The organism is Occallatibacter gabretensis (assembly GCF_001449115.1).
Classification (GTDB): domain Bacteria; phylum Acidobacteriota; class Terriglobia; order Terriglobales; family Acidobacteriaceae; genus Telmatobacter; species Telmatobacter gabretensis.
On record NZ_LAIJ01000009.1, the window covers coordinates 921,985 to 1,037,327 of the forward strand.

Annotated in this window: 85 protein-coding genes and 1 tRNA gene (2 of these 86 only partly in view); 35 read left to right on the forward strand and 51 right to left on the reverse strand. The window is 57.5% G+C overall.

The genetic code is table 11. From position 1 onward, the window contains the following. Positions 1 to 1,310, forward strand: partial view of a TonB-dependent receptor gene (locus tag VO84_RS10105; RefSeq protein WP_058187511.1) — the end only. 1,990 nt of this gene lie to the left of the window's left edge; only the last 1,310 of its 3,300 coding nucleotides appear in the window; its start codon lies beyond the left edge, outside the window; the stop codon is at positions 1,308 to 1,310. Positions 1,311 to 1,365: 55 nt separating this feature from the next. Here VO84_RS10105 and VO84_RS10110 read toward each other — a convergent pair whose 3' ends face one another. Together VO84_RS10110 and VO84_RS10115 are read right to left on the reverse strand one after the other, a co-directional pair. Then, positions 1,366 to 3,291: an alpha-amylase family glycosyl hydrolase gene (locus VO84_RS10110; protein WP_058187512.1), complete on the reverse strand. Its 1,926-nt coding sequence runs from the start codon at positions 3,289 to 3,291 to the stop codon at positions 1,366 to 1,368. Positions 3,292 to 3,369: 78 nt separating this feature from the next. Next, a complete protein-coding gene (locus tag VO84_RS10115; RefSeq protein ID WP_082661874.1) occupies positions 3,370 to 6,978 on the reverse strand; it encodes a TonB-dependent receptor in 3,609 nt (1,202 codons plus the stop codon). Positions 6,979 to 7,370: 392 nt separating this feature from the next. Between VO84_RS10115 and VO84_RS10120 the strand changes: the two genes are divergently transcribed. Continuing rightward, complete coding sequence (locus tag VO84_RS10120; RefSeq protein WP_058187514.1) at positions 7,371 to 9,659, forward strand: winged helix-turn-helix domain-containing protein; 2,289 nt, start codon at positions 7,371 to 7,373, stop codon at positions 9,657 to 9,659. Between the two features lie 3 nt (positions 9,660 to 9,662). Here the strand turns inward: VO84_RS10120 and VO84_RS10125 are convergent, their stop codons facing one another. The 3 genes from VO84_RS10125 to VO84_RS10135 all read right to left on the reverse strand — a co-directional run bounded on the left by VO84_RS10125 (position 9,663) and on the right by VO84_RS10135 (position 11,803). After that, positions 9,663 to 10,682, reverse strand: a complete 1,020-nt coding sequence (locus VO84_RS10125; protein WP_058187515.1) for an acetamidase/formamidase family protein — start codon at positions 10,680 to 10,682, stop codon at positions 9,663 to 9,665. 86 nt (positions 10,683 to 10,768) lie between these two features. Next, positions 10,769 to 11,185 carry a hypothetical protein gene (locus tag VO84_RS10130; RefSeq protein ID WP_058187516.1) on the reverse strand — a complete coding sequence of 139 codons (417 nt, stop codon included), beginning with the start codon at positions 11,183 to 11,185 and terminating at the stop codon, positions 10,769 to 10,771. 135 nt (positions 11,186 to 11,320) lie between these two features. Further along, positions 11,321 to 11,803, reverse strand: coding sequence for a DinB family protein (locus tag VO84_RS10135; RefSeq protein WP_082661875.1), 483 nt, complete (start codon positions 11,801 to 11,803; stop codon positions 11,321 to 11,323). A gap of 242 nt (positions 11,804 to 12,045) precedes the next feature. Between VO84_RS10135 and VO84_RS10140 the strand changes: the two genes are divergently transcribed. After that, a complete protein-coding gene (locus VO84_RS10140) occupies positions 12,046 to 13,020 on the forward strand; it encodes a helix-turn-helix transcriptional regulator (protein ID WP_058187518.1) in 975 nt (324 codons plus the stop codon). A gap of 86 nt (positions 13,021 to 13,106) precedes the next feature. On the opposite strand, the gene VO84_RS10145 is transcribed toward VO84_RS10140, so the two are convergent. Continuing rightward, a complete protein-coding gene (locus VO84_RS10145) occupies positions 13,107 to 13,538 on the reverse strand; it encodes a DUF1772 domain-containing protein (RefSeq protein ID WP_058187519.1) in 432 nt (143 codons plus the stop codon). A 94-nt stretch (positions 13,539 to 13,632) separates the two neighbouring features. Here VO84_RS10145 and VO84_RS22145 point away from each other — a divergent pair, with 94 nt between their 5' ends. Continuing rightward, positions 13,633 to 14,001, forward strand: a complete 369-nt coding sequence (locus tag VO84_RS22145) for a winged helix-turn-helix transcriptional regulator (RefSeq protein ID WP_082661876.1) — start codon at positions 13,633 to 13,635, stop codon at positions 13,999 to 14,001. A gap of 11 nt (positions 14,002 to 14,012) precedes the next feature. Here VO84_RS22145 and VO84_RS10150 read toward each other — a convergent pair whose 3' ends face one another. Beyond that, the gene (locus VO84_RS10150; protein ID WP_082661877.1) at positions 14,013 to 15,173 is read right to left on the reverse strand and encodes an alpha/beta hydrolase; all 1,161 of its coding nucleotides are present in this window, start codon (positions 15,171 to 15,173) and stop codon (positions 14,013 to 14,015) included. 131 nt (positions 15,174 to 15,304) lie between these two features. On the opposite strand from VO84_RS10150, the gene ggt reads away from it, so the two are divergent. Continuing rightward, positions 15,305 to 17,011 carry a gamma-glutamyltransferase gene (ggt, locus tag VO84_RS10155; protein ID WP_058187520.1) on the forward strand — a complete coding sequence of 569 codons (1,707 nt, stop codon included), beginning with the start codon at positions 15,305 to 15,307 and terminating at the stop codon, positions 17,009 to 17,011. On the opposite strand, the gene VO84_RS10160 is transcribed toward ggt, so the two are convergent. The 6 genes from VO84_RS10160 to VO84_RS10185 form a co-directional block, all read right to left on the reverse strand. After that, positions 17,008 to 17,883, reverse strand: coding sequence for a hypothetical protein (locus VO84_RS10160; protein WP_058187521.1), 876 nt, complete (start codon positions 17,881 to 17,883; stop codon positions 17,008 to 17,010). The two genes, ggt and VO84_RS10160, sit on opposite strands and share 4 nt — an antisense overlap. An 86-nt stretch (positions 17,884 to 17,969) precedes the next feature. Then, complete coding sequence (locus VO84_RS10165; protein WP_058187522.1) at positions 17,970 to 18,887, reverse strand: ParB/RepB/Spo0J family partition protein; 918 nt, start codon at positions 18,885 to 18,887, stop codon at positions 17,970 to 17,972. A gap of 83 nt (positions 18,888 to 18,970) precedes the next feature. Beyond that, positions 18,971 to 19,840, reverse strand: a complete 870-nt coding sequence (locus VO84_RS10170; protein WP_058187523.1) for a ParA family protein — start codon at positions 19,838 to 19,840, stop codon at positions 18,971 to 18,973. 359 nt (positions 19,841 to 20,199) lie between these two features. Then, on the reverse strand, positions 20,200 to 20,829 hold the full coding sequence (gene rsmG, locus VO84_RS10175; RefSeq protein WP_058187524.1) for a 16S rRNA (guanine(527)-N(7))-methyltransferase RsmG: 630 nt from the start codon (positions 20,827 to 20,829) through the stop codon (positions 20,200 to 20,202). Continuing rightward, positions 20,826 to 21,584 (reverse strand): gamma-glutamyl-gamma-aminobutyrate hydrolase family protein, encoded by a 759-nt coding sequence (locus tag VO84_RS10180; protein WP_058187525.1) that lies wholly within the window; start codon positions 21,582 to 21,584, stop codon positions 20,826 to 20,828. The genes rsmG and VO84_RS10180 overlap by 4 nt, the downstream gene beginning before the upstream one ends. A 151-nt stretch (positions 21,585 to 21,735) precedes the next feature. Then, on the reverse strand, positions 21,736 to 22,467 hold the full coding sequence (locus tag VO84_RS10185; RefSeq protein ID WP_058187526.1) for an SDR family NAD(P)-dependent oxidoreductase: 732 nt from the start codon (positions 22,465 to 22,467) through the stop codon (positions 21,736 to 21,738). 116 nt (positions 22,468 to 22,583) lie between these two features. On the opposite strand from VO84_RS10185, the gene VO84_RS10190 reads away from it, so the two are divergent. Beyond that, entirely contained in the window at positions 22,584 to 22,973 is a 390-nt protein-coding gene (locus VO84_RS10190; RefSeq protein WP_231737873.1) for an ArsR family transcriptional regulator, read from the forward strand. Positions 22,974 to 23,291: 318 nt separating this feature from the next. On the opposite strand, the gene VO84_RS10195 is transcribed toward VO84_RS10190, so the two are convergent. After that, a complete protein-coding gene (locus VO84_RS10195) occupies positions 23,292 to 23,747 on the reverse strand; it encodes a DIP1984 family protein (protein ID WP_058187527.1) in 456 nt (151 codons plus the stop codon). 102 nt (positions 23,748 to 23,849) lie between these two features. Further along, entirely contained in the window at positions 23,850 to 25,040 is a 1,191-nt protein-coding gene (locus tag VO84_RS10200; RefSeq protein ID WP_058187528.1) for an RtcB family protein, read from the reverse strand. Between the two features lie 376 nt (positions 25,041 to 25,416). Between VO84_RS10200 and VO84_RS10205 the strand changes: the two genes are divergently transcribed. The 5 genes from VO84_RS10205 to VO84_RS10225 all read left to right on the forward strand — a co-directional run bounded on the left by VO84_RS10205 (position 25,417) and on the right by VO84_RS10225 (position 36,646). Then, positions 25,417 to 25,776 carry a PadR family transcriptional regulator gene (locus VO84_RS10205; RefSeq protein ID WP_058187529.1) on the forward strand — a complete coding sequence of 120 codons (360 nt, stop codon included), beginning with the start codon at positions 25,417 to 25,419 and terminating at the stop codon, positions 25,774 to 25,776. 12 nt (positions 25,777 to 25,788) lie between these two features. Further along, positions 25,789 to 28,410 carry an ABC transporter permease gene (locus tag VO84_RS10210; protein ID WP_058187530.1) on the forward strand — a complete coding sequence of 874 codons (2,622 nt, stop codon included), beginning with the start codon at positions 25,789 to 25,791 and terminating at the stop codon, positions 28,408 to 28,410. Positions 28,411 to 28,487: 77 nt separating this feature from the next. Then, positions 28,488 to 31,211 carry an ADOP family duplicated permease gene (locus VO84_RS10215; protein WP_058187531.1) on the forward strand — a complete coding sequence of 908 codons (2,724 nt, stop codon included), beginning with the start codon at positions 28,488 to 28,490 and terminating at the stop codon, positions 31,209 to 31,211. A gap of 78 nt (positions 31,212 to 31,289) precedes the next feature. Beyond that, positions 31,290 to 34,007, forward strand: a complete 2,718-nt coding sequence (locus tag VO84_RS10220) for an ABC transporter permease (protein ID WP_058187532.1) — start codon at positions 31,290 to 31,292, stop codon at positions 34,005 to 34,007. A 23-nt stretch (positions 34,008 to 34,030) separates the two neighbouring features. Continuing rightward, positions 34,031 to 36,646, forward strand: a complete 2,616-nt coding sequence (locus VO84_RS10225) for an ABC transporter permease (protein ID WP_058187533.1) — start codon at positions 34,031 to 34,033, stop codon at positions 36,644 to 36,646. Positions 36,647 to 37,612: 966 nt separating this feature from the next. On the opposite strand, the gene VO84_RS10240 is transcribed toward VO84_RS10225, so the two are convergent. From VO84_RS10240 to VO84_RS10250, 3 genes are read right to left on the reverse strand one after another with little or no spacing between them, the layout of a single operon-like run. Further along, positions 37,613 to 38,401 (reverse strand): lysophospholipid acyltransferase family protein, encoded by a 789-nt coding sequence (locus VO84_RS10240; RefSeq protein ID WP_082661880.1) that lies wholly within the window; start codon positions 38,399 to 38,401, stop codon positions 37,613 to 37,615. Beyond that, the gene (locus tag VO84_RS10245; protein WP_058187536.1) at positions 38,398 to 39,756 is read right to left on the reverse strand and encodes a bifunctional folylpolyglutamate synthase/dihydrofolate synthase; all 1,359 of its coding nucleotides are present in this window, start codon (positions 39,754 to 39,756) and stop codon (positions 38,398 to 38,400) included. Before VO84_RS10245 ends, VO84_RS10240 begins: the two co-directional genes overlap by 4 nt. Before the next feature lie 38 nt (positions 39,757 to 39,794). Further along, positions 39,795 to 40,658 carry a DUF4145 domain-containing protein gene (locus tag VO84_RS10250; protein ID WP_058187537.1) on the reverse strand — a complete coding sequence of 288 codons (864 nt, stop codon included), beginning with the start codon at positions 40,656 to 40,658 and terminating at the stop codon, positions 39,795 to 39,797. A gap of 700 nt (positions 40,659 to 41,358) precedes the next feature. Between VO84_RS10250 and dnaN the strand changes: the two genes are divergently transcribed. Further along, the gene (dnaN, locus tag VO84_RS10260; RefSeq protein ID WP_058188700.1) at positions 41,359 to 42,531 is read left to right on the forward strand and encodes a DNA polymerase III subunit beta; all 1,173 of its coding nucleotides are present in this window, start codon (positions 41,359 to 41,361) and stop codon (positions 42,529 to 42,531) included. Between the two features lie 4 nt (positions 42,532 to 42,535). Here dnaN and VO84_RS10265 read toward each other — a convergent pair whose 3' ends face one another. Both VO84_RS10265 and VO84_RS10270 read right to left on the reverse strand, forming a co-directional pair. After that, positions 42,536 to 43,363 (reverse strand): zf-HC2 domain-containing protein, encoded by an 828-nt coding sequence (locus VO84_RS10265; RefSeq protein ID WP_058187539.1) that lies wholly within the window; start codon positions 43,361 to 43,363, stop codon positions 42,536 to 42,538. Further along, positions 43,360 to 43,956: a sigma-70 family RNA polymerase sigma factor gene (locus VO84_RS10270; RefSeq protein WP_058188701.1), complete on the reverse strand. Its 597-nt coding sequence runs from the start codon at positions 43,954 to 43,956 to the stop codon at positions 43,360 to 43,362. Before VO84_RS10270 ends, VO84_RS10265 begins: the two co-directional genes overlap by 4 nt. A 118-nt stretch (positions 43,957 to 44,074) precedes the next feature. Here VO84_RS10270 and VO84_RS10275 point away from each other — a divergent pair, with 118 nt between their 5' ends. Both VO84_RS10275 and VO84_RS10280 read left to right on the forward strand, forming a co-directional pair. After that, positions 44,075 to 45,103, forward strand: a complete 1,029-nt coding sequence (locus tag VO84_RS10275; RefSeq protein ID WP_231737874.1) for a metallophosphoesterase family protein — start codon at positions 44,075 to 44,077, stop codon at positions 45,101 to 45,103. Positions 45,104 to 45,141: 38 nt separating this feature from the next. Further along, a complete protein-coding gene (locus tag VO84_RS10280) occupies positions 45,142 to 45,483 on the forward strand; it encodes a c-type cytochrome (protein WP_197413972.1) in 342 nt (113 codons plus the stop codon). Between the two features lie 47 nt (positions 45,484 to 45,530). Here VO84_RS10280 and VO84_RS10285 read toward each other — a convergent pair whose 3' ends face one another. Next, positions 45,531 to 48,002, reverse strand: a complete 2,472-nt coding sequence (locus VO84_RS10285; RefSeq protein ID WP_058187541.1) for a glycoside hydrolase family 31 protein — start codon at positions 48,000 to 48,002, stop codon at positions 45,531 to 45,533. Positions 48,003 to 48,142: 140 nt separating this feature from the next. Further along, entirely contained in the window at positions 48,143 to 49,249 is a 1,107-nt protein-coding gene (locus VO84_RS10290) for a Rieske 2Fe-2S domain-containing protein (protein WP_058188703.1), read from the reverse strand. Positions 49,250 to 49,395: 146 nt separating this feature from the next. Here VO84_RS10290 and VO84_RS10295 point away from each other — a divergent pair. Further along, positions 49,396 to 49,473 (forward strand) — tRNA-Glu (locus VO84_RS10295). 401 nt (positions 49,474 to 49,874) lie between these two features. On the opposite strand, the gene VO84_RS10300 is transcribed toward VO84_RS10295, so the two are convergent. Beyond that, the gene (locus tag VO84_RS10300; RefSeq protein WP_058187542.1) at positions 49,875 to 50,138 is read right to left on the reverse strand and encodes a hypothetical protein; all 264 of its coding nucleotides are present in this window, start codon (positions 50,136 to 50,138) and stop codon (positions 49,875 to 49,877) included. A gap of 39 nt (positions 50,139 to 50,177) precedes the next feature. Between VO84_RS10300 and VO84_RS10305 the strand changes: the two genes are divergently transcribed. From VO84_RS10305 to VO84_RS10320, 4 genes are all read left to right on the forward strand, one after another. Then, positions 50,178 to 50,477 (forward strand): hypothetical protein, encoded by a 300-nt coding sequence (locus tag VO84_RS10305; protein ID WP_058187543.1) that lies wholly within the window; start codon positions 50,178 to 50,180, stop codon positions 50,475 to 50,477. Between the two features lie 112 nt (positions 50,478 to 50,589). Further along, entirely contained in the window at positions 50,590 to 52,986 is a 2,397-nt protein-coding gene (locus tag VO84_RS10310; protein WP_231737875.1) for a glycosyltransferase family 4 protein, read from the forward strand. Further along, entirely contained in the window at positions 52,983 to 54,008 is a 1,026-nt protein-coding gene (locus tag VO84_RS10315) for a glycoside hydrolase family 130 protein (RefSeq protein ID WP_197413973.1), read from the forward strand. Before VO84_RS10310 ends, VO84_RS10315 begins: the two co-directional genes overlap by 4 nt. A 297-nt stretch (positions 54,009 to 54,305) precedes the next feature. Then, positions 54,306 to 54,668, forward strand: coding sequence for a hypothetical protein (locus VO84_RS10320; protein WP_058188706.1), 363 nt, complete (start codon positions 54,306 to 54,308; stop codon positions 54,666 to 54,668). A gap of 63 nt (positions 54,669 to 54,731) precedes the next feature. On the opposite strand, the gene VO84_RS10325 is transcribed toward VO84_RS10320, so the two are convergent. From VO84_RS10325 to VO84_RS10335, 3 genes are all read right to left on the reverse strand, one after another. After that, a complete protein-coding gene (locus VO84_RS10325) occupies positions 54,732 to 55,481 on the reverse strand; it encodes a bestrophin-like domain (protein ID WP_058187544.1) in 750 nt (249 codons plus the stop codon). A 69-nt stretch (positions 55,482 to 55,550) separates the two neighbouring features. Next, the gene (locus VO84_RS10330) at positions 55,551 to 56,732 is read right to left on the reverse strand and encodes a hypothetical protein (RefSeq protein ID WP_058187545.1); all 1,182 of its coding nucleotides are present in this window, start codon (positions 56,730 to 56,732) and stop codon (positions 55,551 to 55,553) included. A 50-nt stretch (positions 56,733 to 56,782) separates the two neighbouring features. Next, positions 56,783 to 58,231, reverse strand: coding sequence for a DUF2252 domain-containing protein (locus VO84_RS10335; protein WP_231737876.1), 1,449 nt, complete (start codon positions 58,229 to 58,231; stop codon positions 56,783 to 56,785). Between the two features lie 517 nt (positions 58,232 to 58,748). Between VO84_RS10335 and VO84_RS10345 the strand changes: the two genes are divergently transcribed. Then, the gene (locus tag VO84_RS10345; RefSeq protein WP_058187547.1) at positions 58,749 to 61,490 is read left to right on the forward strand and encodes an MGH1-like glycoside hydrolase domain-containing protein; all 2,742 of its coding nucleotides are present in this window, start codon (positions 58,749 to 58,751) and stop codon (positions 61,488 to 61,490) included. 14 nt (positions 61,491 to 61,504) lie between these two features. Here VO84_RS10345 and VO84_RS10350 read toward each other — a convergent pair whose 3' ends face one another. Both VO84_RS10350 and VO84_RS10355 read right to left on the reverse strand, forming a co-directional pair. Then, the gene (locus VO84_RS10350; protein ID WP_231737877.1) at positions 61,505 to 62,353 is read right to left on the reverse strand and encodes a transporter; all 849 of its coding nucleotides are present in this window, start codon (positions 62,351 to 62,353) and stop codon (positions 61,505 to 61,507) included. 189 nt (positions 62,354 to 62,542) lie between these two features. Further along, entirely contained in the window at positions 62,543 to 63,544 is a 1,002-nt protein-coding gene (locus VO84_RS10355) for an HAD family hydrolase (protein ID WP_058187548.1), read from the reverse strand. A gap of 246 nt (positions 63,545 to 63,790) precedes the next feature. Here VO84_RS10355 and VO84_RS10360 point away from each other — a divergent pair, with 246 nt between their 5' ends. Beyond that, positions 63,791 to 64,552 carry a dienelactone hydrolase family protein gene (locus VO84_RS10360; protein WP_058187549.1) on the forward strand — a complete coding sequence of 254 codons (762 nt, stop codon included), beginning with the start codon at positions 63,791 to 63,793 and terminating at the stop codon, positions 64,550 to 64,552. 29 nt (positions 64,553 to 64,581) lie between these two features. Here the strand turns inward: VO84_RS10360 and VO84_RS10365 are convergent, their stop codons facing one another. After that, positions 64,582 to 67,455 (reverse strand): TonB-dependent receptor, encoded by a 2,874-nt coding sequence (locus VO84_RS10365; protein ID WP_197413974.1) that lies wholly within the window; start codon positions 67,453 to 67,455, stop codon positions 64,582 to 64,584. A 536-nt stretch (positions 67,456 to 67,991) separates the two neighbouring features. After that, positions 67,992 to 68,729 (reverse strand): hypothetical protein, encoded by a 738-nt coding sequence (locus tag VO84_RS10375; RefSeq protein WP_058187552.1) that lies wholly within the window; start codon positions 68,727 to 68,729, stop codon positions 67,992 to 67,994. Positions 68,730 to 68,938: 209 nt separating this feature from the next. Between VO84_RS10375 and fabG the strand changes: the two genes are divergently transcribed. Continuing rightward, positions 68,939 to 69,685 carry a 3-oxoacyl-[acyl-carrier-protein] reductase gene (gene fabG / locus VO84_RS10380; protein ID WP_058187553.1) on the forward strand — a complete coding sequence of 249 codons (747 nt, stop codon included), beginning with the start codon at positions 68,939 to 68,941 and terminating at the stop codon, positions 69,683 to 69,685. Between the two features lie 71 nt (positions 69,686 to 69,756). Here fabG and VO84_RS10385 read toward each other — a convergent pair whose 3' ends face one another. The 7 genes from VO84_RS10385 to VO84_RS10415 form a co-directional block, all read right to left on the reverse strand. After that, positions 69,757 to 70,284 (reverse strand): hypothetical protein, encoded by a 528-nt coding sequence (locus VO84_RS10385; RefSeq protein ID WP_058187554.1) that lies wholly within the window; start codon positions 70,282 to 70,284, stop codon positions 69,757 to 69,759. Positions 70,285 to 70,472: 188 nt separating this feature from the next. Continuing rightward, the gene (locus VO84_RS10390) at positions 70,473 to 72,095 is read right to left on the reverse strand and encodes an inorganic phosphate transporter (RefSeq protein ID WP_082661883.1); all 1,623 of its coding nucleotides are present in this window, start codon (positions 72,093 to 72,095) and stop codon (positions 70,473 to 70,475) included. Positions 72,096 to 72,329: 234 nt separating this feature from the next. Next, positions 72,330 to 72,533, reverse strand: coding sequence for a hypothetical protein (locus VO84_RS10395; protein WP_058187555.1), 204 nt, complete (start codon positions 72,531 to 72,533; stop codon positions 72,330 to 72,332). A gap of 46 nt (positions 72,534 to 72,579) precedes the next feature. Beyond that, on the reverse strand, positions 72,580 to 73,536 hold the full coding sequence (locus VO84_RS10400; RefSeq protein WP_231737878.1) for a segregation and condensation protein A: 957 nt from the start codon (positions 73,534 to 73,536) through the stop codon (positions 72,580 to 72,582). Between the two features lie 13 nt (positions 73,537 to 73,549). After that, on the reverse strand, positions 73,550 to 75,115 hold the full coding sequence (gene trpS, locus VO84_RS10405; RefSeq protein WP_231737879.1) for a tryptophan--tRNA ligase: 1,566 nt from the start codon (positions 75,113 to 75,115) through the stop codon (positions 73,550 to 73,552). A 63-nt stretch (positions 75,116 to 75,178) separates the two neighbouring features. Then, positions 75,179 to 75,874, reverse strand: coding sequence for a site-2 protease family protein (locus VO84_RS10410; RefSeq protein ID WP_058187556.1), 696 nt, complete (start codon positions 75,872 to 75,874; stop codon positions 75,179 to 75,181). A gap of 57 nt (positions 75,875 to 75,931) precedes the next feature. Continuing rightward, positions 75,932 to 76,663, reverse strand: coding sequence for an acyltransferase (locus VO84_RS10415; RefSeq protein WP_082661885.1), 732 nt, complete (start codon positions 76,661 to 76,663; stop codon positions 75,932 to 75,934). 88 nt (positions 76,664 to 76,751) lie between these two features. Here VO84_RS10415 and asnS point away from each other — a divergent pair, with 88 nt between their 5' ends. The 3 genes from asnS to VO84_RS23035 all read left to right on the forward strand — a co-directional run bounded on the left by asnS (position 76,752) and on the right by VO84_RS23035 (position 79,201). After that, the gene (gene asnS, locus VO84_RS10420; RefSeq protein ID WP_058187557.1) at positions 76,752 to 78,119 is read left to right on the forward strand and encodes an asparagine--tRNA ligase; all 1,368 of its coding nucleotides are present in this window, start codon (positions 76,752 to 76,754) and stop codon (positions 78,117 to 78,119) included. 145 nt (positions 78,120 to 78,264) lie between these two features. Next, entirely contained in the window at positions 78,265 to 78,828 is a 564-nt protein-coding gene (locus VO84_RS10425; RefSeq protein WP_058187558.1) for a DUF1697 domain-containing protein, read from the forward strand. A 43-nt stretch (positions 78,829 to 78,871) separates the two neighbouring features. Further along, positions 78,872 to 79,201: a type II toxin-antitoxin system Phd/YefM family antitoxin gene (locus VO84_RS23035; protein ID WP_058187559.1), complete on the forward strand. Its 330-nt coding sequence runs from the start codon at positions 78,872 to 78,874 to the stop codon at positions 79,199 to 79,201. A gap of 89 nt (positions 79,202 to 79,290) precedes the next feature. Here VO84_RS23035 and VO84_RS10435 read toward each other — a convergent pair whose 3' ends face one another. Both VO84_RS10435 and VO84_RS10440 read right to left on the reverse strand, forming a co-directional pair. Further along, on the reverse strand, positions 79,291 to 82,779 hold the full coding sequence (locus VO84_RS10435) for a TonB-dependent receptor domain-containing protein (RefSeq protein WP_058187560.1): 3,489 nt from the start codon (positions 82,777 to 82,779) through the stop codon (positions 79,291 to 79,293). A 379-nt stretch (positions 82,780 to 83,158) separates the two neighbouring features. After that, positions 83,159 to 84,457: a sugar MFS transporter gene (locus tag VO84_RS10440; RefSeq protein WP_058187561.1), complete on the reverse strand. Its 1,299-nt coding sequence runs from the start codon at positions 84,455 to 84,457 to the stop codon at positions 83,159 to 83,161. Positions 84,458 to 84,799: 342 nt separating this feature from the next. Between VO84_RS10440 and VO84_RS10445 the strand changes: the two genes are divergently transcribed. Together VO84_RS10445 and VO84_RS10450 are read left to right on the forward strand one after the other, a co-directional pair. Next, positions 84,800 to 86,011, forward strand: a complete 1,212-nt coding sequence (locus VO84_RS10445) for a VIT1/CCC1 transporter family protein (protein WP_058187562.1) — start codon at positions 84,800 to 84,802, stop codon at positions 86,009 to 86,011. Between the two features lie 59 nt (positions 86,012 to 86,070). Then, positions 86,071 to 87,954, forward strand: coding sequence for a PP2C family protein-serine/threonine phosphatase (locus VO84_RS10450; protein ID WP_157439818.1), 1,884 nt, complete (start codon positions 86,071 to 86,073; stop codon positions 87,952 to 87,954). A 79-nt stretch (positions 87,955 to 88,033) separates the two neighbouring features. On the opposite strand, the gene hemG is transcribed toward VO84_RS10450, so the two are convergent. The 4 genes from hemG to VO84_RS10470 all read right to left on the reverse strand — a co-directional run bounded on the left by hemG (position 88,034) and on the right by VO84_RS10470 (position 93,032). After that, positions 88,034 to 89,440, reverse strand: a complete 1,407-nt coding sequence (hemG, locus tag VO84_RS10455) for a protoporphyrinogen oxidase (RefSeq protein WP_197413975.1) — start codon at positions 89,438 to 89,440, stop codon at positions 88,034 to 88,036. 178 nt (positions 89,441 to 89,618) lie between these two features. Further along, the gene (locus VO84_RS10460; protein WP_058187565.1) at positions 89,619 to 91,139 is read right to left on the reverse strand and encodes a Do family serine endopeptidase; all 1,521 of its coding nucleotides are present in this window, start codon (positions 91,137 to 91,139) and stop codon (positions 89,619 to 89,621) included. A gap of 148 nt (positions 91,140 to 91,287) precedes the next feature. Next, positions 91,288 to 92,610, reverse strand: a complete 1,323-nt coding sequence (locus tag VO84_RS10465; RefSeq protein WP_058187566.1) for a M56 family metallopeptidase — start codon at positions 92,608 to 92,610, stop codon at positions 91,288 to 91,290. Next, on the reverse strand, positions 92,607 to 93,032 hold the full coding sequence (locus VO84_RS10470; protein ID WP_058187567.1) for a BlaI/MecI/CopY family transcriptional regulator: 426 nt from the start codon (positions 93,030 to 93,032) through the stop codon (positions 92,607 to 92,609). The genes VO84_RS10465 and VO84_RS10470 overlap by 4 nt, the downstream gene beginning before the upstream one ends. Positions 93,033 to 93,283: 251 nt before the next feature. On the opposite strand from VO84_RS10470, the gene VO84_RS10475 reads away from it, so the two are divergent. Continuing rightward, positions 93,284 to 93,751: a redoxin domain-containing protein gene (locus tag VO84_RS10475; protein ID WP_058187568.1), complete on the forward strand. Its 468-nt coding sequence runs from the start codon at positions 93,284 to 93,286 to the stop codon at positions 93,749 to 93,751. 8 nt (positions 93,752 to 93,759) lie between these two features. After that, positions 93,760 to 94,284, forward strand: a complete 525-nt coding sequence (locus tag VO84_RS10480) for a DsbA family protein (RefSeq protein ID WP_058187569.1) — start codon at positions 93,760 to 93,762, stop codon at positions 94,282 to 94,284. A 677-nt stretch (positions 94,285 to 94,961) separates the two neighbouring features. Here the strand turns inward: VO84_RS10480 and VO84_RS10485 are convergent. The 4 genes from VO84_RS10485 to VO84_RS10500 all read right to left on the reverse strand — a co-directional run bounded on the left by VO84_RS10485 (position 94,962) and on the right by VO84_RS10500 (position 100,659). Continuing rightward, positions 94,962 to 95,357 (reverse strand): (R)-mandelonitrile lyase, encoded by a 396-nt coding sequence (locus VO84_RS10485; protein ID WP_058187570.1) that lies wholly within the window; start codon positions 95,355 to 95,357, stop codon positions 94,962 to 94,964. 19 nt (positions 95,358 to 95,376) lie between these two features. After that, a complete protein-coding gene (locus VO84_RS10490; protein WP_058187571.1) occupies positions 95,377 to 96,435 on the reverse strand; it encodes an NAD(P)-dependent alcohol dehydrogenase in 1,059 nt (352 codons plus the stop codon). Positions 96,436 to 96,584: 149 nt separating this feature from the next. Then, a complete protein-coding gene (locus VO84_RS10495) occupies positions 96,585 to 98,003 on the reverse strand; it encodes a DNA polymerase Y family protein (protein ID WP_082661888.1) in 1,419 nt (472 codons plus the stop codon). 406 nt (positions 98,004 to 98,409) lie between these two features. Next, the gene (locus tag VO84_RS10500; RefSeq protein WP_058187572.1) at positions 98,410 to 100,659 is read right to left on the reverse strand and encodes a DPP IV N-terminal domain-containing protein; all 2,250 of its coding nucleotides are present in this window, start codon (positions 100,657 to 100,659) and stop codon (positions 98,410 to 98,412) included. A gap of 628 nt (positions 100,660 to 101,287) precedes the next feature. On the opposite strand from VO84_RS10500, the gene VO84_RS10505 reads away from it, so the two are divergent. Both VO84_RS10505 and VO84_RS10510 read left to right on the forward strand, forming a co-directional pair. After that, positions 101,288 to 102,736, forward strand: coding sequence for a hypothetical protein (locus VO84_RS10505; protein WP_197413976.1), 1,449 nt, complete (start codon positions 101,288 to 101,290; stop codon positions 102,734 to 102,736). Between the two features lie 9 nt (positions 102,737 to 102,745). Beyond that, the gene (locus tag VO84_RS10510) at positions 102,746 to 103,615 is read left to right on the forward strand and encodes a hypothetical protein (protein WP_157439820.1); all 870 of its coding nucleotides are present in this window, start codon (positions 102,746 to 102,748) and stop codon (positions 103,613 to 103,615) included. Positions 103,616 to 103,703: 88 nt separating this feature from the next. Here the strand turns inward: VO84_RS10510 and VO84_RS10515 are convergent, their stop codons facing one another. The 4 genes from VO84_RS10515 to glyA form a co-directional block, all read right to left on the reverse strand. Beyond that, on the reverse strand, positions 103,704 to 105,548 hold the full coding sequence (locus VO84_RS10515) for a bifunctional diguanylate cyclase/phosphodiesterase (protein ID WP_197413977.1): 1,845 nt from the start codon (positions 105,546 to 105,548) through the stop codon (positions 103,704 to 103,706). Positions 105,549 to 106,178: 630 nt separating this feature from the next. Further along, positions 106,179 to 108,020, reverse strand: a complete 1,842-nt coding sequence (locus VO84_RS10525; protein ID WP_058187577.1) for a glycoside hydrolase family 2 protein — start codon at positions 108,018 to 108,020, stop codon at positions 106,179 to 106,181. Between the two features lie 202 nt (positions 108,021 to 108,222). After that, positions 108,223 to 108,732: a hypothetical protein gene (locus VO84_RS10530; protein ID WP_058187578.1), complete on the reverse strand. Its 510-nt coding sequence runs from the start codon at positions 108,730 to 108,732 to the stop codon at positions 108,223 to 108,225. Positions 108,733 to 109,001: 269 nt separating this feature from the next. Beyond that, positions 109,002 to 110,282, reverse strand: coding sequence for a serine hydroxymethyltransferase (glyA, locus tag VO84_RS10535; protein WP_058187579.1), 1,281 nt, complete (start codon positions 110,280 to 110,282; stop codon positions 109,002 to 109,004). Between the two features lie 95 nt (positions 110,283 to 110,377). On the opposite strand from glyA, the gene VO84_RS10540 reads away from it, so the two are divergent. From VO84_RS10540 to VO84_RS10555, 4 genes are all read left to right on the forward strand, one after another. Continuing rightward, positions 110,378 to 110,953 (forward strand): tetratricopeptide repeat protein, encoded by a 576-nt coding sequence (locus tag VO84_RS10540; protein WP_197413978.1) that lies wholly within the window; start codon positions 110,378 to 110,380, stop codon positions 110,951 to 110,953. Positions 110,954 to 111,066: 113 nt separating this feature from the next. After that, positions 111,067 to 111,417, forward strand: a complete 351-nt coding sequence (locus tag VO84_RS10545) for a PadR family transcriptional regulator (RefSeq protein ID WP_058187581.1) — start codon at positions 111,067 to 111,069, stop codon at positions 111,415 to 111,417. A 9-nt stretch (positions 111,418 to 111,426) separates the two neighbouring features. Continuing rightward, positions 111,427 to 114,105 (forward strand): ABC transporter permease, encoded by a 2,679-nt coding sequence (locus VO84_RS10550; protein WP_058187582.1) that lies wholly within the window; start codon positions 111,427 to 111,429, stop codon positions 114,103 to 114,105. 9 nt (positions 114,106 to 114,114) lie between these two features. Continuing rightward, on the forward strand, positions 114,115 to 115,343 hold the beginning of the coding sequence (locus VO84_RS10555) for an ABC transporter permease (protein WP_058187583.1). Its footprint extends 1,435 nt past the window's final position; only the first 1,229 of its 2,664 coding nucleotides appear in the window; the start codon lies at positions 114,115 to 114,117; its stop codon lies off the right edge, out of view.

A 115,343-nucleotide genomic window follows, 5' to 3' on the forward strand; every position in this document is an offset into this window, starting at 1 on the left:
GACCGCGCGCCGGCATTGCCTGGAGCCCGACTTTCTTTGGGCAGCATAAGACAGTCGTTCGTACCGGCTTCGGCGTATTCTATGACGTTGTCTTTACCAACATCATCGACAACATCCAGGCATCCGCACCCAACGCTGCCTCGCCGGTGATTACAAGCTCCACCAGCGGCCGCGGAACTTCCGCCTGGATGGAACAGGTCAGCAACCTCAACAAAACCCCGCTGGCTACCAACACAGCAGATCCCATCGTGGATCATCTGCGTTCACCGCGGACTTTCCACTGGAACCTGAACGTCGAACAAGAACTGCCCTGGGCGACTACCCTCCAGGTTGGTTATGTCGGCGAGCGCGGCGAGCATCTGTACGGCCAGACCAATTTGAATCCCTACGTTGGTTCGTACGAATTCGGCACCGCCAACAGTGCCCGCGTCATTCCCACCCGCGGCTCCATCGTCGTCCGCGACAACTCCGAAGACTCCGAATATGCCGGCCTCTGGACGGAACTGGATCACAAGTTCAACCACCAGTTCCTGTTCCGCGCGTCCTACACTTACGGACATGCTCTGGATGATGGTTCTGAAATCTTTACCACTCTCAACCAGTCTTCCTACCAGTTCAGCCGTTATCCGATTCAGCGTGGAACCACGGACTGGGGCAACTCCGCCTACGATGCTCGCCAGCGCCTTGCTCTCTCCTATATCTGGACACCGGCTATCTGGCATACCGAAGGCGGGATGAAGATCCTCGGCAACATCGTCAACCGCTGGGCAATCTCAGGCATCACGCAGTTCCAAACCGGAAGCCCGGAAAACGTAGAGAACGGCTTTGACGTGGACGGCGACGGCATCTCGAACGATCGCCCCAGCCTCGGCAATCCCAAGGCTCCGCTCACCACCTGGGCTGCTGACGGCTCCTGGTTTGGCGTTTCCGGGCTTTGCTCCGGTCCCAGCTTCTACAACACCGGTGACAACTGCCATCCGGTCAATGCAAGCGACGTACACTGGATAGTCCCTGGCCCCGACCAATACGGGAAGCCAGTTGGCCGTAACTCTCTCACCAGCCCAGGATTCCAGCTCTGGAATGTGGCCATTCAGCGCAGCTTCAAGCTGCACGAGCAGGTTGTATTGGACTTCCGTGGCGATCTGTTCAACATCTTCAACCACGGCAACTTTGGCATCGAGAATACTACGCTCTCCTCGGGCGTGGTGACAGATGCCTACAACAACTTTGGACCTAACTACTTTACTGATCCCTATCCGACTGTGTCAGGCCACCGCAATGCACAGTTCTTTATGAAGATCAGCTTCTAACCGCTGTAGCAGTAGATAAAAAAGGCGACCCACGTTAGGTACCTTTTTAGCGATTTTATTTCTCTGCACGGAGTATGACGATCTGCTGTGCGAGGAGATGAATCTGGAGCTTGCCTCCGGCGGTGGAGTGGGCTTCCGCCGTGGTTTCGAGGGCGGGGATGAAGCGGGAGCAGTTGATTAGAGAACCAGTGTCGAGAGGAATGGTTATGTCGTGCGGCACGCTGTCAGAGTTGACGGCGATGATGTAGCGGGGTTGCTGTGAACATGCGCTGGAGAGGTTTGTGCCACGGATGAAAGCAAGTGTGCGGTCATCAGCCGAGAGCACGGCTAGCTGGCCGGTTTGGAGCGCAGGGGTGTGGGCGCGGAGCTGCAACAGGGAGCTGACCCAGGCTTCCATGGATTGCTCGGCTTCCATTCGGCCGGATTGGGTGAAGGCGTCGGATTTGGCTTGGCTAGGTTGATCCGACTTGGCTTGTGGGAATCCGCCGGGGAAGTCGTGGCGGTTGTCGGGGTCGTTGCCGCCCGTCATGGCAATCTCGTCGCCGTAGTAGAGCTGAGGCATTCCGCGGAGCGTGGCGAGGAGGCCGAATCCGAGGCGCAAGGCTGCTGGGTCTGCGCCGGATTCCGAAAGAAAGCGCTTGTTGTCGTGATTGCCGAGGAAGGTGACGAGGCGCTCGGGATGCGGGTAGAGCGCGTCCTGCTTGAGGACTTCGGCGATGGCGGTCATGGGCTTCCGACGGGTGAGCGCGTCGCGCAAGGCGAAGAACATCGGGTAATCGAAGGGCGTGTCGAGGAGGGTATCGACTGTGCCGTCAGAGCCGCGATTGGCACGGCCGCCGGCGAAGAAGCTGGTGACCTTGGGATCGCCGTCGAAGACTTCACCTACTTCGGAGATTTGCGGGTAGAGCTGGCGGAGCGTGCCGTTGTAGGTGTGCCAGAAGCTGCGCGGGACGTAGGGGAAGGTGTCGATGCGCAGGCCGTCGATGCCGGCGGTTTCAATCCACCAGATGGCGTTCTGGGTGAGATAGAGGGCGACGAGCGGGGAGTCCTGATTGAGATCGGGGAGCGAGTTGGCGAACCAGCCGTTGAGGACGGCATTGCGTGTGACGGCGTTGCCATCTGGGTTGACGATGCTGAGGAAATCGTATTGGGCCTGGATGTGTGAGGCGGGGGTGCCGTGGAACCAGTCGGGGGTGGGCATGTCTTTGGCCCAGGGATGCGCTGCGCCGACGTGGTTGGGGACGGTGTCGAGGACGACTTTCATGCCGCGGGCGTGGGCGGCGCGGACGAGAGATTGTAGATCGGCCATGGTGCCGAGGTGGGGATCGACGGCATACATATCGGTGGCGCTGTAGCCGTGATAGCTGTTGCCGGATTGCTCGGCAGAGTTGTCATAGAGCGGGGTGGTCCAGATGGTGGTGACTCCGAGCTGCTGGAGGTAATCGAGATGGGCTTCTATGCCGCGAATGTCGCCGCCGTGATAGGCGCGGGCGCGGCTGCGGTCGTCGGGATCGCGGAAGTTGGGGAGGGCATCGTTGGTGGGGTCGGCGTCGGCGAAGCGGTCCGGCATGATGAGGTACATCACGTCGGATGAGTTGAAGCCGCGGGGGCCCTGGGATTGTGGGCGACGAGCGGTGAGCGTGTAGAGAGCTGTGGTGCTGCCGCGGGGATTGGTGGCGATGAGCTGGATGGCGCCGGGCTTTTTGCCGGGATCGAAATTGACGAAGGCCCAATGGCCGTTGGGGGAGATGGTGGTTTCGGTGATGCGAGGGTGGGCTGATCCGGATTTTGCGCGGATGGAGAAGGTTGTGTTCTCGAGGTGCTCGCCGTGGATGAGCAAGAGCGAGGGGGGCAGGCCGGCGAACCAGTTGGGGGGATCGATTTTGGTGATGACGGGTTTGGCGGATTGGGCGAAGGAGATGGGCGCGAGCAAGAGAGTCGCGAGAAAGAGGCGGAATGAGAGCCTGGAACCGGGTTTCATGGAAGACTTCCTCACGAGCTTGAAAAAAGCGCCGCATGACTATGGGGCCATGCGGCGCAAGGGGGAGGCTAATCCCAATTAGAAGGTAAAGCGCAGCGCAAGCTGCATTTCGCGTTGGGAGTTTGCACGCGTGCCTTCAATCTGCCCAAAATGTCCGTTGTCCAGACCGGAGGCATTTGCGGGGCAGGTAGATGTTGTGCCGCCTGTGTACTGGCAGGCATCCAGGTTGCCGTTCGGATTGGTGAACGCGGGCGTGTTGGACAGGTTAAAGACCTCGGCGCGGAACTGGCCCGTTACGCGCTCGATGATGTGGAAGTCCTTGAATAGCGAAGCATCCATGTCACGATAGGCTGGACCTACCATGACATTGCGAGCCGTGTTGCCGGGCGCAATGAAGGTGCTTACCTGTCCATTGGGGTTGATGACCGCGGGGTGCGTGTAGAGCGAGGTGTCGAACCACGCGTGCAGGCTCTTGGTGTAATGCGCTTTTCCGCTGGCGTTGGCAAAGTTGGTCAAGCCGCCGCCCTGGAGCGACGCGCCGCCTCCGTTGCTGCCGTCGTAGAAGTAGTCGCCGGTAGTAATGGAGAAGGGCTGGCCGGTCTGGAGGGTGACGATCGTATTCAGATGCCATCCTCCGATGAACTCGTCCACTGCCCTGGGAACATTGGAAGCGAAACGCTTGCCCTTGCCGAACGGAAGCTCGCCGAGTGCGGTAAAGCTGAAGGTCTGCCGTTGATCCTGGTCGGAGTTGCCGTAGTTTTCCGCCAGGCTCACATTGGTCGTCAGTGGCTGGTTCGCCGACGGCATCACGCCCGGAGTAAAGCCGGGCAATGCATGTACGAAGAACTGGCTGCTGCCCGTGCCGAAAGCGCCTTCCGAGTTGCTCAGCGTGTGCGACCAGGTGTAAGCCGCCGTCGTCTGAATGCCCTTAATGCCGCGGCTGTTCAGAAAGACCTGCAGGCCGTTGTAGTTGGACATTCCCTGGGCAACGCCTTGATTGATTCCCTCAAAGTTAGGGAACTGGAAGGTGTTGGGATCCTGGCCGAGAACCTGCGCATTTGCTCCCACCCAGGTCATCAGGTGCTGCCCGGTGGTGCCTACATAGGCTACGGTCAACGAGGTGGTTGGCGTGAGCTGTTGCTGCACCTGCAGATCAAACTGCTGGATCATCGAGGTCGGCAGCCTCTTGGGGATCGAGATCAGGCTTACGCCTGTCGGATTGGCGCGATTGACCGTAGACCCGAAGGCCGGCAGAGGCAGCGCGCCCGTTGCGCTTGCGTTGGTTTTGTCGCACCCTGCAACGTTGGTTGTGCACTGCGGAGCCTGGCCGCTGAACATGATGCGGTTGCCGCCTAATTGCGGCAGGCTCGAATAGCCCACGGAGCCATTGAAGTCGGCGTTGTTGCTTAGCTGGTTGCCTACGCCGCCACGGTCCTGGAAGTAGTAAATGCCGTAGCCGCCGCGAACCGAGGTCTTGCCGTTGCCGAGCAGGTCATACGCAAAACCGAAGCGCGGAGCAAAGTTGCCAAAGTTCGTGTTGACCTGGCTGGCCGACGTTCCATTCGTCCCGGCCTGAACCAGTTGCGCGAAGGTCGGTGAAAAGGGATTCAGGTCGAAATCCGACTGATAATTGTGCGAAGTATACGGGAAGGTATACAGGTCATAGCGCACGCCAAGGTTCAGCGTCAACCGCGGTGTCACCTTCCAGTCGTCCTGCGCAAAATAGCCGGTCTCCCAGTTGTGGGTGTCGAAGTAGCTGCTGGCTACACCGATGCTGTAGTCGTCCACGTATCCCACCAGCATGTCAGCAACGGAGAATCCGGTCCACTGATTGCCGCTCCAGTCAAAGGAGCCCTTGGCATTGTTGCCCTGGAAGAAGTTGACGTAGCGCTTTTCAATGCTGCCGCCGAAGCGGAAGCTATGTTGCCCGTGGGTCCAGATGAGTTGATCGACGTATTGGTTATCGCCCTGCGGCACGGTGTATGCGCCGCCGTCACCCGTGTAGGCCAGCCAGCCGCCGTTGATTGCCGCGCCGCCGCCGAGCAGGGGCGAACGATTTGCATTCAGGATGCCAAGGTTCGCTGAGACGGGAATATTGTCGAACGGCGGAATGTAGCCAAAGAAGTCATAGATATGTCCGTAGTGGAACTCATTGACGAGGTTCGACGTGAAGATACGCGTGTATCCCACGGCCTCACCGCGCGGATGCACGGGATTGTAACCCGAGCCAAAGCCGGCCGGCAGATTCGGGAAGAGGCTTTCCTTGTTCTGAATATCCAGCCCATAGCTGTAGCGCCCGAAGAAGCTGTCCTTGTCCGTCGGCTTCCAGTCAATGCGCACATCGAAGTCGTTCATGTGCTGCGTTTCCTGCGGATTGATAAAGTAGTTACTGCCAATGCTGCCATTGGCGTTGTTCTGTGCCGGGAAGGCGTTCAAATAATTCTGCGCCACCTGGCTCATGCGGCCGCTGGGAATGATGTTGCCGGGGAACGGTGCGCAGGTGACAGGATCATAAATGGTGCCCATCACAGTGGACGGCATTGTGGTGCAGCCCGTCACTGGCCCGTACGGAACACTGGGGGCTACTGTGCTAAACCCGCCTTTCTGCGTGCTGTCGGTGATCAGCTCGGAAAAATCACCCGTGCGCATCAGCGGCGTCGGTACAGACTGAAAGGTTTCACCCTCGGGGGTGACCAGGCGTAGTGCCTGGTAGCCGCCGAACAGGAACAGCTTGTGATGCAGGAAAGGCAATGGACCGCCGAGCGTGCCGCCGAACTGCTGGCGGCGATATGGGGGCGCGGGGTTCTGGGTGTTGCCAAAGGCGTAATTCGGATTGGCGTCAAAGATCTGGTCTCGATCGAAGAAGAACAGCGATCCGTGATATTGATTCGTGCCCGACTTGATAGACGACTGGATAATGGCGCCGCCGGCCTTGCCGAACTCCGCCGGAGCCACGGCCGTGGTTACGCGAAACTCATCCGTCTCCTCCACCGGCGGGAAAAAGATAATGGTATTGACCAGCGCGTCGTTGTTGTCCAGGCCGTCCAGCTCGAAGTTGTTCGCCTGCGCGCGCAGGCCGTTTACCGAAAGAGCCGCGCCGCCGTTGTCGCCGTAACGCCATGTTTCAGCGTTACCGCCTTGGCCGGAGGCCGCACTGCCATAGCCGCCGCGAGTCACGCCTGGCGTCAGCAAGGCGAGTTGTGTAAAGTTGCGGCTGTTCAACGGCAAGTCAATCACCTGCTTCGGCTCAATCACTGCCCCGATGGAGGACGTCGAAAGATCGACAATCGGAGCTGCGTCGGTGACTTGAACAGTGGTGGCGGTGGATCCGGGCTTCAGCCGGAAATTCACATTCTGCACCTGCGAGACGTTGAGCATGAAGCTCTGCGTGGCGCTCTCAAAGTTGGCTACCTTCGCCGTGACGGAGTAATTGCCACGGAGTATGGCTTCAAAATGGAAGCTGCCTGTGTCATCCGAGATGACTGTCTGCGTAGATCCATTGTCAGTGCTCACCAGGCCGATCGTCGCGCCCGGGATCGCCGCGCCTGTCTCATCCGCAACGGTACCTCGAACGCTAGCCAGGTCCGACTGCGCCAGGAGCGACTGCGCTCCGGCGAGGAGCATGAGCAGCATGGACACAAGGCCAGCAAGCTGCACCACTCTTTTCGTATGTTTCGTACTACTCATTGCGCATTACCTCCAAAGACACTCGCTGCACGAGCTGTGCTTCACCCGAACTCTTCGAGTTTCGTTGGTGACGATGCGGCGACAGGCATGTTCTGCGCAATCCTTTCCAATTCGTTTTACGTTCATTTCTTGTTCTACGCTTAAACGTCTCTTTATCAGACGGATGCGATGAGTCATCCACGGTCATGCCAGGCGGTTGAAGTGTTACATTTATGGATGGGTGAGCAAAACCAGAAGGTGGGTTCTGTTCCGTGTCGCCCGAGGCTGCCGCTTCCTGAGGGTCACATTCCCTGTGGCGACGAGCCCTGCCGCCGGGAATCTTGTGGTTGCTTCAACTTAAGTGTTGGGGCATCGCGGTACAGTATCTGTGGTTTTGCTGTGGGAGTTTTACCATGCGAAGCGGTAAAGCGGCTTCGAGACTCGCCTTCGGTTTGTATGAGGTAGACCTCAGCACAGGTGAGCTGTGGAGAGCCGGTCGCCGGATCAAGCTGCAGAGCCAGCCATTTAAAGTGCTGACCTTGCTGCTGGAGCATGCCGGCGAGATTGTGACCCGGGAAGAGCTACAGTTTCGGCTCTGGGGCAACGACACCATCGTCGATTTCGATCACTCGCTGGCGACGGCCATCAATAAGATACGCGAGGCGCTGCGGGACTCGGCTGACAACCCGCGCTTTGTGGAAACGCTGGCGAGACGTGGATACCGATTTATTGCGCCGGTAAATCCGGTGACGGATGAGCATTCCGGGACCATAGTGGAGACGCCGGAGATGGATTCGGCGGCGGATCATGCAACGGCTTCCGGCAGTGGGGCTGCCGTGATGGAAGCCCCAGCGATTCCGGCAGTGGTAGCCGTACATGAGGGGCCGGTGGCTGTGACGGTCGTAGTGCCGGCTCCTGGTTCGGCGATACCGGTGGCAATTCCGGCGGTAAAGCCGCGCGAAACTCCAATCGCGGTGAGGGTGGCGGCGCTGGCGCTGGTTGTGGGTGCGGTGGGAGTGCTGGCAGGATACTTCTTCGGCGTTCGTGCGCCGGGGAATGCGCCTGTGCGCATCAGTCCGCTTACGCAGAATGGGCACCTGGCAGTGGGTTCGGCCATTACAGAAAACTTTACGGCAAGCGTAACGGACGGTTATCGGATCTTTGTCCAGACGCTGGAGGGCGGCAAGTCGACGATTGCGACGGTGCCGATCTCGGGCGGCACGCCGGTGAATCTCAGCATACCGAATGAGGTGACAGCGCCGACGCTGGGAGATATTTCTCCGGATGGGTCGCAGCTATTGTTGCGGAATCATTTGTCGCCAGAGTCGGAACAGCCGTTGTGGGTGGTCCCGGTGGACGGGGGCTCTGCACTGCGGGTGGGCGCCGTGCTGGCGCATGACGCGACGTGGATGCCAAGCAGTGCCGGAACGGACGGGCATGGGATTTTGTATGCCGCGGGGAACGACCTTTACCGGATGCAGGGGACTTCAAGCCAGCCGGAACATTACGCCTCCGTGCCAGGGCGGGCATTCTGGCTGAGGTGGAATCCGGCGGGCAAGCTGCTGCGCTTTACGGTGCTGGACCCAATTGCGCATACGCAGACGCTGTGGCAGCTTTCGGCGGGAGACCGAACGCCGAAGCCAGTTCTGACGGGATTCAGCGAGCCGGCGTCAGAATGCTGTGGTGTGTGGACTGCCGATGGGCGTGCGTATGTCTTCCAATCCGGGCGCGGCGGCAATACAGATTTGTGGCGGCTGAGCGGCAACAGCGCGACGAACCCGGCACGGCTGACATACGGACCGCTGCAGTTTCAGTCAGTGGTGGCTTCGCGTACGGGCGAGACGATCTATTTTCTTGGCGTGGATACGCGTTTCGAGGTGTACCGAGTAACTGCTGACGGCGCACTGGCTGCCGAGCGCGGATTTCTGGGAGCTGCGGATAGGGTGGCGTGGTCGCGCGATAAGCAATGGGTGGCGTGGACGGACAGCGCGGGCAGGCTGTGGCGCGCCGCGGCGGATGGCACGCAGAAGATTCAGCTGACGCCGGATGCCTTTAACGTATTTATGGCTCGGTGGTCGCCGGATGGCCAGCGGCTGGCAATTATGGCGAAACAGCCGGGCAAGGCATGGCAGATTTATCTGGTGGCGGCGAGCGGCGGGGATGTGCAGCCGGTGCTGAAGGAGCTGCGCAATGCGGCGGATCCATCGTGGTCGGCGGATGGGCAGTCGCTGGTGTATGGGCGCGTGAATGATGCGCTGGGCAAAGAGAGCAGCGAGCGGACGTTGGACATTGTGAATCTGAAGACGGGGAAGATTGAAGTGATTCCCGGCTCGGATGGGTTGTTCAGTCCGCGCTGGTCCCCGGATGGGCGCTATATTGCGGCGCTGACGCTGGATCAGCGGCAGGTGCGACTTTATGATGTGGCGGCGAAGACGTGGAAGACGCTGCCGGGAGATTCAGGAGCGGATCCGGCCTGGTCTTCAGACAGCCGATATCTATACGTCCATAGATCGCTTGACCCCTCGCAGCCGATCGATCGCATTGCGATTCCTGGCGGACAGATGCAGGAGCTGATCAAGCTGGCGGGCTCGTCTGAGGGCGATGCGGTGGATTACGTCTTCGTCGGTCTGACGCAGGACGATATGCCGCTGATTCGCGCGCGCACGTATACGGGAAATATGTACTCGATGCAGCTCAAGTAGCCGTTATTTTTGCTTGGTGAAGATGCTCTTCGGGAGCATGGCATGCACCCCGACGTTGCCATCGACGAGCTGCGTAATGTCGAGATCGACGGCGACGGATGAGAGCATGTATGCGTCGTCACGGCTCATGTGCTTCTCTGTGACGAGAAAGTCGATCATCTCGCGCAAGGCGTGCTCGGTGGCTTCCTTGAGATCAGGGCTGAAGCCCATGGTGATGTAGTGAGTGGGTGTTTCCGCGCGTGGCCAGAGAAGCGGTTGCTGCTTGTGAACAACGAATTTGAAGGTGCCGGTGAGGAAGGTCTCCATGGCGGTGATGTCGACCTCGCCGTTTCCCTGGCCTGCGTGACCGTCGCCGGCGATGAAAAGCGCGCCCTTGGCGGCTACGGGGATGAAGAGCGTGGTGCCGGCGACTAATTCCTTGTTATCCATGTTGCCGGCGTGAGCAAAAGGCGGCGCTGAGTCCACACGGCCCTGGCCGGGCGCTACGCCCATGCTGCCGAAGAAGGGGTGCAGCGGGATTTCGATTCCGGGTGCGAAGTGGGCAAGCATCTTTTCGCGATCGAGCGGGATGATGCGGGTGCGGCTGTAGGGGAACTCCATGGGCAGGAAGCCGCGATGCAGGCCAAAGCTGTTGCAGGCGAAGGGCGCGTCGATGTCGATTTTGAGGATCTGGACTTCGAGGACGTCGCCTGGCTCGGCTTCTTCGATTGCGACGGGGCCGGTTAAGATGTGGCCGCCGGGGCCTTTGTCTTTTTCGGGATAGTTCTTGTAGACCTCGTCGTTGTAGACGGGAATGTCTTCGCGCTTGACGCCGCGCGCGATGAGGCGATCGGTCGGGCCGCAGGTGGAGAGCGTCTGCATCTTTACCGTGTCGCCGGAGTGGACGGTGATGGCAGGTTTGGCGTCGGCGGCGTAGTGGCCCCACTCCACCGTGGTGGATGTGGCGAGGACGGTGTGGTCCTGTGCTGACAAAAAGCAAGCACTGCTAGCGAGAATGCTGAGAGACACGATGAGCTTGCGCATGAGGGCCTCACGAAAAAAGCGGGATGGATTGATTTAATCCGGTTTGAGGCGATTCGTCCAGCAGATGGGTGCAGGGATTTGATTTGCTAGCGCCAGCGGTCGCCGCGCTTCATGAGGAATTCGCGGAAGACATAGCCCCATGGGATGAGCGGCACAAAGATCACCACCATCGCTACGGAAAAGATGTCGGCTGCGATTGCGTCTGTGATCTGATGCGCTCTCCAAAGCGGTAGTGCAAAGAAGATGAGGTAGATAGTCTTCCAGATCAGCTCGAAGAGAAGCAATGGAATCATCTTGACCGGGTAGCGAAGGCCGAGCACGGCGGTCAGGCCAAGGCCTGCGAGAAGGCTGAACTGTATGCCTCGTGACGCAGCGAATTCCGGTGTGTGCTGAATCACGCTGGGCCAGAAAGTCAGGCCAATTCCGACGGCGAGGATCAGGTAAGAGATCCGCAGCGTGTACAAGCGCCAGAGAGCTACAGTTCCGGTTTCACCCTGAGACATTGGCGCCTCCGCGTTGCGATAACTATAAGCTACGTGGAATTAGGCGCGTCGTTGAAATTCGTTCCTGGAAATAATAAGCGGCTGCCGACGCTTACTATTTGGCGTCAGGCAGCCGCTATTCGTTGTGCATTTGAGTTACCGCTCCCAGAAGTGCGGCGGCTCGATGCCGAGAGCGCGCAGGTAGACGTAACCCTGACCGCGATGGTGGATCTCGTTGTCGATTGCGTACTGGATGGTTTTGATGCCTGAACCCTCCCACTGACCGAAGGCCTTGTCCGTCTCGCTGAAGCGATGCGGGGGAATTTTGGAGAATTTTTCGTTGAGCTGAGTGGTCTGCTGATCCCAGAGACTGAGTAATTCTTCCTTGGTCGCGGGCTTTTTTGCCTTGTCGAACTCTACCCATTTGCCGGTGGCGACGCCGTCGACGACGGGCACGGCCATGCCGATGAACTCCCAGGCCAGCTCCGAAAAAGGCCGCATGCCGCCGACGGAGAAGGTAAAGAGCTGGTTTTCCGGAAATGCCTCGATGACCTTGCGTGTTAGTCCCCGGTGCCCTTGCCAGTGCTTGAGGAGCTCCTCTGCCGTGATTACGCTGACTTCAGTTGCCGTTGCTGTCATTTCCATTTCTCCTTGTGTATTGCCGCATTCGGGTACAACAAGGAGAGTACGCGCCATTCCCGACAGGTTATGTCGTAAATTGAAGAAAGAATTGAATTCGGTTCTGATCTGCGGAAGCAGTAGCTTGAGGCGAAGAGCATACCTCAGGGCCTGAAGGCCCAAACCTTTTCGCTGGACTTATTGCCGGGGATAAATACCCCGGCCTACCTTTTCTGCTTCAGCGCAGAAAGGCCGGAGTGCCTATGTATGACCCGGTTATGCGCGTGCTTACGGTGCTGGAGATTCTGCAGGCGCGCGACTCTGTGAGTGGGGCCGAGCTGGCTGAGCGGCTCGAGGTGGATCTGCGCACGGTGCAACGGTACATTGTGCGGCTGAAGGATTTGAAGATTCCTGTGGAGGCGTCGCGTGGTGTGGGTGGGGCTTACCGGTTGAAGCCGGGGTATCGGCTGCCTCCGCTGCTGCTGACCAATGAGGAGGCTTTTGCGCTGTCGCTGGGGCTGCGGGCGCTGCGGCAGATTGGGCTTTCGGCCTTTGCGCCGGCTACGGAGAGCGCACTGGAAAAGCTGCGGCGTGTGCTGCCGGATGCGCTGCTCGAGAGCGTGCGCACAGTGGAGGATGTGGTGGCGATTGAGCCGGGGCCGTGGGTGGTTTCGACCTCTGTGGAGAGCCTGATCCGCGCTGCTACGGCCATTCGTACCAGTAAAAGAATCCGCTTCGGCTATGAGGCCATTGATGGTGCGGCAACGCGAAGGCAGATTGAACCGTATGCGCTGATGCATACGGATGGGCGCTGGTACCTGATTGGCTATTGCCTGACACGCAAGGCGATGCGGACATTCCGGCTGGATCGCGTGGCGGACCTTGCGGTGGGTACGGTGGGATTTCGCAGGCCGCCGGGTTTTGACGCGCGCAAGTATCTTGAGGAGCGGATGCCGTTTATTCAGTCGGACTATCAGATCGATGTGTGGATTGATATGCCGATTGAGATGGCGGAGCGCAGTTTTGGGCCGATTCGCGTATCGATGGAGACACAGGATGGCGGCACGCGGCTGCGATGCGGGCGCGACCGACTAGAGATGTTTGCGGCGATGCTGCTGAGCATGGGACGACGCGTTGTGGTGCATAGCCCGCCGGATCTGCGCGAGACATTTCGCGAGCTGGCACGGCGGGCTATGGCTGCTGCAGACGCTCCGTTCGCGGCTGCCGAAATGGAATAGCCCTTTGATAAATATTCGAGCGCTTCCGGCTGGGCCTGTTGCTCAACAGAAGGGCTTTTCCGGTACTGATCTGGATCGAGCATCCCTCAGCGGACTACTACGTATGTGAGCAGGACAGCTGCGGTGGCGAGAGCGGCTATGCGCACTCGATGTCTCCGGTCCCAAATCCGATGTATCCGCTGCCAATCAGCAGCTCCTTCGGCCACGCGAATGGCGAGTGGAACCAGGACGAAGATCGATGCCACCGAAATAAGAATCCAGATCGCATCTGCTGTAAGCAGGATTGCGCGCCCAGGCGTGTGCCAACAGAGCCAGGTCTGGATACCGAGAAGCAGGGTGGAGAGCGAGTACCAGACCGGCATCACCTTTCCAAGCACGAGAGCAGAACGGCTTAGCATCTTCAATTGCGATTCGGGTTCGAGCCGCGACGCCGCAGGGTTCATGAATGCAGATACAGAAAACTCGACGCCTACAAGGGTAAGAACAACGAAGAGGGTCGCCATGTTGAACAAGTGCATAAAGGGGCTCCTATTGACTCTTCGCTAAAGACGCTTTCGAATGGAGCACTGATGCAAAAAGCAGCACTGACAAAGTTGTCAGTTGGAGCAATCTATGGGCGTCTCAAAGAAAGAGATCTCACCATGCCCCATCGATGTGACGCTAAGCGTCATCGACGGGCGATGGAAGGGCACAATCCTCTGGCGACTGTTGGACGGACCGATGAGGACGAACGAATTGCGTAAGAGTATTCCTGAAATTACAGAGCGGATGCTCCTCCGTCATCTGCGGGAGATGACAGGAGCCGGGATTCTGGAACGTCATCAGGAGCAAGGTTTGCCCCTGCGAGTGCGGTACTCGCTAACGCCGCACGGACGGACGCTGGTCCCCGTATTAGATGTTCTCTGTTCGTGGGGCAGAGAACATCTGAAACGAGATCCCTCTACTGAGGCTGAGGAATCAAGCGGCGGACCATCTCATTAGTCGGCTCATGTTTACTTTTTCGGGTAGCCCTGCCAGAGATATTCAAGTGCTTCTGCCAGAGTCTGCTTTTTTGTTGCGTAGTCGACGTGGCCCGCGTTGGGCGCGAAGAGGAACTGATAGTGATAGCCCTTGGCCGCAAGAACTTGCGCCATCTTTTCATTGGCCAGGACCCAGTCGTGCATGTTGTCACGCATGACGTTGGGATTGTAGAGATCGCGGTCGCCGACTTCCATCCAGATGCGAATGGGCTTGCGCGGGGATGACGGAATCATGTGCTCGTGGAACTCCCATGCGCCGTGTGGCGTGTCGGGGTTGCTGGGCCATTGCTGGTTGATCCATGTGCCGGAGTAGGCAAGGACGCGATGATAGAGCTCCGGGTGATACCAGGCCATGATGAGCGAGACGGCTCCGCCGGAGCTGCCGCCCGTGGCGGCGCGGCCTTCGGGATCGCGGGTGAGCTTGACGTTGTAGCGCGACTCGACTTGAGGGAGTACTTCCTGCTCGACGAACTCCGCGTAACGACCTGACATGGTGTCGTATTCGAGGCCGCGCTCGCTGCCCTGTGCGTCGCCGGTGCCGTTGGAGATGGAGATGGCGACCATGGCGGGGACGCGATGCTCGGCGATGAGTGAGTCGAGCGTGGTGAAGAGCAGCATGTCCGGCCCGTCCGCGCCTACGATGAAAGGCGCGGCAGTGCCCGGTTGATACTGCTTTGGGACGTACACGGTGACTTTGCGTGTGTAGGGAGCGGGATGGCTGGTGGTGACGATCAGCTTTGCGGGATCGTTGGGATCTGCGGTGCCGAGCGGGCCTGGATCGCGCTTGATGCCGGGATAAAACTTGCTGTCGGCGGAGTTGAGAGTGAACTCGAAGATATCTCCGTGAGGAATGTCAGGATTGGTAAGCGCTTCAGGCGCGGGTGTGTGCGTGGGACCGAGGATGAAGTTGCCATCTTTGTCGGCGGGCGGGACTGTACCGTCGGGTAGCTCCGTCGCGGTCACGTAGCCGGGCGTGTGAGGATCGCGCGTGGGCGGTGGCGAGTACTTTTGTGAGGCAGGCGCTGGTTGATTGGGTGTGGGCTGCTGCACGGGTGGAACGGCTGGAGCTTGCGAGTATGCCAGCGAGCAGGCGACGGACAGAATCACTGCAGCGGAAATGCGATAGAGATGCATAGATTGCGTTTTGAGCCTCGACGCGCAGTATAGATCAGATCGGGCTGAAAAGAATCCGCCAATGATAGAGTTGTAGTCTCGTTGCAAGCCCACAAATTTCCGCGGACATTCCCTGCCGGAGTCGCGCACGCATGATTGCACTCAAATTCTCTGCCGTTTTGCTCGTTGGACTGGCCACACTCAGCCTATCTGCGGGCAGCCTGTGCGGCCAGGACCGCTCTTACGGACGCTCCGTTGTGAGCACTCAGTATGGCCTTGTGGCCACGAGCCAGGTGTCGGCTTCGCAGGCCGGCGCGCGCATTCTTGAGAAGGGCGGCTCGGCGATCGATGCGGCGATTGCGGCCAATGCTGTTCTGAACGTTACCGAGCCAACCTCGAACGGCCTAGGCGGCGACCTCTTTGCCATTTACTGGGAGGCGAAGACGGGAAAGGTTTATGGAATCAATGCCAGTGGCTGGGCGCCAAAGACGCTGACCATCGAGCATCTGCGCGAGAAGGGCGTGATGGCGATGCCGCAGTACGGGATCGACTCCGTGACGGTGCCGGGCGTGGTGGATGGATGGGCCAAACTGCACACGCGGTGGGGAAAGCTGCCGTGGCGCGAGCTCTTTCAGCCGGCCATTGTGTATGCCGATCAGGGATTTCCTGTGGCAGAGATTATTCATGACTGGTGGAACGGGGATCGCGAAGAGCTGCTCAAGAATGCAGAAAGCACGCGCGTCTTTCTGCCCGGCGGCAAGACGCCGGAGACGGGTGAGGTCTTTCGCAATCCCGATGTGGCGCATGCGCTGAGGCTTGTGGCGGAGCAGGGCGAAGGGACGTTTTACAAGGGTGAGATTGCGCAGGCCATTTTGAAGACGTCACAGGCGCTGGGCGGCACGATGACGGCAGAGGATCTTGCTTCGTATTCCGCGGAGTGGGTAGAGCCGGTCTCAACGCAGTATCGCGATTGGACCGTGTACGAGCTGCCGCCCAACGGAGACGGTATTGCGGCGCTGGAAATGCTGAACATCATGGAGCAGTTCAAGCCCGACCCGGCGGGCCCGCACAGCTCCGGCGAGCTGCATACGCGCATTGAGGCGATGAAGCTGGCTTATGCCGACGTGAAGACTTATGTCGGCGATCCGCGCTTCAGCAAAATTCCCGTCGAGCAGCTTCTCTCGAAGGCCTATGCCGCGAAACGGGCTTCGTTGATCGATCCTGCGAAGGCCAACTGCACCGTGGCTCCCGGCGCGCTGGGTACCAGCGACACTACGTACTTCACCGTTGCCGACCGCGAAGGCAATATCGTTTCCGTCATTCAGAGCAATTACAACAATTTCGGCTCGAACGTGACCGTGCTCGGCATGGGATTTGCGCTGCAGGACAGGGGAGGGCTGTTTTCGCTCGATCCCGCATCGCCCAACGCGCTGGCGGGACGGAAACGCCCGTTTCACACGATCATTCCGGCCTTCATGCAGCACGGCGATCAGCATATCGGGTTTGGCATCATGGGTGGCCTGAATCAGCCGCTCGCGCATGCGCAGTTCGTCTCGAATGTGGTTGATTATCACATGAACGTTCAGGCCGCTATGGAAGAGCCCCGATTTACCGACCGCCAGCAGCTGGGCTGCAGAATCGTGATCGAGTCGCGCGTGACACAGGCTACTCTAGATGCGCTGACCCGCATGGGCCACGTGCTACAGGTACATCCTGATTACACATCGCAGATGGGCCGTGGGCAGGCCATTCTTCATGACAGCAAAACTGGCGTCAACTCCGGCGCATCCGACCCGCGTGCGGACGGCGCGGCGATTCCGGAGCAGCCGGATTTCTCCGGTAAATCTATTCGACATTAGGCTTGCAGGCTTGTTTCCGTTCGATTTGCGCCGAAGCCTGCGAGCATGACTGTGGCTGCGAAGAGAAGCGTGTCGCCTACGTAGTTGAGCCCTTCAACTGGATTGGTGGAGAGTTGAGCAACACAGATCGGGCCGTAAAAAGCGATTACGAGAAGCACGAGAATGGAGCCTGCGCTCGCGGCTGCGATGCGAACAGTGCTGCGGATGAAGAGGCCGATGCCGGCGAGAATGAGCACGACGCCGATGAAGCAGGTGATTGCTGCTGAGGCGGGAATCCAGCTGGGCGTGATCTTTTCGAGCGGAACTCCGGGCACGTTGTGCAGGAAGAAGAAGTGCTCGATTCCGTAAAAGATCATGACGAGCGCGACGATGGTGCGGCCGATGGGAGTGAGCGTTCGACACATGGGTGCGCTGCAAGGCGTGAGGCTCCCGGCGAGGACCATTGCTCCGCCGGCGAAGCATAGCTCGCGTACAGTGAGCGTCCAGAAGATGCGGTCGTGGAATTGAGCGGCGAGATTCGGCAGATCGACCACGGCAACAATGATGAGGAAGAAGATTGCCAGCAAGGTGGCCGACAGGCGCACACAGCGCCAGAGGATGAAGCTGATGGCTGCGGCTAAGAGGGCCACGCCGAAGAAGTAAGTCCAGAAGAGCGCGCCTGGGATCCACTTGGGCACGGCACCCATGAGATCGTGCGCGTCGAAGAGATGCTCCATGGCAAAGATGGCGAGCGGTACGGCTTCAAATACCGGCGCGAGTGCGAAGATTTTGTCGATGCCGGAGGCTGACTGGAAGCGTGGCCAGGCGAGGATGAGTCCTGCGACGAGCACGACTGCACCAGCGATGATCATTGCCCAGACTTCGAGAGTCATTGCTGTCTCCTGCGATTACAGACTCGCGCTGCCGCTGAATGTCAGCCATTTTACACAGACTTGAGCGGCGCGGGCCTTGAGGAGTCCTACTTTGCCAGCTTTTCGAGGAGCGCGTCGAAGTCTTCCAGCTTGGCGTACTCGATGATTACGCGGCCGCGGCCTTTTTTGTCTTCGATGGAGACTTTGAGGCCGAGGGCTCGCTGAAGCTGGTCGGCGACTTCGCGGACGTTGGGATCGACAGGAGGCTCGGGCTTTTCTTCTTTCGTTTTGGCCTTTTCAGGGTTCAGGATTTGTTGAATCATGTTTTCTGTTTGGCGAACAGAAAGCGAAAGTTGAATCGCACGCTGAGCTGCTTTCTCTATTTCGCCGGTGCCCTGCAGGCCGAGCAGCGCCCGTGCGTGGCCGAAGCTGAGGATTCCACCTTCTACCTGCTGCTGAACCACGGAGGGGAGCTTGAGGAGGCGCAGGTAGTTCGAGATGGAGGCGCGATCTTTGCCTGTGCGGACGGAGATCTGCTCATGCGTCATGTTGAACTCGCGAGAGAGCCGTTCAAAGCCGCGGGCCTGCTCGATGGGATTGAGGTCTGCGCGCTGGAGATTTTCGACGATGGTGATTTCCATCGCCTGCTCATCTGAGACCTGGCGCAGGATAGCGGGAATGGTTTTCTTCTCGACAAGCTTGGAGGCACGCCAGCGACGCTCGCCGGCAATGAGCTGGAAGCGGCCATCGGCGCGGGGCCGCACGAGGATGGGCTGCACGACGCCATTGGCTTTGATGGATTCAGCGAGCTCCGCAAGGCTGCCTTCGTCAAAGATCTTTCGCGTCTGGTAGGGATTGGGATCGATCAGTTCGACAGGGATCTCACGCGGCTTGCCGGTTTCAGCTTCAGGGCCTGCGATGTTAGAGGGCGTGGCAGCAGTTTGTACGCGGGGAAGGAGCGAGTCGAGCCCTTTGCCGAGTGCGCGGCGCTTTGGGTCATGTGCTGGGGTTGTGGTCGTGGTCATAAATCAACATCCTTGGAGCCCGGCTGTTTTACCGGGGAAACAATGAACTTTCTGGGTAAAACGACAGGCGGAAATCCGGCTGCCTAAGAGTATGGCCAGAAACGGACTGCTGGTTTGCGCGATTCGCGTTCTGCGGAAGCGGCAATGGCCAGTTTCTCCTCGGAGCGCTGCTTGGCGCGCGGGCTTTCGATGCCGTTTCGCGCCATGTACTCGCCGGCTAGCTCGAAGTATGCCTCAGTACCGCGTGAACGCGGATCGTAGAGCGCGACGGGTTTGCCGTGGCTGGGAGCTTCTGCGAGGCGAATATTGCGCGGAATCACCGTCTTGAAGAGCTGCTCTTTGAAATGCTGGCGGAGGGTCTGCGTGACTTGCTGGGCCAGGTTGGTGCGGTCGTCATACATGGTGAGCAGGACGCCTTCGATTTTGGCGTCAGGATTGTAGGCCTGGCGGACGCGCTCAAGAGTGGAAATCAGCTCAGAGATGCCTTCAAGGGCAAAATATTCGGCCTGCATGGTGACGATAAGCGAGTTTGCAGCGGCAAGGACGTTGAGGGTAAGCAAATCGAGCGCCGGTGGGCAGTCGAGCAGGATCATGTCGTATTGATCCTTAATCGGCTCGAGGGCCTTGCGAAGGCGGAGTGCGCGGTCTTCTGCCGGGGCCAGCTCGATATTGGCGCCGGTCAGGTTCTTGGAGCCTGGCAGCAGGAAGAGAGTTTCAATTTCTGTGGGTAGAATTACCTGCTCGGCGGGCGCAAGGCCCATGAGGACGTCATAAATGGAGTGGCGGTCGTCGTCACGCGGGATACCGACGCCGGAAGAGGCGTTTGCCTGGGGGTCGCAATCGACCAAGAGCACCTTAAGGCCCTCAAGAGCGAGGCAGGCTGAGAGATTAATGGCAGTTGTGGTTTTGCCCACACCCCCTTTTTGATTGACGAGTCCGACGATCCTTCCCATGGCATTTAAGACTATCGTTCGCAGGCGGCTCGGAACAGGCAGTTGACCTGTGGAGAATTCAGCAAAGCTGTGGAAAGCACTATTTTCGAGAGAATCTGGCAGTGGGTAACTATTACTGATCCAAGGGATTGCGAACAGAAGGACGATCTGACGGAAGGACGGTTACAAAGCAGTGAACGGTGGAAAACTTGCCCAAGATGGTGACCAAATTAGGAGGATCTCGAGGCGGGCTTTTAATGTACGTTGTTCCGTTTCGCTCCAATGTTCCACGTGGAACGTTTGAGGAGTGATTCAGCTCTATAAAGAATGTTCCACGTGGAACATGGAGACATAGGGCTCTTTAACCATGATTTCTGAAATCACGACTTCTTACCAAGAAGCAGAACGCGGTCATCTCCACCGGGAAGTGGCTCCGGAGCGGACCATGTGAATTCGTTGCCAGCCGCCATCTGAAGGCAAGCCTGCGTGTTGGAGGTGGCTAGCAGGACCAGCCAGCCTTCGGGGCGCACGAGCGCCGTGGCGGCTTCGATCGCAGTCTCCATCTTGTCAACGGCGCGGAGAGTCACAAGATCGAAGGTTTTACCGAGCTTCTCTGCACGGTCAGAATAAACCTGGGTGGAAAGTCCGAGGGTGCGGATTGCTTCGCGGAGGAATGCGGTCTTTTTTCCCTGGGACTCGGCGAGTGTGACGTGAACCTCTGGTTTGCAAAGCGCGATGGGTATGCCCGGAAAGCCTGCGCCTGAACCGAAATCGAGCAGAGTGCCGGAATCAATGGGAAGTGCCTGGGCGGCGGCTATGCACTCCGCGAAGTGATGGCGCAGCATGCTGTCCTCATCCCGGATCGCGGTGAGGTTGGTGCGGGCGTTCCAACGCTGCAGCAGGACGGAGTAATCCTCGAAGCGCGATGCGGTCTCGGAATCAAGAGGCTGGTGGCCGGATTCCGCGAGAATAGCGTTGAGTTTAACTTCAAAACCAGAGGGAGTGGTCATTGGGCCATCGCCACTGATTCGTGAATTGCGCGGGGCTTCCATCCCTCGGCGGTGTGGACGAAGGCGGAGAAGAGTGCGCGAGAAAGAGCGCTGGTGGTGTAGGTGCGTTCGGGATGCCACTGGATGCCCATAACCCAGTGATCGGGTGATTCGAGCTCCACGGCCTCAATAACTTCATCTATTGGAGAGATGGCGGTGACCCGAAGGTTGTTGCCTGGAGCGAGTAAAGCCTGATGGTGGCTGGAGTTGACTTGATCTTCCGCGGCTCCGCCGGCCAGGCTAGAGATAAGCGAGCCAGAGGTGATGCGGATGGGATGAGCCTCAAGAATGGTGCGCTCGGGAGCATGGTTGATCTGTGTTTTGCCGGCGGTAGACAGATCCTGAATGAGCGTGCCGTTGAGCCAGACGTTGAGGCTTTGGATGCCGTAACAGATGGCGAGAATGGGCTTGTGGAGATTAAAGGCATCTTGCAAAAGCAACTCTTCGACGGCTTCACGAGCCGGGTCGGCGGGGTTGCAGACGGGGATCTTTTCGGCGCCATACTTCTGCGGATCGACATCGAACTTGCTCCCCGGTAGTAGAACTCCCTGAACTGTGGCAAGAATGCGGGCCACATCCGCAGGCTTGTCATCGAGCGAGATGAGGATGGGGGTGGCTCCAACAGATTGGAGAGCCTGAAGATACGGCGGCAGGGCACGCGTGTTGTAATCCGTGTCGATCGAGGTGGGTACGGGAATGCCGATTCGGACGCTCATAAACAGATTAGTGTACGACGAGGCTGACCGGATGGCTAGATTCGTAATATATATTGTTTATTTTCAACAACATGCAAAATAAAAATGCCCGTCAGGAGCCCACCCTTCACGCAAGACGGGCGAAGGATGGGACCATTGCGACTCCTGAGGGTTAGATCTGTGCGGTGCCCCCGTCGACAAAAAGCTCCACACCATTCACAAAGCTTGAATCGCTTGATGCCAGGAATAAGGCCGCGGTCGCGATCTCTTCGGGGCGACCCATTTCGCCGCGTGGAATCATGGATTTGAACTGCTCCTTCGCCTCGCTACCGAAGGGATCGAGGGCGGGTGTGTCGATGGTGCCTGGGCTGAGGACATTGACCCGGATTCTGCGATCCTTAAGCTCCGTGAGCCAAGTACGGGCAAAGGAGCGCAGCGCGGCCTTGCTGGCACCGTAGACGCCCAAGGTGGCAAAGCCCTTGATTCCGGCGATGGATCCGTTCATGATGATGGCGCCGTTATCTTGAAAGAGCGGCAGCGCTTTCTGCACGGTGAACAGAGTGCCGCGCACATTCAGCCCAAAGGTCTTGTCGAAGTGCTCTTCGGTTACCTCCGCAAGCGTGATGAACTCCCCGAAGCCCGCGCTGGCAAAGAGGATATCGATCTTGCCTTTTTCCTTGCGGACCGTCTCGTACAGTCGATCCAGATCGGCCAGACTGGCGGCGTCTCCCTGCACGCCGGTGACGTTTTTCCCAATCAACTGAACGGCTTCATCGAGCTTGTCCTTGCGGCGGCCGGTGATGAACACGTATGCGCCTTCCTCCACAAAGAGCTTTGCAGTTGCGAGCGCCATACCTGAAGTAGCCGCGGTGATGACGGCAACTTTTCCTTCGAGCTTACCCATAAAATTCCTCCTGCGGGAGTAGATGGAAGCCGTGTCGCACAAGATTCATTAGTTCAGTATTAATGAACTATTGAATCATTCCGCATGAGTGACTACTCTCAATGGATATGCGGCCGATGGTTCATCCCTCGATGGAAGACGTCACGCTGGAGGGCATTCTCTATGCGCTCTCGGATTCGGTGCGGGTGGCAATCTTTGTCGACATTGCGGGTCAGGAGTGCCCGCAGAACTGCTCGACCTTTCTGACGGTCAGGGACAAAGCTATCCCGAAGTCCACGCTCTCGCAGCACTTCAGGATTCTTCGCGAGAGCGGGTTGATCCGAAGCGAACGGCATGGCGTGGAGATGCACAACATCCCGCGATGCGAAGAGATTGATAAGCGATTTCCCGGCCTGCTGCGGACGATTGTAGATGCGTACCTGATGGAGTCTGGTACAGGCAAAGTCGTAAAGAAAAGTGCGGCAAAGAAATTGGCGCGTAAGCCCGGTGGAAAGGTTGCGCAGTGAGTTCCATACAACAAGGCCAGGCTTGGTTGACACCCTACCCTTCACGCGGAGTGTGCGTGAAGGGTGAGGCACCTAGTGTTGTGATGGTTTTGGCACTTACCTTCTGATCTGAGAGTCCCCGAACCCACCCTCATCTCCTGCTGCCCAGCACATGGTTGTACGCGATCATCAATGCACGATACGGTTGTAACCGTACTGAGCCTGCGTTGTACTGCGCGGGGGTCGAACCCGTCGACCCTGGCTCTTCAGGGTCACCCAAGTGCCGGCTTGGCCCCCGGCAGGGCTTGTGCTCACTGCAACAGAAAACTACCAACTGCCTCAGATCAACTCCGTCTGCCAGTTTAGCTCCTGAAGGCGCGTATCCAGTTCGCGATAACGCTTCGAGAGCCGATCCACTTCTGTCTGGAGCTCGGACACTGAAATGGATGCGACGAACTTCACCTCCGACTTGGTGTAGCGATCCTGGCGTGTGCTTGCTGCTTCGGCGATTGCGGAGAGAAAGTCGCGGCGCTTGGCCGTGATGTCGCGCTCCGCGATAGCATCCGAGATGGTCAGGCTCGCGTTAAATGCCGTACGAGCATTGGTTCGATTGATGGCGCTGATGAGCTCATTCAACCGCACGAAGATTCGTTCGGATTCCTCTAGCAGCTCGGCAACATCTTCCGCAGGCTTGTCGCCCTCCTGCACGCGAGCCGAGCGGATCACACGCTTCTTGAGCTCTTCGATTCGGGTCTGGCAATCACTGCGTGCTGCCAGTGCTTCGGCTAACCTCATGGTTCTTTCCTTTCCGGCCTGTCAGTGTAACAAGGCCACGTTTGCCGGTACAGACCCTTCACGCGGAGTGCGCGTGAAAGATGGGCACCCATGATGAATGATTCAATCCTTGTAGGGATCGAACTCGTTTGCGCCTGCCATGGCTACGCCGACCGGGGTGAGGCGGTGCAGGATGCGAACGGTGTCGTCGACAGCCTCAAGCACTTCATCGAGACGCTTGTAGCAGTCGGGCGATTCGTCGAGTCCTGCGCCGCGTAGCCCAATCCCTGCGCGCTCGATCCAGCCGCGCATCATCTCCGGCGTGACGCGACCCGCGCGCTTGACGGCGCCCGTCTTGCGATCGATGACGCCTGCGGCCTCGCGGCGGCCCATGGCTCGGCCCGCACCGTGGACTGTGGAGTAGAGCGAGTAACGCGCGTGCTCGTTCTCCACACCTTCAAGGATCACGGACTGCTCGCCCATGGTTCCACCGACAAATCCGCGCTGACCGGGAAAGGCCGGCGTGGCTCCCTTGCGCACGACCCAGAGCATCTCTCCGCCGTGCTCTTCGCGCCATGCGTAGTTGTGGTGGTTATGCACCTCTTCCACAATAGGCGCGCCGAGAATGGCGGCAACGCGTGAGCAAACCCAGTCGCGGCCAGCGTAGGCGTAGTCGCCCGCAAGACGCATGGCTTCAAGGTAGTCAGCACCAAGATCACTGGCGGTAGAGAGCACGCAAGGCTCCACGTCCATGCCGTCTGACGCACCTGCCGCCTCAAGAAACCAGGTCGCGGTCTTGTGGCCGAGTCCGCGCGAGCCGAAGTGCACGCCGATCCATACGCGATCCTCTTCATCCACAAAAAGGTCGACATAGTGATTACCGCTGCCGACGGTTCCGAGCTGGTTGCGCGCCATCTGCTTAAGCGGCGAGATGGCCTTCAGCTTCCACGCCGCATCGTCAAAGAGCACGTGCGCGCGAATCTCCTCGTTGCCCGCTTCGTTGTTCTTGCGGCCTACGCCGAAGCTGATGATGTTCCACACATCGTCCATGATGCGAGCGATGTTGGCGCGCAGCTCGGAGCCAGGCATGTCGAGGCGCACGGCCTTATTGCCGCAGCCGATGTCATAACCAACGCCGGTAGGGCTGATGGCATCCCGGTAGGCGACTATGCCGCCGATGGGAACACCGTAGCCAACGTGGTTGTCCGGCATGAGGGCGACCTTGTCCGCAGTGCGAGCGCAGACGCGAATCTGGTTCAGAGTGCGCTCATCGGCAGAGCCGAAGACAGGAATCTGGTTGTCAAAAATCTCCATTCGTACCATTGGATTGCTCGTTTCAATTTGCTGTTGACTGTTGGTGTGGACCTGATCCAGAGGTCATGGAGATTTCTGTTGTGCAGAAACAAAAAACCCTGACCGCGTGGCCAGGGGCTTCGAGAGAGCTGATGGCAAATGGAGCGCTAGATATTGCTCCTCTCGAATCCTGACCCTGAGACGTGATTCCGCGATAACGCTAGCCGCAGGCTACCGGCGTCATGTCTGGGTTCGAGTTGGATTCGATACGGCACGAGTGACAGAATGCCCGAAGTTGAGAAAAACTGCAAGCGAAAAATTGATTCCAAATACAAAAAATGCATGAACCTGTCTGGGGGTAGACAATCTACAGGCGTGGGAGTAGATTGTCTACATCATGGTAAAAACGGAGAAATATCAAAACCGGATTGAGCTGCTGCAAGGGACATTGGACATGCTGATCCTGGAGGCGCTGCGCTGGGGGTCGATGCATGGATACGGCATTGCACAGGGGATTCGCTTTAAGTCGGACGAGGTGCTGCAGGTCGAGACGGGCTCGCTGTATCCCGCGCTGCACCGGCTGGAGCGGCAGGGCTGGGTCAAGTCCAAGTGGGGAGTGACCGAGAGCAATCAGCGCGCGAAGTTTTACGAGATAACAAAAAAAGGCAAAGAGCAGCTGGTTGCCGAACAGGAGCGCTGGCAGCGCATGGTGCAGGCCATTGGTGCGGTGATGGGCGCGGCTCGCACGGCAGAGTAACGGGAGGCGCGTATGCGATTTTGGGCCAGGTGGGAGCGAAAGAAGAACGATCTGCGCGCAGAGCTGGAAGCTCATTTGAGGATTGCCACGGAAGAACGCATAGCACGCGGCGAATCGCCGGAAGAGGCGCGAACCGCAGCGGTGCGAGAGATGGGCAACTCCGCACTGGTAGCGGATGTGACGCGCTCCACATGGGGCTGGCAGTGGCTTGAACATGCTCTGCAGGATATTCGCTATGCGGTGCGCGGATTCGGACGCAATCCAACCTTCTCCTTCACCGTCGTGCTCACGCTGATGCTCGGAATTGGAGCAACGACAGCGGTCTTCAGTGTGGTGGATAGAATTCTTTTTCGCAATCTTCCCTATTCCGATTCCGGCCGCCTGGTCTCAGTGGGTTTGACTGCTCCGATCGAAACGCAGGAGTTCGCGCTTGGCGGTTTCTACTATGAGTGGCAGGACAATCAAAAACCGTTCGTGAGCCTCACTTCGGAGATAGCCACAGAGCCGTGTGATCTGACCGAGGTCAATCCCGTGAGGCTGGATTGCGCGCATGTCGAAGCGAATTTTCTGCCCACTCTGGGCGTAGCTCCGATTGCGGGCCGTAACTTTCTTCCAGATGAAGATAGACCGAATGGTCCGAAAGCGGCACTGATTTCATATGCACTGTGGGAAAAGCGATTTCAGCTTGATCGCAGCGCCGTCGGCAGAGTGATTCGCATTGATGGACATCCGATCCAGATTGTGGGCGTGCTGCCGAAGGATTTCGAGATGCCGCGGCTGCAGGCGGCAGATATTCTTTTGCCGCAGGCTTTGGACGTGGCCGCGGAGCGCAGGCAGTCTCCGGAACATGTCATGTGGGCGTTCGCGAGACTGAAACCCGGCGTAAGCATTGAGCAGGCTACGGCGGAGCTCCAGCCCTTGTTTGAATATTCTCTTCGGCTTGCACCGGCGCCATTTCGTAAGGAGGTTCATCTCCGAGTGCGGTCGCTGCGTGATCGCCAGTTTCACGACGTCCATCGAGCCGCATGGATGCTGCTCGGCCTGGTGGCCGCTGTTTTGCTGATTGCCTGTGCGAATGTTGCCAGTCTGCTCATGGCGCGTGGGGCAAGCCGTGAAAAAGAACAGGCCGTACGAGCCGCCCTGGGCGCCAGCCGCCTGCGGTTGACCCGCCAGGCGCTGACAGAATCATTCATCCTTTCGCTGGCCGGAGGAATCGCCGGTTGCCTCTTTGCCGCAGTATTGATGCGCTTGTTCGTTTCACTGGCTCCCGAGGGACTTCCCTCTTTGAGCGAAGCGCGGATCGATTTGCGAATCTTCGGATTCACGCTTGCTGTGTCTCTGGCCTGTGCAGTTTTCTTCGGCCTTATATCCGCCACACGAAGAACTGGGCTCGAATCTTTGACGCAGCGCACGCGATTGAGCTCAAGCCGCGCCCTGCTGAGACAGTGTCTGGTGACCGCGCAGATTGCCATGAGCCTGGTACTACTGGCGGGTGGCGCGTTGCTTGTGCGCAGCTTCTGGAATCTGCAAACGCAAAACCTCGGCATGAATGCAGAGAACATTGTGACGGCTGCAATCTCACTCGGGCAGACATCGTATCCAACCGCCGAGAGCCAGATGGCGTTCTTTCAACAGTTGCAGCACAACCTGCGCTACGGTCCTGGAATTGCCATGCTGGCCATGAGCGACTCTTTGCCGCCGGGTGGCGATCATCGCGACCAGATCTTCGCTCCTATCCACGTTGAGGGCAAGCCGCAAATCACATCGGGAACCGGTGGAACCGTTGCCTGGCGATGGGTTACATCTGACTATTTCAGCGCACTGCAGATTCCAATTGTGCAAGGGAGCGGTTTTGCAGAAGAGGAGCTGTCGTCGAGCGGGAACTTCGTCGTACTCAGCAAGTCGCTCGCCAATCGCATCTTCCCCGGACAGGACCCCGTCGGGCAGCAGTTGCATCTCCATTCCGGCGCGCCTGACTCAGAGAATCCCTTGTGCACTGTTGTTGGTGTTGCTGCGGACGTAAAAAATGGAGGACTTGCCGGAGGCGAGGAGCCGGAATATTACCGGCTGCGACGCAACCATCCTGAAGATTGGGATCACAGTGCGGTTGTCATTTTGAAGACCAACCTGCCTGCGAGCGTAAGCGAACAATGGATACGGTCTCAGGTTGCATCTCTCGATCCGACACTGCCGGTGGATGTGAACACTCTGCATGAGGAGGTTGGAAAGATGGCGGATCAGCCGCGATTCGAGATGATGCTGGTTGGATTCTTCGCGTGTACGGGTATCGTCCTCGCGATGGTCGGCCTTTATGGCGTGGTCTCGTATCTCGTAGTGCAGCGCACGGCGGAGATCGGCCTGCGCATGGCTGTTGGCGCTTCACGGGCTGATATTTTGAGGCTTGTGCTTCGCGGCGCGCTCAGCATGATTGTTCCTGGAATTCTGGCAGGAATCGCTTTTGCTTTTGTCATGACACGCATGCTGTCGAGTCTTTTGTTCAACACGGGCACGCATGATCCGGCTGTGTTCTGCGGCGTAACTGTTCTGCTGGCACTGGTCACTTTGCTGGCAACTTTTATCCCAGCCAGGTCTGCGATGTATGTCAATCCAACTGTGGCGTTGCGGTCGGAGTAATAGAAACAGAAGAACCGCGAGGCGCGAAACAAAGACGCGTCAGGGATGTACAGCAACGGAAAACTATAGAGGTATGTATGGGGCTTGGGTTCGACTGGGAACGGCGGAAGAATGATCTCCGCGAGGAGCTGGAGACACATTTGCGCATCGCCATCGAAGAACGTATTGCGCGAGGGGAATCGCCGGAAGCCGCACGCGCGGCAGCCATGCGCGAGCTGGGAAATCGGCTGCTCGTCGCCGATGTGACGCGTTCCGCGTGGGGTTGGTTATGGATGGAGCGCATCGGACAAGACCTCCGCTACGCCATTCGCCGGCTTCTCGGTTCCCCGGGCTTTACAGTTACGGTTCTGCTTACACTTGCGCTGGGAATTGGCGCTAACCTGGCTGTTTTCCAGCTCGTTTATAGCGTCATCCTGGCCGATCTGCCCGTCCCCCATCCGGAAGAACTTGTCGCAGTGCACGCTGCTCGCACGCCCTTCGATGAGGGATGGGCGGTTTCCTATGCTGCATATCAGCGCCTTCGCGCGGCTACTCCCGAAGCTCCGCTGCTTGCCCGCGCCAGTGTAGGCCTGGCCGATCTTGAGATTCCGAACCGAGTATCGGCGAAGCCCTCATGCGATCTCGTCTCAGACAACTACTTCAGCGTGCTTGGTGTGACTCCGGCGGCGGGCCGGTTATTTATTCAGGCCGACGACACATTGGGCCAGAGCGAGTGGCCCGCCGTACTACGCTACGATTTTGCCCGCGACACATTCGGATCGGCGCAGCAGGCTGTCGGTCAGCACATGCTTCTCAATGGCCGCGCGTTTGTCGTCATAGGCGTGGCGAAGCGGCGTTTCCTCGACGTGGTCATAGGCTATGCTCCCGATATCTGGCTGCCGCTCGCGCTCCAAAGCACGGGTGTATTTACCCCTCCGTGGGACTCGCTCGGGCCCGGCCACGATGTAACGCTCAGCAAGCCCTGGCATAACCAGCCCACCATCTTCTGGCTCGCGCTCATCGCGCGCATTCCGCCTGAGCGCCGTGCCGCAGTTGCTGCACATTGGGATCAGGTCTTCCGCCCGGATCGTGAGCTGATGACCGAAGCCACCGTCGATCCGGATGTTAAAGCCGCGCTTCTTCGAGCAACCACCGATGTGGTTCCGCTCAACCATGGCAATGGCGGCATGCGGCGCAGGTTCTTAACGCCTCTCGTATTGCTCATGGCGTTATCCGCATCCATTTTTCTTGTCGGCTGCCTGAACCTTGCCAACCTACAGCTTGCCCGGCTCAATGCCCGCGCTCACGAACTTGGTGTGCGGATGGCTCTCGGAGCAAGCGGGGTCCGGCTCCTCTGTCAGATCGTTCTCGAAGACGTTCTGATGGTCGTTGCAGGCTTCGCTCTTGCTTTCGTCATGGGCCGCATTTCGAGCGGCATGCTCATACGCTGGGCCTCCAACCACAATTCGCCTCTCACGATCGACCTGCATACGAGCCTGCCCATCGCGGTCCTCGGCGTCTCGCTCATGCTGCTGTCGCTTCTGTTCTTCAGCATCCTGCCGGCCCTTATCTTTATGCGAACCGGCGTTACGCGTGCGGCAGGTTCACGCGCGAGGGTGGCAGGCATCGCCCAGACGGGCCGCCAGCGCTGGCGAGCAAATCTGTTGCTGATCACGCAGGTCAGCCTCTCGCTTCTGCTTTCCAGCATGTCGTTCTGTTTCGCTTCCACGCTGGTGCATTGGGAGACTGTCGATGTTGGCATGGATCGCGAGCATGTGCTTCTGGTTCGCTCGGACATGGACGAGACTCGATACGCGGATCACCGCGACAGGCTACCCGCTCTTTATCTCCGCATGCAGGAGCGGCTTCAGGCACTGCCCGGTGTTCGCAGTGCGGCGGTGGGGATGTGCGGGGGTATCCATTGCGGCTGGAACACTGCGATCTACGTTCATGGACGCGGCGACCTTACGAATGGGCAGGTCCACGGGCAGGAAGATCATGTCAGTCGTGGCTTCTTTACAACCACCGGTATTCCATTTCTGCGCGGCCGCGACTTCTCTTCGACCGACACAGACAAAACACAGACGGTCGCGATCATCAGCCGCTCCTATGCGCACCAGCTCTTTGGAGACAACGATCCGATTGGCCAACGTGTGGGCTACGAGCCTGCTCCCAATGACCATAAGTTTCTGATCGTTGGTGAAGTGGCCGATGCGCATGTGAACGGCCCTCAACTTGAGGCTCCGCCGATGGTCTACATGAGCATCAACCAGAATCCTGCTCCGGTACACGGCATACGAGTGCGCGTCATCGGTGATCCCCGTGCGCTATCTGAGAGTGTTCGTCAGGCGCTGCATGAAGTCGACCCCACGCTGCCTATCGATGAAATGGTTCCCTTCTCAATGGAACTGAGCGGCGACCTTGGCACTGAGAAACTTCTTGCGCGCCTGGCAGGAATTTACGCAAGCCTCACGCTGCTGCTCGTCACGATTGGCTTCTATGGGGTCATGTCGTCTCGCACCTCACGCCGCAAGAGCGAGTTTGGAATCCGCCTGGCGCTGGGAGCGACAAGACGGCATGTCCAGATGTTGATTGTCAGCCAGGCGGCATGGATATTGGTGGTGGGAATCGGACTGGGACTGCTGCTCTCTGTTGCCGCGATTCGCCTGGCAAGTCATCTTCTCTATGGATCAGCGGTGAGAAATTCGGCGGCTATATTCGCAGCATCCGTTGCGTTGGCCATTACGGGATTTGCCGCTGCTTTTATTCCAGCAAGGCGAGCTGCATATGTTGATCCGCTGGAGACTTTGCGGAATGAGTGATTCGTGGAACGGTGAGCACAAGGGCCCTGCGCGTGAAGCGGGCATCTATCAATTCAGTGTGGGGCACGGAGGATACGCATGAAGATCTGGCCAGGGTGGGAGCGGAAGAAGAACGATTTGCGCGAGGAGCTGGATGCGCATCTGCGGATAGCAGTGGAGGAGCGTATGGCAAAGGGTGAACCGTACGAAGAGGCACACGCAGCTGCGACGCGCGAGATGGGCAATCCTCCGCTGGTGGCGGATGTGACGCGAGCCTCATGGGGATGGCAATGGCTGGAACGCGCGGGACAGGACGTGCGTTATGCGCTGCGGCAATTGAGGAAAAGTCCCGGCTATACGGCGACGGCGCTGATTACGCTGACGCTGGCTATCGGTGCGAATACGGCGGTCTTCGGGCTGATGTATGCGCTGCTGTTGAAGAGCCTGCCCGTAGAACGTCCAGACCGGATGGTACAGTTCGAAATCCAGCTCTATGTGGGCGGCAACGCAAAAGATCGACCATCCGACAACGTTTCCGGCAAGATGTATGACGCGCTTTCTGCTCCCTTGCCCGCATCCCTGAACGGACTGTGCGCCTGGGACAGCACGTCCATGAATCTGCGCGAAGCGAGCGGCACGCGCCCTGTTCCATCGGCACAGGTGACGGGCGGGTGCTTCCGCATGCTAGGAGTTCATGCCGCACTGGGACGGCTGATTGGCGAAGAGGACGACAAGCCGGGCGGCGGTCCGGAGGGTTACGCCATGGTGCTGGGTTACGACTACTGGCACAGCCATCTGGGCGGCGACCCTAACGTGGTGGGCCGCGTGCTGGACGTCGAAGGTAAAAAGGGCGTAGTCGTGGGTGTCATGGAGCCGGGCTTTGAGAGCGTCTCTGTCGGCGACCGGCCGTGGATTTACATGCCCTCCGAGATCGGCGACCGCGAGGACAGGCATGGCTTCGGCTCGTGGAATCGCGTCCTGCTGGGACGGCTGAAGGACGGAGCAACGGTGGCGCAGGTGCTGGCGCAGTCCGATCCTGTCTATACCGCGTCGCTGAAGGCGGAGAAGGAATTTCACTACTACACGCTGGATTCGAGCGGTGAGTTTGTGCAGGCCAGCGGCGCGCATCTTGTCGTAATGCCGGGCCGAACGGGAATCTCGTATCTGCGCGGCGAGTATGCGCAGCCCTTGTATCTCATTGAGGGTCTGGTCGGGCTCTCGCTGCTGGTGGCCTGTGCGTATCTGGCCAGCCTGGCCGGCACGCGGGCGCTGGCGAGGCGGCGTGAACTGGCGGTGCGCGTGGCCTTGGGCGCAAGCCGAGGCCGTCTCACGGCTCAGCTCTGCTGGGAGAGCCTGCTGCTGGCGTTCGCGGGAATGGGTTTGGGGCTTTTGTTTGCCTGGGGCACGAGCCGTGCGCTGGTTCGCCTGATTGAAGAGCGCGGCGATCAGCCGCTGACCATGAACGCCTCTCCGACGGGCTATGTGCTTCTCTTCGCGCTCGGTGTCACTGGCCTGACCGTCCTTCTTGCCGGGGTGGTTCCGGCGTGGCGCGCCAGCCGCGTAGACCCGGTGCGCGAGATCAAGGAAGGCGAGCTGGAACTGACGGGGCGGCGTCCGCGGCGCATGGGAAGCTGGCTCGCACCGGTGCAAATCGGGCTTTCGCTGGTGATCGTGGTGATTGCCGCACTGATGTCCACGACGCTGGTGCGGCTGCTGGCGACCAACCCTGGATTCAGCACCAGCGGCGTGACGTTTACGCGGGCGGACTTTACAGCGCGAGCCGCGCAGGTGAGTAAAGATTCGAACAAGGCTCCTGCATCGCTTTACTTGTCGCTGCTCGAAAAAATCCGGCACTCACCCGGCGTGGAGAGCGTAAGTCTGAGCCAGGCACACCAGTTCGGGGGCGCAACGTACCTGCGCCCACTTTCAGTGCAGCTGCCTTCCGGCGAAGTGCGCCAGAACGGCCACATGCCGAATCTTTCCGTGGGGCCGGATTATTTCCGCACCATGGGAATTCCGCTGGTGGCGGGCCGCGACTTTACGCCGAATGATAAGGAAGGTGCGCCGAAGGTGTGTATCCTCTCGCGGGCCGCAGCGGAGTTTTTCTTTCCTGGCCAGAACGCTGTGGGCCAGATGGTCTCGCTGGGCCATGCGATCTCGAAGGGCCCTGACCAGAAGGTGGAGGTCATCGGCGTCGTGGGAGACACGCTCTATAACGGGCTCCGCGAAAAGGTGCAACCTATCTTTTATGAGCCATTCTTCGGCACAGGCGGCTGGAATCCATATATGGAGTTTTCTGTCCGCAGCCGGAGCACCGCAGAAGGCGAGACCGCTGTGAAGGAAGCCTTCCGGCAGATTGCGCCGGACGTGCCGCTCTATGAAACGGTCACCATGAGCCAGCTTATGGGCAACGCTGTGGGCCGGGAGCGCATGGTGGCCGTGCTGGCGGGCTTTTTCGCGGTGCTGACACTGGTGCTTTCGGCGATTGGCATGTATGGGCTGTTGAATTACTCAGTGCTGCGGCGCAAGCGGGAGATCGGCGTGCGCATGGCGCTGGGTGCTTCGCGCACTGGTGTCGTGCGGCTTGTGGTTCGTGAGGCGCTATGGATGGTTGTGCCGGGGATTCTGCTGGGCGCTGCAGGGGCATGGGTAGCTTCACGATTTGTGAGGAGCCTGCTGTTTGGCGTGAAGCCGCTGGATCCGTGGGTGCTGGCTGCAAGCGCGGCGGTGCTGCTCGGAACAGCGGTGCTGGCGTGTCTGCTCCCTGCACGGCGAGCGTCGACGGTGCATCCAATGGAAGCGTTGAGGACTGAGTAGCGGGAATGGCTAGAGGTGAGCGTATGAAGTTTTGGCCTGCGTGGGAACGGCGTAAGGACGAGCTGCATGAGGAGCTCGAAGCGCATCTGCGAATTGCAGTGGGGGAGCGCATGGCTCGCGGGGAATCGCGTGAAGAAGCGCGCGCGGCGGCGATGCGCGAGCTGGGGAATTCTGCACTTGTGGCCGATGTAACACGCTCGAAGTGGGGATGGCAGTGGCTGGAGCGCATCGCGCAGGATGTGCGTTACGCGCTGCGGGGAATCCTGCGGAGACCGGCGTTTGCGTTGATTGTCATTGTGACGCTGGCAGTAGGAATCGGCGCGAATACAGCGATCTTCAGCGCGGTGTATGCGGTGCTGCTGAAGCCTCTGCCGTTTCCTCATGGTGAGCGGATGACAGTGTTGGGCGAGTCCTCTGGACAGGCCGAAGGAATCAGCGTGACGTGGCTCAACTTCGATCACTGGCGGAAAGAAAATCATTCCTTTGAAGGGATGGCCGGCTATGAATCCGACGACCTGACGCTGACTGGGCGCGGGCAGGCAGTACTGACACATGCCGCTATGGTGACGAGCGAGTTTTTTCCGCTAACCGGAGTGCGGCCTGTGATGGGGCGGCTGCTGACTGCAAGCGACAGCGAGCCACAGGCGCCTGAGACGGTGGTCGTGACGCAGGCTTTCTGGAAACGGGCTCTAGGAGCTGACCCGCAGATCGTAGGCAAGACGCTGATCCTGAATGGCACAGCGCATATCGTCGTGGGTGTGCTGGCGCGCGAGCCGGGTTTCTTTCTGCGGGGCGTCGACTATTACCTGCCGTATCGGCCTTCGCCGAAGCAGCTTTCAATGCGCGATTCGCATGGGTCATTGCGTGCGCTGGCGCTGCTCAGGACCGGAGTGACTCTCGGGGCGGCGCGGGCGGACATTAACACCATCATGGAGCGGCTGGCGAAGGCAGATCCAGGGCCGGAAGATGATCATCGTGTCCATGCTGAGTTTGTGACCGAAGAGCGAACAGGCGATGTGCAGCATGTCTTTAGGCTGCTGATGGGCGCGGTGGCGCTGGTGCTGGCGCTGGTGTGTGCGAATATCGGAAGCCTGCTGCTGATCCGAATGACGGAGCGGGCGCGGGAGATGGCGATCCGGAGTGCGATTGGCGCAGGGCGAGGGCGGATAGCACGGCAACTGCTGACCGAAACTCTGCTGATTACGCTCATCGGTGGCACATGCGGTGTGGCTCTGGCAGCCGCAGGGCTACAGGTGATGAAGGCTCTGGGTCCGAAGCATATTCCGCGGCTGATGGAAGCGAGCCTGGATGTCCCGGTACTTCTGTTTACTGCAGGACTGACGGTGGCTGTGGGTCTGGTGTGCGCGCTGGCCCCGGTGCTGGGTGCGCGCCGGGCGAATCTCTCGCTGGTGTTGAAGGAGGGCAGTGCGGGCGCGGGCAGTGGAAGGATTGGACACGTCTTCCGTGGCGGACTGGTGGCGGCAGAAGTAGCGGTAGCGCTGGTGCTGCTGTTTACCTCGGGCCTGCTGCTGCGCAGCCTGGTGGCTGCTGAGAACGTGGATCCGGGCTTTCAGCCGGATCATCTGCTGGCGATGGAGCTGCAGTTGCCGGATGGGCGATACAAGACCGACGCTTCAGTTCTCGATTTCTATGCGCGGCTGGAAGCTGCGCTGAAGGCACAGCCCGGCATCACCTCTGCCGGCGCGGTGAGCTGTCCTCCGGCAGGCGGCGATTGCGGCGATTATTGGTACTCCATTGTGGAGCGGCCTGCACCGCGCCGCGAGGATGTTCCGCTCTCGCTCTTCAATATTGCCGATGCGAATTATTTCCAGACGGCTGAGATGCGTGTAATTGCCGGACGCGGAATCACGGAGCAGGACAAAGCCGGAGGGCCGGCAGTGGCCGTGATTAACGAAACGATGGCTCACACGTGGTGGAAGGATGCCCGATCCGCGCTGGGCCAGCACATCAAATGGGGCGGTCCGTACAACGATGGAGCAGTGATGGAGATTGTCGGCGTGGTGGGTGACGTGCCGCAGTTTGGCCTGGATGGCGAGCATGTGTCGGCGGTATATAGTCCCGCGGGGCAGCGCGTCAGCTCCGCTATGGTGGTGATGATGCGCACCAGTGGCGACTCGACTGCAATGGCGGCTAGCGTGCGGCGTGTGGTGGCGGCAATGGACAGCAATGTTCCTGTGCAATCGCTGAAGACCACTGAAGAATGGCTTGGAGCTTCGCTGGCTCAGCGGCGGTTCATTACGCTGCTGCTGGCTCTGTTTGCAGGTATCGCAGTGATCCTTGCGGCGATTGGCTGCTACGGAGTTCTCAACGCGTGGGTGACCAGCCGGCGGCAGGAGATTGCAATCCGCATGGCAATGGGCGCGGGAACAATGGCGATTTTGCGGAGAATGGGCAGGCAGGCTGCGGTGCTGGGCGCAATTGGGCTGGCAGTAGGACTGGCTGCGAGTTGGGGCGCGGCACGGTGGGTGGAGAGCTTAGTCTTCGGTGTTTCGGTACATGATCTTGTTGTGCTGGGAATAGCGGCGGCGGGTGCGCTGCTGATCGTGGTGCTGGCTGCTGCTGTTCCGCTATGGCGGGCGACGCAGGTGGACCCGATGGAGACACTGCACGAGGTGTGAGCGGCGCCGGATTCAGTTCGGGGATTGAGCCCCGTGGCAGCGGAGGTGGCGGCGGACTGGATAGAAGCGTCTTTGCTGTGCGCCGCGACGTAGCCGAGCGATTGCCGCACCCTTTCCGCGAAGGCCATGTTATGCGCGCGCCTGGCTTCAAGGCCGATGGCATTAAGAGATTGGACGCCGTGAAGCGCAACTGATGACGTGCCGGCGTTGGCGGCGGAGACCGTGATGTTCTGAAGGGCTTCGACAGAGGCATCGGGGGCTTTTGCGGACGCGGACTGGATCTGGTTGATGGCCTGCTTGGAGTTGTTAACCACCTGATTCTTGGCTTCAGTATCGCTGTTGGCCGTCGCATTAAGCGCCTGCGTAACAAGCGGAGTGGTCTGCTGCACGGCATTGGTGAGCTGCTGAACACTACCGGTTGCATTGGCCTGCTGCACAAGCTGGGTTTGAGATCCTACCTGATCGGATTGCGACGTAGCGTTGAGATTTCCCACCATGCGGACGCCGGATGCGATGACGGGCTGCCAGCAGAGGCCGCAGAGGCTGGCGAAGACGTAGGTCTTGATTGCGGAAGTGTCAGAAGCGGTGAGCACATAAACGCCGATGGCTGCAGCGAATGCACCAAGGAACATGAGCGCAGGAATGGTCCAGAAGCCTGCATTTCCAGGGAGCGGCGATGTCGCGGTGACCTTCGCGATCACCCAGAAGAGAAATCCACCAATGGCGCCGGCTGCAACGATGGCAAGAAGGCGCAGAATACTGGCGCGGCTGATGCCTTCATCGACTGAGGCCACTGCGGGCTTGAGCGAGATGGCCGGATTCTGTGGAGTTGCCATGACGACCTCTAAGGAACTGCGCGCTTCGTGAGTCTCCAAAAAGAAGGTGACTCGCGTGGGGAAATCGTATCAGGACTGGCGGTCGAGGCAAAGGCACATGAGGTTAGCTAGGAAGTGTGGATCAGCAGGGTTAATCGAGTAGCTCGGCGATGGCCGCGCGGAGCTTTTCTGTGAGCGCATCGGCATCACGGATAGTGAGGCCGTCCGTCGGGATGGGCGTGCCGGCACGAAGCGTCAGCGGGCCTGGATAAAAGTGCTTGGTGTGGATGGGCAGGAGATCATAAACGCCACTGAGCGCGATGGGAACGAGTGGGACCTGGGCGCGGATAGCCAGAAAAGCCGCGCCGGATAGAAAGGTCTGCAGCGTGCCGTCCGGTGTGCGCGAGCCCTCTGGAAAGACGAAGAGATTCATGCCGGCGCGCAGGGCGGCGGCGGCTTTGCCCAGGCTTGAAAGCGTGGCGCGTGGGTTCTCGGTATTGATGGGCATTTGGCCTGAGCGGGCGAGATACCAGCCGATGAAGGGCAGCGACCAGAGCTCCTTTTTGGCCAGAATGCGGAACTGAAAAGGCAGTGAAGCGAAGACCACCGGCGTGTCCATATACGAAGTATGGTTTGAGGCGTAGACGGCGACGGGGTTGGCAAGAAGGTTCTCGCGGCCAAGCACGGTGAGACGCGCGCCGGAAGCTAACAGCGATAGCCGAGCCCAGAGACGCGCGATGCAATGCTGTGTGCGGCCGGTCTTTGCAAAGAGCGACGCGATGAGAGCAGCGGATCCGCAGATCGCTGTAACGAGGAAGAAGATTGGGGCCTGAACAACGTTGGTGATGAAACGGTTTTTGAGAGGCAGAGGATCAGGGGGACGAAGTGACCGCCGAGGTAATTTCTCCTGAGATGCCTCGGATTGGGTCTGCAAAGTCATTGTGCGCCCTGCTCAAGGAGCAGCTTACGCGCCTCACCCACTAAATACACTGATCCAGAAACTACGATTGGCGCGCCGTCGGCGTGTTGCTGGGCAAAGCTCAATGCTTCTAGGACGGTTTCAGCGGCGTGAGCCGGGGTTCCTGTCTGCTCGGCTGCTGCCAGCAGCTCCTGCATGGGTGTGGCGCGCAGACTGGCGATAGGCGAAAAGACTATCTGGTCAAAGATCGGGAAGAGAATCTGGGCGAGCTCGGCGAGAGGCTTGTCTTTAAGGCAGGAAAAGATTATTGTGCGCGGAGCCGGATCGATCTCGCGCAGACTTGCCCTTAAAGCCCATGCGCCGGCGGGATTATGCGCAACGTCAACAACCCATTGTGTGCCGTGTGCGGAAATCGACTCAAGCCGGCCGGGCCAGCGAGTATTGCGGATGCCGGCGGCAATGGATCCCGGCGTAACAGGCAGGCCGTAATTCGTTGCGAGCTCGACTGCGGCGGCAATAGCAAGCGCAATGTTGCGCTGCTGGTGCGGGCCATGGAGCGGGGAAGCGACTTCGATCTCCTCGTTCAGAACTTCGACGGGGTAGGTGTCGCCGGCATTCATTGTCGGCATGTAGGGGGTAGCGCTGACACCGCGGACGTTGAGAGAGACGGCAATTTTGCCAAGGACCTGGTTGGCCTCAGGATGCTGTGGCAGAGTAACGAGCGTGCCGTTGGGGCGCAGAATGCCGGCTTTTTCGCGGGTGATATCCGTGATCGTGGGACCGAGCCACTCCATGTGGTCGAGCGAGATGTCCGTAATAACAGACAGGAGCGGATCAACGATATTCGTCGCATCGAGGCGTCCACCTATGCCAACTTCAAGGACTGCGATTTCGACGGCCTCTTCCGCAAAATGGAGGAAGGCCATGGCGGTGAGAGTCTCAAAAAAGCTTGGGAGCTGCGCAAGTGCGCCTGAGAGGACGAGTTGCTGCGCGCTATCGTGGACTTGGAAATAGCGGCGGCCAAAGGCGTCGTCCGAGATGTCGAGAAGCCTGTTTTCTGCGCCTGCTGCCCCGGGGCCGCTGATCTTGATCCGCTCGTTGGGGCGTTCAAGGTGAGGCGAAGTATAGAGCCCAACTCGCGGTCCCGAGCTTTGGAGAATCGATGCAAGAGTGGCCGCAGTTGAGCCTTTACCGTTGGTGCCGGCAATCAGAACTGAGCGGAATTTCTTGTGCGGATCGCCGAGAGCTTCGAGGAGGATGCGGATCTCGTCGAGCGAAAACTTACGGCGCGGCGTGCCTGGCTGCGTGTGCAGTTCGGGCGCCATACGGTTGAGTTCGGCTATAGCTTGCGAATATGGGGCTGTCGCGTAAGACATGGAAACTTAAGTATAAAAGCCGGGGTCAGGGAACAGGCTCAGAGCAGAATTTCGAGCGCACGTCGCGCGTCCTGCAGGCATTGGCGGGATTCAGCTTCGCTGAGCAGGCCCTGGTGGACAGCCTTGCGGCCGACATCGTTGACTCGATTGGCCGCCTTGAGGAAAGCAGGGTCGATACCGGTGAGCTGAAGGTTGTTATTGACCTCGTGGAGCAGATTGCCGAGGGTGGGCGTGGAACGGTAGCGGCGTGCGACCAGATGAGCGAGATCGGAGGGAAGCTTCTGCTTCACGGCTTCCTCCACGACCGACCGGCACATCACCGCGCAAGCTGTGTAGAGGCCGTAGAAGTAGCACCGAGTGGCCTCATCGAGATAGCTGTCTGCTTCCTCGGATGCCGGTGAGGCAACGACGCACTCGCGCAGATGCGTGGCGCGCGCGGTTGCGGGTTCGATGAGCGCGATCAGCTCAAAAGCAATGGCTGCGCGGAGCAGGTTGTTCTCGTGCGTATCGAGCGCTCGCTGAATCTCCTGCCAGGCGGGAACCTGCTCGGACTCACCAGCTGCGAGAAGGCGGGTAAGATGCGTGAGGCGCTGGCGCGCGTGCAGAATAAAGCCCTGGTGCATCTCATGCGCTAGCGACTGCCAACCCGCAATGAAACCTGCAGGGTCCCGGCGGAAATGTGCGGCCATCTCCTGATACGCCACCGCGGGCAGAACTTTCTCAAGCTCCGCGAAGCGCCCGGTGCGGGCAAGCTCTGAGATAGCATGGCAGAACTCGCGGCCCGGGGCATCTGCCTGCGTCTGGCGTAGAAGCTCCTCTTCGAGATTTGGAATGGAGATAGGCATGGGGCTGGCCATCGAGATTGGCATCTGTGGCAACTGCGCCTTCGGCGCATGTGGCATTGCCTCTAGTTTGAGATGGAATATGTATTTCCGGTATCTCAAATGCCTTGGGGAAGATCTTTATAGTTTTGAAATGGGAAACTAGGGACCTGTTTTCCTACGCTGCACATACGCATGTGGAAGACGTGGAAAGCGCGGAGGATGTGGAGAAGCGAGGTTTTCGGGAACCGCTGTTGATGCGGGTGCGGACGTTCTTTGCACAAAAAGGAGCGGGAATTCACAGGGGGTTGAAGGCCTGTTGTTGAAAGCGTGGAGAAGCAGGTATGCATGAAATTCAGAATGAGAGGCTTTTCCAGTTGTGCAGATTTCCGCAGACGCGTTTTAGAAAACAGGAAAGACACCCAAGGCTATCGGATTGAATCAGTTGAGTAGGTTATCCACTTTTCCATGGGGTACTACGGGTACTACGAGAGTTTCTATATATCTTTTTTCAAAAACAGAGGGTATCCGTCGCTCGCGATGGAATCGGTATTACGAGCTTGTGTCAGGCCGGGCCAGAGTGAAAAGAGGCATCAGGGGCTTACTTTTCGGGAACACGGTACGCGGAATCCAGATTTGACGCGTGTTTTCCACGCTGGCATTTGCAGGAAAGGTGAATACAATCAAGAAGAACTGGCCAGGACTGGCCGGAACTGGCCGTTCAGGCAACTGCGCCTTCGGCGCGAGGCAGAGCAGGCTAGATGCTGTGGGGGGTCCGGGGATGTCGATCGTGGAAGCGGAAGTGGAGCAAACGGCCGCACAGGGGGCAGCGATGGAGATAACGGTAAGCCGTCAGGAATTGCTGAAGGAACTCACCGCGACGCAGAGTGTGGTGGAACGCAAGACAACAATTCCGATTCTCTCGAATTTTCTGATTGAGGCCGAAGGCGACAAGCTGACGATCACAGCGACGGATCTGGATCAGGCAATGCGCACGAGCGCCAACGTGAAGGTGAAAAAAGCAGGCTCCTGCACGATTCCCGCGCGGAAGCTTTACGACTACGTGAAGCTGCTGCCGGAGGGCGAGGTTTCGATCAAGCTGCTCGAAAACCATTGGGTGCAGATTCGCTCCGGCCGCTCAAACACTAAGATGGTGGGCATGGCGCGTGCGAATTATCCGCAGGTGCCGGAGTTTCCCTCCGAATCCGTGACGTCGATTCCCGCGCAGGCCTTCAAGACACTGATTGCGCATACGATCTTTGCCATCTCGAATGAAGAGTCGCGGTACACGCTGAACGGAGCGCTGCTGGTGTTAAAGCCGGAGTCGCTGGCTATGGTGGCGACAGACGGACACCGATTGAGCTTTGTCGAAAAGCCAGGCGAGACGCTAGAGGGCATCAGCGGCGAGAAGCGTGTGCTGATTCCGCGCAAGGCCCTGAGTGAGTTGGCAAGCCTGCTGGGCTCAAGCGACGTGGAGAAGGTGGAATTTGCCGATGATGATCACACGCTGTTCTTCCGCGTGGGTCACCGCACGCTGAGCTCACGCAAGCTGACCGGGCAGTTCCCAAATTACGAGGCGGTCATGCCGCGCGACAATACGAAGTTTGCGGTGGTGCGCTCGGCGGAGTTGTCGCAGGCGATTCAGCGCGTAGCGCAGTTTGCCGATGAGCGGAGCGGCGCAATTCGGATGCGGCTTGAGGGTAACGAGTTGAAGATCAGCGCAGCATCGACAGAGGCCGGTGAGAGCGAGGACACGATTGATACGCCCTACTCGAGCGATCCAATTGTGGTGGGCTTTAACTCGGGCTATATCCTGGATTTTCTGAAGGCGCTGGGCAACGCGGGCGAGGTCAGACTCGAGTTCAAGGACTCGCAATCAGCGGGGCAGATGCGACCCGAGGACCCAGACGCGGAGTACAAATCCCGCTACGTGCTGATGCCGATGCGAATCTGACAGCTCATTTCTGGGCTTGTTCGATGACATTGATGAGGCCGGTGAAGCGTGCGCGATCTACGTCACTGATGGCAACGACGGAGAGGCTTTCCGTCGTGAACCCGGAAATCTGAAATCCTGCATGCTGAGGCGGCAAAGGCCCCGGAAACAGATCCGAGTCTTTGCCGCCGTTACTTTTTGCACCGACAAAAACCGAGACGCGGTGTTGCCCAATGGCGTACACAAGTTGTGCAATGGGCTGGTTGTGCAGGTATGCGAGGTTTGCCCCCAGAAGAGTTGCCCCAGCGGGCAGTTGCTCTGGCAGATTGAAGGTGAAAGGAATCTTACCCTGGAACCACGGCTTGACCGTGTGCCGGTCTGAGGAAAGTACCTGCAACGGCTGATTCGCGGCAAGCGTTGCGACGTGCAGATCAGAGATCTCCGTGGCGAGGTTGGTTTGTTGCGCGAGCGACGCAGCGGTGTGAGCAGCATTCTGCCGTGTCACGGACCATAGACCCACAACGACAAGCAGCAATGCAGCCGCGGCCCAGCCGGAAAATGCGCTCCATGCCCGGAGCGTATTCATAGAACTACGAGCAGGGTCTTGTTCGTGATTTACGACTCGTGCGTTCTCCTGTGCAATCAGGCTTTTCATCCGATTCTGGAATCCATCGGCGACAGTGTAGCGCTGGCCGGCCTTTGCCGTGGTTGTTTTGAGCAATGCCGCCGCCAGCGCCGCGGAGGTGCACGACGGGCAGGAGTCGAGATGTTCTTTGACAACGCTCAACTGGCTGGTAGAGAGCTCGCCATCGACAAGAGCGCTGAGCGTGGGAGATGAAAGATGTTCGGTCATGCGCGTGCCTCTCTGGACAAAATGGCGCCGTCCTGCAGTTCTTTTCTGAGAAATGCCCGCGCGCGGGCGATGCGGGACATTACGGTGCCGAGCGGAATTTCCAAAGCCAATGCGATCTCCCTGTACTTGAGTTCCTCCACGTCGCAAAGCAAGATGATTTCGAGCAGCGGCGGCGGAAGTTTCTGCATGGCAGTCTCAACGGCTGCGCTATCTGCAAGACGGAGGATGTTCAGCTCGGGCGTTTCACGGTCGATGATGGCTTCGGGATACCGCCCGGCATCGCCGTACTCCGTCAACTCGTCTTCAAGAGCCGTGGTGCGCACAGCCGCAAGGCCAGTGCGCGAAGTAAGCCAGGTATTTCGCAGAATGCGAAAGATCCATGCCTTGAAGTTGGTGCCTGGCTCAAACGAAGCAAAGGCGCGGAAAGCCTTGAGCAGTGTTTCCTGCACCAGGTCTTCGGCATCTTGCCGGTTGCCTGCAAGCCAATGAGCAAAGTTATAGAGACGGGGAAGCAAAGGCATGGCGAGATCTTCAAACGTAGAGGTTTGAAGAGCGCCTTTGCCTGTCCATCGCTTCCATGAGAGCAGAGCCATCTGGATTGAGAGCTTCCTTTCCTCCTTATATCGATTGAAACCGGCGAGCGGCAAAATTATTCCGCCGCAGGCGGAATAATTCACCCAGAAACCAGTTTGCATCCGTGGAGGGAGAAACGTGAAGACTCAAAATCAGGAACTGTATCCGCATTCTCATGATCCCCACGATAGAGACAGCGGTCGCAATCAACGCAATTCAATGCCGGAGGACGGAATTGATCGGCGCAATTTTCTAAGCTGCATGGCCTGGGCTGGGACGGGATTGGTCTGGACGATGATGGGTGGAGTGCCGACGTCAAAGCTCTTTGCTGCTACAGCTGAAGGCTCGGCGGGACGCGAAAAGCATGCTGCAGAGAGCGGATTCAGCTTTGTGCAGATTAGCGACAGCCATATTGGCTTTAATAAGGCCGCGAATCAGGATGTGGCGGGAACTCTGCAGGCTGCAATCGAGAAGATAAATCGCCTTCCGGAGACTCCGGATTTGCTGCTGCACACAGGCGACATTACGCATTCCTCCAAACCAGCCGAGTTCGATACCGCGCAGGAAATTGTGAAGGGGGCAAAGGCTGGACAGGTCTTGTATGTTCCCGGCGAACATGACACAGCCTCAGACGATGGGCAGCTCTATCGAGAGCGATTTGGCAAAGACACGTCAGGCAGCGGATGGTACAGCTTTCATCACAAGGGCGTGCACTTTGTGGGGCTGAATAATGTGCAGCAGATAGACAAGATGGGCAATCTGGGCGCGGATCAGCTGGCGTGGCTTAAAAACGATCTTGCAGGCCAGCAGTCTTCGACTCCGATTGTGATCTTCGCGCACATTCCACTCTGGATGGTCTATCCGGATTGGGGCTGGGGCACGGCAGACGGCGCCGAGGCGCTCTCGCATCTCAAGCGGTTTGGTTCAGTGACGGTGTTGAATGGACACATTCACCAGGTGACGCAAAAGGTGGAGGGCAATGTGGCGTTCCACACGGCGATGGCCACGGCCTTTCCTCAGCCGTCGCCGGGAGCCGCGCAGAATCCCGGGCCGATGGTGGTTCCAGCAGAAAAGCTGCGGAGCGTGCTGGGGATCTCGAAGGTAAATTTTGTCGCGCGGCGAAGCCATCTCGCAATTGTGGATTCTTCGCTGGCGGATGAAGCATGAAACGCGCGCTGAGGATACTGCTTTGTGGATGTATGGGAATGGCTGCACAGCTTCTGCTGGCGCAGTCACATTCATTTGGCGATGCTGCTCGCGGAAAAGAGATTTTTGAAAGGCGATGCACCGGATGCCACACACTGGACCAGAACCGCGAAGGACCGAGGCTACGAAATGTCTTTGGTAGAACAGCTGGAAGCATAAAAGACTTTGAGTATTCGGAGGCACTGAAGAAATCGCTGCTGGTCTGGGATGAGGAGACGCTCGACAAGTGGCTAACCAATCCGGATGAGTTTGTTCCCGGTAACAATATGGGGTTCCGCATGGCAAAGCCGCAGGAAAGGCAAGACCTGATCCTGTTTCTGAGGGGCGGAGCCAGGAAGTAGATCAGCAATAGGCTTCAATCGTCGAGTACCGATTGAAGCCTATTACGTTATTGGAAGGTGATGTGCATCGCGCCGCCTTTACTGGGAACAGTGACGGCTGAGCCGAGGGAGGTTTTCTCTGGCGTGATTGCACGACTTTCTGTTGACGCGCTCTTCGCAGCGAAGCCGATTACTTCGACCCGAATCTCTTTCCACCATGAAGTGAAGTTGCCTTCCGATTTGGCGACATCCACATTGAGCGCACCGTCAGCGGCGATAGAGCAGGTGAAGCTCTGGCGCAGATATGCGCCGTGGCGGAAGTTATAGGTTGCGCCATCGTCCTGGTAGATTTCCCCGCTGCAGGATGCACCAGGGCCTGGTGCGTACACACGCAACGTCAGCAGGCCGTTTGGCACTTCGCTTGTCGATTGCGTCACGGGCTGCATGGGCACGATTGCGCCTGCCCTGACATATATGGGCAGCTCATCGAGTTTGGGCTGGACCATAATGGGCGGCAGTGCTGCGGTTGTCTCGCGGATCTCGTTGTCACGTGCTGCAATGGGGGCGCTGCGATCCAGGCGCTCGCCGGTCCAGTAGTTGTACCAGATGCCGGGCGGAAGATGGACCTCGTAGGGCGCGACCTCTTCAGGAGATGGCGAGTCAGCGACTAGCAGGTCCGGACCGAACATGAATTCGCCTGGCGCATCGAGATCAAGCGGATGATTGTCCGCCGTGGCATGAGGAAACTCTACAAACAAGGGCCGGATGATGGGCAGACCATCGCGCGAGGTCTCTTCCGCCGTGGTGTAGAGGTAAGGCATCAGCTTGTAGCGTTCCTCGATATAGCGACGGCGGATAGCTTCCTGCTCAGGACCGTCAGCCCAGGGCTCATGTGGTCGCGAGCCTTTCACGGCGTGGTCGCGGTCAATCGGTTGAAACGCGGCAAGCATGAGCCAGCGCGTAAGCAGATCGGGCGGCGGTGAGCCGGCAAAGCCGCCCACATCCGCGCCGGCGAGCGAAAAGCCGCTCAGGCCAAGGTTAAGAAGCTGTGGTGTTGTCTGCCGGAGATGATTCCACGTAGATGAGTTATCGCCAGTCCAGGTGACGGCGTAGCGCTGGCCACCGGCAAAGCTGGCACGCGTCATCACGAAGGGTCGCTCATTCGGGCGCAGCGCAAGAACGCCATCATGCGTGGCGCGCGAGTTCTCCATGCCGTAGATGTTGTGAATCTCGGTGTGCGCAGCGGTGCGCGTAGCAAAGCCCGGCTCCTCAATGCGGTGTTGCACGTCGCCCGGCATAGTCTTGGCGGGATACACAAAGACAGCCGGCTCATTCATGTCGTTCCAGAAACCGGAGACACCGTCAGCAACGAGCTGCTTATAGAGCGTTCCCCACCAGGCGCGAGTCTGCTGTTGGGTAAAGTCTGGAAAAACGGACGGACCGGGCCAGACGGGACCGATGTAATCCTGCCCATTGCGCTTGACGAAGTGGTCGCCTGCCTTGCCAGTGTCATAGGGCGCATAGTTCTGGTTGGGCAGATACGCAACGTGCAGATCCGTGATGGTGATGAGATGGAATTGCTCAGCGGAGAGCGTATGCACCATATCCGCGAAGCCGGGAAAACGATCCTGATCGATGGTGAAGGGGCGATTCTTCTGCTGGAAGTCGATATCGAGCCAGATGGCGTCGGCAGGAATGCGGCCCGAGCGGAAGCGCGCAGCCACTTCCTCGGTCTCCTTGCGCGACATATAGCTGTAACGCGACTGCTGAAACCCCAGCGCCCATAGAGGAGGCAGCGGTGTGGGTCCGGTAAGCCAGGCCCAGGTGTTCAGGACGTGCTTTGGCTCCGGGCCATACAGCAGGTAGTAATCAAGCGGCCCCGCGGGCGCGGAGAATGTGTATCGGTCGTCGCGCTCGCGGCCAAAGTCGAAGAAGGTGCGATAGGTGTTGTCGAGGAAGACGCCGAGGGCGCGGCCCGCACGCATTTGGATGAAGAACGGGATTGATTTGTAGATAGGGTCCGTCGATTCCTGCCAGCCAAAGGTGTCGCTGTTCCACATGACAAAGGCTTCCCCCGCTCGGTCGAGGGGGCCGGGCTTATCACCGAGTCCGAAGAAGTGATCATCGCCGGTTTTAATTTTGGTTACACGGAATGCGCCTCCGTCCCAGGCAGCGGGTGCGGCGTCCTGCTGCAGGATGTTGCCATTGAGATCGGCGACGGTAAGTCGCCCATCTGCCGAAATGGTGACACGCAGAACCGGGGTACGAAATCCGCTCTCCTCGAGCGTAACTGGGAAGCGCGTTAACCGCGATGGAGGCAGCATGGCCCAGGAAGCATCTTCCGGCTGCCGGTCTGCCGGATAGATGCGCACGCGAAGAACGTCTGGCCGCAGAGCCTGTACGTTGAGGGTGACGCCGTTTACTGTCTTTACGATGCCAGTGGGTGAGCTTGGCGGCAAGACCTGCTGCGCCTGCACGCGAAGGCCTCCACCGAGGAAGACCGCGGCGGAGAGCGCAAATACTTTTTTACCGTTCAACATGGCGTCAGAGTGGAGATGTGGGCAGCTTCAGCGCAATGCAGAAAACTCCCTCAGTGTCTCATTTTGCAGTCAACAGATAAGGCTATTCTTTGCATCAGGTTAGGGGAGCCGCTGAACCGATTTTCTGAGCTGGCGCAGCTCTAACTTCGCCAGTGCAGATCGACAGGGCCATCCATGGAATGCTTCGGTGCAGCGCCGGCAGGGGTCTCAAGCCGCGCCTGCTTCAAAGCGAAATACCATTTAGCCGGCTTGTCGGCGTCGTCAATCAGCATCAGGCTGGGGTTGTGACGCAGGCCCTCGGCCTGCTGGATCATCGTCTCCTGGTCCTGGCGAACAAACTTGGCGCCGAAGAACTTGGCGATGGGCGTGACGAAAGGGACGCGATAGAAGACGTTCCAGGCACCAATCACATCAATACGGCAGGTAGAGCTGGTGACGGGCGTAATGGTAGTGAGCGAAGAAAACCACTTGTCGCCGCAGCGAATGGTCTCCGTGCGCCGGTTCGGCAGCACAAAGTCGATGGTGGTCTCAACGGGCTGGCCATAGACGCCAAGCAGTTTATATGGAGCCGAGTTGGCGCTGGGTGCATGCGCCGCCATCCGGAAGCCCTCCGGAATCGGCTCAAAGCGCTTGGTTTTCTCGCGGATGGAGTGGCGGCTGCGCCACCACCATGCCTGGTGCACAAAAGGCCCGTGCGCCGGATCCATAAGGCCAATAATGCCGTGATCCACGTTGCAGGGCAGGTCGGCTGAGAGATGCGCAGTGCGGAAACGAGGTCCAAATTTGGCGAGCTCTGGAACGGGTCTGTCCGGTGCAGCCAGCCTTCCGGATCCCGGCGCGGGAATGTAGACCCAGGCATGGCCGTCGCGCTCCTCGCAGGGGTACGCTGAGGCATAAATTCGCGTTGGGTCAAGCTTATCGTGGCTTGAAAGCGAGGGAATCTGCTCGCACTGCCCGCTGCACGGCTCAAACTCCCATCCATGGTATCGGCAAGTCAGGCGGTTGCCGTCAAACCAGCCCACGCTCAAGGGGATGCCGCGGTGCGGACAGCTGTCGCGCATGGCAAAGACGCGCCCGTCAGTGCGGCGGCCCAGTACCAGTGGGATATCAAGCAGCATGGCCGTCGCTAGTTTGCCTTTGCGGAACCCATCCGTGCGGAGCGCAGGATACCAGTCGTCATAAATGAGCGTAGCGGCCGGACCGAAAGCCGGGCCGGTCGCGGACTGGATGCTGGTAACTAGAGCCATCAAGAGAAAGATAGCAGCGCATCCGCGATCTTTGACATGCCACGCTTGAATTGGTAGCTTAATAGAAGGGTACTTGTGGCCAAACGGCTGCTTTCTTTGACTCTGGAACAGCCATTCGGTAGTTCCTTCCGCCACTTCCCTAAAGCGTCCCCGTCGTCTAGCCCGGCCTAGGACACCGCCCTTTCACGGCGATAACACGGGTTCGAATCCCGTCGGGGACGCCAATTAAATCAATCACTCAGAAGATATAACAACGGCAATACTTAAACTCACTTAAAGTAGCGTTGGCTGTGGAGTCGCCGGAATCGAAGCGGACCCCCAATGATGTCGCATGGCCAAGTTGCTTCAACCACTAACGCCTGAAGTGAAGGCCGCGCTCGTCAAGCTAAGCGCTCCTATCGAGTGAGAACGGAAGCACTCTCCGCGAGTGAGCCGCACGCATGCGAATTAAGGCGTATGCTTGAAACAGTAGTAGAGATTCGTTTCTCGCCTTTGGCAACCCAGGCTTTGCTTCGGACGAGCGCCGCGCCGTTCAAGCACGCAACCAAAAGACTGGAACTGCCATGCCCCTCATTAAAAAAGCTGATGTAAAGAACTATCTTGCAACCCGTCGCCAGCGGGCTCATCAAGGGCTTTCGACGAGCGTGCCAGATGCGACAGGGACTTCGGAAACTGGCGCGATCTCGACCAGGCCTGATTTTCCGAGCTCTGAGCCGTCGATATTTGCTGAAGGTTTCTTTGCGGAATGCTCGCCAGCTACAACGGTCGACCCTTCGGTCAAGCGTAGGGCCATCTCCGTCAGTTCCCAGGCGCCTGCAACATCAAAAAGCGCGCAAGCGTGAGGCTGCATTCCGTTTTCCTGCGCAAAGATTGCATTCTGCCGGATCATCTGGAGCCACTCCAGGAACCTGTTTGCGATAACTGGACCATGGTTCAGGAGATCGCCGCACCGGTCTTCGATTCCGTCATTCGTCAATCTGGATGGCACTTTATGTGGATCAATGGCGCCAGCGCCCGAAGGGGCTTCGGGACCACGCGGGAAAATGCGACCAGTCGAGCCCTGGGGCACGCGCTTCACGGGGTTAGACCGCGATTCAATGCGGCTGAGTTGGATTCAGTTCAGGTAACAAAGTACCCCGGCTTCTATGTTGCGAATGTCTCCGTGCAGCCGCGTCAGATCCAGCACCACACTTCGCTGGATACGCCCGCCGAAAGCCCGCGCAGATAATATCGCTGCTTCATCCGGTCGCGTAATTAGGCAAACATCAGCTGTTCCACCTGCCTTTTCCGCGAATTGCGGACTATCAGAACAACGTCGACCGAAACGAAAGCAGGACAAGATGCCTCCCCATGAAATGACAGACTCGGAAACGACTCATCCGGCGAAATCGTTTGCAAAGCCAGTTTCAACAGTGCATCAGCATAACGGCCCCCAGGCTCTGCAGTTTCCATTGCCTACACGCATTGCTTTTGTCGGGAATTATCTTCCGCGCGAGTGCGGCATCGCGACGTTTACGACCGATCTGTGCACCGCGCTTGCATCCGAATATGGTCAGCAGCGACTGTTCGCCATTCCCGTCAACGATCCCGGTTCAAGTTATGACTACCCTGAGCAAGTTCGCCTGGAACTGGAACAGGAAGAACTGGCCTCCTATGAACGAGCTGCGGATTTTCTAAATTTCAATGGCAATGACCTTGTCTGCCTGCAACACGAATACGGCATCTTTGGAGGAACTGCGGGCAGTTACATCCTGGCGCTGCTTCATAGATTGAAAATGCCGCTGGTCACCACGTTACATACTGTTCTGCGCACACCGGATGCGAATCAGCGCATGGTGCTGGAAGAGATTGCCAGGCTCTCCGATCGCCTCGTGGTGATGAGTGAACTGGCGGCTGAGATCCTGCGCGACGTGTATGCGGTTTCTGAAGAAAAGATCGACATCATTCCACATGGCGTGCCAGAGATGACTTTCATGGATCCCAACTATTTCAAGGATAGCTTTGGCACGGAAGGAAAATCCGTCCTTTTGACCTTTGGTCTTCTGTCTCCGAATAAAGGCATCGAGAACGTGATACGCGCTCTTCCCGCGATTCTGGCGAAGCATCCGAATGTGGTGTACATCGTTTCCGGAGTAACACATCCGCATATTAGGCGACGTGATGGAGAGCGTTATCGCGAAGAACTGACTGCGCTTGCTGAGCAACTAGGCGTCTCATCCCAGCTGATTTTCAATAACCGTTTTGTAAGCACCGAGGAACTGGTAGAGCACGTAGGCGGTGCGGATATCTATATCACGCCTTATCGGCAGGAGGCGCAGATTGTCTCTGGCACACTCGCCATCGCTCTGGGCGCCGGAAAAGCAATCATCTCCACGCCTTACTGGCATGCAAAGGAACTTCTCGCCGATAGACGAGGCGTGATTGTTCCCTTTGACAATCCTGAGTCGATTGCGACGGCGGTAATTGAACTCTTGGAGAATGACGCGGAACGTCATGCCATGCGCAAGCGTGCGTACCTCTATTCACGCGAAACGACCTGGCCGAAGACAGCGCGGGCTTATATGGCGAGCTTCCAGCGTGCACGCTTCGAGCGCAGTCTACGGCCACGGCCTGCGCAATTAGATGAGCCGGTGTCGAATACACCCGAGGATCTGCCTATGCTCAATACGGCGCACTTACTCAACATGACCGACGATACCGGCATGTTGCAACACGCAATTTTCTCCATTCCCAATACGCGCGAGGGTTATACGACCGACGACAACGCACGCGCGCTCATCGTGTCCACTCTTATGGATGAGAGTGCCAAACTCGAGCAAGTGGGTGAGCATCTCGGGCTTTCGCGTCGCTATCTGGCTTTTCTCTGGCTCGCGTTTCACTCTGACTCAGGCCGGTTCAGAAATTTTCTCGCCTACAACCGGAAATGGTTGGAAGATGTTGGTTCAGAAGACAGTCATGGGCGTGCGCTGTGGGCTTTGGGCACAGTGCTTGGCCATTCACAGGATGCGGGATTGCGCGGAGCAGCAGGCAGACTGTTTGAGGCTGCTATGCCGGTCGCTTTGACGTTCAGCAGTCCGCGCGCATGGGCATTCAGTATTCTCGGAACGCAGGCCTATCTGGACTGGTTTCCGGGCGACAGGGCCGTTCAGGGCGCGCGTAATAGGCTTGCCAATCAGCTGTTGAATATCTACGAGAAGAGTAGTAGTGCCACTTGGCCATGGTTCGAAAAGAGCCTGTCTTACTCGAATGCCAGGCTGTCACAGGCTCTTATTCTCGCGGGATGGCGAAGCGGGAACCAAAAGATGATCGCAGCAGGCATCGAGTCTCTGGAATGGCTCGTGGCTGTCCAGCATCAAGGCGACGAAGAGATTTTTGTGCCTATCGGCTCGAATGGATTTTTCACGGAGGGCAAAGAGAAGGCTCGCTTCGATCAACAACCTGTGGAAGCCTGCGCCACAATCTCTGCATGCCTTGAAACCTACAGGCTTACGCGCGAACTGCGTTGGCTTGAGCAAGCACAGCAAATCTTCCGCTGGTTTCTCGGAAAAAACGATTTGCAGATTCCGCTTTACGATGCTGCAACGGGCGGATGTCGAGATGGACTCCATCCTGACCGGGTGAATGAAAATCAGGGAGCCGAATCAACACTTTCGTTCCTGATGGCCCTCCTTGAAATGCAAGAGGAGAACGTCATAAACGCAGATGAACTTCATCAGGAAATGAGTGTCTCTCTTTGAGCCTGAACACTTCTCCAGCTATATCGCCCGATCCCATTGCTACGGAATCATTCAAACAAGGACGAGGCACAGATCAGCCTTTGTTTACGCGCCATTCCGGTAACCCGATCCTCAGCCGGGAAGACTGGCCTTATCCGATTAACAGCGTCTTCAATGCTGCCGCGGTGCAACTGCCGGATGGAGATACCCTCCTGCTTTGCAGGGTGGAAGACCGGACTGGCCTGTCGCATCTGTGCGCAGCCCGCTCAGCCAATGGAATTGATGGATGGCGCATCGATTCCGAGCCCACGCTGATGGCCAACCCGCGTGAATATCCTGAAGAAATCTGGGGCCTCGAAGATCCTCGCATTACATATGTTCCGGAATTAGGGCAGTATGCGATTGCATACACGTCCTTCGCACGAGGCGGCCCCGGAGTGTCGCTCGCACTCACCAAAGATTTCCGTAGCTTTGAGAGGTTTGGCGTCATCATGCCGCCTGAAGACAAGGATGCGGCTCTATTGCCTCGCAAGATCAACGGCTACTGGGCCATGATTCATCGGCCGGTGACGCCGACAGGCGCTCACATGTGGATCTCATACTCGCCCGATTTGCGGCACTGGGGAAGCCATAAAGTCATGCTGGAAGCACGGCGCGGCGGATGGTGGGATGCAAACAAGATCGGGCTATGCTCCCCGCCTATCGAGACGTCGAAAGGCTGGCTGACGATCTATCACGGAGTCCGCCAAACAGCTTCGGGAAGCATCTATCGCCTGGGCCTCGCGCTCTTCGACATCAATCAGCCGGAAATCTGCCTGCAGCGTGGCGACTCCTGGATCTTCGGACCGGAGGCCCCTTATGAGTGCAATGGCGATGTGAATAACGTTGTGTTCCCCTGTGGGCAGACAATCGGCGCTGATGGGGATACGATTCATCTCTATTACGGCGCGGCGGATTCCTGCATAGCGATGGCAACGGGCAGTATACGCGCTATGCTTGCATGGCTCGACCTACACTCTGGTTCAGAAAACTCGGGCCGGTAGTAGCCGCGCCGGATGGAGGGGAAAATGCGTGCAGCAAGTCGGCAACGACCTATGTGGTTACCGCAAATGATCTGGACCAAACATGAGTGTCCCAGTTGCAACTCGGTCAAATTCAAGGCGGCTGAGTTGCGCTCGTTCGACGGTTTACTCAGCATGTTTGCGCTGAGGCCTGTGCGCTGCGTGTTCTGCTGGAGACGATATTACTGGTTCGCCTTTCACGCGCCACACCCAGCCTGAGGCATTGCCGGAAATGTGGCACAGGGAACGCGTCTGTTTATCGATGGAAAGAAGAACCGCATGGAACCATTATCCAATCCCACATCGAATGATCTTTTGCTGCGCCTTTTGTCAGAGCACCCGCATGAAGCAATGAACTATACAGTGATCGCGCAAAGTGCGAACGAGGTGCAGGACATTCAAAATGCTCCGTCGGTGAGCATGGGACCATATCTGGTCTCGTCTGGGCAGACCCGCCTGCTGACCACTCTCAGCATCTATAGTCTGCGCGGCAGCAGCCGCGAACAGATGAGATTCCTTTACATGAATGTGACAGCGCTGCGCCTCTGGAAGGATATGGGCAAACAGCCAAACCAGATTGGCACACAGCATCGTCCGCCCCATGCTGCGTTACTCTCCTTGGGCGTGCCGTTCAGCGAGTAAGATTCAGTTGCGAAAAATGGACGTTCATCCATGCCCATAGCCTTGCGTTAAGCATCGCCTGTTTCAGCGGAGTGACTGCTTCAGGCTCTCCATATTTTGCGACTGGACGCGAATGATGCCTCTGCGTGGACTATCGATATCCGCAATCAGAAAAAACGCGATTGCGACCATAAAAGGCAAAACCGGGAACAATAGAGATCGACGGTCAAGAGCACGGTAGCCGGTCAGAATGCTGCAGGAGACTGCGAGAACGATCATCAGAATCCATGCGCCTGTGGGGAGCCGGTTCCACCAAGCCGCTTGTGTATAGCCCTGGCGGTTGAGCACATCGTTCATGCCGGCAACTGCCAATGCGGCAACAGGAGTCGGTTGCTCCCTGGCTGCACTTTGCACGGTTGACCACATCTCGTTCTGCAGCTTCGTGGTCTCTGCGGCAATCGAGTTAAGCTGCTCCTCATCTCGCACCGTATAGAACAACATGCGCTGATCCAGATATTGGACCAGCAACTGACGCACCCTCACAGCAGCGTCCCCCGGAAGCAGATCTGCGCGGGCGTACTCTGTTCCAATCGCGTTGGCCTCTTCTTCTTCATAATTCTTGCGCATGTCGTATCGGGTCACCGCCATTGAAAAGGCGAACCCGATGATCAGGGCCAGCATGGTCAGACTTGAGCCCACTACGAAGTCAAGGTCCTGTCGTTCGCTTTCTTTAACGGGCCTGATCCGCCCCAGCAGATATGCGCCAATGAGCACTGAAAGCCAGAACCCAACAAGCGAAAGAGCAAAAACCAAAACTGGATAGCGCATGAGCATGATTCATTTTGCCTCATCAGACAAGCAGCCTGACAGGAATTTGTCAGCAGCGGCTAACGAGTGACCGCCTTATGCCACGATCTTGAGCAGCAGCTTCAGCAGGTCTCCCAAAGGCATCACTGTCAATAAGAGCGGAACCATGGGGAGAAGGCTAGCCACCACGAGATGGAGCAAATCGAGAGGATCAATCGGAATCGGCTTCATCTTCTGGATGATGCTGAAACTGTTGCCGAGATCGGCGAGCGATTGTATATCTCCAGTGCCCAGCAAAGCCTCATGATCAGGGTTCTCGCCCTCAATCCATTTCTTATGAAATGAACCTGTATATGTGGTTGCCAATGTTCCATATTCATAGAGCCCGCGGCGCTTGGTACGTAGAAGCGTGCCGGCGAACACCACAAGTGGGCCGGCGAAAATAACCAGGACTACAAGTGCATAAGTTGCAACAGCAGGCACAAAGTTCTTGAGTGGAACTTTGTCGTACACAATGTCATTTGCGAGAACACCTGCGGCTGCAATGGAAAAGGCGAACAGCAAAATTCCAAAGAAGCGCTGTGTTTCGCCTACAAAGCCCAAGCCGCCGGCTGCGTCAGGATGCGTCGGAAACAGCTGTAGATCGAGGCTGCGAACACGCGCAAGAAATTGAAACCAGAGAAAGACTCTCCAGAACCAACGCAACAGCAGAAATTGAAGGAGAGGCGCACATAATCCTACAAGCCACCAGCCGGCTAGGGTAAGCGTAGAGCCATGATCTGTGCGAGAGGCGTACCATGTGTCGACATGAACCGCTGTTGTTATGAACGATGTGATCGAGAAACAATAAGCGAGCACCGCCAGTACGATTTCAGCAACAATGGAATCCCTTGAACGCAGTCCATCTCCTATGAACTGGTCGAAACGTTGATAATCCTTTTCGATGACCAGGCCCGAGCTGACGAAATGCACAGCAGCGTCTGCGATCCGTGGCCCAAGAATGTTTTCCGCAAGCATCAATATAGGGATCGAGAGAAGAAACCTGGTATATGTGCTGAAATCGCGCATGAAGGGGACAGGCACAGACCGTCCGAATGCCCGGTGCTGCAGCGCCGCTAACAGAAACAGTGGCAGCCAGGTAATAAGCGCAGCCAGGAGTGCTCTTCTCTTGACTCGAGTGCCATTTTGCTTGATAAGGCCAAAGCGCTTCTGAAGATTGAAGAACGGGCCGCCCTCCATGAGTAGAAACGGCTGAGATGGAATGCCAACCTGATCCATGTTTCCTCCGGCCTTCGATGGTGCTCATTATCAAAGCTGCCGCTCTTCTGCTACTTTCCCATCATCGCCTGCACTTGACGATCATCCTTTACTGCCCTTACAAGTGCCGCATGATCGAGCTCAGTCTGGTTGCCATAAGCCTCGGCCCACTTCGCGAGCGCCTCATCTAAAGTCGCCGACTTGCCACAGTACGCTGCAATCTGCGCCACACCTGCCACGCGAGCATGGGCGCGCGCCAAGATCGCGCCGCAGGCCCAGGCATAAAAATTGAAGGAGCTACCTGTGAGCCATTCAATAGGAATGGAAGCTTTGAGATTCTTCATTTGCCTGACGTAATACGGAACAGACCCAATTTGGGTCCAGCCCAACATCACATCCGTGGAAGCCTGCAGGACGTGCTGCCCTGTAACCACTCTTCTTCCCTGATGAACCGTTTCTTCGCGTGGGAGCGCAGGGACAAACGCTGCATGCACAGGGACGATTGCTTCTTTCACCTGCAGAAAGAGAGGGTCATTGTCTCCATTACCCAGCAACAGAACCAGATAGGCGCGTGTACCTACGCTTCCCACTCCAACTACTCGATGTGCAACAGCAACCACCCTGTACCTGGTAAGCATGAGCTGGCGCTCGCGCGGAAGAGTATGCGCATATTCCATCAAGGCCTCTTCTACAACCTTATGAGTCTTCGCATCAACATGAGTAAGAACCGGCGGATCTTCCCGAAATGTCCAATGACCGTCTTTTTCCCGCGTTGCCATCTTGCTGAGAAGAGCCGCGTTCGTCTGCTGATTCGCTTTTGCTAAAACCTTGCTGAACACAGCTCGCGATTTTGCGTCGACCTTAACCAGGGGATTCTCGCGGCCTGGATACGCGTGCAGATACCACGTTTCCAGAACACCCATGGTCTGCAGGCGGTTCATGTTAAAGCGATAGCCGCGCGCGCAGCGCTTCACTGCCATGTCTCGCTCGAATCTGTTCATGCCATTTTCGCGTGCAGCCAGGTTTACGCTTGCCGTCAACCGCTTCAGATCCCATTCCCACGGACCTATGGTGGTTTCGTCGAAATCATTCAGGTCGAAGACAACATCCCTTTGTGGAGTGCCATAGAAACCGAAATTATTCAAATGGGCATCTCCGTCAATGACGACATGAATGCCTGTCGATGGCGTCTTTGATAAATCGTGTGCCATCACGGCCGCTGCGCCGCGATAAAACGCGAATGGCGAAGCCGCCATGCGCGCCATACGCAGCGGGATTAAGTGAGGCTGGCGTCCTTTGTTCGTCGCCATCACAATTTCCACGGCGCCCGGATGATCCCGATGACGCGACCAGGAGCCATGAGCTTCCCGTGGAACCTTGGTTCGAAGCGCCTTACCCGCAGTGCGGCGTTCATCCAGCGGCAGCTCTCCGCGAAAGAGGGGTAGTTCGTTCGTTTGTTTTCTGAGCGTTTCTTTGGTTTCGGAAGTAGTCGTCGACTTCTTGCGTACAGGGCTGGGCACTCTGTTCCTCCCAATGGCGTTAACCTGCTCGCGATTCATACATGCATGATGGACAGCGGGAGCTAGATCCCTTACTCCATCTTTTGCAGACTGAAGCGGCCATCGTCATGAAAGTGAGCGCGATGGATCCAGGTAAAGACATTGAAATTCAAATTGATACGCAGCGGCACTGTCACAGTTGACAGTATTCGTCGGGGGTGAAACTCCCTAATCTTGGGTCCACCGGCAGTTTGCAGGCTGGACTGTCCACACTTCACTTTCTGATCCGGATGTGGCAAGCTCTCCGGGAATATGTTGGCGGTTCGCCGCTCCACAATCAGCCTCATGCTTTCAGCAGGCCTCGAAGAGGCAGCTCCCACCGGGATTTGATTATTTTCTGGATTTAACGGTAGTGAAACTAACACTTCTGCAGCCATTCTTTGACAAGACAGATTTAGAGGTTGTCGAATAGCAGCCCGACATCCTGCAACGTTCATGCAGCTATATCTCGCCCAAGCCCCGCAATGGAGGTCTGGAAATGACGAATCAGGATGAGAAGCTCACGCCGTTCACCTATGTTGAAGTCGCCGAACAGAAACGACTGAACGAGGCCCGCGAAAAGAACGTTCCGTGGAAGAAGTGGGGTCCGTATCTGAGTGAGAGACAGTGGGGCACGGTCCGGGAAGACTACAGCAAGGACGGCAACGCATGGGATTATTTCACCCATGATCAGGCGAGGTCACGCGCTTATCGTTGGGGTGAAGACGGCATGGCTGGCTTCTCCGATGACAAGCAGCAGCTCTGCTTCTGCCTGTCGCTTTGGAACGGCAAGGATCCAATTCTCAAAGAGCGCATGTTTGGTGTCACCAACAGTGAGTCGAATCACGGCGAGGACGTGAAGGAGTATTACTTCTACATCGACAGCACGCCGACGCACTCGTATATGAAGTATCTCTATAAGTATCCACAGAGTGCGTATCCATATCGCGATCTGGTGGAGACCAATCGCGGGCGATCGCGTGAAGAGTTCGAGTACGAGCTGCTGGACACGGGTATCTTTGACGAGGATCGTTACTTCGATGTGTTCGTGGAATACGCCAAGGGCAATCCTGAAGATACGTTGGTGCGCATCACTATTCACAATCGCGGGCCGGCAGACGCACCGCTTCATCTGCTGCCCACATTGTGGTTTCGCAATACGTGGGCCTGGGACCAGGACGTGCAGAAGCCTCTGCTTGGGCAGATAGACGAGACAAAGATCCACGCCTTCCACAGCGATCTTGGAGAGTACACGCTTCAGTGTGAAGGAGCCGGGGAACTGCTCTTCACAGAAAATGAAACCAATAACAAAAAACTCTGGGGCCAGCCGAATCCGACGCCGTATGTGAAGGACGCGTTTCATCGCTACGTGGTTTCCGGTGAAACCGCCGCGGTGAATCCATCGAAGACAGGTACAAAGGCCGCAGCCCACTATCAACTCACTATTCCGGCCGGAGGCAGCAAGGTGGTCCGCTTGAGGCTGAGCGCAAGGCCGGACGGGTTCGATGACTTTGACACGATCTTCGAAGAACGCATGGCAGATGCAAACGAATTTTACGACCGCATTACTCCGGCAAATCTAAGCGAGGATGAGCGCCGCGTGCATCGTCAGGCGCTCGCGGGGATGTTGTGGTCAAAGCAGTATTACTACTTCGATCTTGACCGTTGGCTTACCGAACACAACGCACATCCGCTCACGGGCACGGGACAGACCGACGGCAGAAACTCCGCCTGGTTTCACATGCTCAACAGCGATGTGATTTCAATGCCGGACAAGTGGGAGTATCCGTGGTACGCCGCCTGGGACCTCGCATTTCACACGATTTCGCTCTCCCTGGTGGACTTTGATTTTGCGAAAGAGCAGTTACTTCTGATGTTGCGCAATCTTTACGCGCATCCAAACGGCCAGATTCCGGCGTACGAATGGAACTTCAGTGACGTGAACCCGCCGGTCCATGCATGGGCAACGCTGTTCCTCTATAGGATCGAGTCGGAACTGGGACGCTCTGATTTCCGCTTCCTCGAACGCTCGTTCCAGGGGCTGATGCTGAACTTCAACTGGTGGGCCAACCGCAAAGATCCCGAAGGACGCAATGTCTTCGCCGGCGGCTTCCTCGGGCTCGATAACATAGGCATCTTTGATCGCAGCTCACCGCTGCCGACCGGCGGTCATCTGGATCAAGCCGACGGCACCGCATGGATGGCTTTTTATTGCCAATGCATGCTGGAGATCGCGCTGGTTCTGACGGAATACGACCCGATGTATGAGGAGATTGCCTACCGCTTTCTGGAGCAGTTTATCTGGATTGCGTACGCGATGGACCGCATCGGTGCTTGCAAAGATGAGATGTGGGATTCCGAAGATAAATTTTTCTATGATCTTCTGCATTTCCCGGACGGCGATGTAATGCGACTCAAAATCCGCTCGATGGTTGGGTTATTGCCGCTCTGTGCATCGACTGTACTCGAACATGACACGATAAGTAATCATCCGCGGATATTGGAACTGGTAAATCTATTTCGCAAGCGCCACCCCGAGGTACTTGAAAAAATCGCTTCCGCAGAAGACTTCGCAAAAGGCGGTTACGTGGGACGGCGGCTCCTCACCACATGCAACAGGGAGAAGCTGACCAGCGTTCTGGGTTACATGCTCGATGAGAACGAGTTCCTCAGCCCTTACGGCATTCGCTCTCTCTCGAAATACCATCTGGAACACCCTTTTGTAATGCACGTCGGCGGACAGGAATTCAAGGTGCAATATCTGCCTGCCGAATCGAACACGGCAATGTTCGGCGGCAACTCGAACTGGCGTGGGCCCGTCTGGATGCCGGTAAACGGCTTGATCATTCGTGGACTGCTGCAGATGTATCCATTTTATGGACCGGATTTCAAGGTCGAGTGTCCAACCGGGTCCGGCAACTACATGACGCTGTTTGAAGTGGCAAAAGAAATCTCGAACAGGTTATCGAAGATCTTTCTGCGCGATGAAAATGGAAAGCGTCCGGTATATGGTGGATCAAAGAAGTTTCAAGAGGATCCGTACTGGAAGGACTACATCCTGTTTTATGAGTACTTCCACGGAGATAACGGCGCGGGCCTGGGCGCCAGTCATCAGACGGGCTGGACTGGCCTGATTGCCCGGAACCTCGATCTGTTTGCGCGGCTTAATCCAGAAGCTTTACTGAAGGCACCAAAAAATATCTTGGCTGATATGGCGCGGCAAGAAGTAGCAGGTGCATGAGTGATATAGGCTGGCTAATTCGGGCGCCCGAGCCAGCTATATTGCCATGCAATTGAAACGTCCTGATAGTCTCCGCCGAATCGGACATAAGTTCCGTCGCTGTAACTGAACTTGAGAGATTGATGTTTGCTGATGGGCACAGCTGCGGTAGCTCCAAGCCGGGAGTTGGCCTGCAAGGACGTTGGCGTTGCAACTCCATTCAGGCTGGTCTCTCCGCCGTACCAATAATTACCGTCAATCGAGAGCCAAAGATGGGACTTTACGTCGTAGCTAAGATGCAATTCAGTTGCCCCCATAGGCTTTTCCGTTTGCTGATTACGCCCTGGAAACAGCGGATCGTTGGAGTAAAAATTGCGATTGGCCGTAAAGAACCATACTGCGCCGTATGCATCCAACACCCAATGCGTCCAGCGTCGAGAAAGTCCTATCTCCGGCTTGAACGCCCATCGGTTATTGCCTGTATTCACCAGTCGCGACGGATCATACTGCCCCGTCGGGGTTTGTACGGTTAAGCTTGCCCCAACGAGTGTCTTTTGTCGCCACCTGGAATATTCCTGCACGTCCATTGCAGGGGCGCCCGCAAGATTGACCGAAACACGCACAGTCGCTGGGGCCAGCCCGGATCTATAGATTTCCTGTTCCTGTCCGTTTATCTCCGCCTGAAAATGCCCGATGCTATATGGCACAGATACATTGATATTTGTTGACCTCCCGAATAAGGACATCGTGTGGAAATAGCTGACGATCTCAGTGCTGATTCTGCCTTCCGAGTTTGATATGGGTAGTGTGGGATCGAAAACAATATTTCCATCCTGAAATGAATAGGTGAGCGTGAGCGCGTTGGAATGAACCGGAACGATCACATAAGCTCGCGGACTTAGTCCTTGCGCCCTGCAAAAGTGACTTGCGCCGCAGAGTCCTATCAACAGAACCGCGCTGCAGGCTCTCAATAAGCTACGTATCATTACTGTTTCTGTTGCTCCGGCGCTAAGTTGTCAATGAGAAGCTATCTACTCTGCATCATCCAGCGAAGGCGCCTACTCTTCTATAGCCTATTGTGCTGGCGGAAAGATCGTCTTCCAGTCATTTTTCATATCCACAACCGTCCATCTCTTCGCGTTAGCTTCATCGAGGGCTTTATCGAGACGTCCAACGCTGGATTTTCGGTCATAGGCATATTCGCGAACTGCATCTGTGTGATGAACGAGGAGCATGAAGCGAAGTCCGTCGCCCTCTGCCGTCCACTCAAGCATTTGCTGGTCGCCATCGGAGTTGCCGAAGGCAGCGATCGGACGTCGACCGATGAACTGGTTAATCCCCACTGGTTTACCTGGACCATCGTCAATAAAATTGATATCCGGCAACCGCATCAGATCTAACTTTCCATCTACCATCTCAAACTTTGTCTTAATTGAGCTGCCAACCACCTGCTCTGGCGGGATCCCGTATATCTTCTCTGTCCATGGCCGCATAAACTCAACGCCGCCGCCAGAGACAATGTAGGTCTTGAAGCCGTTGGCGCGGAGATAGGCCAGCAGCTCAAGCATTGGCTGGTAAACGCACTCCGTGTAAGATCGCTTGAATTTGGGATGCTGAGCCGTGGCGAGCCAGTCGGCTACGATCTTCTGAAACTGCTCGACAGTCACGCCAGCATGCGTTGCCGCCATCAGTTCAATTAAGCCCTTTTCGCCCGTCGCAGCCACTGCTTTGATATCGCCTTCAAGAACGCCCTTGAACGGCTGAGTAGTCTTCCACGCAGGATGCTTGGGAGCAAGATCTTTCACCCGCGCAATAACAAAAGCAAGCTGGGTGTACATGGGTTGCTCCACCCAGAGCGTGCCGTCGTTGTCGAAGGTAGCAATACGCTGATCGACCGGAACAAAATCGGGAGTGTTTTCTGCAGTCACTCTTTGGACGAAAGCGGTAATGGCTTTCCTTGGAGTGGTGTCGTTCCATGACGGCAGAGGGTCAGCTTGCGCGTGGAGTGCCATCGAGACCATGGCAAAGAAGACAAACACGCATAAACCGCGTAGGCCGTGTTTCAATTTGGACATTGGTTTCTCCGATCGACGAAAGCCTGAAGAGCACTTCTCGAATTACAAGCCGAAGGAATTGTCCTCAGTGTGTGACACAAGATCACTACTAAATAGGTAGTGTCGGATTGCGAAGGCATCCCCTGCAACTGTCAGTTGTTACAGAGGCGTATTTCGCGGTGCCGTCAGCCCGCATCCCAGGCACATAATATTTCTGTACGAGTTTCCGTTAATCGCACACAACTCCCTCCCCATAGGAGCAACCAGATGATCGTCGTCGATGAAATTGCTGACCTTCCAACTTCCTACGGACAGATGCGTACGCATATCGTGCGGCCTGCTGCGCCAGGCCGTTATCCGGGGGTCATTTTGTATTCGGAGATCTTCCAGATCACAAATCCGGTTCATCGCATCGCCGCACAGCTTGCGGGCCATGGCTACATCGTCGCTGCGCCGGAGATTTATCACGAGTTTGAAGCCCCCGGAACTGTTCTCCAGTACGACCAGGCAGGCTCCGATCGCGGCAATGCGCTGAAAACGGAAAAAGAGCTGGCTAGCTATGATGCCGACGCCCGTGCCGTACTCGATTATCTAAAGTCGCGTGCCGATTGCACCGGGCAGCTTGGTGCAATCGGTATCTGCATTGGCGGCCATCTGGCTTTTCGCGCCGCATTTCAGCCCGATGTGCGCGGCACTGTCTGCTTCTACGCCACTGACATTCATAAGCAAGGCCTGGGCAAAGGCGCGAACGACGATTCGCTTCAACGCGCCAATGAGATCTCGGGCGAGCTGCTCATGGTCTGGGGACGACAGGACCCGCATATCCCGCTTGAGGGCCGCACGAAGATTCTCAGCCGCCTCAACGAGATGGGCACGCGCTTGAGCTGGCATGAAGTAAATGGCGCGCATGCTTTTCTGCGTGACGAAGGTCCGCGCTACGATCCAGAGCTGGCCCGCAGCTGTTTCGGTCTTGCGCTCGATCTCTTCCATCGCAAGCTTCACTTCGGCGACGATCTCACAACCAACTGAATTGCGTGGTTCCAGCCAACAACTCCGTGTCAGAATCGGAAGAAAGTCTCCACATTAATAATCCGGTTTGCGGAACTATTGCCATTCGTGCTGGCCAATGCTGTGGACTCACCAAACAGCGATGAGCCCAGCACGCCCACCGGCGGCGCAAAGTTCGGATGATTGAAAATGTTCTGCGCGGAAACGCCGAAACCCAGCGTGTACTTGCGCTCAATCTCCTTCTTCTCCGGCTTGGCAGGCGGCTTGGTGCCGGCGCTTGCAGTCGTCGCAGCAGCCGGCGCCGGCGGCGCGGGATCTTCCGGCAGTGCGGGGCCGAAAGTAAATCTGCGGCTCAGGCGCAGATTGGCGACAATCATCCCCGGCCCTTTGCCGTAGTTGATGGGAATGATCTTTTGCCCGGCGATTGGATCGGCGTCAAAGGTGCCCCACTTAGTCACATAGACGCTTGATCGCGTAAGGTCCGTGGCAAAGGCAGGCCGGTCGTTGAACTGCGTATCGCCGTTCAAATCCTCGCCCACCACAATATTGAACGGCGAGCTAGACTGATACATGAGGAACGGATTGATGGAGAAGTGACCGGGCAGCCGCGTATAGCCGCCGATGAACGCGCGGTTGCGAATATCGTACGAGGCGCGCCCCCAGTCCGCATGGATGTCGTATTGGTTGGATGGAAAGCTGGTGAGGCCTGAGGTGTCGGCCTGGGCCTTGCTGATGGTGTAGTAACCCCACAGGCCGGTCTTCTTGGTATTAAAGCTGCCGTTAATACTCAAGCGATCGCGCGCCGAGTCTCCCTGCGAGTTGTATTGATAGATATTTTGATCTGTGCCCAGCGGGCGTTCGCCACTCGTAGGATCGTCTGGATTGTAGGTTCCCGGCAGAGGCGCGTTGATGTTGCGCGTGACAAACAGATGATCGCCGCGCGAGTAAAGATAGTTGGCTGACAGCGAGACGTGCTTGCCGATGTTCTTATCCACACCAAGCCCCGCGATGAACAGGTAAGGTGCGCGCAGGTCTGGGTTGATCGAAAAGATCGTAGGCGCGTTTTGTGAGCCTCCGCTGCATGTCGTTGGAGGCTGATTCGACGTGCAGGTACCGGGATAGAAATCCGGGTCATTGACTGAGACCGCAGTCTGCGTAACGCCATTCTGCCGCTCCGCCTGCAGCAGGCCTGTCGAGGTGAAGCGCTGATAGAAGAATCCCGAGCCGGCGCGAATCACTGCTCGCGGAGGCTTATTCTGACCACCCGGAACTGACCACGCAACCCCAAGCCGCGGCCCGAAGTCGGCATGATCATGCATCCCCGTCTGCGTTTCAAAGCGCATCCCCGGGCTGAGGATTACGCTGGGAATAATCTTCCAGTTATCTTCGGCAAAGATGCCTGCATCCGCCATGTTTACCACGATGCTCGGATTCCCCATGGTCTGTGAAAACAGGCTGGCTCCTCCGCCCGCTGCACGAATCTGCGCCGGTGTCGGGCAGTTTTGCGGGTTCACCGTGCACTCCTGCATGGCCTGTTCTGTAATTTGATATGCCGCCAGTGAGGCAAAGGTAAACTGTCCGTTGTAATTCGCCGTAGAGTAATTCGAATCGCGAATCACGCGCAGCCGTCCGCCGACTGTGATGTCATGCGGGCCGTGGTTGACCCGCAGCACATCCTGAAATTCGTAGTGATCCTGCGCATCCCGGTTGATGCCGGTGTTGTTGCCGCCGCCGGTAAAAGCTCCGGCCACCACCAGCGTCGTGTCTGTCGACTGCGGGGTCTGGTTGTTGCGGTCGCGAATGTATTGAAAGCGCACTTCATTGAGAACTGCGGGACTCCATGCCTGCGAGTCGGTCACCTGCAGCACCTGCTCCGTCTGCGTACTGTTAAACGCCTGTGAGGCAAGCTGGAACTGGCCCACACCGGAGTTCTGAGCCGTGCTGCGGTCCAGCATGTAGCGCACGCTCAGCGTGTGAACCTTACCCCACTGCCAGTCAAAGCGCGGCGTTACAAAAATGCCGGAGCCGGGCGTGCTGACGGCCTGCGTAAACGGTTCAGGAGTTAGCGTGGCTTCATCCAGAATCTCCGCGTTCACAACAGAAACGTTGATCGCCTGACGATGCCAGATGCTGAAAAAATATGAGGCGTTTTTGGTGACCGGTCCGTTCACGTCGCTATCGAACTGGTAGGTGTAATACCCCGGCTGCTCCTGGACAAAAGGATTCTTCCCGTTCCACGGCGAGTCATTACCCTGCATCCAGTACTCGCCATGCAGCTTATCCGCGCCCGGTTTGGTAAGAATCTCAATGCGGCCAAATCCTAGCGAGTCATACTGTGCCGAGTAGGGATTCTGATTGATGCGAATCTCGCGGATTGCCGATTTTGGCGGCAGCTTCGTGGCAGTAAATCCATCCACATAAAACTGCGTCCCCGTCTCCGCATCCGCTCCTGCCATGCCCTGCAATTGCGTCGATAGCTCGTCGGGATCATCGGAGAGCGCGCGCAGATCTTCGCCCTTCAACACAATCGCGCCGCCATTCTTCTCCGGGCTCGCATCCAGCGTATCTGCGGAAACTGTCACGGATTGCTGATCCGCTTCAATCGCCAGCGTCATCGTAAGCGTGAACGCAGCGCCTGCCGTTACACGCACGCCTTCTTTGTGCGCCGGATGAAAATTGGGCGCCTGCGCCTCAATCACATACATGCCCGGCGCAAGCTGTGAAAAGGAATAATGCCCCACGCCGTCAGATGTTGTTTTTAACGGCGCATGCCCCGCGCGCATAGCGGTTACGGCGGCTTGTGGAATTACAGCTCCGGTCGGGTCGGCAACGGTGCCGTTGATGCTGCCCGATGCGCCTATTGCTGCGGTCTGCCCATAGGCCAAACATTGGGTCGCGGCTAAGAGAACTCCAACAACGAACAAACGAATACTGCTGCAGAGAGAAAAGCAAAAATTGTGCATAAAAATACCGTCTACTCAGTTGAGCGAATGAATGACTGATGCTATCGGTGCGACACAAGGACCAAAGAGGGGTAAGGAATCATCTGCTGCACTTCTTTCCCCTTGCGCAACAATACGATTCCGTTTATAAGACGGATGAAACTGGCATTTCGCTCTATAAAAGTTCTGGATTGTGTTGTCCCACAATCTGGGTTCGCGGCGTTTGTAGCGCAGGCAACAGCTTTCCTGTTTGCCGAATCTTATGGACGCAACGGAGGAGAAATCCTCCAAAGGAGGGAGCAGCCAATGTTTGATGAAGGAATCCGCGAGGTTCGTTCGGATGACCGCGGGAGCTCAATACTCAAGGAGATTATTGAGAACGGAGGGCCGGGGAAACCAGGCTAATCCGAATTCTCGATGATCGAAGCGGGTAACTGATCCATCCGAATCAGTTCTCCACAACTCGGCAGGGCGGCTCCATGGGGCCGCCCCTTTAATTTGTCTATATGGGTGCGCAGTTAATTCTGCGGCTTCGGCTGGGCCGAACTTCCAGACCCGGAAGGCGATCCACTATCCGGCTGTGCGGGCTTGGCCGCAGGCTTCCGCTTGACCGCAGGCTTCTTCGCCGCGGGTGCGGGGCAGGCTGGCGGAGGCGGAGCTGTCGCCACAGCGTGCGCGGCGGCATCCTGCTGCACTTTGATCTTCGTTTCAAGATCGCCGATGTGCGTCTCTTGCACCTTCGATGCCTGCTCAAGGCGGTCATAGAGTGAGCGGTTGGCTGCCGCCATTCCGTTCATTGTGTCCTGGATCTTTGCCGCCTGGTCTGCGGGAGCGGCAATGCGAGCAGCGTCCAGCACGCGCAGTGAAACATCGTAAAGCGCAGCGAAGTTTTGTGCCAGCGGTAGTGCCGCTCCGATTCGCGTCGGCGCGGCGTCAGCATTTTTTAGCAGATCGGGCATCTTCTGGTTCAGGTCATCCACAATAGAAGCGGTATCGTGCTCAGCCTCGGTGCGCACGTTGCCGCCCTTCCATTTATCGAGCTTAAGGTCAGCCAGCGTTGCATACAGAGTGGCAAGCGACGGCTTAAGCAACTCGGTGTATGAAGTAAGCGCGGGTGCCGGGGCGGGTGATGCCGATGCCGCGGCGGATGCAGGAGCTGAAGCGGGCGCAGCAGGCCCCGTTTGGCCCGTTACCAGAGGTGCCAGCGATAGAGCAAAAGCGAAAAAAAGAAGCGCCGTAGCGCGAAGAAAAGACATTCAAGTGACTCCCGGAATCTAAATAGGTCTAAACACCTAGTGACACAAATACTTGGAGACTTAGATGAGCCTCGAGGTAACAAGGTTGCGGGGTACGGATGTTCCGTCGCGTAATCTTTCCACGATGCGGGCCATTCAATCCCTTAAAGCCGTCCTTATACAATGTCCTTCGAGCGCATACATTTAGCGCTGACGAAAGCTGACATCGCATGATCAATTTGCAGGGAAGAATCGCGCTCGTCACCGGCGCATCGCAGGGAATCGGCCGCGCCGTGGCCATCGAACTCGCCCGCCTGGGCGCAACTGTGGCTCTCGCGGCGCGCAATGAGGCCAAACTCGCCGAAGCTGTCGCGGAAATCGAAAGCGCCGGAGGCCAAGCCGCCGCCTTGTCGCTCGACGTTGCAAGCGAAGACTCCATCAAATCCGGCGCAAAAGCCATCCTCGAGCGCTACGGTAAGGTCGAAATCCTCGTCAACAACGCAGGCATCACTCGCGACACACTCGTCCTGCGCATGAAGCGCGATGACTGGGATTCGGTTCTCGCCACAAATCTCACCGGCGCATTCTTGCTCACCCAGGCCCTGCTCAGCCCCATGCTTCGCAACCGCTGGGGCCGCATCATCAACATCACATCGGTCGTAGGCCGCACCGGCCAGGCCGGCCAGGTCAACTACGCAGCCTCCAAAGCGGGGCTCATCGGCATCACCCGCTCACTCGCGCGCGAAGTAGCCTCTCGCGGCATCACCGTCAACGCCGTCGCTCCCGGATATATCGAAACCGCCATGACCTCTATACTGGATGAAAAGGTCCGCCAAGCCATGCTCACGCAGATTCCCCTCGGCCGCGCCGGTACCGACAAGGACATCGCGCAGTCCGTCGCCTTCCTCGCCTCGGACGCTGCCGCCTACATCACCGGCCACGTCCTCGACGTCAACGGCGGCATGTTCATGGGTTAAGCAAAAAGCAAAGGCCTATCACCGCGCTGGACTTCGGGCGCAACGACAGGCCTTTACTGTTCGAAGGGGTTTTACTTCGCCTTCGTGTGCTGAATCATGATCTTCGTCTTGCTATCCTGCCCGTTATTGCCCGTGACCGTCACGTTGACTCTCTCTTTGTCGCTAACCCTGTGGACAATCATGGCGGTCCCTCCCATGTTGAAATCGGTGGCTCCGCTGCCGAACTTGTCCTTATAGAACGCCTCAACCTTCGAAACAGGATCAGGGGTCAGATAGACTGCCGTGACGATTGAAGCAGCGGCCACGTCCATCTTCGATCCGCCATCGGTCGGTGTCGCGCCAGGGTAAATGTCAGTGCCGAGGTCGGCTGCCGTGAAGGTTGCTGAGTTGGTGCTCGTTACGGTAGTGCCCAGGATACTGGTCGTGGTCTTGCCGTTCTCCGTGTGCGAAATCGAGTGCGCAATGCGATAGCAGCCGTAGGCAAACACTCCGACAATGAGAACCATCACCAGGGCAATCACGCCGAGGATAATGAGGATGATCTTGAGCGCGCCGCCGGATTTGGGCGCCGGTGCGGGTACAGGAGCGGGAGTAGCCAAAGATATTCTCCTTTTTTTGCAGCTTTCAATAGTGCTCCGAGGATTCGAAGCGCATCTTTCCGGGGAAAAAACTCGCTGCCACTATACCGCACAAGCCGCCGAATCCACGCGCGAATTCTTCGCTGCAAAAGAAAAGGGCGTCCGCGGTTACGGACGCCCTTAAGTTGATGCCCAATCAGAACGAGGAATCAGCTACCTGTAAACATGCGGAAGACCCAGAACAGCAGACCTGAAAGCAGCGCAGCGGCAGGAAGCGTAAAGACCCATGCAGCCGCAATGTTCCGGATCGTCGAAAGCTGCAGACCGCTCTTGTTCGCCGCCATCGTGCCCGCAATGCCCGAACTCAGCACATGCGTGGTACTCACGGGCAGCCCGCCAAAGTCGGCAAGAGCAATGGTCGAAGCAGCCATAAGCTCGGCCACAGCGCCCTGCCCATAAGTCAGGTGCTCTTTGCCGATCTTCTCGCCTACCGTTACCACAATGCGCTTCCAGCCCACCATCGTGCCCAGGCCCAGCGCCAGCGCAACAGCTACCTTCACCCATGTCGGAATGAACTTGGTAGCCGTATCCAGCTTTTTCTTGTAGTTGTCCAGGCCCGCTTGCTCATCCGCACTGAAACTGACCGCGTGGTTCTTGGCCATCACTCGCAGCGTCTCGCTCGTTACATAGAATCCGTTGCGCACGTTGGTCTGCTGGTTGGCCGGAACGCTCTTGTAATCGTGATAAGCGTTCACATCGCCTTCCAGGTTCTGAACTTCCATCCGCAGCGCCGTCAGCGTAGCAGGCGTGAACTTCTTGGTCTTCAGGTAATCCGTCAGTTCGGCTGCGGGGTCGCCCACCGTCGCATTCTTGTCAGAGTGCACGTCAATGATGGAAACCGCCCGTTCGCTGGCTGCAAAGAAGTCCTGGATGTCTCGTGCGCTCACCGCATGGTTCAGAGCGTATGCAGTCGGCACCGTGCCGATCAGGATCAGCATGATCAGGCCCATACCCTTCTGGCCGTCATTCGATCCGTGGAAGAAGCTGACCAGCGTACAGGTAATCACCAGCAGGATGCGAATCGGGAAAGGCGGCGGCGTATTATCCTTCGGAGACTCGTAAAGTGCGGGGTACTTGACGGTCGCTTTCGAAACCAGGAAGAGCAGATACGCGCCGGCGAAGCCCACGAGAGGCGAGAGCAGCAGTGTCCAACCCACCTTGCTTGCCTGGGCCCAGTCAACGCCTGAGGTTCCGCTTCCCCCGCTCAAAAGCTGGTTCGCCAGGCCCACGCCGATGATCGAGCCCGTCATCGTGTGCGTGCTCGAAGCCGGCAGTCCCAGCCACCATGTGCCCAGATTCCACAGAATCGCGGCCAGCAGCAGCGCAAAGACCATTGCGAAACCCGCGCCCGAGCTCACCTTCAGGATCAGCTCAACAGGCAGCAGCGTAATGATTGTAAAAGCCACCGTACCTGCGGAGGTCAATACACCCACCAGGTTGCACAGGCCGCTCCACACCACTGCAATATTCGGCTCCAGCGAGTGCGTATAGATCACCGTTGCCACGGCATTTGCCGTGTCATGGAAGCCGTTCACGAATTCGAAGGCCAGCGCAATGAACAGTGCCGTGCCCAGTAGGACATAGGGCCACGTGCTGCCCAGGGTCACACTGCCCAGGTCGCCGGCAATGTGAAAGCCAACGTAGCCAAGGCCCCCAACGAGGGCGATAAGAATAACGACAACGCTCAGCCATGCTGGCGATTTCTTCATCTTTTTGTCGAGTAGCGATCCGCCCTGCGGGGCGGCTCCCGCGGTGGTAGCAAAGTCTGACATGCGTGGCTCCTGATAAATTGGCGTGCGTCCGTGCGTGCGCGGGGAAACATTTGCCGGACCAGCCAAGGGATACACGACCAAGATGAAAGGGGAATGAATTGAGGACTGGCCGTCCATGCAATTCGTAAAAAGTCAACATGGAATGGGCGGCATCAAGGCGAGATTTTAGATCGTGCTGCAAAAGATATGGAAATGTAGGGGTCTTAGCCGCAGGGGAAGATCCGCAGCATTATTCTATTGGAACCTTCTCATTCTCTTTGGCTTACCGGCAGTCCTCAAAAGAAAAAATTGCTCTCGTGTACTGAGAAGAAAACCACGGTCAAGCCAGAACACGTGAAGAGTTTCGCCCACCTTGGCTTTCATATTTGCTGATATAGCTTTGGGCAAAATGATGACATCGTGGCCGTTAAATTCAGTAATTTTGACTTCGTATTCCATCGGGAGAGACCTCGTAGATCTCTCGGTCTATGGGCAAAAATCCGATTTACTTCCAGTCGTCTCGTGCCGCCACAGCCTCATTCATCACGGCGTCAAAGCCCGAATTCTTCTTGATGAAGATCTCGCTGAAAGCATGATCCTGCCGCAGCAAAATCGCCTGCAGCCGCACCAGCTCCAGCAGCGCCAGAAACGCCGCCACCAGCGCCCGCTCGCTCTTCGTATGGCTCAGCAGCCGCCGCAGCGCCACCGGCCTGTCCTCCATCGTCAGCCGCCGCGTCAGAAACTGGATCATCTGGCCCACCGTCACGGAGTCCTCTTCTACATTGAAAACAGGCCGCGTACGCACGCGATCCAGAATCTGCTGAAAGATCCTGACCAGGTCCGTCGTATCGGCTGCAATTTCCGGCTCGGCCTCGGCGTCGTCCTTGAACTCCCGCATCCCGGGATTAGTCCACGCCGCCGCCTCCAGCATTTGTTTCTGCTGCAGCATCTGCGCGGCATTTTTAAACCGCTCGTGCTCCAGCAGCCGCTCCACCAGCTCGCGCCGTGGGTCTTCTGCGGCGTCCTCCGGCCCTGTCGGCATGCGCGGCAGCAGCATCTTGCTCTTAATGTGGATCAGCAGCGAAGCCGTATAGATAAACTCGCCCGCCACATCCACATCGCCTACCTTCAGCTGGTCCACGTATGCCAGAAACTGCGCCGTAATCTTCGCAATCGGAATGTCGTAAATATCGATATCCTGCTTGCGGATCAGGTCCAGCAGCAGGTCCAGCGGCCCATCGTACACCTGGCCCACCATAACGTCAAAGGGAGAAAACTTCTCCTCTGCACCGGACTTCTTCGCAACGTCCTTCTTCGGCTTCGGCGCAGCTTTCTCGGCAGGCCCAGGCGGTGATGTCAGCACCAGCTGCGGACCCTCGGAAACCGACGCGTTCTGCGCTTCAGCGGAATTCTGCTCCGGCTCAGCCGACTTGGGGAACGGATTGGTATTCGGATCAGTCAACGTAATATGTGCCTTACTTCAGGGGTTCGTAGACATTTTGGAACTGGCCTGCAGATCGGCCTGCTTTGTCCGCCATCGACCATTGGTATAGATTGCCTGTTGTTTTTCTGATATAGGCCTTAATTACATCACTTTTCTTTAAGGGCTTTCTTTCCAATGCAAAATCAAACGAAAATTCTTTTTGCGGAATCACAAATGCATTCACTTTGTTGCTAGTGACGTCCGCGGTAATAAATGCCAGCACCTCGAAGTTTTTGTTTGGAATCGCATACTCAAACATTTGAGTACCAATCTGATTATCCATTGTGACCGCAGCCGCAACAAAAACTCTTTTGTTACGAAGAGTTACAAACGAATTGTCATCGAGTTGCTTCAATTGATATTCAGACGGGAGCATTTGGTTCTTCCAAAAATCGATCAAAAATTTTCGTTGGGCTTCGGGCGATACGCTACGTATCTCTTCCGCAAAATTTTCTAGAGAATATTGCATCGGTTGTGAAGTGTCGTAGCTATATCGGTCGAAGGCATTTATTCTCGCTACTGGAATGCCTCTTGCAATTCCCATAGCGTCTCGGACAAGCCGCATTGTCTCTTCTGCTCTTTTGCTCGCTCTCTGTGCGCCGTCTTCAAATATTTGATTCACATCGTTCGGCTTAAGCTCGTATTCGCTTCGCCTGCGTCGAATCGGCTCTAAATATTCATCTATGGAGCGGGCTGCGATCTGCTTGCATTCTGCACATGAGATTTTGGCAGTTCGACACGCCAAATTAGTTTCAGCTTTGATCGTTTCTGAACTGAAAACTTTATGCAGGTCATAGACTGGGCAAATCTCTGGATCGCCTGGATCAGACACATGGTTTCTTTGTCCACCATTGGTCATCTTTTCAAGCTTCTCGAAAATTTGCTTGGTAGAATCTGTCAACCCAATAGTGTTTCCATAGCTCTTTGACATCTTCCGGCCATCTGTCCCCGGAAGTTTTGGCGATGGAGTAAGCAGATGATCCGGTTCCGGAAAAATGTTTCCTTTGTAAATAGAATTGAAACGCCTCGCCACTTCACGCGTAAGTTCGACATGGCTAACTTGGTCTTGCCCGACCGGTACGAACCTAGGCTGATAAATCAATATGTCTGCTGATTGCAGGAGCGGGTAGCCTAGGAAGCCGTATGTCGTAAGTTCTTTCCCGGCCAAATTTTCTTGCTGCTCTTTGTATGTTGGAACTCTCTCCAGCCAACCAAGCGAAGTAACCATACTGAGCAACAAATGCAGTTCAGCATGTTGGGGAACATAGCTCTGAATAAAAAGTGTTGATTTCTCCGGATCAAGTCCAGCGCCAAGGTAATCAAGTGCAACCTCAGCAATATTCTTCCGAATCTGGGAGGGATCCGCATAATCCGTCGTCAGCGCATGCCAATCCGCAATAAAAAAGTAGCACTCGTAAAGCCCTGAGTCCTGCAGCTTGACCCAGTTCGCCAGCGCGCCCATGTAATTGCCCAGATGCAGCTTGCCCGTTGGGCGCATCCCGCTCAAAACGCGCGGCTTGGAAGTCATGGATTGCTGTTCTGACATTATGCCTGTCATCAAAAAAAGATAATGCCGTCTCCGGCTCTGTTTATTGTAGCGGCCCGGTCATTTTCCGGCGCGCTATCGTCCCGGCAGGTTGTACAGGATGCCGAAGATCACACCCAGCGCAGGCCCCATCAGCAGCGGCAGCAAAAACCACCCCATCGCGATCATCACCACCCAGCTCGCAAGGCCGCTGATGTTGTCATACACCCGCATCGCGTTATAAGGCAGCAGGTTCCGCACAATGCGGCTGCCATCCAGCGGAGGCACGGGAAACAGATTGAAGAAGAAAAGCGTCAGGTTCAGCTCAATCGCAAGAATCGCAAGAATCACAATCGCTTCCATGTTTGAGCCAAACGCCATGCCGCTAAACGTCGAACGCACCAGATCCCGTCCTCCAGGCACGCCAATCTCAATCCCGGCCAGCACCAGAAACGCCACCAGCGTCAGCAGCAGATTCGAAGCGGGCCCCGCCAGCGTCGTCAGGTTGTCGTCACGAACAATCTTCTTGAAATTCCGCGTAATCACCGGCGTCGGCTTGGCCCACCCGAACAGCACTCCGCCCCGGAAGATGAAAAGTGTGAGCGCCGGATACAGCAGCGTGCCGATCGGATCTATGTGGTACATCGGGTTCAGCGTGACGCGGCCTTGCAGCCGTGCCGTCTGATCACCCAGCCGCGAGGCCATCCACGCATGAGCGCACTCGTGCACGCTGAGCGAAAAGATGAGCAGCACAAACTTGAATATGGCTATGAGAAGGAAAGTCTGCGACACTTCAGCTCCAAAATACCGGAAACCTCAGATTACCACCCGCCGCATCCCTTCTCGCCATTACCGCTTCTCCGCGGGGAAGTCCCCAAGGACCGAGTGAGGCTCAACCTTCTGCCCGGCAAGCACAATCGCATGACTGCCAATACGCGACTGTTCGCCAATCTCGGTAGCTGTAAGCGAGACATGTTCCATATCCTCATTCAACGCGTGGGAGTAAATGCGGGCAAACGAGCCGATCACGGTACCTTTGCCGATTTTGATGCCACCTCGGTCGTTCAAAATCACGCCTTGGCGGATCTCAACATTATCCTCGATCGTCAAGTTGTAGCCATAGGTCAGGTCCACACCCTGGTAAATCCGCACACCCGTTCCCATGTGCTGAAAGATATGCCGCCCCAGCATGCACCGGAAGCGAAGTCCCAGCCAGTGATTCAGGCCCAGCGGCGAGCGGTCAAACATCTTCCAGAACCAAAGCAGCGGCTTCAGCGGCGCCCACTTCTTACGGTCAATATCCGGAAAATGTCCAGCCTCAAGCGTCACATTCTCCGGGTCCAGCGTCAGAGAAACCACATTGCCCGGCAGCTCGCTCGTTAGAGTAAGGTTCAGCTTTCCGCCATGTGGCCTTCCCAGGTAAATCTGGTAAAGCTGGTCGCGAATAATCTCTGATCGCCGCTCCGGCACCTCGTGCCGGGTAAACTCATCATCCAGAAACTGGAGCCAACGGCGGTAAATCTCTTCCGCTTCAGGCGTAGGGTGCGGCGCAGCCGCAACAGCATTCGCAGGAGTAGCCATACCCATAGGACGATAAACCAGGCCCCAGGGATGCAGCCAGTGCGGAAATCAGATCACCCCGCGGCGTTATCCTAGAAAGGAGAATGCCATGTCTGAAGAAACCGTTGTGAATATTGAAGAGACCAAGGCCGCATCTGCGCCTGTAGCCACCATCTCCACTCTCGGTAAGCACGAAGGCCAGTCCGTCACCCTCAAAGGCTGGCTCTATAACCTGCGTGAAAGCGGCAAGCTGCTCTTCCCCATCTTCCGCGATGGCACCGGAACCGTGCAGGGCGTCGCCCACGTCAAATCCGTGCCCGCTGAGGTCTTCGAAGCCCTCAAAGGCCTGACGCAGGAGTCCAGCGTCATCGTCACCGGAAAGGTCCGCGCCGACAAGCGCGCCCCCGGAGGCTATGAGCTGGACGTCGAGAACATCCAGGTTATCCAGCGCGTCTCCGAATCCGACCCGTTCCCCATCAGCCTCAAGGAGCATGGCGTCGAGTTCCTCATGGAGCATCGCCATCTCTGGGTCCGCACGCCGCGCCAGTCCGCCATCCTCCGCATCCGCGCCGAGATCATGCGCGCCGCCGCCGAATACTTTGACCAGAACGGATTCATCCGCACTGATCCGCCCATCCTCACCCCCGCCGCCTGCGAAGGCACCTCGACGCTCTTTCCCGTCGATTACTTCGGCGAACCGGCGTTCCTAACACAGTCCGGCCAGCTCTACATCGAGTCCACTGCCCTCGCCCTCGGCAAGGTTTACAGCTTCGGCCCCACCTTCCGCGCCGAAAAATCCAAGACCCGCCGCCATCTCACCGAGTTCTGGATGGTCGAGCCCGAAGTCGCCTTCTGCGACCTCAACGACCTTATGCAACTCGCCGAAAACTACCTCTCGCACATCGTGCAGAGCGTCGTAAAAAACCGCGCTCCGGAGCTCGAAGTGATCGGTCGCGACATCCAAAAGCTCGAAGCCATCGTTCCGCCCTTCCCGCGCCTGCGCTACGATGAAGCCGCAAAGATGCTCAACGACGCCCACGCCAAAGGCGAGCTCGAAAATCCCTTCGAGTACGGCAACGACTTCGGCTCACCCGATGAAACCTGGCTCACGAAGCAGTTCGACAAGCCCGTCATGGTCCATCGCTATCCCGCCGCCGTCAAAGCCTTCTACATGGAGCCGGACCCCGAAGACCCCACCTACGCGCTCTGCCTCGACGTACTCGCGCCCGAGGGCTACGGCGAAGTCATCGGAGGCTCGCAGCGTGTCTCCAGCTACGATCTGCTCAAGAGCCGCATCGAAGCCCACAACCTGCCCCTCGAATCCTTCCAGTGGTATCTCGATCTGCGCCGTTACGGCAGCGTGCCGCATGCCGGCTTCGGCATGGGCATCGAGCGCGTCGTAGCCTGGGTCTGCGGTCTCGATCACGTCCGCGAAACCATCCCCTTTGCCCGCACCCTCCACCGCATCTACCCATAATCTTTCTACTGTTTGCTTGTTCCATCACACCACTGGGTGCCCCAGGTCTCGATTCTGAGACCTGGAAGCACTCCCGCCAACCAAAAGCTTCGCATCACGGCACCACTCTTTTTCACGGATACACTATTCGCATCCGGAGGGATTCATGCCCACCTGCATCGCACTCCTGCGCGCAGTCAATGTCGGCGGAACAGGCAAGCTTTCCATGGCCGACTTCCGCGCAATCCTCGAAAAACTCGGCTACAAGCGCGTAGAAACCTACATCCAGAGCGGCAACGCGGTCTTTGAAACCAGCGCCAAAGCAGAAAAAGTAGCATCCGATATAACGAAAGCGCTCGAAAAACATCTCGGTGCTCCCGTCGGCGTCATCGTACGAGCCACAGACCAGCTGAAGCGCCTCATTGACTCCAACCCCTACGCCACCGAAGCCGCCGCGAATGGCGCTCTGGTCCACGCCGCCTTTCTTGCCGGCCCAGCAGGCAAAGAGGCAGAAGCCGCACTGGCAACCATCGTTGCCAAATACCCCGCCCGCCGCGACCGCTACACACTCGACCACAATGCAATCTACTTCCATTTCCCAGACGGCGCCGGCGAAACCAAATTCACCGGAAAAACTTTAGACAAAGCCATCGGCGTCATCGGCACCGGACGAAATTGGAACACTATTCTTAAGCTCTACGAAATGGCAAAAAATCGGGAAAATTCCTAGCTTAGCTAAGTCTAGCTAAGCTAACCCGTGCTACACTTCCCGCATGGAAGTCAATATCCATCACGCCAAAACCAATCTCTCGCAACTTATCCTCAAGGCTGAATCCGGCGAAGAAGTCATCATCGCCCGCGCCGGCAAGCCCGTCGTGCGCCTCGTGCCCATAGAAACGTCCCCGCGCAGCATCAGCAAGCAAGGCGCTACGAAGCAGTTGCTCGAAGAAAAGCAGAAACCCTCTTCTGCCTTTTTTGACCCGAGATTAGGTGAAGAAATCGCGAGGTGGTTCAGCGAAAGCCCGCTCCTTCGCACCGATGAAACGGCGCAGCAGGAAACGGCTGTAAAAAAATCGCGCAAGCACAAGAAGCACAAAAAGTAACAGTCCTCGTGGACGCGCGTGCTCATTTCGTAACAAACGAAAACGGCGGCCCAACTGGGCCGCCGCTTTCATTTGCGTTTGAGTTGTATTTAGAAATCCAGCTTCATGCCCAGCTGCACCTGCCGCTGGCTATACACAAAGGTGGAATCCGCATTGGTGATCGCGCCGAAACCCGACTGGCCGGTAATGCCCGTCGAGCCGGCGCTGAATGGCTGATAGCTCAGCTTGCAGGCCTCTGCAGCGCCTGAAGCCGCGCAGCTGCCAATCGAGTACGCGGTCGAGTTCAGGCTCGTCACGTTCAGGTGGTTGACCAGATTAAACGCCTCCGCCACCAGCTCCACGTTAAACCGCTCGCCAATGTGAATATCTTTCTGCAGCCGCACATCCAGATCAAGTGTCGTCGGCTGCTGGAAGGTATTGCGCCCAAGCTGCAGCAGGTAGCCGGAGTTGCCGGAGCCCGTAAGCCCGGAGCTGTATGCGCCTGTGATCGTGCCGCTCACGGCGGCCGAGTACGGCAGGCCGTTCTGCACCTGCAGCACCGGGTTCAGGTGCCAGCCATCTTCAACGTACCGCTGCCAGCCGTGGTGCGCGCCCGGATACTGCAGCAGCGCCCAGCCCACAAAGCGGTTCGGTACGTTATACGCCGAGTTGCCGTAGTTAGCGCGCGCGTTGCCGTTCGGATCCCACCAGTTGTTTGTGCTTGGTGAGGTCGCCTGGTTCTGGTTGTAGTCCAGCGCATGGCTCCACGTGTAGTTCACGTCGAACTGTGCATACTTGTTGCCGCGGTTCTGGAACTCCACCACCGCCGCATGGTAGCTAGAGTTAATGTTGCTCACCACCTCGGTAATGCTGCCGTAATGTGAGGTATTGAGAGTCTTGGTGTAGAAAGCCGTTGGAATCTGCGTTCCACAGGCCAACGGTCCGCAGGATCCACCTGTTGTCGCAGGTGCAATCGTAAGAACGCCCTGCTTCAAGGACGCGGGATTCAGGTTGATGTTCAGGAAGTTTGGCAGCTCACGGCCCAACGCTCCCATATAATTCACCGTCAGATAGCTTCCATGGCCGAATTCGTGCTGCACGCTGAAGTCGAACTCATGAATCTGCGAATTCTGGAAGTTCTTGGCAAAGAAGTCCACGCTCGGCGTTGAGTACGAGCCGTTGTTGGGAATGATCTGCGGGAACGCCGGCGCAGTGGCTCCGTTGGGAATTTCGCCATAAATGCCCGGAATTGTGTACTGTCCGTTGGGGCTGCCCGCCGCCTCGTACGCGTTCAGAACCACGCCGTTCAGGATGCGTCCGTAATACAGTCCGTAGCCGGCGCGCACCACATTGTGACCCGTCCCATAAGGATCCCACGAGAGACCCACGCGAGGACCGAAGTTGTTTTTGTCGTCCGGTTTGTTGCCGATTTGAGCCGGAGCATAAGGAAACGTCGTCGTCAGCAGTGAAGTGTTAATCAGCGACGGATACGGCGGAGGAACATGCTCGTAGTCGTAGCGCAGGCCGAGGTTCAGCGTCAGGCGCGGCGTAATCTTCCAGTCATCTTGCGCAAAGAATCCGTAGTCGATCGTTGTGACGGAGAAGACTGGCGTTCCAAGGCCCTGGGTGAAGTTGTAATAGCAGGCATATTTGCCCAGACCGCTTTCCGTTCCGCCGGAATCGCAGGTTCCGCTCGGCTGCAGGATATCGGCAAAGAAATCACCGAAGGTCGTATAGGTGTAAACACCGTTTGACTCGTAGAGGTTGTTGATCTCATCCGAGTTTCGCAGCAGGTCAAAGCCGAACTTCAGGGTGTGGTTTCTGTGCGTCCAGTATCCCGTGTCGCCCACCTGATCTTTCCACTCCGCTGGGTACGCGGTGCGGAAAGAGTAATACGGCATGCCGGCAGTGAAACCATCGTTGGTTGAAGGAGCGTTGTTTGAGGTCGAATAGGGAGTGCCATCGATGCCAAGCTGGACAGGCGTGCCCGTATTGTTATTCAGATACGTTGAGGTAAAACTCGAATAGGGCTGCTGGCCTTCATCGTTCAGTTCTTTGCCATACTGGAAGCGGATTTGGTTGGTGAGCGACGGGCTGATGATCCAGTCCAGCTTGGCCATGCCGTAGTCCAGCTTCACAAAGTCCGTACCAAAGGTATCAGTCGCGTAGTTGTTTGAGGTCTGCGTCTGCACGCCGCCCGGCGAATCCCAGCGCAGCCGATGATACAGGAAGCTCGCATGCAGTCTGTCGTTGATCTGCCAGTCCAGCTTCGGTGTGTTCAATACTTCGTCGCCGGTACGGGGTGTGGTGCCCGTGTCATCCAGCAGGCCGGGATTCGTCAGACCTGTAATGCTTGAAACCGCCGAACCAAACAAAAGCTGGTCATAATTGGCTGCCGCCGTGGCATAGTTACCGCCAAAGACACGATACGCAAGCACGCAGGCGTTGTAGTCGCCACTGCTTGGCGAGGAGCCTTCCGCGGGCGTGAAGGTTGCTTTGGTTGAGGTGGCGCTGCAGGTGCCATTGCCATCCAGTGACAGGTCCGCCCACTGGTTAAAGAAAGCGGCCGGTGATGACGGCTTCGCCACACCGGGAAAATTCCTGCGGTACTGATCATACGCATAGAACCAGAAAAGCTTGTCCTTGATCAGCGGACCGCCTGCGCCAAAGCCCCAGCGCTTGCGCCAGTCCTTCGGCTGGAAGGGCACGCCCGTCACAATATTCGGCGCGCCGCCGGCAGCAGGCTCCGTCACGCTGGTAAATGTCGTGAACGGGTTAATCGCGCCCCAGTCGTTGTCGCGGTCCAGAAAATACGCCTGTCCGTGAATCTGGTTGGTGCCGCTCTTGGTCACCGAGTTGATCACGCCGCCTGCGGCGCGTCCATATTCCGCCGAGTAGACGCCCGTGTTCACCTGGAATTCGGCAATGCCAATCTGTGAGGTGGAGTAGCCCTCGCGCGTACGTCCACGTTCTTCTGAGAAGAACGCCTGGTTGTCGTCCGCGCCGTCAATCTCAACGTTATTCAGCAGCGGGCTGATGCCGCGAAACACGATCAGGCCAAAGCCGTTCGCATCTGAAAGCGCACCCGGCGTCAGCAGCGCCAGATCGCTCCAGCGGCCGCCGTTCAACGGCAGATCCAGAATTTCCCTCGAGGTCAGCGTGCTCGAAATCTCCGGCGACTCGAACTGCAGAACCGGGGCATCGCCCGAAACCTGCACCGATTCCACCGCCGAGCCAGTCTTCAGCTCCGGATGCAGTTCCGTCAGCGAGCCCACCGTCACCGCCACGCCCGTTGCCTTATAGTCCCCAAAGCCACTCGCCGAGATGGTCACCGTATAGGTTCCCGGTGACACCAGCGGAGCCTTGAAGTAGCCGCTCGAATCGCTGGCCAGCTTGATTTCGGCATTCGTGTCGTTGTTGTGCAGCGTCACTGCTGCCGAGGGAATGATTGCGCCGGTTGGGTCGGTCACCGTGCCGGCAATGGCGCCTTCCGTAGTGCTCTGAGCGCGCAGAGCGGCGGGCGCGGAAACTATCCCGACTAACCCGGCGCCCAGCAGCGCGGAGCAGAAAGCGCGCTGAAGAAGCTTGGAAAATTTCATCGAATGGCTCTCCTTGATAAGGAATGCGGATCTATAGCGCAATCCGCGTAAGAGGGGCCCGAAAACAAGCCCTGACTTCATATATGGTTGGCGCGCCGCTGGATGCGGCTGCGTTACCGTAGCTGTTACCGTCTCCTGCTGGAACAAACAAAAATTCCGCTGAGCGTCTGGATTCAGGCTCGGTTGATCCGGAAATGTTCCTTATATAAGACCCTTACACATCCGGTTTACGGGAATGTTAATGAGTAGCAGGCTCATTTGCCATAGAAATCGCACAAGATTTGCGGTGGAAAAGCCGCCGGAAATTTTCTAAAGAGGCGAAGGAAAAGAAAAAGGCCTTCCGGCGTCTGCCAGAAGGCCTTTTTCGAATTACGGGATCCTAAGCCGTCAAAGTCCGTGAGGGCTTGTGGCCGACGAAACCGTAAAAAGCAATGTACAGATAGCAAAGGATCGGCAAAATCGCCGCGGGCCGGAAACTGAAGTGGTCGACTAATCCACCCAGAATCACCGGAATGATGGCCCCACCGACAACCGCCGTCATAATCAACCCCGACCCCTTGCTGGTCATCGGCCCCAGTCCGGTGATGCCTAGCGCGAAGATATTTGGGAACATGATCGAGTTGAAGAAGCCGCATAGAATCAGACTCCATACTGCGATCGTGCCGGTGGTGCTGATGGATACGACCACGCAGACTACTGCGAAGAGGCCAAAGAGCCCGAGCAGACGGCCAGCGTTGATCTTGGTAAGCATCCACGATCCGAGCAGGCGGCCAACGAGCGCACCAGCCCAGTAGTAGAACGTAAAGGCGGCAGCGGCAGCGGCAGTCATTCCTCCCAGCTCGGGCAATCCAAAGTAACCCACCATGAACTGCGCCAAGCCTACCTCGACGCCGACATAAAAGAAGATTCCCACGGTGGCCAGAACCGTTTGGCGATACGACCAGATGCTCTGATCGAGAATGCCTACGCCTTCCTTTGTGGGACGGAACTCCTGGGTGTGTTTAATAGTCGGCAAAGAGGCAAATGAGACCGCGATCCCAAGCAATATGAGCGCACCGGCAATGGCCAGATATGGCATGCGAACCGTGCTGGCAATGCTGATCTGGTAAGCCAGCCGCTCCTGCGCGGTCTTAGTTGCTAGCTGTGCCGCATCCAACACCACCTTATGCTTGAGGATGAGTGCGCCGGCGACTACCGGCGCGAGCATTCCGCCGATGGAGTTAAAGGCCTGTGCAAGGTTCTGGCGAACTGGGGCGCTGTTTTCTGGGCCCAGTGCGGATACATAAGGATTGGCCGAGGTTTGGAGCATGGCCACGCCGGAACCCACGATGAACACTGCCGTCAGGAACAGCCAGAAGTTGGGTAGGCTGGCAGCCGGTAGAAAGAGCAACGCACCTGCCACCTGCACGAATAGCGAAACGACGATGGTTTTCTTGTAGCCGATAGCTTCAATCAGTTTCGACGTGGGCGAGGAGACCACAAAATACGCAGTGAAGAAGGCGCCGTTTGCCAGTGCGGCCTGGAGCCACGGCAGGCTGAAGACTGACTTGAGGTGGGGAACCAGCTGCATGTTCAGATTCGTGATGAATCCAAAAATGAAGTAGAGAATAGTGACCGTAATAAACGGTCCCGTATAGTTCGGCGCGCTCGCCGCCGGAGGTGTGGATCGCGTGGCCATGAGAGGCGGTTCCCACTTTCGTGCAGATTTTTCGTATTGATTTTTCAGCTCTGCCGCTGACACACAAATGTAACAGCGCGTAGCCGCCAGTGAACAGTGTTGTTCCACCACCATCAACCGTCATCCTTGAGGGTAGCCGTACTTCAGGCGGAGTCGGGGTCCCCAGCGACAGGTCTTCGTCGCTGGGGTGAGGGACCGAAGGACCTGTTTTTGTCTTTTCGGTCGCACGCAGGAGATACTTCGTTCTCCTCCAATCGAACTGAAGGCTGAGTCCTCACGCCTGAAAGCTTCCGCCGCCAATGCTATCCTCGAATTTCGCAAACACCCGGCAAGGAGGCGCACGTGGCAACGGAAGAGCTAACTGGCGTTCGCCTGAAAAAAGTCCTCGAAGCTCTCGAAGCCAACTGGCAGGCCGAGATGAGCGGATACCACACCTACAAGACCATCGCTGACCGCGACACCGACCCCATCCGCGCCCAGGTTCTGCGCCATCTCGCCGCCGCCGAGCTCGAACACGCAGCGCTCTGGCAGCAGCGAATCAAGCAGCTCGGCGGTCCTGAGCCTGTCTATAAAGGTGGGCCCGGTGGTGACGCGGGCTCTCTCAGGAGCGCCATCGGCGGAATTCCCCTGTCTCTCCGCCGCCTTGAAATCGACGAGAGCCGTCACATCGCCAATTACGGCACCCAGCTCAAGCAGCTCGGTGACGAAGCCTCCATCGAAATCCTCCATCACGTCATCGAAGACGAAAAACAACATCACCGAGAGCTAGGCTCGCTCCTGCGCGGTCACCATGGCCGCTCCGTCATCGGCGCGCATAAGGTCGACCCCAAAGCTGTCCTGGAAGAAATGCTCGCCAAGCGCAACAAGGGCCGCAAGCAGACCGGCTCATGGATCGGCGACGCCATCTACGGCGTCAATGACGGCCTCGGAGCCATCTTCGGCATCGTCTCCAGCGTCTCCGGCGCCACCACCGGCGAAAGCAAATACGTTCTCCTCGCCGGCCTCTCCGGCATGATTGCCTCGGCGCTCTCCATGGGTTCGGGCGCATACCTCGCCGCCAAAAGCACGCGCGAAATCTACCAGGCAGAAGTCGCCCGCGAGCGCGAAGCCATCCTCATGAATCCAGCCGAAGCCCGCGAGCTGCTCGGCCTCTACTATCAGGTCAAAGGATTGCCTGAAGAAGACGCCCTCCACGTAGCCGACCACATCGGCTCCGACCCCGAGCAAATGGTGCGCGCCCTCGTCAGCGAGCGCATCGGTTCCAGCGAAGAAGCGCTATCGAAGCCCATGGTCTCCGCCCTCTCCGGCGCGCTCTCTACCGCCGTCGGAGCCATCATTCCCGTCATTCCCTTCTTTTTTTTAAGCGGAGTGACAGCCATTATCGTTGCCGCCATCATCTCGCTCATCGCCCACTTCGCAGTCGGCGCAGCCAAAAGCCTCATCACCGTCCGCTCCTGGTGGTCCTCAGGCCTCGAAATGACCCTCGTCGGCGCCATCGAAGGCGCCGTCACCTACGGTATCGGAATTCTCCTAGGCACCACCGGCGGGCTGTAAGCTGTAGGCATTCGAATTACTGTTCATCTTCGCGCTGGCTGCGGATTCGGGGGCTCTCGTTGAAGCTGCGTCATCGCATAGCCGTCGCCATTCCCGCGATGCTCGCGCTCATCTCTCTTTGCGCAGCGCAGAACGCGCCCGGGAGCTTCCACTATAAATTCAGCGCTTCCTGCTCCGCTGACTCCGGCTGGACTAGCTCATCCTTTGACGATCATGAGTGGCTCACCAGCCCGATTGGTCCCTGGCCCAAGCCCGCTTACCCTGCCGACGGCATCATCTGCGCCCGTTTCCGCGTTCCCATCCCCGCCGCAGCTTCCGAACCGCTGGCGCTGCGCACAATCCAAAAGGAAAATCTTCCCAGTGCCGAAGAAATCTATGTCAATGGGGTGCTGCTCGGCCGCAGGGGAAACCTTCCGCCGCATCCGACGGCAGTTACTGGCAGGGGACAGACTGTCTTTGCGACTCCTGGTGGTCTGATCCCGCAAAATGCCTCCTCCGCTCTTGTTGCAGTCCGCGCGTGGATGGGGCCGACCGCTCTGCTCGCAGACAGCATTGACCAGCGCTTTGCCATCGATCGCGCAGATGCGGCTGAGCTAACGGCGCGCGAGAACGACGAATCGTGGCTGCTTGCATGGCTGCCCATCTGGACGGCTTTTTCAGCCGCGGGACTATTCGGTGTGGGGCTGCTGATCCTCTCGCGAGTGACAGGAGAGCGCGAGCTGGCGCTTTTCAGCTATTTCATGATGAGTGGGTCCGCATTCGCCCTCTTCATGAATCTGTCCGCTCAGGGATATCTGGACATGACGCAGCGTCAGTGGACGCTTCTCTATCCTCCCTTGCAGTTTTTCGCTCCCTTTGCTGGAATTTTCTTTACCTGGACTTTCTTCCGCATTCCCTGGCCGTTCGTGAAATACATCTCCTACGCCGCAGTGGCAGCCATGGCGGCTGGGCTTGCAGTCGTGATGTGGGCTTACACTCCTTACCCGTGGTTGCCCGGGCTCAGTAGCATTTCCTACGGCGCAAATGCGTTCTTCGGAGTGCTATATATCTGCGCGGATATATGGGCCATGCTTTTCCGTCCAGGCAAACGCGTGCTGGCCTTTGTCATGTCCCTGGTTCCCGCCGCTGACATTCTGTCCACGCTCTTTGGCCTGCCGCCTCTCGTCATCGGGCGCGCATACATTGACGGCCTTGCGCTCACTTCGCTGGTTGTCGACGTGGTCATGGCAACGATTCTCGCCCGACGTGCGTGGACAAATTGGCGGGAGGGCGCATCGCTCCACGCTGAGATGGATGCCGCCCGCGAAGTCCAGCAACAGCTCGTCTTCGCCCCGCCGGCAATTCCAGGATTCGCAGTAGACGCCGCATACCTGCCCGCCGCGCAGGTCGGCGGCGACTTCTACAGCGTCACTCCGCTCGCCGGTGGCAGCCTGCTGCTCGTCGCCGGCGATGTCAGCGGCAAAGGCCTTCGCGCCGCCATGACCGTTGCAGCCGTCATGGGCGCGCTTCGCGCCATTTACACGGAAAGTCCCGCGGCAATCCTCATTCTTCTCAACAATGCCCTTGTCGGCCAGCTTCGCAGCGGCTTTGTCACTTGTTGCGCGATCCGCGTCTCACCCGGCGGCAAAGCCCTCATCGCCAACGCGGGCCACATTCCTCCCTACATCGCCGGCCGCGAGCTTGATCTTCCAGGTGCATTCCCCCTTGGCATCGCCGCCGGCATCGAATACGTCGAAACCCCATTTGAGCTTGCCGCCAGCCAGCGACTCACCGTGCTTTCCGATGGAGTGATAGAGGCTCGCAACTCCGCAGGCGAGCTCTTCGGCTTCGAGCGCACAGCATCGCTCACCAGCGACACCGCCGACCAGATCGCAAGCCGCGCAAAGCAGTTTGGGCAAGAGGATGACATCACCGTCGTCACCATCGCGCTGGCTCCCGCTTAAGCGCACAGTGTGGGTCAGCCATAATTTGGGTGCCCATTCATGCGCGGCTTCATCGCGCATGGGTGGCATAACTCAAAAGCTAACTGACCGAGACTCCAGCAATCTCCCGCGCAGCTCCGCGCCCCAGCCGAATGCAATCCGAAATCCCAATCCCATCGTAAGCATTCCCCACCAGATGCAGCCCCGTCAGCCCATCCACACGAGCACGAATCCGCTTCACCCGCCCTAGATGCCCGACAGCATACTGCGCCATCGCCCGCGGCCAGCGGCTCACGCGCGTCTCCTCTGGCTCAATATGTATCCCCAGCACTCGCGTTCCCAGAATCTCGCTCAACTCCCGCCGCGCCGTCGTAATCAACACATCGTCCGGCTGCTCCACCAGCGCCGCATTCCGCACTCCACCCAGAAACGCCCGCAAAACTGCCTTACCCGGCGCAATCCTCCCCAGAAACTTCCTGTGCGCAAAGGTGCACGCCAGCATGGCTCGCCCCGCACTCGCGGGAACCAGAAACCCGAAGCCCTCCGGCAGCGGCCCCAGCTCTTTCTCGTCATAAACCAGGTTCACGGCAATCGACGACGAATACGGAATCGCAGCCAGCTCTTCACTAAGCTGCGCATCCACCGTCCGCAGCAAGTCAGCAGCAGCCCAGGCCGGCGAAGCCACAATCACCGCATCAAAAACTTCGCTTCCAGAATCTTGAGCCGAACCAGCCGTCGTCACCCTCCAGCCCTCAGCCACGCGCTCCAGCATCCGCACCGGCGTCTTCAACCGAATCGCCTCCGGCTTCAACCTCGCCGCCAACGCGTCAATCATCTGCTGCAATCCGCCGCGCAGCGTCGTAAAAGTCGCCCTCGTCCCAGCTCCTGTCGGCCTTCCCTTCATGACTGCAAGCATCGCCCGTGTCAGCGAGCCATACTTCGCCTCCATCTCCACCAGCTTCGGCAGCACCGCCCGCGCGCTCAACTGATTCGCCTCGCCGCCATAAATCCCGCTCAGCAGCGGCCCGGCCAGCCGATCCACAACCTCTGCCCCGTAATGCCGCTCTATCATCGAAGCCACCGACTCATCCGCCTCACCCCTACGCGGCGGATGCAGCAACTCTCGCGCCATCCGAATCTTAGTACCCAGCGAAAACAGCGGCGTCATCGCCGTCGGCATCAGCTTCGTCGGAATCAGAAACATCAGCCCATCCGGCAGCGCCACCAGCCGCTTTCCCACCACAATCCACGTCTTCCGCTGTGCATCGTTGGAAGGAATCAGCTCATCGCCCAGCCCCAGCTCGCGGCAAAGCTCCGCCGCCGCCGGCTTCTCCGTTAGAAATGAGTCCGGCCCATCCTCCAGCGCGCTCCCCGCAACCGTTGCGCTCGAAATCACGCCGCCCAGCCGGTTCCCGGCTTCAAATAGCGTGTACTCCGCGCCCGCTTTTTCCAGCTCAAACGCCGCCGCAAGCCCCGCAATTCCGCCGCCAATGATCGCCGTCCGCATAAACTGTCCTTGCCAGTCTAGCCCACGCTCTCCGGCATCTCGGAATTCCATCACAGCCGCCATACGAAAACGATAGATTCCCCATCGCCACTCAAGTGACTCCAGTCACCCGCAAACAAAAGGACCGGAGCCTAAGCTCCGGTCCTTTCACGAACCACGAACAACTAGCCACTAACTACTAATTGCTATCCGGATGCACCGTCCGGTAGCTCGCATTTCCATGCGACCACACCAGCAGCAGCACATCCTTGCCGTCCGGAACCGCGTGAATCTGGCTCACCGTTTCGCTGGCTGACGTCACCGGCTTGCGGTTTACCTCCACAATCACGTCTCCCGGCTGAATAGCCGCATCCTCCGCGGGGCTACCCTGCCGAACGTCCTCCACCACCGCGCCCTTCACCCGCGCCGGTATCTGGAACTGCTGCCTGACATCGTCACTCAGGTCGCCTACAGAAACTCCAAGGCGTCCCTTGTTCTCCGCCGCGCCGCCTTCGTTCGAAGCCTCCTCAGTCTTATCCTTAAAGGCTCCAACCGTCAGGTTCAGCGTGACCGGCTTTCCATCGCGAACGACATTCAGCTTCAACGCCTGTCCCGGCTGCATCTGGCTCACCGCCATCTGAAATGCGCTACCAGAATCCACCGTCTGTCCGTTCGCTTCCTTCACCACATCGCCCTGCTTCAGGCCGCCCTTGCTCGCAGGTGAATCCGGCTGCACCTGCGCAATCAACGCGCCTGACGCATCGGAAATGTTAAAGAACTGCGCATTCTCCGGCGTCACATCATTCAGGTTCACACCAAGGTATCCATGCTCAATCTTGCCGTGCGCAATCAACTGCTCTGAGACCGAGCGCACCATCTGCACAGGAATCGCAAATCCAGCTCCCGCAAACGAGCCGCTCTCAGAAACAATCGCCGTGTTGATACCCACCAGCTCCCCGCGTGCATTCACCAGCGCGCCGCCGGAGTTGCCCGGATTGATCGCAGCATCCGTCTGGATATACCCACCCGGCTTCCGGCGATCCTGATCTGCAAATGGATTCGGTCGGTCAAGCGCGCTCACAATCCCGCGCGTAATCGTGCCGCTCAACCCGAACGGGCTCCCAAACGCCAGCACCGTCTGTCCCGGCTTCAGCTTCGTCGAATCACCCCACGCAATCGCGGGCAGCTCCTTCGCATCTACCTTGATCACCGCCAGGTCGGTCAACTTATCCACGCCAATGACCTTCGCCGTCAAAATCCGCCGGTCATGCAGCGTCACCTTCACCTGTGTCGCGCCATCCACCACGTGATTGTTCGTCACAATGTAGCCATCAGACGTAATAATCACGCCCGAGCCGATCCCATGCTCAATCTGCGGTCCCTGATGTTGACCGCCCATCCCGCCAAAAAACCTCCGCAGCTCCGGCGGAATCTGTTGCATCTCTTCGCCACCGCCGTCCTTCGCGTCCACCTTCGCCGTTACCGCCACGTTCACCACAGCCGGCGTCACGCGCGAGCTTACAGCTTCCATCGCGTGATCCAATGACGTCAGCGCAGCCGTCGATTCCTCGTCCAGCGGCGCCACGCCATTACCCGATGAGGCAAACACATTCCCGTGCCCTGCATACAGCACAGCGCCCAAAGCAAAGGCTGCTGCAATTCCCGCCGGAGCCCAAAACCGCTTCATAATCGCAACTAAATGATTAGTTGATTCACGCATATTCATTCACTCCAAGTTGTTGATCCTGCATTGTTTTTGAATGGCACGAGCCTCAGCCCGCACATAAATTTCTCGATAGGCTATCGGGTTTAGCTCCCGAGGGATCTTTCTTGTCCCTTGTCCCTGTTCCCTTGTTCCTTGCCTCTTTCTAAATCTGCACAATCAGCCAGCCATTCGGCGTCGCTACAAAATAAACCGCAGGAACCGCAGTCACAGGCGGCTCCCTGCCTTCGCGCAGCATCGTCCAGATCACCCGCTGCTGCACGCCCAGATCATTCCACTCCGCCATCACCAGCAGATGATTGCCGCCCGGAACTCTCTGTACTGGCTTCCACAGTCCAGCCAGCTTCAACTCAGCTGTCTTCACTGTGATCGGGTGCCCCACCCTCGCGGCGTATTTGTTTTTGCCGCTAGGGTGGGAACGGCAAACCGTCCCCGTTGCGCGTGCCTCAACCAGCATCGTCATCTTCATAAGCTGAGGCTTCGCCCCAACCAGCGTCGGTGCCTCACTCGAAGCAATCTCCGCCTGCGCCACCGGCGCAAAGCTCACCATCTCAGGACTCCGCGCCAGCATCAGTGCGCCCACCAGACTAGCCGCCATCACGCCGCCCGTCACGCCAACAGCCATCCGCCGTCCCAGCGTCCGTTCGCCGCGCAAAATCCGCTCCACGCGTCGCACCAGCTCCGGCCGCTTCTCCCACGCGCCCAGCGCCAGGCTCATCCCGCGCTGCAGCATCGCATGTTCTGCCAGATGTGCCAGGCACATCGCATACGCCTTGCGCCCATTGCCAGCCTCCAGCACGCGATCGTCGCAGGCCAGCTCGCGCTCCGCGCACAGCCGCCGCTCCACCCACGCCAGCGCAGGATTCAGCGGAAACGCCACCAGCGCCAGCTTCTGCAGCAGGTTCGTCCAGTCGTCCGCACGCCGCAGATGCTCCAACTCATGAATCAGAACCTGCTTCAGCTCCGCCTCAGGCAGGCTCTCCATCAGCTTTGCCGGAATCAAAATCTTCGGTCGAAAGAACCCAATCACGCTGGGCCTTGCAATCTCATCGGATACGCAAAGCCGCACCCGCCTGCCCGCCACAATCTCGCGAAATCCAGCTTCCGCAGGCAGTTCCACCGCGCGCCTGGCCAGCCGCCGCAGATGCACCACACCAATGCCAAGCTGCACAGCCCTCGCCAGCGAAAGCGCTACCCATAGACCCAATATCGCGTAGCCCCACCGCAAGTCGAGATGCGCCACTGGAGCTGCAACCGCATCAGCCGATTTCGCCATCAACGGCGATATTTGCAGTCCGACCAGCAGCGCAAAAACGCCCAGCCACACCGTGCTCCGCGCAGCCGCGCTGAGTCGCGGAAAAGCCCGCAGCACAGCCCATGTCAGGCCCGCTAGCACGGTTCCCTCCCACAAGGCGGAAACCAGAGCCGAAGCCGCAACCGGACTCAAAGATGCAAGCCACTCATTCATCGCCGCGCCCTCATTCCGTCTGCCATTCCGCCTACAGACTCATCGTCCGTCGCCCCGGCAATCCGTTCCTTCAGCCGCTTTAGCTCTTCGGCAGTCAACTCGTCATCCCCTAACAGCGATAACACCAGCCGCTCCCGTGAGTTGCCAAAAAACCGCTCCAGCACATGCCGAATCTCGCTCCGGCTCGCCTCATCCTCGGCCACGCACGGCGAGTAAAGAAACGCCCGCCCCTGCTGCCGGTGCATCACATAGCCCTTCTGCTCCAGGATACGCACCGTCGTAAGAACGGAGGTATATGCCAGCGGCCCATTATCAGCCGCCGCGGCCGCAATATCGGCGACAGCCGACTCGCCCCGAGTCCACAGGATCTTCATCAGCCTCAGCTCAGCTGGCGTCAACGTATTCGATGGCTTCGGAGGCATGGTTCTGGAAAACTCCTTCTACAAATTAGACGAGACAACTAAAGAATTAGTTACCATAGCCGGCCAATCCATGCAATAAAACTTGGAGAGTATCCCAGCAAGGCAAGTCAGCAAGAGGCGATACGGTTCGCTTCTCCTGGCTCTTTTTATCATTTCTCAGATTGCGCTTTGCTGCGCGGGCCGTCCTCTGCCAAACTCGTTTTGCGTGGGAGAATTTGATTGCTCTGTGATCTCACAGTCGAGGCAACCTTATGTCCAATATTTTGTCAGCCGGAAGGCCGGCTCCAGATTTCAGTGTTCATGTCACGCCTGACCAAAAGCTCTCTCTGAGCGAGTTGCGCGGCAAGCCGGTTATTCTGGCATTCTACCCAGCTGACTGGAGCCCGGTTTGCGGTGACCAGATGGCGCTTTATAACGAGATTCTGCCCGAGTTTCAAAAGCTTGGCGCCGTATTGGTGGGAGTATCAGTCGATGGCGTCTGGTGCCACGAGGCGTTTGCCAAAGATAGACACTTGCAATTCCCGTTGGCCGCAGACTTTGAACCTAAAGGCGAGATTGCGAAAGCTTACGGTGCCTATCGAACCGTCGAAGGCGTCTGTGAGCGGGCACTCTTTGTCATTGACCGGGAGGGAGTGATTGCCTGGAGCTATCTCTCGCCGGTCGCGATCAATCCTGGAGCCGACGGAATCCTGGAAGCTCTTGAGAATCTGCCGAAATAGGAGACGTCATGAGCAAACTTTCCATTGAGGTCAACGCGGACGACCACATACAAGGAAATTCCACGGCGGAGTGCAGCCTGGTGGAATATGGCGATTATGAATGTCCGCATTGCGGCACGGCCTATCCAATCGTCAAGAGAGTACAAAAGCACTTTGGAAAACGGCTCTCATTTGTCTTCCGCAATTTTCCCCTGACGCAGATCCATCCGTGGGCAGAACCGGCTGCTGAAGTGGCCGAATTTGCCGGAGTTCACGGCAAGTTCTGGGAAATGCATGATCTGCTCTTTGAGAATCAGGAAAATTTAGGCGAGACCCTCTTCCTGAATCTGGCTGACAAGCTCGACCTGTCAACTGCCCAGTTACAAACTGCAAAAGCAAGCCAGACCTACCGCTCTCGGGTGCGGGCTGATTTTTCTGGAGGCGCACGCAGTGGCGTCAACGGAACTCCGACTTTCTTCATCAACGGTCGGCGTCACAACGGACCCTTCGATTTCGATTCCTTGAGTGAGGCTATCGAACTGGCCCTTCGCTAAATCGGTAGCGGCGCATACGTTGACGCACCTTGCACTTCAAAGCCTTGTAAATCTCGGTGCTCACCGGCTGGGCAATTGTCTGACTTTCTTGCATCTGCAAGCGTGTCTTGCGCTATGGCATGGTTGAGCTGCGAGCCCCTGACAGCCTCCAATCTTCAATTGTTTCTGTGAATGTTGCACCTTACTTTGTATCGATCCCTCATCCCACTGCTTCTCACCACATTACTTTGGTCCAACTCCCTTTCGTACCGTCCTTCGTGTTCAGAAAGTTTGCGTGCAATTAAGGGGTTTTCTGTCACACTCATAATCAGCAGTAGAAAAGCCACGGCCCGAACCTTAAAAGGTTCGGGCCGTGGCCGTTTTGGGGAGGGGACGGGGCCCCTCCCCCATCCCCTCTGCACTAGAATTTGTGCAAATTGGTCTTTTACCTAAATTCGAGCTGTTGGTCTCCAGCTCAGTGGAAAGCCGTAAAACGTCAGCAAAAGTGTCATTAAGGCGCTATTTAGACCCCATTAAGACACTCAGTTTCTAGGGCTGAATTTAACCGTAAGTTGATCATTGTAAATGAGTTGTAAAATAAATAACCAGAGAAAATCACCCAAAATCAACTTTTCTATTAACTCATAAGTAAACATTGCACGAAAACAAGTGCAAAAATAAGGCAACCAGTACATTTACTATCCCGAGTACTGCTCGTCGCTGACCTTCTCCAGCCACTCGACCGCCTGGCCGTTCAGCCGCTCCTGAATGGCAATATGCGTCATGGCCGTCTCGGGCGAAGCTCCGTGCCAGTGCTTTTCGCCGGGCGCAAACCAGACCACATCGCCAGGATGGATTTCTTCAACTGGCCCGTCCCAGCGCTGCGCCCGACCGCGCCCGCTGGTCACAATCAGAGTCTGACCCAGCGGATGCGTATGCCACGCCGTCCGCGCACCGGGTTCGAAAGTCACATGCGCACCGACAACGCGGGAAGGCTCCGGTGCGGAAAAAAGAGGATCCACCCGCACCGTGCCCGTGAAATATTCCTCCGGCCCTTTGCCCGAAGGCTTGGAGCCGGCTCGTTGAATCTCCATGAACCAACTTCTTTCCGGCTTACTCGGACTTAAGCGAAGCCATATCGATCGAGAAGCGGTACTTCACGTCAGATTTGATCAGCCGCTCGTAAGCTTCGTTGATCTTCTGAATCGGAATCACTTCCACATCGGACGTAATGTTGTGCTCGCCGCAGAAGTCCAGCATCTCCTGCGTCTCCTTGATCCCGCCGATCATGGAGCCGGAAAGGCTCTTGCGGCCCAGAATGAGGTTGAAGGAGGAAATCGCCATCGGCTTTTCCGGCGCGCCAACCAGAACCATGTGCGAGTCGCGGCCCAGCAGCGGAAGATAAGCGTTGATGTCATGGTCGGCAGAGACAGCGTCGAGAATGAAGTCAAAGCTGAAAGCATGCTTCGCCATCTCCTTCGCGTCTTTCGAAATTACGACCTCGTCAGCGCCCAGCCGCTTGGCGTCTTCCACCTTGTTGGGCGAGGTCGTAAAGACCACCGTATGCGCGCCCAGCGCATGCGCAAACTTCACGCCCATGTGGCCCAATCCACCAAGGCCCACAATGCCCACCTTCTGGCCCTTGGTCACGCCCCAATGGTGCAGCGGCGAATAGGTGGTAATGCCCGCGCAAAGCAGCGGCGCGGCTCCGGCAGGATCCAGATTCTCAGGAACGCGCAGCACAAAACGCTCGTCCACAACGACGCTCTCCGAGTAGCCGCCGTAGGTGACGCCGCCCAGATGCTTGTCCGGGAAGTTATAAGTCAGCGTGGGATTAGGACAGAACTGCTCCTCGCCTGCCTTGCAGGCCGGACAGCTTCCGTCAGAATCCACCAGGCAGCCCACGGCGGCGATATCGCCGGCCTTGAACTTGGTCACAGCGGAGCCGACCTTGGTGACGCGGCCGAGAATCTCATGCCCCGGAATGCACGGATAAACGGTGGGCATGACGCCGCTCCACTCATTGCGCACCTGGTGGAGATCGGAGTGGCAGACGCCGCAGAAGAGAATTTCAATCGCGACGTCAGTATCGGTAGGATCGCGCCGTTCAATAGTTGTGAAAGCAAGCGGCGATGTGGCGCTGGCGGCAGAGTAAGCCTTGGCTTTGGACAAGAATTCACCTCGTTTAGAGAAAGGATGCAGAAGTCCGACGGAAGTATTCGTACAACCCGAAGAAATTCTAACGCGAGACCGCACTCTAACTGCACGACCGAGGCGCAAAGCCTGCATTGACCGCAACGTTGATCGGGGAAGCAGCTGATTCAAAAGAGATCCGGCACCGAGTGAAATGCAATGCGAGTAGGCGCAGCTTTGTATGCCGTCAGCATCGTTGCGGGAGCCAGTGTCTGCATCCCGTATTTGCGATTGAGTGCGTCCATGGCCTCATACAACCTCGCTCGCTTCTCGGAGCCGTCCATCGAGTCAAAGAGGCTCAAGCTGTGCAGCTTGTCAGGAACAAGGCCGCCAAGATGGACACCCACAAAATATGGATACGCGTTTTGCTCGCCACCCGGCTGTTGCTGCCATAGCTTCCGCAGCGCGGTAATGAGCGTCTGGTTGTCCTGGCATTCGGTGAGTTTGATTTCGCTATGCCATCCACGCCGTGGCACGCCGTAACTGCTCACGGAATTCGGAATCTCCTGCTGCGCACGCGGAACAGCAAAGCCTACGGCGAGGCCTATGCTGGCAGCCCACAGGTCGGCTTCACGCAGGCGCAGCGCGGCTTTGTGCAGTAGCTTCAACGCCACGGCCCACGCCCTTTCCGGCGTGCGCATCTCCGGCGCCAGCACATGCTGGTGGCCAATAGACTTGGCGTGCTCGTTGTCCGATAGATCGAAATCCTGGCCGCGCAACCAGTGCCAGAGCCGTTCGCCCCAGACCGAGCCCCATAGTTGGCCCATCTGTTCGCAGTTGAGCGCCAGCAGCTGCTGCATGGTGTGGATGCCCCTTGCGTTCAGCCGTTTTTCCGTCCGCGTGCCGATGCCGGGCAGGTCGCGCAGTGCAAGCAGGGGGAGTGCCGTGGGTAGGACATCGACTGGTAGAGCAACAAGGCCATCCGGCTTTTCCATGTTGCTAGCGATCTTGGCGAGGAAGCGGTTCGGCGCAAGACCCACCGAACTGCGAAGCATATCGCCAACCTGTTCGCGAATGGTGCGCTTTACCTTTCGCGCTAGCTCCATCGCGGTCAGGAGTGGCCGCTCGCGGCCAATGAGCCGGCAGGCCATCTCGTCAATGGAAGCGACTGCGGTGACTGGCACGCAGCTCTCAACGGCCTCCACTACTTCGCGGTGGATTTGGGTGTAGAGTTCGTGGCGACCTTCAACGAGGATGAGATCCGGGCACAGCCTTTTCGCGTCCCCCACAATGGTGCCGGTCTTAACGCCATAAGCTTTTGCTTCATAGCTGGCGGCAATGCAGCAGGTGGTGTCGGCCATCATAGGTACCACAGCGACGGGACGATTTCGCAGTTCCGGTCGTTTTTGCTGCTCGCAGGATGCGAAGTAGGAGTTCAGATCGACGAAGAGCCAGTTCACGGCCGGTGCAGAATCTTCCGCTGTGCGCTGCGGCTCTTTTTCCCTTAGCGCGGAAGAGGAGACATGTGCATGGCTCCGCCACTCGTCGATCTGCTCGTCGGTCAGTTCGGCAATCGCGCCGTCATCCGGAATGGACCTTTGCAACATGGCGGAAGGCTTTATAGGCCGCGAAATTAGTTTCGCTTTTTATTTGCTTTTATGCAATGGAAATGCTCTTCTTTCATGGCCCGAAATAACTATTGACGACCTAAAATTTTCCGATGATACACTGAGGGCGTCTGAGGTATCTCTCTCAACCTGCCCGAAAGAGATGAAATCTGTCAGAAGACAGCCTCTGATTGAGTGAAGTGTTCGCGATGACGCAAAGCTGGCTGCATTGGATTCTTGTTAGCGGAAGTCTCGTCGCGCTGGTCGTAACGATTGGCGTGGCTATTCTGCTTGTTTGCTGCTTGAGCTGTGCCCGCTGCCCTTTAAAGGAAAAAGACGAGCTCTTCAAACGCCGCGAAGTCTAGTCGCGGTGAATTCATTACTCAGCCATAAGATTCGCGAAAGCTCATCGAGATTCTTTTAGCCCTGTGTCCGGCTTCAAATACTGCTCAAAATGCGCAAGAATCTGGCGGTAGAGCTGCACGCGTGCCTCACTTCCCGCAAGATCATGCTTCTTGCGCGGAAAAATCTGCAAGTCATAGGGAATGCCCGCATTGACCAGCTTGTCTATAAATTGCACGGTGTTGCCGATATGAACATTGTCGTCGCTTACACCGTGAACTAACAGCAGAGGACCTTTCAGGCTCGCCGCGGTGTTCACCACCGATGAATCCTTGTATGCCTGCGGCTCATCGGCTGGTTGACCCAGATACCGCTCCGTATAAGTCGAGTCGTAAACGCGCCAGTCGGTAACAGGAGCGACAGCGACACCGGCTATGAATCGATCCGAGTGAGTCATTGCGTAGAGTGTAAAGTGCCCTCCCCAGCTCCAGCCCCACCATCCGAGCCGCTTTGGATCGAGTTGCGGAAATTTCTCAAGCGCGGCATCGAGAGCTGCAATTTGATCTTCAAGCTGCACCTTGCCAAAGTCGCGATATGCTGCCAGCGCAAAGTCGCGCCCGCGTCCCGCCATGCCGCGATTGTCTGTACGTAATACCGCGAAGCCGTGCTGTGCGAGCAACTCGTCGAAGAGTAGATTGTTGCCCCAAAAATCGTCGCCCCAGCGATTCATTACTGTCTGTGCGGTCGGGCCGCCATAAGGATTCACAATGAGCGGAACGCTTTTCACACCATGAGAACTTTCGGGCAGCATCAGTGTGGAATACAGCGTCGTTCCGTTCTTCGTCTTTGTCTCAAGCTGCAAGCGTGGTTGCAGCTGATAAGCCTGCATCGAGCGCGAGGCCCATAGCTCCTGACATTCGCTGCCTGTTTTGCAGATGCTGAGCTTCGGCGGATCAAGATGCGTCGAGAAGGTATCAACAAATGCCGATTCATCCGATGCAGGGACAGACGGGAAGTTTCCTTCGTGCGTTCCTGCTTCGGTGGTCAGCGCCTTGCGCTCCCCTGCAAAGCTTACCTGCCAGAGCTGCTGTTCTACCGGGCTGGTTTCATTCGATGCGTAGTAGATCTTTTGGTGCTGAGAATCGACCGCAGCGATGGAGTGTACGTCCCAGTTGCCGCTGGTGAGCTGCTTTGGCGCAGCGGCCGGCGCGCTCATCGGATTTCCCGTGTCGTAGCGATAGAGATAGATGTGGTTGTAACCGTCCTTCCAACAGGTGAGCACAATGGCTCCGCCGCTCACCGAGACGCCGTAGTTATCATCTAGGAACTTATCGTCGGTCACTTCAAGTATCTGCAGAGAATCGCGGCTGCCGAATGCGTCGGCAAAGTAGACGGCGCGGCGCTTATGGTCGCGGCTTAGCGTTTCGATCCAGAGTGTCTTTCGATCGACCCATCCAAAACGTGGGATGTAGTCCTGCCCTTCGTGGATCGGGAGCCTGATCCAGGATGTGTGGCCGCCTGTGGCGCCGATTACGCCGAGGCGAAGTTCGGGATTGGAATCGCCTGGCTGCGGATACCATTGCTTCTCGGCTTTGGCGTGCGTGAGCGTCCAGTCGACGAGCGGATACTCCGGCACGTTGCCTTCGTTCATCTGCAGATAGGCGATGTGGCTGGAGTCCGGCGACCAGAAGTAGTTGCTCTTTACTTCGAGTTCCTCACCGTAGAGCCAGTCCACCTCTGCATTGGTGATGGCGGGGCTCTGCGATGGTGCGATGGCGACAGGAGTTCCTGTCGCTCCCTCGTCCCGCGGGCGTACGATCCAGAGACCGTGATCGCGGACAAAGGCGATGGTTTCACCGTTTGGAGAAAAGGTGGGATTGTCTCCGGAACTCGCGGCGGTGAAGCCCATCTCAACCGCTGTGCCAATCTTCAAATCAAAGAGCCAGAGGCGTCCGGCTGAATCAAAGAGCAGATGCTTGCTGTCCGGTGACCACCAATAGCTGGGTGTCCCGACGCTGCCGCCCTGGTCGTCGCTGCTTGCTTTGAACATCGAAGCAAGCCTGTCATGGCTTATCAATATAGATCGTCTGCCGGAAGCGATCTCAATGGCGTGCAGCTCGCCGTTTTCGAGCCAGCTCAGGTGCTTGCCGTCCGGCGACCAGGCCACTCCCGCCGGTGGTGTGCCGATGAGCGGCTCATCCCCATTGATGGCCTCTACTGTCAGAGGCGTTGGCGTGGATTGACCGTTGAGCGCGGGTGCGGCAAGCAGCAAAGCAGAGAGAGCGAAAGGCGCAAGGCGAAAGTGACGAGGCAAATAATTACCCTCACGGAGCGATGACAGCGCATTGCCAGTCTATCTGGAGGCAGTGTTCGATTCCGGACAATTGCGGGAGTCATCCTGTGCAGGGTTGATTTTGAAGTGATGTTTTTTGTGTTGGTTATGGCGGTTTCCACACTCCTTATAGAAATCTTTATGCGATCTTCATTTCAGAACTGTGCAATCGCACAGTTCTGTTTGCAGGGTATCGAAATCGTTTTTGCACAAATTTTGGTGCAGAGGGGATGGGGGAGGGGGGGTGCCCCCTCCCCAAAACGGCCACGGCCCGAACCTGTTTTTGGGTTCGGGCCGTGGCTTTTCTTCTGCTGATTATGAGTGTGACAGAAAACCCCTTAATTGCATGCAAACTTTCTGAGCATGAAGGACGGTACGAAAGGGAGTTGGACTAAAGTAACGTTGCTTAAAAAATCGCGCGCGAGCATAGTTCTTGCGTAAGAGAAATCGCCTGCATAGGCGATCTTTGAATTCCGATCGTGGGCCCCTTAAAAATTCATCTGACACGCAATCAGATTCACGTCTGACTTTGTGTCAGATTTGCTTGCTCTCTCATGTACTTGCTTCCCGATTCTCCGGGCTTTTGACTTCAATTGCCAAGGGGCTATGCATGAGAAGGAAATTTAGGGGTTCCTATATTTGGTCGCAGGTTGCAGTGCTATTTGCCGCTGTGGCGCTAGCATTGACCGTGCGAGACGCCTTCGGGATGGAGCAGGCAAACCAGCAAGTTTCACCGCAAATTCTTGCGGCCTATCACCATGCGTTTTACCTGTATGATCATGCGGGCGAAATCGCTCAGGCTCATGCCAAAGCTGTCTATCCTTCGTCTGATTCCTTGAGGCGCGATTTGGGCTTAACCAGCTCAGAATTTGCTGTCTTTGGGAAGGCGGCTTCGGATTTCCGGCAGGTGGAGTATGCGACTCAGGCACAAATTGAATCCGTTGAGCGGGCGGACCTTGCAACTCATCCAGATGCAAGAAGCCTTACCCCTGCGGCCAAAGCCCGGATTCACTCGCTATTCCTTGCAATGAGACGTCGCGAGTCGGAGACGATCAATGCCATTCATTCGGGTCTGGATATAAACACCGCAGTTACTTTGGATGCCTCAGTGGTTTCACTCTACGCCGAGGTGCAAGCACAGACTACTCTTCAGCTCTCATCTACATCGCTCCTTAGCCGGCCGAGCAGTCTTAGTTCGAGTCGGGTCCAGCCGGAATATAGCGAGCCGCCAAACTGCGTGGATCTCACCCCCGCAGAAGAAGAGGCCGAAGATGATGAGTGTGTTGACGGCGATGGGGTTTATGACCTTGAAGACTGCACCTGCAACCCCACCGGTGGTGGCGGCGGCGGAGGACCTACGGGAGGGATAGATCCAGAGCCGCTCGTCACGGTTACCAGCGCGTCCGCCCAATATGGGCAAGCCTTTGATGATCCCATCACCGCGAGAGTGGCATCTCAGGCAGGCTCAGGAACTGATGCTCCAACACCCACAGGTAGTGTCGATTTTTCGATGAGCAATACCAACTCTGATCCGGGAACACCCCCGTATCAGAGTGGTAGCGGTGATCTGAACAGCGAAGGAGTAGCAACATGGAATCTGGCAGCAGTAATAGCCACAGGCAACTACAGCACTACCGGTGAGTATCTAGGAGACGATTATTACGACTCCGCGAAGAACTCCAGTACCGCATCGATCCAAAAGGCAGAATCTATAACAACAATGACCGGGTGTCCGTCCGGTGCGGTAACTTCTGGACAATCTTTGTCCTTTGAAATCAGCGTGACCTGGGCTAAAGACCCAACGGCTGCACTTGGCACTGCTGGTGTTGCCACGCCAAGTGGGAACGTTAGCCTTGCTTACTCAGGGAGTTCGAACCCAATTGCCAAGTCACTCACTCCATTGCCAGGCGTGCCTTCTACCGCGACCGTTGCAGTCACAATTACAGGCACAGGATCTCAAACCCTAATACCAAGCTATGGGAGCGACAACAACTATGAGGCCTCTACTGGCGCGAGCTCTGCGGGTTCTAATGGTGAATGCGACATAACGGTGAACTGAGCAGTCAGCTTGTACGCGGAATTCCTAAAGAAGCTAACCTTAGGCTGGGCAGAAGGGTGGATGGAGATAATTATGAAAAAGCTGATTTGCGCAATGCTCCTCGCAGCGTCCCTCGCGACCGGGCAGTCTCCGAGAACATCAACCGAGTTGCATGTAAAAGATATCCGAGCACAACAGCCACAGGAGAAGCTCGCCGCCAGTCCTCTCTGTCAGCGTGCTTTCGAAAGTCCCAACCACGGAATCATCCAGCGCACTTCCGTTGATCCCACTACCTTCGTCCATAACTTGGCCGCCCTGTTGGAGAAGAGCGACGAAGTGGTTCTCGTAGGAACTCACTATCGCTCAGAGTCAGTATTCTCTCCTTCCGGTGAAAGTGTAACCACGTATTACGACGTAAAGGTAATACGCAGTTGGAAAGGACCGCATGAGGTTGGAGATAACCTCACCTTCAGCGTGCCTGCCGGAGCCGTACATTGTGGAATGACGGAATCTCACCAGTCCGTATATTTCTCTACCATGAAGGGAACAGTCGAATGGAAAGTTGCCTACAACGGTCCGTATCTGCTGTTCCTGCGCCATCCACAGGGAAAGGAGATGCAACTGGTCCAAGGGCTCCTTCCTGCGGCGGGCGGAGGATTTCAAGGCATATTTCCGATCTCATTTCCTGTCAGTGGCGAAGATATAAGCAAGTGCACTAGCTTATTGCCTGAAACCCGGAAGTGGTGCGACTCCTTTTTGGAGACCAGCCAGAATCCTGTCGTTGTTCCTTATGTTCCTGATCCGCTTGGAAAGAAATACGATGGCATGCCAATCGCGGATTTCCTGAATTTGGTGCGGAATCTGGCTGCTGATCAAGGACTGGACGAAAAGCGGCCTTGAGAGGTCTCCTTCTGCCATACCCCGTCAGAAGCGGAGTATCTGGCAGCGCACTATTTTTCTGCATAGTTGGATTTTCGCTCATTGGTTGTCAGTTGGCGAGGCGGACGCAGTTTCTTCCGGCTTCTTTGGCCTGGTACATGGCGGCGTCTGCGCTTTCGAGAAGCTGCACGGATTGCGCGGTACCTGACGGCTCTGTGGTGGCGCATCCGATACTTACGGTTACTACGCGGTGGGGATTGCCTTCGTGCGGGATCTGCTCCAGCTCGACGGCGCGGCGGATTTTTTCGCCGATGTGCCACGCGCCGGCAAGGTCCGTGTCGGGAAGGACTACGACGAACTCCTCGCCGCCGTAGCGGCCGACAAAATCCGTCGGACGCTGCACGACGCTGGCGATGGCTCCGGTTACCTCGCGCAGGCAACGGTCACCGGCGAGATGGCCGTAGCGGTCGTTGTAATGCTTGAAGTGATCGACATCGATCATGAGCACGGAGATTTTGGTGTGGGCGGTTTGCGCGCGCTGCCACTCGCGCTCAATGTACTCATCGAGGCGGCGGCGGTTGGCGATTCCTGTAACCGCATCTGTAATGGCGCGGTTCTCGGCGACGTTGAGAGCTTTGTTCAGCTCCTCTTCATGAGCTTTTCTGCCGGAGATGTCACGCACGACGTTGATGAAGCCGGCGGCATCGCTTGTCTCGGGATCGCAGTGGAGGACGAGGTTGGCTTCAAGCCAGAGGTATCCTCCATCACGCTTGCGTCCGCGGAATTCGAGGATGTTGCGGGCCTTGCCTGCGAGGCAATCGGTATAGAGCTTTTCCAGCGACGCCTGGTCATCGGGATGCACCATGGCTCCGCGCTCAAAGAGGCCTGCGCTGCGGCGATCCCAACCGAGCAGCGTTGTTGCCGAAGGAGAAACATAGACGACTTCGCGATTGAGATTGGCGAGCGTGATGATATCGCTGGAGCCTTCGGCGAGGAGGCGGAAACGCTGCTCGCTGGCGCGCAGGTTGAGCTCAAGGCGTGCCCGCGCTGCGCGTACGACCTCTGCGATGTAGACAAGCAGCATGGAGACGAAGGCGAAGACCTGGAGCATGAGCGTGCGCGGTGAGGGAGTGAGAACGGTGAGGCCGATGGGCCCGTGACCGCGCGAGGTGAGGAAGCCTCCGATGGTGGAGACAGCCAGCAGCCCCAACGCCGCGCCGGCCATGCCGAGACGCACTTCCACCAGCAGAAGTACAGGCAGAATTGCAAAGAGGAGCGGCAGGGAGGTCTGCCAGAAGACGCCAACGCTGACCACGATGAGAAGAAAGAACAGGCCGGCCGCTTCATACCAGGGGCGTTTGGAAAAAGGCGCACGGCTCCGGAGCGAGAGATAGAGCGGCGTCATGATGGTGATGCCGAGCGCATCCCCTGGGAACCACTCGGGAACGATCTGCCAGAAGGGTTTGAAGTGCACGAGGAAGGAAAGACACGTGGCATAGCAGAGCGAAGCGACGCCGGGAGCCACGAATACGCCATAAATAAGGAGAGCGACGAGCTGGCTGGCGCGCGCCATGTAGCGACCTGGCGCAAGAGCCGGGCGAAGAAGCCACGCGGCGACGGTTACTTCGACTACATTGCATCCGGAGGCGGAGAGCGCAAGCCACACCGGCGCATGGAGCGGCGGCATGAGGTTGGCTGCGAAGTCGATGACCGTGCCTAAGGCAATGAAGGCCGGCCACTGCCGCTGCGGCACGCAGAGAAGCATGCCTACCATCAGGCCAGTGGAAGGCCACATGATACTGATGTCGCCGTGCGCCCAGGGGATGGTGTTCAGCAGTTCAGCGCCTGCCGTTACGCCACCCAGAATCAGCGCCGCATAGACCAGTTGCTGCAGCGGGAATATGGTTACTGACCCGCTACTTTCCTCTATGCGCGGCTGAACGGACGTATTCATTTGCCCCGGCTCGACAGAATTCTTGCCTACCATCCTAACCTAACTATCAGAATGGCCAGAAAAAATGACCCCCCGACTCAAACCAGTGGAAGTGAAGCAGGCAACATTCCGACCAGCAAAGAAACAGAGGGGCCATAGCCGCAACTCCTGGAAGACGCACCTGCCCGCCCTTGCGCATGAGCAGCTTGTGCGCGGGTGAGTCTCTATTTGTCCTCCAGACCGAATGCGACTATAACACAGCTCTACATATCGTCGGCAATGGAATTGCGTGGGGATCGCGCGAGGTGATGTATGCGGCTTTATGGGGCCGTAGTTTCTAATCAGTCCTTTTTGGTCCTGGCCTTCTGCGCGGCCCAGCGCCGCTTTTGCGCGTCTGCAATGCGCTTACGCGCGTCTGCGCTCAGAATGCGCTTGTGTGCTTTTGCAGGAGCTGCCTTTGTCTTTGTCGCTTTTGTGGTGAGTGAAGAGCTGCCGGAAGATGCAAGTAACTTCCTCACTTGAGTCAGTCTTGCAATCTCAGCATCGATTTGAGAAAGTATGGATTCTATCGACATGTGACGAGAATACCTCATTCTTTTCGCGGTGGCGAACTGTGTAGGTAACTTCCACTAAAGTTATGCGTTGGGTGAGTTACTCTGGTTTACCCACGGCGCCTTCTTTGTATGCCTTCTGCAGGATGTAATAGGCCTGTTTCTTCTCTCCCTGATCCGAGATAAGTCCCTTGCGATTGAATTCATCCTGAATGCCTGCGAGAGGACGATTGGGCGAACGAAAATCCATGAGTAGCCAGGGGCTCATGCCGCGCAACTGTGGGATGCGATTCAGCATTCCGATTTGATGACGGTAGATATTTGCCTGATACTCTTCAGTCCATCGGTCGTTATCGCGGCCGTGCAATCCTGCTTTGGCATCGCCGCCAAACTCGCTTACGATGAGCGGCTTGTCATAACGGATATCCCATTGTGTAACATCGGCAGTTTCCGGATGAGCCTCATACCAGCCGATGTATTCATTGACGCCGATGACATCGAGAACGTTGCCTAGCGGATCGTCGACGATCTTTGTGTTGCCCTGTGCGTGCACGAGCAGCGCAGCTGTGATGAGCCGCGAGTTATCGAGTTCGCGCGCCTTTGCTGCGAGGCGAGTTATAAAATCTGTGCGCGTGGGATTGTTGGGTGTTTCATTGGCCATTGACCAGAGAATGATGGAGGCATGATTGCGCAATGTGCCGATTTCTTCTTCGAGCTGGTGTGAGGCTTTGTCGTAGACCTGCGGGCTATCGAATTTGAGCGCCCAGTAAACAGGGTTTTCACTCCAGACCATGATTCCCATGCGGTCCGCGGCGCGCTGCATGGTTTCATCGTGCGGATAATGCGCGAGGCGAACGAAGTTACAGCCGAGATCCTTTGCCCATCCGAGAAGGGTTTCGGCGTCTTTATCGGACCATGCGCGGCCGGTGCGGTATGGAGCTTCTGCGTGAATCGAGATGCCGCGCAGAAAGACAGGCTTGCCATTCAATAGAATCTGCGTGCCGCGCGTCTCTATGGTGCGAAAGCCCATCTGCTCGTTGATAGAGTCGGCGTCGGCGTGCAGCGTTACTGCGTATAACTTCGGGTGCTCCGGGGACCAGCGCTCGAGACCACTTACGGAGAAGTGAATTGCAGCTTTGCCGTTTGCATTCGTTGTGGCATGGGCCTTGGCGTGCAGCTCGGGGATCTCGACTTCGACGGGCGCGCCTGCACTTGCGCCGGTGAGATGTGCCCATCCTTCGATTACACCGTCTTCTGTGGGGCTGAGATGAAGGTCGTACTGATCGATGAATGTGTTGGGTACAGTGATGAGCGAGATTTCGCGTGTGATGCCGCCGTAGTTCCACCAATCGGTTTCAAGTGTGGGAACATTGTCTTCGCGCCGGGTGTTATCCACCGCGGCAACGATGAAGTTATCGCCGGCATGCACCGCCTCTGTGACGTCGCAGTTGAAGGCGGTGAATCCCCCCTCATGTTCGCAGGCTCTTTTGCCGTTGACCCACCACCAGGAGTGGTAGTTGGCTGCGCCGACGTGCAGGTAGACGCGCGAGTGCGCCTGGGGCTGGTAAGTGAAGTTACGCTGGTACCAGATGGGACCTTCATAGAAGAAGAGCGATTCTCGCTGTGTGTTCCAGTCGCCGGGAACCTTGAGCTTCGGAGCTTTATCGAAGTCGTATTCGGTGGGGCCGGTGTCACCTGGCTGTGCTTTGCGATTCAAGAACCAGCCATTCTTTTTCTCTTCATGATGAAAGCTGAAGAGACCGGAGAAATATGGGTCGACGATATAGGCCCAGTCTCCATTGAGCGAGAGTGCGGGCCTGCGGTCGGCTCCGGTGAATGCGAGCGGAGCATTTGCAGCCTGCGACCATGCGGCAACTCCGCAGCAGATGAGAGTGGCGCACGCAAGCGCAATACGGCCGAGCGGGAAGCGAGAAGATGGCATGGTTAATTTCCGGATAACTTAGAGTAAGGTTCAATAGCAGAGCAAAAAAGTGCCTTGGCGACGTTCAGAGTAAGTATTTTCCCGACGGGCCATCTTATCCTGTGAGCGCCTGCGCTGTACAACCCAGCAGTGAGTTATGCCCAAACACTACAAAGGGGTGAAGCCGATGCTCCACCCCTTTTGGTTTTTTGTGGCGGGCAAGTTACATTGCGCCCATATACATTACGTGCACGTAGGTGCCGAGCCGTACGTTGTAAGCCAGATACCAGCCCGGATGGTCGGGATCTTCATAGATAATGATGTCGTCGGAGCTCCAGAGCCAGCCGTCGCAATAACCTACGTCATAGGGAGCGACACTCCAGGCCCAGCCATTGAACCAGAAGCGACCGGGTCCGCCGCCGCCGATGTGCCATACGTGATGCGGGCCGAAGCCGCCAGAAAAGTGTCCATGCTCCCAGGGATGATCGATATGGTAGTGAGCATCATTGGGCCCTGACTCATGGCCCACCCAGGTACGGCCGTTGTCCACGTGCGGAGCAGCGGGATGGCCCGGATGATCAGGTCCCTGCGCCGGTGGGTGAGGGGTGCCGTGGAAGGCTTCGGGTCCGTGCTCCGGCGCGCGCGGCGCGGCATGTTGAGCTGGATGTTGTGCAAAGGCCGGTACGGCCATCACCAAGGCCGCTGCGAATGCAATCTTGAAGAAGGGTTTCATCTGCTTTCTCCTTACGCCCGCCGTCTTGTCGTTGTCTCTGGCGGCTATCCCTAACAATACGATGCAACCCGGCGTGCATGAGTAAGTTGCGTCGAGATATTTTCCAGGTAGACCGATAACTGAGCAGGAAGAAGATAGACGAAAGAGAGCGCAGCAAGAATATTCGAAGCGAAGGGGAGCCCCAGAACTATTTTTTATCTACAAAAGAGGGCGAAGTTATCCGCCCTCTCAGAATATATTTGGCGGGCTATTGCCTGGGTCACCTGCAGCTATGCTTCAACCGCAGCGGGTTGACGGCGCCAGGCGTAGAGCGGGAAATGGTTAGCGAACTCGGCGACCTTGTTGCGGATGTTATCGAGGGCCGCGTCGTCGCTACGCTTGTCGAGAGCTTCGACGATCCATGCCGCAATCTGCTTCATCTCGGCCTGCTTCATGCCGCGCGTGGTGAGCGCGGGCGTGCCGATGCGGATGCCGGAGGGCTTGAGCGGGGGATTGGTGTCATAAGGAATGGCGTTTTTATTGACCGTGATGCCTGCCTTACCGAGAGCGCCCTCGGCCTCAGAGCCGAGAATGCCCTTGGCGAAGACGTCAACGAGCATCAAGTGGTTGTCCGTGCCGCCGGAGATGATGCGGTAGCCTGCCTCCGCGATGGCGGAGGCGAGCGCCTGTGCGTTGGCTACGGTTTGCGCGGCATAGGTCTTGAATTCAGGGCGAAGCGCTTCAGCGAAGGCGACAGCCTTGGCAGCGACGATGTGGACGAGCGGGCCACCCTGCTGGCCGGGGAAGACGGCTTTATCGACAGCGGCTGCAAGATCCTGACCGCAGAGCACCAGACCGGCGCGCGGGCCGCGCAGCGTTTTGTGCGTGGTGGTGGTGGTGATGTGCGCGTGAGGGACGGGTGAGGGATGAGCGCCTCCTGCGACGAGGCCTGCGATGTGCGCCATATCGAAGATGTAATGTGCGCCGACCTTGTCAGCAATTTCGCGCATGCGGGCGAAGTCCCAGAGGCGTGGGTAAGCTGAACCGCCACCGATGATGGCTTTGGGCTTTTCACGCAGAGCGATGGCTTCGAGCTCGTCATAATCGATGAGCTCAGTGTCTTTACGGACGGTGTAAAAAGTGGGGCGGTAGAGCTTGCCCGAGAAGCTGAGCTTGTGGCCGTGCGTAAGGTGACCGCCGTGGGCGAGATCTAGGCCAAGGATGGTGTCGCCTGCCTGGAGGACTGCCATATAGGCCGATGCGTTGGCCTGTGAGCCGGAGTGGGGCTGCACGTTGGCGTGCTCGGCGCCGAAGATGGCCTTGGCGCGATCGCGGGCGAGGTTTTCGACGACGTCCGCATACTCGCAGCCGCCGTAGTAACGCCGACCGGGATAGCCTTCGGCGTACTTATTGGTGAAGACGGAGCCTGCGGCCTCCAGTACTGCCTCAGAGACGAAATTCTCGCTGGCAATCATCTCCAGCCCCTCATGCTGGCGGAGGGTTTCGTGGTCGATGGCGGCGGCGATCTCGGGGTCGGCCTGAGCGAGCGAAAGCGACATGCGGTCAGTCATAGGATGATTCTAGCTTTTTTCCGGACTGCCGATGGTGTGAATTACGGCGTGAAATTTGGTATTGTCATCGGTAGAAATCCTTGCGAGATATGAATATGAACCTGTTACGTATAGTCTCTCCGGTATTCTTTTTTGCCGCTGCATTTGTCGCCGGCGCACAGACGTCCGGTATTGATCCCACGCTTGTGGCCAAAGCTGCTGCGGGAGATGCCGCAGCGCAAGTGGCTGTTGGCGAAGACTATGCGACGGGCAAAGGCGTGGCTCAGGATCTGAAGCAGGCGGCGGACTGGTATCGTAAAGTGGCGGAAGCAGGGAATGCCGCGGGGCAAATTCATCTGGCAGAGATGTACCGCGATGGCCGCGGCATAGAGCGTGACAAGGTGCAAGCCGCGGAATGGTATGGCAAGGCCGCCGAACAAGGCGATGCCAGTGCGCAGGGGACGCTTGCGGTGCTTTACTCAGTGGGTGAAGGCGTGCCGCAAGACTATGCCGAAGCCTACTACTGGTTTGATCTTGCGGCGGCTGTCGAGTCAGCAAAACAGCAGCAATATATTGCCAACCGCCAGAACATGGGAGCCCACATCACGGCCGACGAGTTGGCCGCCGTGCAGGAGCGCGCGGCGAAGTGGAAGGCGGCGCATCCACGCCCCGTTACAAGCCCGGCAAAATAACCCTCCTTCGACATCTCGCGGCCCGATCTTGAATTGATTCCTGTTGACAATCTACATATGATGCCGTCAATATGTTGAACAACAACAGGAGAGACGGGGAACAGGAGAGACGCATGGGCGGAAATAAGGCCGATGTTTTGCAGGGCACTCTGGACCTGATGGTGCTCAAGACGCTGGAATCGCTGGGGCCGCTGCATGGCTACGGCATTGCGCGGCGGATTGAACAGGTGAGCGGCGAGACGATTCAGCTAAACCAGGGGACGATTTATCCGGCGCTGCTGCGGTTGGAGCAGAAGGGCTGGATCAAGTCCGAGTGGGGCATGTCGGAGACGAACCGCCGGGCGCGGTTCTATTCGCTCAGCCGCACCGGTCGCAAACAGATGGAACGCGCGACGGAGAACTGGGAGCGCGTGGCTTCGACGATGGCGCGCTTTCTTGCGCAAGCGAGCAGCGAGACAAATTAGGAGACAGCCATGGAGTGGATTCGTGTTCTGCTGAATAGTTTTGTGTCACTGTTTCGAGGTAAGGAACTGGATGCGCGGCTGGATGAAGAGTTGGGTGCGCATGTGGATCTTGCCGTTGCGGAGAATGTGCGACATGGAATGACGGAAGGAGACGCACGTACGGCGGCGCTGCGAGCATTTGGCGGCGTGACGCAGACGCGGGAGAGGTATCGTGTGCAGCGCGGGCTGCCGTGGATTACCACCGCTGCGCAGGATGTTCGCTTCGGCATGCGCATGATGGCGAAGAACCCAGGGTTTACCGCGATTGCCGTGCTGACGCTGGCGCTGGGGATTGGCGGCAACACGGCTATCTTTTCCATTGTGAACGGCGTGCTGCTCAATCCGTTACCGTTTCCGCACGCTGAGCAACTTGTGGAGCTAAACGAGAGCAAGCCCGACTTTCCTCGAGGCTCCATTCCGTATCCAAATTTTCTGGATTGGCAGCGAGAGAATCACAGCTTCTCTTCGATTGCCATTACCCGCGGTTACGTGTTCAGCCTGACAGGCCGAGGAGATGCCGAACAGGTGCAATCCGAATTCATCTCGACGGATTTCTTTTCTGTACTTGGCTTGCATCCGCTGATAGGGCGCACGTTTACTGCGGCCGAAGAACAGTCCGGCGCTGCGCCCGTCGCTTTGATCAGCGAGGGACTTTGGAAGCGGAAATTCGATGGTGCAAATAATGTGCTGGGACAGGCCATCACGCTGGATGGCCACAACTACACCATCGTTGGCGTCATCCCCTCCGGCTTTCATCTGAGCTTTGCCAACTTCACAGAGCGGGATGTCTATGTTCCAATTCGCCAGTGGATCAATCCCTACCTGATGCGGCGCTCGGCGGGGTTGGCGATCCATGGGATTGCACGACTCAAGCCAGGCGTGACTCTGCAACAGGCCAGTGCCGACATGGATGAAGTCACGCGCAATCTGGCTGTGGCGTATCCCGATGCAAACCAGGGCACTGGAGCAAGCATTATTCCACTGAAGGAAGAGATGGTGGGCGATGTGCGGCCCTTTCTGCTGGTGCTGATGGGGGCGGTGGGATTTGTGCTGTTGATTGCGTGCGTGAATGTGGCAAGCCTGCTGCTGGCGCGCTCTGCCGCGCGTGGCCGCGAGTTTGCTGTTTGTGCGGCGCTGGGCGCAAGCCGCGCACGCGTCATTCGCCAGTTGCTTACAGAAAGCCTGTTGCTGGGGATCCTTGCGGGAGACATCAGCCTGGTTCCAGCAGTGTGGGGAACTCATGCAGCGCTGCGATGGTTGCCAGCCGTGCTGCCCCGCGCGGAAGAGGTTGGCCTCGATTTCCGTGTACTCGCATTTACTATGACGATTTCGTTGCTCACCAGCACACTCTTTGGGCTTGCTCCGGCGTTGCGCACCTCACAGGCGAATCCGCAAATGGCGCTGAAAGAGGGCGGGCGCGGATCAAACGGACCGCGGCAGCGGACGCTGGGAACATTTGTAGTGGTGGAGATGGCCATTGCGTTGGTGCTGCTAACGGGCGCGGGGCTGATGATCCGGAGCCTGGTTGAGCTTTGGAATGTCGATCCGGGTTTCAATCCACATAATGTACTCACCTTCGGCATGTCGCTTCCGACCTCGATGGCTGACGCATCCCCGGACAAGATACGCGCTACATTCCGTGCGCTCGATGAAAGCCTTGCCTCCACGCCGGGAATCAAGGCGGTTTCGCCGGTATGGGGCGCGCTTCCGATGGCCGGTGACGATCAACGGCTGTTTTGGCTCGATGGCCAGCCCAAGCCTGCGAGCGATCATGACATGGACTGGGCAATTGATTACATTGAGCAGCCGGATTATCTGCGTGTGATGCAGATTCCGCTCAAGCGCGGACGCTTCTTTAGCAGGCAGGACTATGAGCATTCTCCGCTGGTTGCCGTAGTGGATGATGTTTTCGCGAACAAATATTTTTCGGGCCAGGATGTGATTGGCAAGCGCATCCGTATGAGCGATAGCGGAAGCGTGGTTGAGATTGTCGGTCTTGTTCCGCATGTGAATCAGTGGGGACTGGATACGGACGACACGCAATCCCTGCGCGCTGAACTTTACCTGCCGTGCATGCAGATGCCGGAAAATTTTCTTAACGTTATGCGTACCGGCTCCGGCATGGTGGTGCGTTATGAGGGCAGCCTGGAAGCGGTGTCTGCTGCGCTGCTGCGCACGAGCCGGCAGATCAGCTTGGAGCAGGTGATCGCCGGCTATCAGACGATGGACAGCGTTCTATCCGATTCACTGGCTTCGCGGCGGTTCGCGATGATTCTGCTGGGAACGTTTGCGGCGCTGGCCGTGATGCTGGCCTCGATCGGTATCTATGGTGTTATGGCATACCTGGTTGCGCAGCGCACGCAGGAGATGGGCATCCGGATGGCGCTTGGCGCAAAACGCTCGGACGTGCTGCTGCTGATCTTCCGTCATTGCGCGCGGCTTACTCTGCTTGGTGTTGCGATTGGTGTTATGAGCGCGATTGGCCTGACACGACTCATGACCTCACTGCTCTTTCATGTCAGTCCCGGCGATCCCGGTATTCTTGCCGGCGTGGCGGTTCTGTTGACACTGGTTGCTATGGCTGCCTGCATTCTTCCGGCTCGCCGCGCCGCATCCATTGAACCTATGCAGGCCCTGAGAACGGAATAGGAGATTCCCATGGATAGGATTCGTATTTTGCTCAGCCGCTGCGCGGCGCTATTCCGCAAGAAGAAGCTGGACGCTCGTCTGGATGAGGAGCTGAACGCGCATGTGGATCTTGCGGTTGCGGAGAATGTGCGGCGTGGTATGACGGCGGATGAGGCGCGCACGGCGGCGCTACGGGCATTTGGCGGCGTGACGCAGACGCGGGAGAACTATCGCGTGCAGCGCGGGCTGCCCTGGCTCGAACAGATTGCGCGCGATCTGCGCTATGGCTGCCGCACACTGTATCGCACGCCGGGATTCACAACGACTGCGATCCTGGTGATGGCGCTTGGCATTGGCGCTAATGTAGCCATCTTCTCCATTGTGCGCACCGTTCTGCTGAATCCGCTTCCGTACCGCGATCCGCAGCAACTGGTGGCTCTTTACAGTCATAATTCCGATGCCGGGAAGGGGCATCAGTTTGCGCCTATTGATGCGGGCAGCTTCTTTGAGTGGAAACAGGCTGCACAAGGCACGGCGGAGATGGCGCTGATTTCGCCTTTCCAGAACTACAACGTGTCGGCTGAAGGCAACCAGCTTCCGGAAAAAGTGGATGCGGCTTGGGTCAGTGCAAATTTCTTCTCCACGCTTGGTGTTCAGCCTACGCTGGGTCGCAGCTTTTCCAGCTTTGATGACCGGCCCGAGGCCGGCGCCACTGCGATTCTTTCGCACTCATTCTGGAAGCGGCGTTATGGCGCCGACCCGAACGTGGTTGGCCGCAATATCTGGCTTGATGCCAGGCCGTACACGATTATCGGCGTGATGCCGGAATCCCTGGTCTTCCTGGGGCCCTTCTCATCGGGCAAGATCCAGGTTTGGACTCCGGCCAGCCATGAAGCTTCGTCGTTTCTGATGAGCACCTTTGAGGATCACGAATTCATTGCCGTGGCGCGGCTTGCCCAGGGCGTTACGCTGCCTCAACTGCTTGGCCGGCTCGATCCCATACAGGCACAGATCAAGGCGCAGCATCCACAGACCTCCGTACGCAGTGTTACCAGCGGCAGATCCCTGCTGGATGACGCCGTGCAGGACTATAAGACGCCGCTCTATGTTCTGTTTGCCGCTACAGGATGCGTGTTGCTTATTGCATGCATAAATGTAGCGGGACTCCTGGTAGCGCGCGCGGCGGCACGGCGCAAGGAGCATGCCATTCGCACTGCTCTTGGCGGCAGCCGCATGCGCCTGGTGCGCGAGCGCGTGAT

What these genes read in the sequence shown, in the direction of transcription:
- VO84_RS10110 (WP_058187512.1), bottom strand. Translation starts at nt 3,291, where the DNA reads ATGAAACCCGGTTCCAGGCTCTCATTCCGCCTCTTTCTCGCGACTCTC.
- VO84_RS10115 (WP_082661874.1), bottom strand. Translation starts at nt 6,978, where the DNA reads ATGAGTAGTACGAAACATACGAAAAGAGTGGTGCAGCTTGCTGGCCTT.
- VO84_RS10120 (WP_058187514.1), top strand. Translation starts at nt 7,371, where the DNA reads ATGCGAAGCGGTAAAGCGGCTTCGAGACTCGCCTTCGGTTTGTATGAG.
- VO84_RS10125 (WP_058187515.1), bottom strand. Translation starts at nt 10,682, where the DNA reads ATGCGCAAGCTCATCGTGTCTCTCAGCATTCTCGCTAGCAGTGCTTGC.
- VO84_RS10130 (WP_058187516.1), bottom strand. Translation starts at nt 11,185, where the DNA reads ATGTCTCAGGGTGAAACCGGAACTGTAGCTCTCTGGCGCTTGTACACG.
- VO84_RS10135 (WP_082661875.1), bottom strand. Translation starts at nt 11,803, where the DNA reads ATGACAGCAACGGCAACTGAAGTCAGCGTAATCACGGCAGAGGAGCTC.
- VO84_RS10140 (WP_058187518.1), top strand. Translation starts at nt 12,046, where the DNA reads ATGTATGACCCGGTTATGCGCGTGCTTACGGTGCTGGAGATTCTGCAG.
- VO84_RS10145 (WP_058187519.1), bottom strand. Translation starts at nt 13,538, where the DNA reads ATGCACTTGTTCAACATGGCGACCCTCTTCGTTGTTCTTACCCTTGTA.
- VO84_RS22145 (WP_082661876.1), top strand. Translation starts at nt 13,633, where the DNA reads ATGGGCGTCTCAAAGAAAGAGATCTCACCATGCCCCATCGATGTGACG.
- VO84_RS10150 (WP_082661877.1), bottom strand. Translation starts at nt 15,173, where the DNA reads ATGCATCTCTATCGCATTTCCGCTGCAGTGATTCTGTCCGTCGCCTGC.
- ggt (WP_058187520.1), top strand. Translation starts at nt 15,305, where the DNA reads ATGATTGCACTCAAATTCTCTGCCGTTTTGCTCGTTGGACTGGCCACA.
- VO84_RS10160 (WP_058187521.1), bottom strand. Translation starts at nt 17,883, where the DNA reads ATGACTCTCGAAGTCTGGGCAATGATCATCGCTGGTGCAGTCGTGCTC.
- VO84_RS10165 (WP_058187522.1), bottom strand. Translation starts at nt 18,887, where the DNA reads ATGACCACGACCACAACCCCAGCACATGACCCAAAGCGCCGCGCACTC.
- VO84_RS10170 (WP_058187523.1), bottom strand. Translation starts at nt 19,840, where the DNA reads ATGGGAAGGATCGTCGGACTCGTCAATCAAAAAGGGGGTGTGGGCAAA.
- rsmG (WP_058187524.1), bottom strand. Translation starts at nt 20,829, where the DNA reads ATGACCACTCCCTCTGGTTTTGAAGTTAAACTCAACGCTATTCTCGCG.
- VO84_RS10180 (WP_058187525.1), bottom strand. Translation starts at nt 21,584, where the DNA reads ATGAGCGTCCGAATCGGCATTCCCGTACCCACCTCGATCGACACGGAT.
- VO84_RS10185 (WP_058187526.1), bottom strand. Translation starts at nt 22,467, where the DNA reads ATGGGTAAGCTCGAAGGAAAAGTTGCCGTCATCACCGCGGCTACTTCA.
- VO84_RS10190 (WP_231737873.1), top strand. Translation starts at nt 22,584, where the DNA reads ATGGTTCATCCCTCGATGGAAGACGTCACGCTGGAGGGCATTCTCTAT.
- VO84_RS10195 (WP_058187527.1), bottom strand. Translation starts at nt 23,747, where the DNA reads ATGAGGTTAGCCGAAGCACTGGCAGCACGCAGTGATTGCCAGACCCGA.
- VO84_RS10200 (WP_058187528.1), bottom strand. Translation starts at nt 25,040, where the DNA reads ATGGAGATTTTTGACAACCAGATTCCTGTCTTCGGCTCTGCCGATGAG.
- VO84_RS10205 (WP_058187529.1), top strand. Translation starts at nt 25,417, where the DNA reads ATGGTAAAAACGGAGAAATATCAAAACCGGATTGAGCTGCTGCAAGGG.
- VO84_RS10210 (WP_058187530.1), top strand. Translation starts at nt 25,789, where the DNA reads ATGCGATTTTGGGCCAGGTGGGAGCGAAAGAAGAACGATCTGCGCGCA.
- VO84_RS10215 (WP_058187531.1), top strand. Translation starts at nt 28,488, where the DNA reads ATGGGGCTTGGGTTCGACTGGGAACGGCGGAAGAATGATCTCCGCGAG.
- VO84_RS10220 (WP_058187532.1), top strand. Translation starts at nt 31,290, where the DNA reads ATGAAGATCTGGCCAGGGTGGGAGCGGAAGAAGAACGATTTGCGCGAG.
- VO84_RS10225 (WP_058187533.1), top strand. Translation starts at nt 34,031, where the DNA reads ATGAAGTTTTGGCCTGCGTGGGAACGGCGTAAGGACGAGCTGCATGAG.
- VO84_RS10240 (WP_082661880.1), bottom strand. Translation starts at nt 38,401, where the DNA reads ATGACTTTGCAGACCCAATCCGAGGCATCTCAGGAGAAATTACCTCGG.
- VO84_RS10245 (WP_058187536.1), bottom strand. Translation starts at nt 39,756, where the DNA reads ATGTCTTACGCGACAGCCCCATATTCGCAAGCTATAGCCGAACTCAAC.
- VO84_RS10250 (WP_058187537.1), bottom strand. Translation starts at nt 40,658, where the DNA reads ATGCCACATGCGCCGAAGGCGCAGTTGCCACAGATGCCAATCTCGATG.
- dnaN (WP_058188700.1), top strand. Translation starts at nt 41,359, where the DNA reads ATGTCGATCGTGGAAGCGGAAGTGGAGCAAACGGCCGCACAGGGGGCA.
- VO84_RS10265 (WP_058187539.1), bottom strand. Translation starts at nt 43,363, where the DNA reads ATGACCGAACATCTTTCATCTCCCACGCTCAGCGCTCTTGTCGATGGC.
- VO84_RS10270 (WP_058188701.1), bottom strand. Translation starts at nt 43,956, where the DNA reads ATGGCTCTGCTCTCATGGAAGCGATGGACAGGCAAAGGCGCTCTTCAA.
- VO84_RS10280 (WP_197413972.1), top strand. Translation starts at nt 45,142, where the DNA reads ATGGCTGCACAGCTTCTGCTGGCGCAGTCACATTCATTTGGCGATGCT.
- VO84_RS10285 (WP_058187541.1), bottom strand. Translation starts at nt 48,002, where the DNA reads ATGTTGAACGGTAAAAAAGTATTTGCGCTCTCCGCCGCGGTCTTCCTC.
- VO84_RS10290 (WP_058188703.1), bottom strand. Translation starts at nt 49,249, where the DNA reads ATGGCTCTAGTTACCAGCATCCAGTCCGCGACCGGCCCGGCTTTCGGT.
- VO84_RS10300 (WP_058187542.1), bottom strand. Translation starts at nt 50,138, where the DNA reads ATGATCCGGCAGAATGCAATCTTTGCGCAGGAAAACGGAATGCAGCCT.
- VO84_RS10305 (WP_058187543.1), top strand. Translation starts at nt 50,178, where the DNA reads ATGGTTCAGGAGATCGCCGCACCGGTCTTCGATTCCGTCATTCGTCAA.
- VO84_RS10310 (WP_231737875.1), top strand. Translation starts at nt 50,590, where the DNA reads ATGCCTCCCCATGAAATGACAGACTCGGAAACGACTCATCCGGCGAAA.
- VO84_RS10320 (WP_058188706.1), top strand. Translation starts at nt 54,306, where the DNA reads ATGGAACCATTATCCAATCCCACATCGAATGATCTTTTGCTGCGCCTT.
- VO84_RS10325 (WP_058187544.1), bottom strand. Translation starts at nt 55,481, where the DNA reads ATGCTCATGCGCTATCCAGTTTTGGTTTTTGCTCTTTCGCTTGTTGGG.
- VO84_RS10330 (WP_058187545.1), bottom strand. Translation starts at nt 56,732, where the DNA reads ATGGATCAGGTTGGCATTCCATCTCAGCCGTTTCTACTCATGGAGGGC.
- VO84_RS10345 (WP_058187547.1), top strand. Translation starts at nt 58,749, where the DNA reads ATGACGAATCAGGATGAGAAGCTCACGCCGTTCACCTATGTTGAAGTC.
- VO84_RS10355 (WP_058187548.1), bottom strand. Translation starts at nt 63,544, where the DNA reads ATGTCCAAATTGAAACACGGCCTACGCGGTTTATGCGTGTTTGTCTTC.
- VO84_RS10360 (WP_058187549.1), top strand. Translation starts at nt 63,791, where the DNA reads ATGATCGTCGTCGATGAAATTGCTGACCTTCCAACTTCCTACGGACAG.
- VO84_RS10375 (WP_058187552.1), bottom strand. Translation starts at nt 68,729, where the DNA reads ATGTCTTTTCTTCGCGCTACGGCGCTTCTTTTTTTCGCTTTTGCTCTA.
- fabG (WP_058187553.1), top strand. Translation starts at nt 68,939, where the DNA reads ATGATCAATTTGCAGGGAAGAATCGCGCTCGTCACCGGCGCATCGCAG.
- VO84_RS10390 (WP_082661883.1), bottom strand. Translation starts at nt 72,095, where the DNA reads ATGTCAGACTTTGCTACCACCGCGGGAGCCGCCCCGCAGGGCGGATCG.
- VO84_RS10395 (WP_058187555.1), bottom strand. Translation starts at nt 72,533, where the DNA reads ATGGAATACGAAGTCAAAATTACTGAATTTAACGGCCACGATGTCATC.
- trpS (WP_231737879.1), bottom strand. Translation starts at nt 75,115, where the DNA reads ATGACAGGCATAATGTCAGAACAGCAATCCATGACTTCCAAGCCGCGC.
- VO84_RS10415 (WP_082661885.1), bottom strand. Translation starts at nt 76,663, where the DNA reads ATGGCTACTCCTGCGAATGCTGTTGCGGCTGCGCCGCACCCTACGCCT.
- asnS (WP_058187557.1), top strand. Translation starts at nt 76,752, where the DNA reads ATGTCTGAAGAAACCGTTGTGAATATTGAAGAGACCAAGGCCGCATCT.
- VO84_RS10425 (WP_058187558.1), top strand. Translation starts at nt 78,265, where the DNA reads ATGCCCACCTGCATCGCACTCCTGCGCGCAGTCAATGTCGGCGGAACA.
- VO84_RS23035 (WP_058187559.1), top strand. Translation starts at nt 78,872, where the DNA reads ATGGAAGTCAATATCCATCACGCCAAAACCAATCTCTCGCAACTTATC.
- VO84_RS10435 (WP_058187560.1), bottom strand. Translation starts at nt 82,779, where the DNA reads ATGAAATTTTCCAAGCTTCTTCAGCGCGCTTTCTGCTCCGCGCTGCTG.
- VO84_RS10440 (WP_058187561.1), bottom strand. Translation starts at nt 84,457, where the DNA reads ATGGCCACGCGATCCACACCTCCGGCGGCGAGCGCGCCGAACTATACG.
- hemG (WP_197413975.1), bottom strand. Translation starts at nt 89,440, where the DNA reads ATGCGGACGGCGATCATTGGCGGCGGAATTGCGGGGCTTGCGGCGGCG.
- VO84_RS10460 (WP_058187565.1), bottom strand. Translation starts at nt 91,139, where the DNA reads ATGCGTGAATCAACTAATCATTTAGTTGCGATTATGAAGCGGTTTTGG.
- VO84_RS10465 (WP_058187566.1), bottom strand. Translation starts at nt 92,610, where the DNA reads ATGAATGAGTGGCTTGCATCTTTGAGTCCGGTTGCGGCTTCGGCTCTG.
- VO84_RS10470 (WP_058187567.1), bottom strand. Translation starts at nt 93,032, where the DNA reads ATGCCTCCGAAGCCATCGAATACGTTGACGCCAGCTGAGCTGAGGCTG.
- VO84_RS10475 (WP_058187568.1), top strand. Translation starts at nt 93,284, where the DNA reads ATGTCCAATATTTTGTCAGCCGGAAGGCCGGCTCCAGATTTCAGTGTT.
- VO84_RS10480 (WP_058187569.1), top strand. Translation starts at nt 93,760, where the DNA reads ATGAGCAAACTTTCCATTGAGGTCAACGCGGACGACCACATACAAGGA.
- VO84_RS10485 (WP_058187570.1), bottom strand. Translation starts at nt 95,357, where the DNA reads ATGGAGATTCAACGAGCCGGCTCCAAGCCTTCGGGCAAAGGGCCGGAG.
- VO84_RS10495 (WP_082661888.1), bottom strand. Translation starts at nt 98,003, where the DNA reads ATGTTGCAAAGGTCCATTCCGGATGACGGCGCGATTGCCGAACTGACC.
- VO84_RS10505 (WP_197413976.1), top strand. Translation starts at nt 101,288, where the DNA reads ATGAGAAGGAAATTTAGGGGTTCCTATATTTGGTCGCAGGTTGCAGTG.
- VO84_RS10515 (WP_197413977.1), bottom strand. Translation starts at nt 105,548, where the DNA reads ATGAATACGTCCGTTCAGCCGCGCATAGAGGAAAGTAGCGGGTCAGTA.
- VO84_RS10525 (WP_058187577.1), bottom strand. Translation starts at nt 108,020, where the DNA reads ATGCCATCTTCTCGCTTCCCGCTCGGCCGTATTGCGCTTGCGTGCGCC.
- VO84_RS10530 (WP_058187578.1), bottom strand. Translation starts at nt 108,732, where the DNA reads ATGAAACCCTTCTTCAAGATTGCATTCGCAGCGGCCTTGGTGATGGCC.
- glyA (WP_058187579.1), bottom strand. Translation starts at nt 110,282, where the DNA reads ATGACTGACCGCATGTCGCTTTCGCTCGCTCAGGCCGACCCCGAGATC.
- VO84_RS10540 (WP_197413978.1), top strand. Translation starts at nt 110,378, where the DNA reads ATGAACCTGTTACGTATAGTCTCTCCGGTATTCTTTTTTGCCGCTGCA.
- VO84_RS10545 (WP_058187581.1), top strand. Translation starts at nt 111,067, where the DNA reads ATGGGCGGAAATAAGGCCGATGTTTTGCAGGGCACTCTGGACCTGATG.
- VO84_RS10550 (WP_058187582.1), top strand. Translation starts at nt 111,427, where the DNA reads ATGGAGTGGATTCGTGTTCTGCTGAATAGTTTTGTGTCACTGTTTCGA.